Below are 115,343 nucleotides of genomic sequence, written 5' to 3'. Positions count from 1 at the left end.
CCTGGCGGAGCGGCTGGCGGGGATGGGGATCGCGTTCACCAAGATGGGCGTGGCACACGAGCAGAACGAGGCCGACCAGCTGGACATCTGGAAGGCGACGACCACCGAGTACGACGGCCAGGTGAAACTCCCGCCCGGTGTAGCACAGGGCACGTTCACCAAGGCGCAGAACACCTGATCCCGTACCGGATGTGCGGTAGCCGACGGCACGGGCAGCACCCGCGCAAGTAGGGTGAGTCGAGTTCGTCGTCACATGTCAGGAAGAGGCCCCGCAGCATGACCGAGGTACGGAACAACGGGATCGAGACTCCGGCCGAGATCAAGGCGCGCAAGGAGCGGGAGCGGGACGAGCTGTACGCCCTCGACATCTCGGGGGTCGAGTGGCACAGCGCCCCCGGCACCGAGGAGGACGAGGAGCGCGTCGAGATCGCGTACCTGCCCGAGGGCGCGGTGGCCATGCGCTCCTCCCTCGACCCCGACACCGTGCTGCGGTACACCGAGGCGGAGTGGCGGGCGTTCGTACTCGGGGCGCGGGACGGCGAGTTCGACCTGGAGCCGGCGCCGCACAACGGCGGGGTGCCGGCGGACCGGGCCGAGTAGTACGGGGCCGGGGTTCCGTCTCGGTCACCACTCCGCCCGGCGCCTAAGATCGGCGTCGTACGCGAAGGCGTCCGCGATGGCGGAGGACGGGGACCCATGACCGGCTCGACCGAGGACTACGCACCGCACCCGCACACAGGCGGCCGGACCGCCGCGCTGCGCGCGCTCGCCGTATGGCGCACGGCTGCGCCCGACGCTCCGCGCGTGGTCGTGCTCACCGGCAGCTCCGGCAGCGGGCGTTCGCGGCTGGTCACCGGATTCCTGATGCTGTGCGACGCGGAGTTCCGGGGGCGGCTGCCGCTGGACGAGATGGATCCGTCGACGGTGCCGCCGGAGCTGCCCGCCCCGGCGGTCCCGGCTCCTGACGGGCTGACCGCGGCCCAGGTCCTGTGGCTGCTCGCCGACCACTACGAGCTGAAGGCCACCAGCACCGAGGAGGTGTTCGCCGAGCTCGCCGCGCTCGACGAGCCGGTGACCGTCGTCGTACCGGACGTCGATCGGGCCGGTCCGGTACGTGCCGCGGGCGAGCCCGCACGGCTCGTACGCGAGGTGCTGGCGCCCCTGGCCGCCACCGGGACGGTCCGGCTGCTGGCCGAGGTGGATCGCCCCCTGGCCGCCGAGCTGGCCGCGGGGCTGCCGCCCGGCAGTGTGCAGGTCATCGATCTCGACGAGCCGCAGTGGGCCGACCCCGAGGCCCTGGTGCTGCACGCCCAGGCGGCGCTGAATCCGGCGTTCGGCGCACCGGAGCTGCCGTTCACCGTCGATCCCGCCGCCCGGCTCGCCCTGGGGGCGGCCATCGGCCGCCGGGCCGGGACCAGTCCGCTGGTCGTCCAACTCGCCGTCCACTGCGCCTTGATGGCCCCCGAGGGCTTCGACCCGGCCGACGAGAGCCATCTGCCGGCCTCCGTCGGCGAGGCCCTCGACCTGCATGCCCGGCGGCTCGGCGCCGACCCGCAGACGCTGCGGCTGATGCTGGCGCCGCTCGCCCTGGCCGAGGCCGACGGCATCCCGGTGCACCTGTGGACCCGGCTGGCGAGCGCAGTCGCGGGGCAGGACATGAGCCGGGCCTTCGCGGACGGGATGCTGCTCGCCGGACCCTTCGTGCAACCCGAAGAACAGGAAGGGGACGACGGGCGTACGTTGCTGCGGCTGCTGCACCCGGCCGTCGGCGCCGAGATCCGGGCAGGCCTGCCGAGCGTCCGAGCGGCCCAGACACAGATCGCGATGGCCCTGCTGGAGGCAGTGCCGGACCAGGACTGGAGCAAGGCCGACCCGTACGTGCGCGACCACATTGCGGGCCACACCCTGGAGGCGGGCCTGCTGCCCCAACTCCTCACCGATCCAGGGCTGTTCGTGCATGCCGACCCGGTGTCGCTGCGCGCCGCCGTGGAGGCGGTCCCGACCGGGGAACTCGGCGCACCGGCCCGTACGTACCTGCGTACGGCACCCCTGCTGACCCGCACGCAGGTTTCCGTCGTACTGCGCGCCGCCCTGCTGGAGACGGCGTTCGTCGAGGACGGCCTGCCCGAGTACGCCGATGCCATCCGCGGCCGGCTCGGCCTCGACCTGCCCTGGCAGACGCTGTGGAGCCTGCCGGTCCCCGGTGTCAGCGCCGTGACGGTCGGCAGCCTGCCCCGGCCCGAGGGCGCGCCCACCCCCGTCGCCGTCCTTGCCGTACCTGCCGGCACGCCCGGCGCGCGCCCCCTCGGGGAGTCCGACTCTTCCGCGGTGCTCGTCCACCACCTCGTACAACCGGACGAGGTCGGCGACCTCGATCCCGGGCAGATCCTGCGCCCCTCCGAGGAGGAGCGGGCCGCCGCCCCGCTCGGCCTGAGCCGCGGCGCCGACTACCTGCGGGTCTGGGACCGGGCGAGCCAGGAGGTCGTGGCCGCGCTGATCTCCGACACACCCTTCACCGCTGCCGACCTGTCCCCCGACGGCATCCTCGTCGTCTCGACCGAGCGCGGGGCGAAGGCCCTGCGGATCCGTCCGGCGGCCCCGGCGATAGCCTCGTAGCAACACCCGTCCCAGACGTTCGACCACTCACGTCGACCAGTCGTCCCGACCCGTCTCGACCAGTCATTTTCGAAGGAGTCTCCCCTTGACCAGCCAGGAGCAGGCGGCGGCGCAGGGCGCGAGCGCGCCCGCCGGTGCCCGTCCGGTCACCGGCCCGGGCAACACCGCCGTCTTCACCTATGTCGACCCGGCGAACGGCGAGGAGACCACCCTCTTCAAGAACTCCGGCCCGGGCCTTCCGCCCGCCGAGTACCAGGCGTGGGCCGACCTGCGGCGGTTGAACGTCCCCGTCGACAGTGTCGTCGCCGTCCACACCGACCTGCGTCCGAGCCTGCTCCCCGGCGGCTACACGTCCGAACTGCTCAGCTCCTTCCGCAACGCCGAGCTCTCCTGCTCGCAGACCTACGGAGCCCGTCCCGAGGAGCGCGCGGAGGGTGTCGCGGCGCTGGTCGCGCAGGTCGAGATGCTGCACCAGGTCGCGGGCCGGCAGCCACCGCCGCGCCCGCACCGACTGCCGGTGCCGACCCGGGTGGCGCCCGCGGAACCGATGCGGGACGTGGCCCTCGGCCGGCACCTCGTCGAGGTCTTCGGCGAGGACGGCGTACGCCGCTACGCCGCCGACGACGTCGCCGAGAGTCCGCTGCCCGAGACCGCCAAGGCCACCCTCACCTGGGCGGGGCTCCCCGCCGACCTTCCTCTGTTCTTCACCGCCGACCAGCCCGACAGCCCTCCGCGCGGCGGTCTGTTCACGGACGTCGCCACGAATCTGCGCGAGCGCCGGAGCCCGGCCGGCGAGGAGAAGATCGGAGTTCTGGCGCACCTGGCCCGGATCGGCTACGACGGGGTCGCGGTGATCGCCGTGCAGTGCCTGCCCGGCACGACGGAACCGGACGGCCTCGGCGCGCTGTGGGCCGTGGACCCGGTCACCGCCGACTGCCGCTACGTCAACGTCTCGGCGGCGGCCTTCGCGCGCTCCCTGGCGCTGCTCACGACCGTACGGCGGCGGATGCAGGGCCTCGACCCGGTCGCGGCCGGCGCCGAAGTGGCGGCGCTGCAGGAGCAGTTGGTGGCCGTCGACGCGTCCGCGCTGGCCAACGCTGAGACCTGGTGGTCGCTGATCGTCGAGCAGATGTGGCATGGGTTGTTCTGACCGGTTCCGGTCGGCCCTCTGGAATTCCCCACCGAGCGAAACGAGGAGAGAACCCGTGACCTCCGACAACCCGGCCCCGCCGACCACCCCCGAGCAGGCCGTCGAGATCGTCCGCGACCGCTACGCGGAGCCCAAGCTGCCGGACGGCACCCCCGCCGAGCTGCGCGTCGAGGAATTCGACATCGGCTACCTGGTGTACGCGGTGTTCCCGCCGGTCACGGACGCCGCCGGCCGGCCACAGCCCGCCCCGCCCGGCGGCAGCAAGATCGTCGTCTCGAAGGAGACCGGCGAGACCGTCACCGTCCCCAACTACCCGACCGAGGCGGCCATCGCGCTGTACCGCCGGCAACGCCAGTGACCAGCGGCGAGCAGTGATCAGTACAGCGAGAATCCGCCGCTGTGCCGGCCCTGGTTCCGCTTCCCCGAGCGCGAGGCCTCGCCCAGCGGACGCTTCGGCTCGGACGGCTCCGAGGAGGGGTCCGCGTCCGTCAGCGGCTCGCCGTGCCTGATCCGGTCGCGCTCCTCGTCCGAGAGCGACTCCCACTGGCCGCGCAAGGAGGCCATGCCACCGCCCAGGGCGTGCGCCACCCCGGGGTCGTCCAGGGCGTCACGCAGGGGCAGGCGGCCGGAGAGCAGCTTCTTCGCCGCATCCTGCAGGTCACTGCTGACGCCTTCGGTCTCGGTCAGCTTGCGCAGGGCCGAGTTCAGCGAACGAATCTGTTCCGGTTCGAGCGCCTCGTCCAGAACACCGCGGTCCGTCGAAGTGCCCTGCGGGTCGGGTGAGTTCTCCGGTCGGCCGGTCATGTCGCGTCTCCTCGCTGCCCTCGTCTCACGGACACCCGAAGTATCCCCCGTCACTTACGGACGCCATGCTGCCCCCCACCGGTCCCGTCCGCTGCGAGGGCACCTTCGCGTCCGACGACGGCAGGAGCACGCGGCATGATCGGCGTGGGGCCGGCGGGAGCCGGGGTATCGTTCCTGCTCAGCGACTTTGTATGACCGGAGCGCCGGAGGACGGCCCTCGCCGGTCAACTTCTCGTCGAACTCTGTTCGTTCAGTCAGCCACGCAGTCAACCACGGGGTCCCCCAGGCATGTCGACGCCTCCTCCGCAGTACCCGAACCAGCAGCCGTACGGGCAGCCGCAGCAGCCGTACGGATACCCGCAGCAGCCGCAGGCTCCGTACGGATACCCGCAGCAGCCGCAACCTCAGCCGCCTCAGCGTGGACCTCAACGCCCGCAGCCGGGCGGGCCGTTGCGGGTTGCGAAGGCCATCGCCATGGTCGTCGTGCTCTTCGGTGGCGTTGGCTACTACGTCTGGGACTACAACACCAGCCCCACGGGCGGCAAGGCGAGGGCGGAGGCTTCGGCGTCCGCGTCCGCCGCGGCTCACGACCCCGAGATCGGCGACTGCGTCAAGGTCAAGGATCCCAAGGGCGAACCGGTGACGACGGTCGTCGACTGCGGCTCTCCCGAGGCCGAGTACAAACTGGGTGAGATGGTCCCTGGCGCGAACATGGACTGCGGCTCCGAGTACGACTACGGCATCCAGTACCACCGCCGGACAAGCGGCTACACCTTGTGCTTCACCAAGGTCTGAGCTGGTCCGTGCTGCGCCGTAGGACCTGCAACGGTTTTGTGACAGCAACACCCTGAAGTTGCGGGTGGGTGAGTCCGTAAACTTTGCGAACGGCTGTACTCCTGCGTGACTTCCCTTGACGGATGAGGGAGTTGTACGGCCGTGTCGTCTGACGGGGGTGCTTTCTGCTGTGTCGATGATGCTGCCGGACGAGCTCGAGTGGGTTCTCGAGATGCTCGGCTACAACTGGCCGACGGCGGACGAGGACAAACTCAAGGACTCGGCCAAGCTGTGGCGGAAGTTCGGCGACGACGTCACCGAGCTGCACACCACGGCGAACCTCAGCGCCGGCCAGGTGGTCGCGCACAACGCCGGCGAGTCGATCGACGCGTTCACGAAGACCTACAAGAAGTTCGACGGCGGAGGCGGCGACGGCTACCTGGGCAACGCCGCCCAGGCCGCCTACCTCATCGCGAACGTGATGGAGGCCTGCGCCTACATCGTCGAGCTCGCGAAGTGGGCGGTGATCGCCCAGCTGATCGCCCTGGCCATCGAGATCGCCGCCGCCCAGGCCGCCGCGCCCTTCACCTTCGGCCTCTCCGAGGTCGGCGCGCTGGGGGCGACCCAGGTCACCCGGCTGATCGTGCGCCGCCTCCTCGACGAGCTCAAGGAGGCGCTGCTCAACGCGATCGTCGAGGCGATGAAGGAGCCCGCGATCTCGATGATCGAGGCGATCATCACCGACCTGATCCGCCAGACGGTGAACGTCGGCTTCGGCGCCCAGGAGGGCTACGACCTCGGCGCGACCGTCAAGGCCGGCGCCGACAGCGCCTGGGACGCCATCAAGCAGACCCCGCAGACCCTCGCCGAGGGCGTCCGCGACAGCCTGGGCGAGAAGGCCGGGCACCGCGCGCACCATGCCATCGACAGCCGGATCGACGGTCATGGCGGGGGTTCTGAGGGCGGGCACGGGGATGGAGACGGCGACTCCGACTCGTCCGATGGCGACGGGGACTCCAACGCTTCCGACGGTGACAGGGGCTCCAACTCATCGGACGGTGAGGGGAGTTCAGATTCGTCTTCCGATTCGTCCTCCAGTTCCTCCTCCGACTCGTCTTCGTCCAGCTCCGACTCCAGCTCCCACTCCAACGGCTCCGACTCGTCGGGGTCTGATTCCTCGGCGTCGACCCGGGCGGGCAGCAACACCGGAGTGAACATCGGCGGCGGCATATCCGCCGACACCGGCGGCAACGGCATCGGCGCGCCGGATCTCGGAGCGGGGCCGGGCTCGGACTCCGGATCGGGCTCCGACTCGGGGGCCGGGGCCGACTCCGGGGCGTCGAGGCCGACGCTCTCCCACTCGGGTCCGACGCTGTCCGACTTCGACGATCCCTCGCCCAGCGGAGCGTCGTCCGGTGGCTCGGACTCCGGGGGCGCGTCCGACGGTCCGAGTGCCTCCGGTCCGTCCCACTCCGGCGGCGGCTCTCCGGTGTCCGGCATTGCCTCGCCGACCGTGCATTCCGTGTCGGCCTCCGCTCCGTCAGGGGGGACTTCTCCGTCGCCGTCGACGGGCGGCCACGGCGGAATAAGCACCAACATCGACAGCCTGGCCGCCAGCACCCCCACCCACACCAACGCGGCGCCCACACCCTCTCCGACGACCGGTGATCCGTCCTCCAGCGGCGGGGGCGGGGGCCGGGCCGACGGTGGGTCCGGCATGCCTACGTCGCCCGTGGCGCCCTCTACGGCGGGTGGGATGGGCGGCGGCTCGCATCACAGCGGGGGCACGTCCGGCAGCAGCACGTCGTCCGGGGGGAGCCCTAGCAGTCCTACGCCCAACTCCGCGGCGGCGAGGACCACTTCAGCCACAACGTCCGGTACGACGTCCCCCACGGGGTCGGGGCCGGCCTCCACGCCGAGTCCGACGTCGCCTTCGACGCCGCGGAGCACCACGACCGCGTCGGCATCAGCGACGGCGGATGGTCGCGTTGCCGGTGGAGCGGGGATCCGTGTTTCCGGTACGGGTGACGGGCGCGTTCCCGGTACTCCGGACGGCCGTACTCCTGGCCCTTCGGACGGGCGGACTCCTGGCACGCCGGACGGACGGATACCGACCCAGCGCACGCCCGGGAGCTCGACGCCGGGTGACGGTACGACGCCGAGGAGCACGCCGGGCGACGGTACGACCTCCCGCGACACCCCTGGTACCAGGCCGGGCGACGGCACCACGCCCCGCAACACCACGCCGGGCGACGGCACCACGCCTCGCAACACCCCCGGCACGAGGCCCGGCGACAGCACCACGCCCCGCAGCACCACGGACCCGACCGGCAGCACTCGTACCAACATCCCGGGCCAGAACTCGAACACCGGCACCTCGAACCAGAACCCGTCGTCGACCCCGAGGACCACCTCGCCGTCCACCGGCACCTCCACGTCGACGCCCTCCACATCGACCGGCTCCGGTTCGGACCGCAACTCGACACCGAGCGACGGCACCTCGAACTCGTCGACGCCGAGCGGCCGTACGAGCTCGTCGGGCAACAGCCCCACCACGCAGGGCACACCCGGTACGTCCGGCACCCAGAACCAGCCGGGGTCGAACACCGGCACCGGCTCGACTCCCAACAGGCCGTCGCAGCCGGCGGGTGGCACGCCGAACACCCCGAACACCCCCAACGCCCCGCAGCAGCCGGCCGCACACCCCAACGGGCCGTCGCAGAACACCGCGCCGAACAACCCCCAGCAACAGCAGCACCAGGTGACCCCGGTCCCGGTCCACACTCCCATCCGCGTCCCGGGCGCCTCGGCGTCGCCGTCCCATGCGTCGGGAAGTGCCACGCCCCATGCGCCGGGCTCGCCCCAGGCCACGCCCGGCGACCCCAGTCACCAGCAACACCCGCAGCAGGACAGCCTGCAGGACATCCGCTCCGACCTGGACCACTACCCGGGCGGCCTCACCGAACCCGACCCCGCCGACCAGCAAGCGCTGGACAACGCCGTCCCGCGCAACGAGGACGGCACCCCGCAGCGCCACCCGGACCCGTTCGGCAACTGGTCCCAGCTGCAGAACGACGGCGGCAGCACCGTCCCCGGCCGCAGCAACAACTGCGCGGACTGCTCCCGGTCGTTTCTGGAGACCTGGTACGGCAATCCCCAGGTCTCGGCACCGCGCACGCTCGACCTCGACGAACATGGCAAGCCGAACCTCTGGTCCCCCGAGCACAACGCGAACGACAACCAGATCCGCTGGGCCGGTGCCGCCCACACCTACGCCGGCCCGGGCAACAACCCCGACACCGCCAACAACATCGCCTCCACCCTTCAGCAGGCCGGCCCCGGCTCCGCGGCGATCGTCCAGGTCGACTGGCCCGGTGGCGGCGGCCACGCCTTCAACGTCGTCAATCACAACGGCAACATCGTCTGGGTCGACACCCAGAGCGGAGAGGTCAGCCACGCTCCCCTCCACATCGACCAGGCCACCCACGTCTGGCACATCCCGTTGGACGCCAACGGCCACCCGATAGACACCTCGCAGCCCCACACGCAGGACTCCGAGAGCCACGACGACGCGACGCAGGCCGAGACCAACGACGCGTCCCAGCCGGAGAACTCCGAGAGCAACGAGCAACCGGAGAACGGCCAGAACGCCCAGAACGACGTCTCGGGCGACACCCCGAAGCAGGGCGACGACACCGAATCAGGGGACAACTCCCCCAAGTCGGCGGACCAGGCGACACCAGACGCATCGAACAACGCGGACCCCACTAAGCCGTCGACGGCAGAACCCAACACGTCGCCGGATCCGAAGAACACGGCGCCGGACCCGACGGTCGGCGAGCGCGCAAACGAGAACGGCGGACTCGAGGGCGAGAGCGACAGCCCGTCCGAACGGGACAGCACGCATGACGGCCACAAGCCGTCCCAGGACACTCCGGAAGGCCGACAGCCTTCCCCGGACGACAGCAACACGGGCCGTCAGCAACAACCGGAGCAGTCCCGCGAGACCCCCTCGGCACAGAACCGCCCGACCCCGGCCGAGACACCGACCAACCCGCACCAGCAGTCGCACCAGAACGAGGCGACCCACCCCGACGAGCAGAGCCACATCCCCGACAAGGCATCCGAGCAGCCGACGACGACGCAGAGTCCGTCCCGGACCGATGACTCTCCGGAACCGCGGCAGTCGCCCGCCCACCTCGCACCCGACCCCGCGGACAACGGCACCCCGGGCAGCTCCACGACTCCCACCCGGCCCGAGGCGGGCACCCCGCACGACCCCAGGACCAACCCGGAAACAGACACCACGGATCGTGGGGATCGGCGGCTACCGGCCGACCCGGCTGGTCAGCAACAGCACGGCAAAGACAGCGATGGCAAGGAGTCGGACGACGGCGACGGTTCAGGGGCAAAGGAGAAGAAGGCAGGCTTCGAACCTCATCCGGACGACTCACATCCACGCCTGGAACGTGAGCCAGGTGACAGCACCACCCTGCGGAGCGGCCTGCCGCCGGACGACGCACAGGTGAGAGTTCGGGAAACCAATCCTGTATTCCGGTTGCAGCACGACGAGGTCGACCATCAGCTGCAGGAATGGGCGAAGAACGGACAGCTCGCCCATGTCCTGCGAGTTGCGTCCGGCCAGGACCAGGACCCGAATACGTCTCCAGACCGGCCCAGGACCTTCACAGCAGAAGGACTGAACAAGGTTCTGCCGGGATTCTCGTCCCTGAACCGCGGCGAAAGAATGCTGGTCATCTCCACACTGGCCCGCCTCAGCCACTCGGCTCACGAACAGTACGGCGTGAACAGCAATCCGATGGACAACGGCCAGGGATCCGAAGGCGTGGCCAAGCACAAGAGGATCGGCCAGCCCGTCAGAGCCCTGATGGAGAGTTTCGGTAACCCAACGAAGCACAAGCCGGATCTGACCCAACGCAATTTTGCAGTCGTGGAGATCCAGCGGAACGACGGAACGGTCGAGTATGTGACGGACTCCTCGTTTCCGAATCGGAAGGGCGTTACCGGACTGCACTCGGAACGACATCTCGCCGACTGGATCGACGACGTCAACAAGGCTTACAAGCAAACCGGGCACGAATACACGATCACGTCCTTGTACACCGAACGCGAGCCATGCGGTGACAAGAAGGGCGGACTGAAGAGCGCCAACTGTTCGGACCTGCTGGGCAAACAACTGGCCGGCGTTCCGGTCTACTACAGCACCACTTACCGGGCCGACCAGGCGGTGGATGAACAACGAGCGGATCTGAGGAAGCAACTACAGGAACAACGCAGGGGTGAACTCGGCCTGGGCCCAAGACAGCCCCTTCCCAAACAGGTGAAGAGTGACATCGACCGCCAGATCGGGAATGCGTTCCCGTCCACTCCCGCCGAGAAGGAACGCGACCAAGAGATCAAGGAACGAGTCAATAAGGTCAGAGACCTGTGGAAGACAATCGCCCCGAGTCTCTAGAGTGGTCGCAATGTCCGTAATGCGAGACACCTCACTGAAAGTCAGCAGGGTCAGCCATGAGTCCTGAGATGCCCAACCCGTCACCTGTATCGCCGGAACAGGCCCTGGCCGAACTGACGGAGTGGCAGCGAGACGAGACTCGCGGAGTCGCCGAACTGGCCGGCCCCCCGGACTCGGGGCGGACCCGGACACTGCGCCGGCTGAACGAGGCTGCTCCCCACGCGATCTTCCTGGATGCCACCGGCCTGACCTCGGAAGACCTCATCGCGGAAGTCATGGGGGCAGCGGGGCTGAATGTGCCAGATGAGCGCCGCGCCGACTGGGGTCACGCTCTGCGAAAATCGTCCTTCGTGGGCAACTTGGTCGTCATCGCCAACGCCCAGCGCGCAGGCCGCACCCGGCGCTCCTCTGAACCTGATCGGATGGTGCACCGCTTCGCAGTCGACCTGGCCGTGGCCGGCCAGGTGAAGGTCCTGATCGAACGGGACCTGCCCGACGTCAGGAGATGGCACAGGAACCGGGTGGTGACCCTCCAGTCGGCCAAGGAAAGGAAGGCGCCGGAGAACCAGCTCGGCGACGCTGCCACCGAGGCGTTGCGAGCCCTCGCTCTGGCCGAAGTGCGCCATGTCCCACTGACCGTCTGGAGGGCACTTGCCCACGCCCTGGAATCACAGACGGGCCGACCCGTCGATGTGACCACTGCCCTGCAGGCCGCAAGGAACCTGCTCGAGACAGATGCCGACGACCGGATCTCCTTCAGCGACGAACGCATCGCGGAAGCCTTCCGGCGCAGCACTGAACCCGAAGTCCTTCATGCGGTCAACGTGACATTCGTCGAGTGGCTACGGAGCCAGCCTCCGTCAGACGCAACGGGCCGATATCTGGCGCAGGGGCTGGCCATGCACGCTGTGCAGGCCGGCCAGTTCGATTCCGTACAGCGCTCCGGTCGTCTCGTGGCCCACCTCGACCAGGTCGCCCTGATCGACGCAGCCCATTGCGACGACGGCTACCGGATCGATTACGACTCCCCCGCTGGAGATGCGGTCAATCTGTGGATGTCCGGCGTCGATTCCCTGCCGCAGGGCGAATGGGCGTCCTGGCTCCACCTCATGAGTACAGTGCGCGGCGACCAGGAGACTGCAACCGACATCGCTGCTTCCGGACAGCAACTTCCGTGGCGGGTGCGCTGGGCACACTGGCGGCCACCGGGTGGCATGAGCGCCGCTTTCATCCGGCCCGGCCCACTGAGCGGTCTCACCATTGCTCCCGATGACTACTGCCCCGGGCGAACGGCAGTGGTCGCCCAGGGTGACTGGGACCGGCGGTACCGCGTATGGGATGCCGAGAGCGGTGAGGCACTTGCAGGTCCCTGGCCAGGCTCTGTGCCCGCGCCCGGAATGCACGAGCCGCTCTGGCTGCCCGACACCGACCGTGATGTCACCCCCACATGGGTCGACCTGACCGAGTACGACTCCTTGGGCGCTGCTTTTCTCTCTGAGCGGGTAACTGTAGGCGCTCTCACCGTGGTCACCGGCCTCGGCGGCATCTTCGCTGTCGAGTCCACCGGCTCCGAGGAAACGCCTGTGCTCAGTAGAGTTCACGGTGAGCCGATGTTCGATGACGGCAACTTCGTCTGTGCTCTGCAGGACAGAACGGCACCACCCCGAGGTACCTACGACCCCGACCTCTTCGAACCGGGCGTCGTGCGTCGCCTGCCTGCCGAGAGACTTCCAGACGGTCTCACAGATGCGGAGGCACGCCGTTTCCTCACCGTTGTCGGCCTGCCTGCTTTCGAAGGCGTCGAGATGATGCTTGCGGCTCTGGACGAACACGGCTTGCCTCAGCTGGATACCGAAAGTCTCCCCGCCGGTGTCCTGCAGGGGACGTACTACAGGCTGGGTGTGTGGGGCGGCGGAGAGGTTGTTCTCCACGGTTCCACGGGCCGGGTCTTTCTGCTCTCCGATGGCCTTTCGAGCAATGCCGACTACGACTACGACGACGAAGACGAATTCGAGGACCTGGAGGATGACGGCCTCGATGAAGAGGGGAACTCCGAAGAAGGAGGCGGCCAAGCCGAGTTGATCGCCGGCAGTCTTGCATCGTTCATCGATCTGCTCCAGCACTATGCCGTCTCCCGGTGCATGCTGGCATCGGCGGGCAGCAGGCATGAACGTGAGGCGATCAGGAACGACTTGGAGCTCTCGCTGTCCAGCATCGACGAACCGGGCACCGCTTCGGGCACGTGGATGGCCGACTTCCAGGAGACGGACTGAGCCGCCGGGTGATCGGCTCGTCCGTCATGGTTCACCGCTTCCCGTTGAGGACCGCCACGGCATCGCGGTGCTTGAGACGGACGCGGACGTACTGGGCACCACGGCGCGCAGCCCGTAGGACTTGAACGCCGGGGAAGCAGGCGGCACTTGCGGGACGTCGCCCGACGGCACCCTGTCCGGGGGTGGCCTGCCCAGCGGTGTAACCGCCACGGCGCAGGCATCTCCGAACCGGGCGTGAACGGCTTCCAGCTGTGTCGCCCCTCGGCTCAACGTCCTTCACGCAGCCCGCTCCAGCTCCACCGTCCCCCTCCTGATCTCACTGATAGCTTGCTGCTTCTGCCAGTTACCTCCATTGCCTCCACGGGGAATCATGAGCCAGCCGCCGTTCCAACCGCCGCCGCAGCCACCGCAGCCTCCACAGTCACCCCAGAACTACCCCAACCCGTACAACCAGCCCGCCCCGCCGCAGCAGGCACCGGGGTTCGGGCCGCCGTCTCCCCTGCAGCCCCCGATGCAGGCCGGGCCGCCGCCCGTACTCGGGCAGCCTCCGATGTCCGGCGGACCGCAGCCCGTCCCCCAGGCGCAGCCGCCGATGTACCCGATGCAGCCCGCACCGCCGTTCCAGGGACCTCCGTTCGGGCAGCAGCCGAACGCGAGCGGTAACCCCGCCGGCGCGGTGTTCCTCGGGTTGTTGGTGTCCTTCGTCGTCTCGCTGCTCTTCAGCGGTCTCATCGTGGTCGTCGGCGAGCACTTGACGTTCGCCACGTCCACCACCCTCTACTTCGCCCACGCGCTCCTCAACGGAGCGATCGTCGGCGCCTTGATCGGCAAGGTGGGTCACCGCAGCAGCGGCGCCCGGATCTGCGGAGCCGTCATCGCCGCGCTCGGCGCCTTCTTCGGCTGGGCCAACTCCCTCCCGATGTACATCGCCAAGCAGGAGGGGTTCTACGGGATCAAGAACATGCTGGAATACAACCCCTTCCTCCCGGCCAAGGCCTGGTGGAACGACGAAGCCAGCGGCGGAGTCGACTGGACCTCCCCGCTCGGCCTCGTGCTCGCCGCAGCCGCCGCCTGGGGCATCGCCTACCTCATCGGTAACCAGCGCCGCCAGGCGTGACCGGTCCGCCGCTGTGCCGCCCTGCCTCAGTGGAAGGCAGGGCTGTCACCGAGACTCGCAGGGGCCACCGGGAGCGTACGCACGGATCCTCGCGCTGAAGTCCGGACTTCCTCCGGCCATGCCGATCCGGTGATCGCATAGCCTGCCGCCCATGCTGATGAACGACATGGGTGACGACAGCCGGGCACGACAGCAAACTCGCATCTGGCGCAACGCGGCGACGCTCGCCGGCTTCCTCAGCTTCATGATGGCGATCAACGTCGCCTTGACCACAGTTCTGCCGGGCGTCTCCATTGCCATGCGTGTGGTGAGCGGAGTTCTGGCCGTGGTCAGCGCCGCCGGCACATGGCAGGCCGTGCGCAGCTATCGCAGCCGCAGTTCCAAGTACTTGGTGCTCTCCTTTGCGTGCTCTCTGGGGAGCCTTGCCGTGCTGCTGGCACTCCGCAGCATGGCCTGAACCGGTACTCATGAGCACCCACGCCCGCCCCGCGCAGGCCCCCGCCCTCGCCTGGCGCCGCTGGTCCCTGCTGGTGCCCACCCTGGTCCACACGTCGGCGGCACTGCCGGCGGCCCGCGTCTCCTTCGACGGCGACACTTTCCAGAACTGCCGGCATCTGGGCCCGTCGACGCGGACATACGTCACCGCCTGGGGCCGCCCCGGTCTGCGCGCCGACGGCTTTACTGCTCCTGCCGGCACTGCGCCGCAGGGACACACCGACGCGGGCAGCGGCCGGGAGCGGTACGGCAGGAGCGCACCGCCATGGCGAGCGCCTGGCTCATCCCGTCCTACTGCTGGTACAACTCGCCGCCCCGTACTGGGTGTACGAACCGGATCCTTCCGGCGGGCAGGACCGCTCGGGGCTGACCCTGCTTCACGACCGAGCGGCCACGGCTCAGCGCTGAGCCGACCGCTTCCCCTCGACGGAACCGTGCACGGGCGCGTCCCGCTCGGCGCGCTCGCGGTCCAGTTCGGCCTGCTGCCGCGCATCCCAGTCCGCGAACTGGCCCTTGGACTGCTGGCGTTCCGCGTACGTCTGGTCGTCGGCTGCCCGGCGCATCTCGTGGAGCCGCTGGTAGACGGCCTCGGTGTAACGAGGGTCCTGGAAAGCGTCCTTGACGTCGACGCGTCCGCTCAGCACCTCACTCGCCATCTCGCGCAGGGCCGGGTCGAGCGAGTTCGCGCCGGCGATGGTGCGCAGGGAACGGCGCAGTCGAAGGGCCTGTTCGGGGTCCTGGGCGATCCCCATGAGTTCCTCGTCCTGGATCTCCCGGTCCGCGGTCATGGGTGCTGCCGTCCTTCCTGTCGTTCTTGTTGTTCGCTGTCGGTGGTGCGCACGGCAGTGAAGGGCGTCAGCCGAACTCGCTTCGAGCCCAGTCCTGCGCGCCCCCCGAGCCGTGCGAGGAGCCGGAGCGCGCCGTAGCCGCGGACGCCGCGGTTCTGTTGGACGACGCCTGCGTGCCGTGCGCGGACCCGGAGCCCGCCGCGGAACCGGAGCCCGCCGCCTCGGAGGAGCTGTCCGCAGCCCCGCCGGACTCCCCGGAGTCGCCACCATGTCCGGACAGCGCGTCGACACCGTGCTGTACGCGGTTCCCGACCGCCCCGGTGACCTTCTCCGTCGCCTGGTCCACGGCGTTGTCCACGTGCCCCTGCACGTCCGTGTAGCCGGCGAGGGTCGATCCATCGCCGCCCTTGACCTCGTTCTTGAGGCCGTCCAGGTATTCGCTACCCGCCTTCTTGGCGACGTCCGTCGTCTCTCCGAGGTCGATGCCGGACCGCTCGTCGAAGTGGGCCTCGATGCTCTGCTGGGCGATGTTCTGCGCCATTCCGACGGCGGCTTCCTTGGCCTTCTCCTTGGCCGCGTCCACCACCTTCTCCTGGACGAACTGCTTCGCCTCTTCCTTGATCTTGTCCTTCGCGAACTGCTTGACCTTCTCCTTGGTGATCTTCTCGAGCTGCTCCTTGGCGATCTTCTTGAGGGCGTCCATGGTGGCGTGCTCCATGGCCTTCGTGATCGCCTGCATGACCTCGGTCTTGAGCTTGTTGAGCAGCTCCCGGACGATCACCCGCGCGGCCTGGGTCGCACCCAGCGCGCCGACCTCGGACAGTCCGAAGGTGAAGGGTGCCGCCGCCTGCGCCGCGATGATCTCCACGGCCAGGGCGATGAGTTGCGCGATCACGGCCAACTTCGCCGTGAGGACGGCGATCGCGGCCGCGTCGAAGGCGAGGGCGATCACCTCGCACGCGGTCTTCGCGTCCGGGATGTAGCTGTCCTGACCGTTGGTGCCCGTATAGGCGCCCCAGCCCTTGGTGAATTCGTCAACGGCCGTACCGGCGTTGCTCGCCAGGACGGTGCGGGCGAATCCATCGCCCTCCGTCTGGATCGTTTCGAGATCCTTGCCGAAGGCGCGCCAGGCCTCGGCGACGTCGTGCAGTGCCTGTTCGTCGGCCTCGGGCCAGCTGTAGCCGAGGAGATCGAGCACCCAGACAAGCTCGCTGGGCAGTGTGAGCGACATGCCAATATCCCCGAATTTAATTAGAGTTGGCCCGAAATCCCGTCCATCAGAACATAGTTCGACGATTCCGATTCGTCGTAGTTATGCGCCATGTCCTGCAGGTTGTGCCCGATCTTCTCCAGCCGCTTCCCCAGGCTGTCCATCGATGTGAAGATTCCGTCGCGAACCGGCGTGTAGACCTGCCCGAAGATCTCCCCGAAATCCGCGTCCGCCCACGGCTCTCCAAGCCCTTCAAGGGCGTCCTGGAGCCGCTTGGAGGCCTTCGTGAAATCGCCTCCGAGTTCGGCGAAGTTCACTCCCTGCCTGCGGAGTACGTCGGTGTCCACATCAAAGGCGTCGAACGCCATTACTCTCCCCCGTACCGCTTGGCGCATTCATATAGGACGACAGGCGGATACCTTAGACTCCTCGCGCACGACCCGGCAAACCTCCAGTCAAGATCATCGAGCTTCCCAGGGGGACGACCAACAGTGGTGACAACACAGCCGCGTTACGGCAGCACAGGCAGCCTTTGGGTGGGAAGACTCGTCGGTTTGGGGCTGCTCCTCGTGGCCGTGGTCGTCGCCGTGGTGACCATTCCGGAACTGCGCAGTGAACTTGCCGGTGACGGCACCAAAGGAACCCTCACGGTTTCTTCATGCGAAACACACACGAGGACCCACTACGGCACGCACAGGCGTACGACACAGCTCGAGTTCAGCTGCACCGGAAACTGGACCGCGCAGGACGGCAGGGCCAGTTACCAGGACGTCGTGGTGAACACCTCTTCGCGTTTCGAGACCGGCGCGAAAATCCCCGTCGTACAAGCGGACGACACCTTCGAGCTGCCCGAGGACCGGGCGCCAGGAAAAGACGCCGCAATTCTCGCGTTCTGCCTCGCCCTGGTGGCTTTCGGCATCTTCTGCCTCCTCACCGGTTTCGGCGCCCGCAACGGCCCCGCGCTCTCGGACTCCTGGCAGCGTCTGCCGGCGGCGCGCGTCACCGGCCCCGTCCTCGGCGGCGTATTCGCCCTGGGCGCCCTGGCGGCGCTCGTCTGCGCGCTCGCCCTGTAACGCCCGCCCGTATCCCTCCTGAGGAACCCCAATGACACAAGTACACGGGAACGCCGCGACGAACGCCGCCGCACCGGGAGATCGGGCAGGCCGTGGCCGTCTCATCGGCGCAGGACTGGTCCTCGTAGGACTCGTCCTCCTGGCCCTCGGCGCCTACCTCGGCCCCTACACCTACGCCACGTCCACCCCGGGCAAGCTCACCGTCCAGACCTGCACCGTCGAGTACAAGTACCGGAGTTCGTCGAGCAGTTCGAGCTCGCGGAAGAAGACCAAGACCAGGTGGTGCTACGGCACCTTCACCTCCGACGACGGCACCGGCAAGGACCTCAACGCCGAGCTCAAGAGCGACGCCCTGTACACCCGGGGCCACGTCATCGAGGCCCGCCGGACGAGCGACACCTCGTACATGCAGGACCACGGCTGGGCCCGCGCCATCGCCGTCGGCTGCGCCTGGGGATTCGGAGCCCTGATCGCCCTGGCCATCGGCCTGTTCTGCGCAGTCACCGGCTTCCCCTACGGACAGGGCGAGAGCCAGCGCCTGTTCCGCACCACCCTGGTGACGGTCGGGGTGGGCGTACTCGGCCTCGTGGTCAGCCTGTTGGTGGTGTTCTTCACGTGACGGAGGGCCCGGCCGAGGTGGGCGCAGAGAGATGACGGTGGCACATCAAGTAACGGCTGCCCTACGCTGACCAAGAACGTTCCTTCTGTACGGGGTGAGAGCCGGGCGACCGGTTCTGGAGGAGACGGCGATGAGCCAAGCAGTCGATCCGAGGCTGGCGTATGCCCAGGTCTCGGCACCGGTTACGACCGCTGCACCGCAGCCCGAGCCGACACCCTCACCCTCTCCGGGCCCTCCGCCCACGCCTCCGCCGGCCGCGCCGCCGGTCTGGGGCGGTGACCCGGACGTAGGCGTCAGCTCGTCGTTCCTGCGGGGCAGGGCCAACGACTGCGACACCACTTCCGAGTTGCTCCGCAAGACCGACGGGGCGGCCGAGGACTCCTTCCGCGACCTGGCGAAGGGGGCAACCGGCTGGTCGTTCGTCGACAGCATCGACGAGATGCAGAGCCGCTGGGAGCTCCTGCTCACGCTCGTCACGGGCCGCCTGGACACGGCCGCGCAGAACTTCCGCGACAGCGCGGACGCGTACGACCGCAACGAGGTCGCGACCGCCTCGCAGTTCGCCGACCCACACGCCCCGAACCCGTTCCGCTGAGCCGGAGGAAGCAGCATCGTGGTCACCTTCCATCAGCTCATGGAGCTCGACGTGAACGCGCTGGAGACGTTCAGCGACAGCTGGAACGCCATCCACCGCAAGATCAAGGACGCCCGTACGGAGTTCCACGACGGCGTGGTCAAACAGCTCCACCAGGACCACTGGCAGGGCAAGGCGGGCGAACGGGCACAGGCGTACTGCGACCTGATCCAGACGGACATCGACGCCCTGGACAAGGAAGTCAGAGCGCTGCGCGACTACGTCGACACGGAGGCCGACGGCACCAAGGGCACCGGCGGGGCCAAGGGCCTGCGGGAGCACCAGCTCAAGGCCCAGGGGATCCAGCAGCAGGCGCTGGAGAACGGCATGACGATCAGCGCCGACGGCCAGATCGAGATGTGCGTCGTCGACGACCCCGACGACCCGGACGTGCACAGGAACTACGAAGAGCACCAGCACATTGCCGACGACCTTCAGAAGCGGCTCAAGAGGGTCCTCGACGAGGCGACCGAGGACGACGAGTGGCTGGCCCGGCGGCTGAGAATCGCCTTCGGCACGATCCACAACTTCGAGAGCGAGAACCGCAGGTTCAACATCGCGGAACCGGACCCCAGGGACCACGAGATCCGCAACAAGCTCAACAACGTCGGCGCGGCCTTCGCCAGCCCCTACTACGACTACCCCAACGCCGCCGGCCTGATCCAGCACTACCTGGACGCCAGCGGCACAGACGTCGAGGTCGACCCGCAGACCCTCTTGGACCAGGTCCCGGCCTTCCAGAAGGACCTCGACAAGACCATGCGCACCGACGTCCACGGCCGCCCGGACGGCCCCTTCACCACCGAGTGGCAGAGCACCGCGCCCAACCCCAAGGACGGCCACAGCAGTTCGGACTGGTACTACGCCCTGAACCACTTCCAGTACCGGGTCACCGGCTACGTCCACAACGGGGAGGTCACGTACCGCGTCGAGGTCCAGAAGCGTTACGACTGGGGCATCCCCAGCGAGCACCGCAGCGACGTCGGCGGAGGCGGGCAGGAAATGGAACAGGCCGACATCGCACATCTCAACACAGTCGGTCTGGCACAGGACTTCAACGTCCGTGGCACTTCTGACGAGATGACGTCCTGCGCATGACCGGGCAACATGCACCCAACAGCGGCAGTCGCCGGAGCCGGGACGATCTCCGGGACGAGGTCCGGGACCGAGCGCCCGAGCAGGCTCCCGGCCGCCGCCGGGCGATGAGGTCTGTGCTGTGGATCTGGCTGGTGCTGGTGGGGGTTGTGGCCGTCGTGCTGACCTTCATCGTGGTTCGGGACTTCATCGAGTTCGACCATGCCGTCCGCCACCCCGAGGACGGCTTCTCGGACTGGCAGTGTGCGGCCGAGTCGGGAACATGCGCGCCCTGAGTCCTCGACGAGAGGGCCCCGACATGGTTCGGCCCGACGGGCAACTGCCCGCCGGGCCGCCGACTGCGTAACGGGGACTACTCCTTCGGCGCCTCTGCGACCGGCCCGGAGGGCACCTGCGCGCCTACCGGCTTGCCGAAGTCGGAGTACACCATGTCCTGCATGTCCTCACGGCTGCTGTCCTGCTTGAAGTAGTACGGCTTGCCCGTGGCCGCCACGTACCACGTGACCGACTCCCCCTTCGCCGTCATGATCACCGGCACCGCCTGCTGCCCGTCCACCGTGGTGACCTTGCCCTTGGTCACCTTGTTGCCGGCGTCGAGCGTGTCAGGGGCGGTGAACTGCTCCTGGTGGCACCAGCTGGCGAAGCCCTTCATGAGCGGGTTGCTCGGCGTACCGTGGAGCCACTTGTCAGCAGAGAGTGTGTTGCTGCCGAGTTCGGAGTTGAACTCCTTGACGATTGCCGAATCCGGCTTCGCCCAGACGTCGTTGCCCTTGCGAATGATCTGGAAGGTGCCCTTCGACATCTTGACGGTGCCGACGCATTCCGTGGCGGAGAGCAGCAGATCGGTCTTGGTGTCTCCCCGCGTCATCTGCTCCCGGAAGGAGCCGGCGCCGGCGTTGGTCTTGTGGCCCGAGTCGTAGATCTCCTTGGCGGAGAGCTTCTCGATGCCGTTCGGCTGGGCAGCAGGACTGGCCTCTGTGCTCTTCGAGGGCGTGGAGCCACCTGCGGACCCGACGGCATCGGTGTCGCCGCTGTTGCAGGCCGCGAGCGACACCATCGCCGCGGAGCAGGCGAGCGCGGCGGCGGCGCGCCGGAGGGACACGACAGACGTGTGCATGAAAACCCCGTGATTATTGATTGCGTGCAAACGTGCTTGATCATCTAAGCAAAGGCCTGTCCAAGGACTCCAACTAAGCGCCATATCAGCGGACTTATCGACCAAATCCCCTCCGGGCCTTCACGCCTCGACCTCGATCGGCGGGCGCATCACTCCGGCTACACAGGTGCCTGGGCGTACTCAGTTGTCGCCGCTGCGCAGGGGTGCTGGCCGTGGCAGGGGCTGACGCCAGTCGCCCAGCGTCACGAGGAGAAACCGGCGGGCAAGAGGACGTACTTCATCCCATGCCGGATCGGTGGCCAGGGCTTTGGCCCAGAGCTCGGCGCGGCAGGAGGCATCGATTCCACCGAGGCGACGGCCGATGACCTGAAGATCGTGCAGATTCGTGGGTTCGAAGACTCCGCGCTCCGCCAGCCCTTCGGAGGCCCGGCAGAGGAGCTCCACCTCTTCGACGACAAACTCCGTCTCCACCTCACGCTCCCCCAGCCAGGCAAGCTGATCCTGGGCATCGGCGAGAGGGTTCATACATGCAGAATGGCATCTGGTCACCGCCGGCCCGTGTTCACGGACCTCAGCGATACACGGCCCACACGCGTACGCGTCAGCCGAAGTCGTCCGTGGCCGGCGTGGGGCGGGTGCTGATGGTCTCGTCGTACGTCGGCATGTTTGTGCCGTAGGAGGTGCGCGGGTCGGGTGCCGCACCGACGGGCGGATGGCCGCCGGGGTCGAAGTCCGGGTGCCCGACGGGATGGCTTCCGCTCGGGCGCAGCACCGCGGGCATCTCACCGGGGGTGGCCTGCGTCGAGGTGTCTGTGCCGGTCTTCTCGAAGTCCTGGGAGACCCGTTCGTCGTTCCATTCATGGCCGTCAGCGGACGCCCTGAGGTTGTCGCCGCCGGCCTGGACACGGGCGTGCAGGCCGTCGAGCGCGGGCTTCCAGCTGTTGGCGATCTCCGTCAGAGCGGGTCCCATCGACCAGCCTGCGAGCGAGGTCCCCGCTGTGCCGGCCTCCCTGACCGCCTTGTCGGCGGGACCCTTCATGGCTCGGGCTATGCCGTCGCACGCCCCGGCGGAGGCGCGGAGCTCGGCCGGGTCGACGTCGGTGCGCTGGGACACGTCCGGTTCCTCTCGGGTCTTCTCGGTCGGTGCTACACAGGTCGGTGCTACTCGGACGTTCAGAAGTGCTGCTGCTTGACGCCGGGTGGGAGCATGCAAGGGGTGCGTACGGCAAAGGAGAGTTCTTGTGGCTCCGTCTTGCCCGAACCGACGGTGTCGGCCGTGACCATGTAGGAGTTGTTCTTGTTGCGAGCCCTGAAGATCATCGATGCATAGGCGCTCTTGAACTCCCGATACGAGGTCACCTCGTAACCCTGCTGGGACAGCTCCCGGCGGAGCGTCCTCGCCACACGTGTGTGTTCCGTGACGGGGGCCGGTGAGTTGACGTAGTAGAAGAGGCTGTACCGCCCGTCTTCAGCGACCTCATCGTTCTCCCCTATGCACGCCTCGAAGTGCACCTTGGCCGTGGAGGGGGCGAGTTCGACATCGGTGAGCCGAGCCATGTAGGCGGTGTAGTCCTTGGCCCACTGCAAAGCGGCGTCCTTCGCCATCCGAGGCAGCGGGGCGTTCGGATCCTCGCTTTGAGACATGCAACCTCCAGTCAGGAGCAGGGCGACAGAAACTGCGATCACCGCGCGAAGCGGGCGCTTACCCACCGGGGACAAAATCAGGCTGCCCTTCCATACCGGGATTCTCTTTTGGAATCTCCGCAGGCTGCTTCCCCGCGATGATCGCCCCTTGATTGGCCAGCGATTCGCTCCCCTTGTCCCAGTAACCGCTGTGTCCATGCGTGTCGACCTCGATGTTGTTGCCACCGAACACTCCCGTCATGGGGTTACGGCCAAGGGTGTAACCGGCGGTGTTGTTAGCAATGCCGTCATCCTCAGCCGTGGCGATCCACACGTGCTCCGGATCCATCTGCAGATCGGCCGCATGGTCCACCGTCATGCCCGGACTGCCGACCGCCACGACATCGTCCGCGCTCAGTCCATTGCCGCCAGCTGCGGCCGCGCCGACCACCGTGGTGCCGTAGCTGTGCCCGATAACAGTCGTGTGGCTCGGCGACCCATCATGTGACGCGTGCGTGCCCGCCACGAACTGGCGCAGGTCCGGAGCGGCGTCCTCGGCCCGCCCTCTCCCGCCGACGCTGTCGAAGTCGGTCAGCTTGGCCTCGGGGGCGTCGTAACCGAGCCAGGTGATCATCGCGACGCTCTCGCCCTTGGACTGCTGCTGGGCCGCCGATTGCAGCTTGTCGATGCGGTCGAGTTGGCCAGGCACACCTGTCATCTCCGTATTGGTACCCGGTACCAAGACCCCGGTGTGCGCGGCGGTGTCGGGGTTACCCATGGCGATGATGGCCCGGCCGTCGTCCTTGGAGTCGTAGCCAAGCAGGTACAGCTCCTTGCCCTTGGGCGCGCCATCCGCCTTTTCGAGCTGCTCGTTGAGCACCAGCATGTTGTTCAGACGCTGGTTGACCGTCTCCACGCTGTCACCGGGGAAAGATTCGGCGTAGTTGCCCGCCTCGGCCATATTGAGCTCCTGAGCGAGGGCCGTGCGATTCGCATCGTCGCGTACGTCCGACGGCAGACCGTCGGTCGCGCCGATCTCCTTCGGGTAGAGCGTGGTGTAGGTCTGACGCTCCTCGGGGCTGAGGGCCTTCCACCACTCGGCGGCGGCCTTCGGGTCGTTCTCGGGGACCTGCGGACCCTGTACGCCGATGGCCTTCATGGCGTTCCTGACGTCCTGGGAGGACTCGGCCGCAGCGTCATCGTTGAACGGGTCGGTGAGGATGTCCCCGTTCAGCTCCGCAAGGGCCTTCGCACCGTCGTTGCTGGCCTTCTGCGCGTCGGCCAGAGCCGTGTCGATAGCCGCACGGTGCTCGCCCAGCAGGCCGCTTCGATCGGCGATGATCTGCTGTGCGTCGGGGTCCTGGTGCGGCAGGCCGGCAGCCGTCGGGTCGCTGACCCAGCCGTCGCCGTCGACCTCGAAATGGTCCTCCTCCGCCCGCCGCACCGCGTTGCGGAGCTCCGTCTGGGCCGCCTCCATCCAGGACTTCGTGGTGTCCAGGACCTCGGCGACAGCCATCGCCTCCGTCTCGACCACACCGATCCGCGACTCGACGTCCTCCAAATAGAAGAGCGCCGCGTCGGCGTCGTCGCCCTTCCAGGAAGCATGCAGGGGTCCGGTGACCTGCCGACGGTGCCGGTCGGTGAGGGAGTCCATGGTCGTCGACAGCTCGCGCCACGACTTGGCCGCAGCTTCGAGGTCGGAGAAGTCCTGCTTCATCAGCCGAGAGAAGTCAGAAGCCATATCGGCTCCTGCCGGACCGGCTCAACTGCCCCTCAGGGCATGACGAGTCCACTCCAGTGGACATATGGCAACCCCCGTTGCTCCTGCTCACTCATGAGTTCGAGGCGCTCAGAATAGCCGAGGGGTTCATCGACGGGACAAGGCCTGTTTCCCTGGTCCGGTCGATGAGGTGACGTGGTGCTCGAGGCCGGGTCCGTTGGGGTGATGCAACCAGCGTTGCCTTCGAGGAGGGCGTTGACCGTGTCGCGGCGAGCAGCGACCAAGACTCGAAGGTCACTCAAGCGCCTCAGCGCCCACGCCAGCCCCTTCGTAGATTTCGCAGACGTCATCGCTCATCGCACAAGCGAACGATCATGCTATACGGGCCAGTTACAGGCGAGTCAGGGATCGCCGACATCGGCGTTTCGGCCAGGGCTGGCCGCACCCGGCGCCAAGGCCCTCCATGAACTGCCGTGCTTGGCATGGGGATTCGGGGGTGTACCGCTGCGCTGAGGACCCGAAATCGGTCGACGGTGCAAGCCGGGCTACCAGCTCGGGCCCGGCGCAGTTCAACCACCCAGGACCCTGGTCCACGACAACCTCGCCCCGAACGCCACCTGCTCCGACAAAGACCCCCTACCCGACGGGCACTCTTTACCTGCACGCACCATACGACAAGCAGATTTGACCATCGCTTGAGCAAACCATGTATGGTGCCGAGGAGGCCTGGGTGATCAGTCGAGTCGCCCGGGCCACATGCGTCCAGAGCCGAGCGGGGAGACACCGGCCCATGGGGGACCACTTCAAGACGGACATCGGGCAGCTCGAACAGTTCCTGGCGAGTCTGGAGAGATGCGTCGACGAGCTGAACGAGGCTCGGTCCGCCCTCGACCACGTGCGTGCCGACCAGATCGGCACTCCCCGGCTGGACGAGGCCTGTGACAAGTTCCAGGACGACTGGAAGTACGGGTCCGACAAGACCAAGGAACTGATCGACGAGATCAAAGAGGGCGTGAACGCCAACAAGCAGGGTTACGAAGAGGTCGAGGAGGCCCTGGAGAAGGCCCTCAAGCAGATCGCGGACAAGAGCACCTCGGGTGGCGCCGGAGGCGGTAAGTAATGGCCGCGAACCCGTATCCCAACATCGGCTGGAACCCCGTACCGGGCATCCCAGCCGAGGTCGCGAAGCTGCAGGAGAAGGCGGCCGCGGCCGCGACGGCCCTCGAGAACACCCACCGGCAGCTGACCAAGCTCACCGCCGAGAGCAGCTACTGGGAGGGCGACGCGGCGGAGAAGTTCCGCGAGAACCTCGAGGGCGACCTGCCGAAGTACCTCAAGAAGGCTGCCTCGGCTCTGCGTTCCGCCGCGACCCAACTGCACAACTGGGACGGCCAGTTGACCTCCAACCGAGAGCTGGCCAAGAAGTACGACGACGAGTCGGCCGAGAAGGAGGCCGCGGCCGCCAAGGCCAAGAACGCGTACGACCAAGCCGCCCAGCACCCGGACCTCAAGCTCGCCGACCAGACCTTCCCCTCCCAGGAGGAGGCCGACAACGCGACCGCACGGCTCCGTTCCGCCGAGCGGGACCTGAACGAGGCAAGCACGGCCCTCACCAAGGCCAACAACGAGTACGAGGCGCTCAACCGCAAAATCAAGGAGCTGGAGTCCGAGCACTCCCACGACGCCGAGATCATCGCCAAGGCGCTCGAAAGCACGGCGGAGAAGGCCCCGGACAAGGGCTTCTGGGAGAGCGTCGGCGACGTTCTCGTGTCGGTCGGGAACTCCTGGCGGAGCACGCGGGCACGATCGGCGCAATTGCCGGACTGCTCGCTCTCTTTCCCCCGCTGGCTCCGTTCATGGCGCCCATCGCGCTTGTGGCGAGCGCGGTGTCCATGGGCAAGAACCTGCTCGATGAGGACTTCCGCAAGAACTTGATGTTCCAAGGCAGCAAAATGGAGATCTTCTCCGCCTGGGCGTCCGTCGCCGGTGACACGGTCGGCATCATCCCGGGCGGCAAGGCATTGGGCCTCGCCGCCAAGGAGGGCTTCGAAGGCGCGGCTGACGGAGCCAACATGGCAGTGAAGACCTGGTCCGGCGTGAAGGGCGGGTTCTTCGGGACCGGGCGCGCGGCGCTGGACGACGCCAACGACGCCTGGCGGGCTGCCGGTGAATCCACAAGGGACTCACTGAAGCTGATGACGGACATCAAGGTGAACGGTCTCAACGTCGCCGCGAACGCCATCTCCTCCGCGGAGAGCTTCGGCGCCGTGAACAAGGACGGCACCGAGCACAACACCGCCGAGGGCACGAAGGCCGCCGCGACGGCGCACGGCATCGCTGGATTGCTCGGGCTCCTGTGACAGACCACGGCGAGAATGAAGGCACCGCATGACCGTGAGTGAAGTGACCACCGCACCGCAGGGCACCCGCAAGCCGTCCTTCTGGTACAGGCTGCCCGTCGGATACGTGTCCCTGGACCTCCATCCGCCTGTTGAGCGGCTCATGGAACTCGTGACCCAGCTCCGTGGGCTGCCAGAGCCGGAACGGGGCGATGCGGACCGAGCACTCCGCCTGTATACGGGCATCGTCAGCCTGCTGAACACCAACCGTGTGCAGGAGTGCGCGCTAGGGGTCCATCCCAACGACTCAGGCGGTTTCACGACATCGGTGTTCACCGTGTCGACGCTGTTGACGGCGGGCAACAGCTCGAAGTTCGTGATGGCCGGCCTCGTGGGTAATGCAGCGGACGGCCGGGAAGAAGGTACCCGCCCGCTGGAGCTGCCGTGCGGTCTCGGCGTTCTCTCCGAGAAGCGGCCCCCCGCCCCCCAGCCGTCCCGGCAGCCGGAGGCGAGCAACACAGCCCCGACTCACATCTGGCAGGGCACCGTCGCGGTAGCGGCACCGAGCACCCCGGAACTCATCGTGCTCCAAATGGTGACACCGGATCTCGACTCCGCCGACGCCTACCGGGACATCCTGCTCGGGATTGCCCGCACCCTGACTTTCACCGATCCCGCGCGCGCCACAGCCGACGACGAGGACCGGAAACCAGAAGCGCTGACGCGCGGCGCCGCCGCCATACGGAACGACTTCGGATAGCGCCAGCCGGGCTGGGGCGGACTGCAGGAGAACTAGTGCTGGAAAACACTCAAGGTGCCCATGCACCGGGCACATTGGACACCATCGCGCTGCGACGAAAGCTGACCGGCCGGGCGTGGTGGGTCGCTGTCCGCAATGGCGGGATCTACGCGATCATGGCGTTCGGGGGGACATCACTGGGTGCGGATCTGACTCGCGCCGGCCTGTCCTGGGTGTTCATCGTCATGGGGCCGTGCGTCTTCATCGGCATCATGGGTCTGCTCTACTCGCTCAAGAGCATTCCGATCGCAATCCTCGTCACGCGCAGCTGCCGCAAGACACTGGCGCAGTACTCCTTCGATGCGTTCTGGCCGCAGATCACCAAGGTGGACGCTGCCGAGGCGACAAGAGGTCGCCCGAAGAAGATGACCATCACACTGCTGGGCGCCGACGGCCAGGAATCACCGCTCATGCGGATGGACCCGGTCCCCCCGTCCGTCGCATGGCGCAAGCCCTGGCCCGAAGGCATCGAGAACGGCGTGTACGTCGCGGGTGACCTGCCCTTCGGCGCGGTCGGCTACGTGCCGGCCTCCGGAACGTTCTTCCTCATGCAGCCCGACGACTGGGACACGACCGCGCACGACCGCAGGCTGGCGACCCCCGACCGCGCCACCCGAGCTCAGGACGCCGGCCTCACCCGAAGGATCATCTAGCTCCGCATGACCAACTCTCGTACCCGCGGTCCCGTAACCCGGGTGTTCCTCTGGATCTGCGGCACCATCGTCGCGTTCGCCGCAGCTTTCTGGGCCGTCACCTCGACCGCCGACCTCGCCCTTTCCGTGGGCGTCTACGGCACCCCGGGCACGTACAAGGTGGCGAGTTGCTACGACACCAACGACCGCCGTAACCGGTCCGACTACGACTGCTACGGAGACTTCACCCCGGACGGCGGCAGCGCCGGCGACGCCGTCTATGTGCACCTCGAGGGCACCGGGCACGACTACCCGGACGGCACCGAGTTCGACGCGCGGCAAGGGCTGGAGCCGCAGACTATTCAGCGGACCGGGATCCGTGGCGTCGCGGGCGAGTTGTGGCAGGTCGGATTTGCCCTGACCATCCTCAGCTGGCTTGCATACATGGCGATCAGGCCCCCCAAGTCGAACAAGCCGAACCGGATCCGGAAGCCTTCGCGGCGCGAGAAGGCGGCCGATCGGGTGGGCGGCGCAATCGTCGTCTGCATCGCTGTGGGAATCCTGGGCTTTGTCGCCAACCTCGTGGCGTCGATTACTTCCTAGATCGCCGACCACGTCGTCGGTAGCCTCACGTACCAAGTGATCAAGCTGCGGCAGGGTCCCACCGTCGGGAGTCCTCAGGCAGGCAGAGGGTGGCTCAACAGAATGGGGTACGCCGTAGTCGTCGCCATCCCCGTGGGCATCCTGAGCTGGATCGCCGTGATCGCAGAGCCGACTCGCTGGGGACTTGCCGTTAGCACGCTACAGAGCTTCGGTATCGCGAACGGTGTCGGCTTTGAGGGTGCTGATGAACGCTGTGAAGGTTCCGGCCGGGAAGGAGAGCATCCCCCTGGCCCGGGCCTTCGAGTCCCGTATCGCAACTCGCGAGGGGAGGTTCGCTATCTCCACGCAGTTATTGCCGTCGCCGCTTCCTGAGTAGGACGACTTCCGCCAGTTGTCGGGGGTGGTCACGGCGCGCCTCACAGCTCCTTCGCCAGCCGATGGATGAAGTCCCGCGACCGCTGGGGATCGAGGGACACAGCCTCCACTTTACGGAAGAGCGTTCGAAAAGCACCGAGCTGTGCTTCGGAGTCGATGAAGCCGGCGCCTTGAGGCGCGTCGCGCACCACCGTGTCCAGCTTCGGCACGACACCACCCACGTACATCATTGAGTTTGTGGCCCCGGCGAATCCATCCAAGTCGAACGGGATGACCCGTACCGTGATGTGGTCCGCTTCGGACAGTTCGAGGATGCTGGCGAGTTGAGCCCCTGCCTCTGCACGGTTGCCGACCCTGATGCGTAGTGCCGCTTCATGGATCACCCCTTCATACGGGACAGGCGCCGGCTCCTCGATGATCACTTTGCGTGCCATCCGATGGCGGACCCTCCTCTCAAGGTCGGCATCAGGCAGTTCAGGGACCCGGTAGGAGAAGACGGCGCGGGCGTAGTCCTGTGTCTGAAAAAGGCCAGGAACGTGCAAGAACTCCACGTCCAGCCGATACGAGCAGTGATGTTCCAACTCGGCAAGATCCAGGAACGCATTGGGGAGTTCGCCTCGGTACTCCTCCCACCAGCCTCGGGACCGGTCGGTCGCCATGGCCACGAGCGCTTCGATCAACTCGGTGTCGGCACAGGAGTAGTTGGCCGCAAGCCGACGCACGGTGTCTTCACTTACGCCCCCGACACCTGACTCGATTTGACTGAGCCGGGCCGCGTCGGTTCCGAGCAAGGCAGCGGCCTCGCGACCTTTGAGTCCCGCCGCCTCGCGCAGTTTCAGGAGTTCAGTACCCAGTCGGGCCTGCCGCGCGGTGGGCTGCCGTCTCCGCGGCATTAGCGCCTCCTTGCCTCAACGACCTTGGAATGATGCCCGGTTCGGAGGTCAGATTACGGCAACAGCTTGCAATGTTCCAACATTGGACCCTACTGTCAGTATCGCAACGCACACACTTCGAAACCGCGGGGTACGGAAGCGCACCGCTTCGTCCTGCCATGACGGCTGCGGCACTGCCACCGCCCGCCTTCCCGCAGAAACCGCCAACTCCCCTTCCTCTGACTGGAGTTCCGTCATGCCCAAAACCGAACCCTGGGAGTACTCCCTCTACATCCCGAACGACCCGAGAGCCGTCACGGTCTGTCGCCGCACCGTCCGCCTGATCCTCACAATGCACGGCCTAATCCGCTTCACGGACACCGCCGAGTTGCTGGCGACGGAGCTGGTCTCCAACGCCGTACGCCACACCAAGGGACCCACCGCCCTACACCTTCGGTGGCGCAGCGGTGTCCTGCGTATCGCCGCCTGGGACGCCGCCCCCGAGCCGCCCGAACCGCCGTCGAAACTGAGCGACTTGGTCGACGCGGAGGAAGGCCGCGGTCTCGCACTGGTCCGCGCCTGCGCCGACGTATGGGGCTGGCAGGCGCTGTCCAGGAATGGCAACCGGGGAAAGTACGTGTGGTGCGAGCTTGCTGCCGCCTAACCCACGACACGGGTTCAGCAGCAGAAGTGCGACCAACGACTCACACTCCAGCCCCGTGACCAGCGGCTTCAGGATGGTAGATCTTCACTGGCTACCAGGGCGCCATCTGCATCAAGGCGCGTCGTTTCCGCTGAACGGTCAGATCAGGATCGCGGGGGTGGCGCGATCCCCTGACTCAGCACCTCCAAAGCTCGGGCATCCTTCTCGGACAGCTCGAGCGCAGCCAGGGAGCCGTCGGCGAAGTGGAGGTCCACGCGGTCCGAGAGCCAATTGTGTCGGCTGGCGACGCTCCGGAGCTGTCCCGCCAGGATCTCGCCCAGACACCGGGCCTCCCTCCTGCTCAGCTGCTCGCCGGGCGGGACCTTGCCGAACAGGGGCACCTTGTTGTTCCTGATGGAGACCGTGTCCATCAGCAGGATCCTGCGGTCGGTGAAGACCATCAGCGCCTGTTCGTTGTCGTAGCGGCTACTCGAGGGGGCGGGTCCGGTGCGCACAGCGATCACGAACCGGCCGGCCACGCTCTGCCATCCGCCCTTGAGACCGGCCCCGCGCACGATGCGTCGGATCCTGCGGATGATGCCGAAGTCGAAGAACTCGAAGGCATCCGCAACCGAGAGGGCACCTTCGAAGGCGCCCTCCGCTGCGCCCCGCGCGCCCGTCCACTGCTTGCCGGGCCGCACCTTGCGGGGCAGGGAGCGGCGGATCACATTGCTCAGCCTCACCTTTACGATCCCGAGCAGTCGCTCGTGCGGCTGCAGCCACGGCGCGATCAATGGCACATGGGAGCCGCCGCCGAGCAGAGCCGGCTCGAAGATGGCCTGTGTCGGGCCGTGCTGGCCGGCGCTCATCCGAAGTCCTCCTCGATCCGTGCCTTCGGCACACGGTACGGCGCCTCATCCTTACGGCCGTCGAGCTGACCGGCCACGGCATCGATGGCGGGGTCCTTGCTCAGCTCGTCCGTGACCTCGCTCATCGGGCCGTCGGCTCCACACCTCACAGGCGACCTCTACCTACGCGACAGCAGGTGGCAATACTCAGTTGTCAGTTCGCAGCCGGAGAAGCCGTATCGTCGGCCTTGATGTCGAAGTTGATCTTGTCTCCGTCGACTGAGGAAACCTTGACCGTCACGCCCAAAGTGCTGCCGTCGTTCGCTTTGAGTGTGCAGCGGGTGGTGTTACCAACCTTCCCGGTCAGGGCCTCGGGACAGGTGACGTTTGGCTTGGGCTGACCCGTCGTGGCGGCGAGCCTTTCGGCGACGGTGGTTGCCAACTTGTCCGCAGACAGCTTCGGCTCGGACTTTCCAACGTCGACCGAGGCCGAGCAGCCGACGAGCAATGCGCCAACGGCCACTGCCGAAATACCCCAAGTTGCGGCGGACAAGCGAGCTGCGGCCATGATGGGTTCCATTTCTTGTGATCAAGGTAAAGCGTCACAGGAAGCATAGTTGACAGGACCACTCCGAATACGAGCCAGAGAAGCACAGGCCGCCATGACGGCATATATCAGCCCACCCGGGTAACCGACACAGCACCATGACCCCTTCGCTTCACCTACAAGTAATCTCCACCAGTGATGGGCAAACGGGAGCAATCAACGACTGCGGCCCAGATCCGAGGGCGAGGCGCATACGTCCACCCGCGTCAACACCCCTGTGATTCGGCTCACTCGCGAATAGGAACTATGTCATGTTGTCACCCGGCGCGTCGGCCGAGTTCGGGTGCATCCCCATCTCGTTTACAGTCTCGCGTCCGTCATAATCTTGAATCATGGAGCTACTGGTAGGGATTCTGGTGAAGGTGTTCTTCTTCGCCTTCATCGTAGGCATGTTCACCTTCGTGATCAGGATGTTCGTGCGCGGACACAAGGAGGAAGCACGCATCAGGGACGGATGGAAGAAGCTCGCACAGATCGCCTCAGAACGCGACTGGACATACACAGCACGCGCGAGAGGGGAGGTCGACCAGTATTGCGGCGTGGGACCCATGCCCAGCCGAGGCGAGAATTTGAGCGCCTGGCACTACACCACGGGTGAGTTCCGTGGTCGTTCCTTCAAATACTTCGAGCATCGCTACAACAGTCCCATGTCGGGCGGTGAAGCTGCAGAGCGTAAGCGGCCCATCATCGAGAGCGTCTTCGTTGTCACGGCTCCTGGCTCGGGGCCGTCTGTCGAGGTACTCCAACCGAGCAAGCTGGACGCGATGCTCGACCGACGGCCCAGGATGCCGCTCGGCGTGCCGGAATTTGATGAGGGATTTCGGGTCGTTGCCGAGGACGAAACCTTTGTCCGGAATGCCTTGAGTGCTGGCGTGGTGCCCTTTCTACTCGCACATCCTCAAGCTAAGAAGTCCCCACTTCAATTGCGTGACAACGAATTGTTCACATGGTACACGGGCACCCTCGCTCCAGAGGCTGTCGATGAGAAGTTGAACTACCTGTGCGATGTGCTCGACCGGATTCCGGCACAGGCTTGGACTGCTGCCTGAAAAACCAGAGTGCCCCTGGCCACGGAGCCTGAGGTTCACCGGGGCAAGGGGCACTCTGACGTCGAGGATTCCGTTAGGCGGAATTTTCGTCAGCCGGGCGTACCGTCCTGATGAATGCCTTGAAGTCCTCAATGACCTGGCCGAGTTGGCTCGGCTTCGCAGTAAGGAAAACTTCGAGGACGACACGCTTCGCCGGGTCCTTGACGTCCTCCAGGCCGAGGTAAACCTGGCTCTGGAGTAGTTCCAGAGGTTCTCCCCTCAAGGTGGTGGAGAGGCGGAGGTTCTGAACCACGCCTGGGGAGTCCGTCAAGCCCGGGACAACCGCAGTGCCGACTTCTCTCTTCTTGACGACCTCTACAGGCCCCGCCTGCTCCAGTCGCCGCACCGACTCATCGGCGATCTGCCAGAGGCTCGCGCTGTCGTTGCGCATCCGCCCAGCGATGGTGATGTTCGCCGTGAACTCGTCCCTGGAGGCGGGGTGGAGTGCGACGAAAGCTACGCCGGGCGCCCCCACTTCATCCGGCGGAGCGGCCTGCCAGCCGTCCGGCAGGGAGAATGAGATCTTGATCGGCAACGTGGTGGCCATCGTGAATCCACTTCCTTGATGAGCCTCAGCTCAGGCTAAAACCAACTGCCGACCGTGCTGTCCCAACCTTCACCCACCGCGTCAGCCACATGATCGACCGAGTCGACCACCTTGCCGGGATCGATGGTGACATCGACAGCTCCCTTGGCGCCGAGGCCCAGGCCGAGGCCATACTCTCCACCGATGGTGAACTTGCCGTCCTTCATGCCGAAGTCGGCGCTGGCGGAGGCACCCACCCCGGCCCAGGCCTCACCGCTGACACCGGCGCCGACACCTCCGACGTCAGCGGAAACCGACCCTGTGGCCTTGGCTCCAGCGAACGCCTCTGCCCCGGCGTGCAGTCCGTCCTTGCCGGCAGAAACGTTCGTCGAGGCTTCGCCGCCCACAAAGCCCTTTGCCTCGGCCTTGCCTGAGGCGGGCCCATATTCCGCACTGCCGCTCGCGGAGGCCTGTGCCAAATATGCGCTCCCCGAAGCACCGGCCTGCAGCTGCCCATTTGCGAAGCTTGAACCAATGGAGCCGTCCACCCCTAGGGCGGCAACGCCCATTGCACCCTTAAACTTGACGTCCCCCGCCGTTGCCCTCCAGTCATCCTCTGCCGACCAGACCTTGGCTTCGCCTGTCCACTCGGCGAGCTTGACCTTGACTCCGACCCCTTTGCGGGGCGCGTCCTCGGACTCCGGTTTATCACGGATGTACCAGTTGCCCTCGGCGTCCTTGCCCCACTCCTTTTGCGTACGGCCCCAGCGACCGTCTTTCCGCCACTTCTCCTTCTCCCAGGCCCATGCGTTGGGAGAAGCGGCAGATTTGCCGACTCCGTGCTTACTGGCCCATGACTCAGCAGCCGCATCCACCTCGTCCCTGGCCTTCGCAAGCCAGTCAGGGCTGTCAGAGGCACCCCCCGCCAGGTCGTCGAGCTTCTCAGCCAAGGCCTCGGCTTCGTGCTGAAGGTGCTGGCGCGCAGATTTCAGCACCTCTTCTGCCGAGTCTTGTTGCCCGCCCGCCCATTGCTCGATCGCTGTCGCCGCCTGCTGCTGCGCCCAGCTCAGCATGGAGGAATACGAGGTGACAGCAGTGGCTGCCCCCGACATCGCGTCAGCAGCGAGGTACCAGTTGGTCTTCTCTTTGGACAGGGTGGGCCAGAAGACGTCGCTTGCCTGACCGGTCCAGCCCGGGATGCGCAACCCATGCAGACCATCGCCAATTCCGTTGAACTTGTCCGACCAGTTCGTAAGGTCGGTGGCAAGCTGGCCCAGCTTTTCGACGTCTCCCGGGATGAGCTCCCTCGGGTCGGTCGTCTCCCCGAGTGCGGCAGCCATGAATATGGATCCCCTGTCCCTAACCCAAGTCCGACTTAACCGAATTCACCGCGTCACGAATGTTGTCATCCGTCTTCGCATAGTTGTTGCTAGCCGAATTCAGTCCCTCGGCCAAGGTCGCTGCACAGTTGGCGAGGAACCCTGCGCCCGACTGCCACGTCGCACTGAATGTCGCCAATGCCGAGGCTGCCGCGTCGGCACCGAACGAGGAACCTTGCTTGGCCAGCGGCCCGAGGTCGACCTTTTCGACCGGCGTCAGACACTCGAGAATGTTCGAAGCACCCTTTTTAAGGATCTCGGGGTCTACTTCGAGATCAGTCACCGCGAGATCCCCTTTTCAACTCCGCCTGCACGCAGACGAATTGGCAGCAATCTGATGAACACTACCACCAAGATCGCGCACATACTCGCGGCCCCCACCACCCCTTCACCTCAACTCCAAACCTCGGGCGTCGAGGCTGTACAGATAGGAAGCACATTCGGGCGGCACAGCCATCCTCAAGCTTGGCGCACCTCAAAGCACCGATGACGCATCAGATTCACCAGCGACTGGCCGACCCCGTCGCGCTGCCGCGTGGCTACGAAGAAGCCTCACTGCCCGTACGGGGGCTGCTGAGTGTAGGGATTGGGGTGTTGTGGTGGCTGTGCAGGAGGAGAGGGGTATCCATATGGCTGATTGGCGACTGGGGAGGAGTACGGGGGTTGAGTGGTCGACGGCATCGCTTGCTGTGGCGGGTAGCCCATGTTCTGCGGGTAGGGCCCGCTGATAGGGCTGCGGTTCACCAAGTTGCGACGACTGCGAGTTACGGCGAAGACGACGACGGCGATGACGGCTCCGAGGCCGATAACGCCGACAAGAAGGACGATGGCGCCCATTGAGGAGGATCCCTTCTTTTCCTTGGCCTGGTTCGTGCTGTCGTTGCCGGCGTCAGTACTCGCAGCCGTGGACGGCGACGCCTGGGCGAGCGGGCCTTGCGTGGGCCCCTTGGGAATATTCCTTGTCAGCGCCGCGTACGGGCGGATGATTCCGTAGCCGTACTTCTCGTCAGGCACCTTCTTGACGCCATGAGTGAGGAAGGTGGCTGACTTGATCATGCGGTTGATGACCTGGCCAGCGGTGAGGTCAGGGTATTTGGCGCGGATGAGGGCCGCGGTGGCGGAAACATAGGCAGTCGCGTCGGATGTGCCATCAGCTTTTGCGTAGCCATTAGAATAGCCCGTGTCGGCCCCTACGATGTTCACTCCGGGAGCTGTAAGCGTAACTCCGTTACCGAAATTTGAGTTAGACCAGAGATTGAGTGACTCGTCAACGGCACCCACCGCTACCACGCCAGGCAATTTAGCGGGATATTCGATACCGGCAATTCCATCATTTCCCACACCGGCCACGACAACAACGTCGTGCTGTTGGGCATACGTGACGGCCTCGGCCGCCTCCGAACCAGGTCCGGCAGAAGAATCAATGAATGACATATTGATTACCGATGCCCCGTGATCTACTGCATAGCGGACCCCGGATGGCCACTCGTCACCAACGCCCTTGTCTCCGGCCTTAATCGGCAGAATCTTGGCCTTGGGTGCCAAGCCGATCACGCCTGCAGAGTTATTTGGTCCGTGTCCATGACCTGCAATGATGCTTGCCATGCCGGTGCCATGACCGTCAGTGTCGTCCTGGGCGTCTCCGCCGCTCCCAGAGAAGTCCTTACCCTTCAACACCTGCCCGGTCAAATCAGGGTGGCTTCCGTCTACTCCGCTATCAAGGACCGCAACCGTGACACCTTGCCCCTGTGACTCTGACCAGACTTTCTTGAAGTTGATGACGTCGATAACCCACTGCTTGTCTCGGATGTAATCGGCTGACGCAGTGGGAGCCGAGGTGAGGAGCAAGGCTCCTGTAAACGCCGCGACTCCTGTCGTGGACCAGAATCGCTTGACACTCAATCCCTTGTTCCTATCTCAACTAAAATTGGTTCCACTAGCCTTTACGGCGGAACAGCACTCATGGGGCCCCACGACCGGCCGCACTGGCTCCGCCTCGGGCAGTCGGGCCGGCTGGCTGCGCCGCCCATCAACGAAGGGCCCTTGCAAAGCCTCCCCTGTGGGTAGACCTGGCTCGGCGCCCGGCCCAACTAGGCCACTGCCGCCTCGCCCCAAGGAGCGCCAACTGCCTGGACCGCCTTCGCCAAGCCGCACCGAGCTGTGGCGCATCCCGATGGCATTGGGAGCACTACCAGCAGTACTCGGACCGTGACGGACGAGCACCGTCTTCCCCCGCTGATGTGGTGAGTTGCTCTTACTGGCCTTGGTGCGGGGGCTGTTGGGCGTAAGGGTTGGGGTGCTGCGGGGACTGGCCAGGAGGCGTGGGGTAGCCCTGGTTGGGCGGGGTGTTGGGGTACGGCTGGTAGCCCGTCGGGGGCTGGGGCGGGTAGCCCGCGCCGTGCGGGGGCATTCCGCCGCCGTTGCCGGGGCCGCCGTTGCCGCGGTTTCGGCGGCTGCGGATTACTGCGAAGACGATGCCGATGACGACCACGGCGGCTGCGATGCCGGCGATGAGGAGGATGCCGCCGGAGGAGGAGTGCTTCTTATCCTTCGCCTGGCTCGTGCTGTTGTTGCCCGCGGAGGCAGCGCCGGACTCCGTGGACGTGGATGGCAACGCTTGGGCCAGGGGGCCTTCCTTGGAACCCTTGGGGATGTCCATCGTCAGGGCAGAACCTGGGCGGGCGATGCCGTAGCCCAATTCACTATCGGGGGCCTTCTTACCTGTGTTGTTCAGGAAGGACGCCGACTTGATCAGACGGTTGACGATCTGACCTGCGGTCAGGTCGGGGTACTTGGAGCGCAAGAGTGCGACGATGGCTGATACATAGGCTGTGGAGTCAGATGTTCCGTCTCCCACCGTGTAACCACTTTTCGTGGTCGGGTCGGCGTGGGCGACTTCCACTCCGGGCGCCGCAACGATGACTTTCCCGGTATTCGACTTAGACCAAGGGTTGAGGCCCTTGTCCACAGCAGAGACAGCCACCACGCCCGGGAGAGCGGCTGGATAATTGACCGTCCCTCCATCGTTTCCCGCAGCCGCTACGACTACGACATTATGCGATTGCGCATATTCAATTGCCTTGGCGGCTTTTGAGCCAGGATAGGCGGAAGAATCGTCGAGTGACAAGTTGATTACTGAGGCGCCGTGCTCTACCGCGTAGCGGACTCCAGCCGTCCAACCCGCAGTATCAATCTTGCCCCCAGTCGGATCATCTGCCGACCGCTCAGCCCCACTCACCCGCACCGGAAGAATCTTTGCTTTGGGCGCAAGACCCATCACGCCCTCGGAACCATTTACTCCATGTCCGTGTCCAGCGATTAGGCTGGCCATTCCAGTACCATGCCCGACAGTATCTTCGTGTGGCTTTCCGGCGCCGCTGAAGTCCTTACCTGGGAGAACTTGTCCGGTGAGATCCGGGTGACTGGAATCTACACCTGAGTCAATTACAGCAACTGTGACTCCCGCCCCCTGCGAGGTCTTCCAAACTTTCTCGGCGTTGTACACCGTCAAGGGCCACTGCGCATCCCGGACGGCGTCTGCTGCGGCAACTGGGGCTGATGTGAGGAGCAAGGCTCCCGTCAACGCCACGACACCAGTCGTGGACCCGACTCGCTTGAAACCCAATTCCTTGCTCCTCACTCACCTATGACTGGAGGACACCAGCCTTCATATGGGCACACAACGAATATTCGTCCGGCCCACCTACGTGCTTACTCGATGGTCCGCGGTACGTTCCGGTTGCGGTCCTCTTCCGAGATCCAGGTTTCTTCGTCCTCGACCAGGTAGTCGGGACGGTCTCCCTGGTTATTCTCTTTCTCGGACCGTCGCCCCTTGCCGCCCGCCCCGCCAGCTGCGCCGGCCTGCGTTCCGCCCCGGCTGCCGTGCAACCCTGCACCGCCGCCAGCACCCTTGCCGACCCCCTTGGCCGCACCGACCACACCGCCACGGGCCCTAGCGAGGGCTCCACGCCCGCCGGCACTGGCTCCGCCTCGGCCAGCCGCGCCGGCACCGCCGCCACCCATGCCGCCCATACCGGCTCGACCTCCGGCACCGCGGCCTGCTGCCGCCCCGCCACCAGCCAGACCACCGCGACCGCCCATGGCTCCAATGCCACCGCGTCCAGCAGCGCCAGCCGCGAGACCACCTGCTTCGCCAGCAGCCAGGCCACCTACGCTCTGAGCTCCACCGGTACCAAAGCCGCCGAGGCCGCCACCGCCGACACTGGGCCCGCCAACGCCTGTGCTGGGGCCAGGACCAGTCATGCCGGGGGAGATGCTGTCCACATTAGTCTTGGCCGTCGGGACCGTTGGAAGCTGCGAACCTCCTGTGATACCAGGGTCACGGGGCACCGTAGGCGTCGGCTTAATGCTCGTCGTCGGCCCAGCACTCCACGGCTTGGTCGTGCTGCTTCCGCCGCTTGGACGCGGGCTGCTAGCAGTCGGCATGGAAATGGGGGTGGGCATCGGCGTTTGGGGATTCGGGGGCGCGAAAGGGTCCGGTTTGGGGTCCTCCCGGAAGGTTCCGCCCGCGTAAGCCTTGTAATTGACCCCCAGCTGCTCCATGATCGCCACCCCCTTCAGCTGCTCTTCCTTGCCCTTCGACAAGGAGTCGGCGTTCGCCTGACGAGCGGCGTCCGTGCTCACGCCCTTGTTGATGTCTGCCAGCAGCTGCTCATCACTGCGGTTGTCGTCCGTGAGCTTGTCCCAGGCGCTGTCCCAACCTGACGGCTCCTTAACGTCCCGCATCTTGGTAATGGAGTTCCGCAGGTCGTTCTGGACGGCGTGCATGGTCTCGCCATAGTGATTGGCCCACGCAGCGCCGTTACGGATGTTCCCCATGATCTCGTTGGCCTTCTTGCGGAACGCCTCGGCCGCCTCGCCCTCCCAGTGCTCGAGGACGTTTTCCACATGGCTCTGCATCATGCCCGCGACGCTGTCCTTCGCGGAAACCGAGTCCACGCCACCGGTCTTACCGTCACCGTCTCCACCGGACAGGATGTTGTGGACCGACTTCCAGTGCTGGCTGACCTCGTAGATCCGGTCGGGGTCCGCGTCCAGGATCATGGAACGCAGCTCTGGGATGCCCATCTTCATGAAGTGCGTGTCGAGCTTGCTGCGATCCGGGCCCCCCATTCCACCATCGGGAAGCGACTCAAGCTTTTCGTTGTGCTTGTCCTTGATCCGCTGCTTCTCTGCCTCTTGCTGGGCCTTGATCTGCTCAGCGCTGTAGTACTCGCCGCCGTACATCCTCGAACATTCCCTCCGTCAGTGACCGGTCGCTGAACCGCTTAGTAGCCTGCGCCCTTGGGAGTAGCACTCACACCTTGCGCGTTTGCCTGCTCCTGGTTGCTGTACTTGTCCCTGACCTTCGAGGTGCTCGTGCTGAAGTCGTCGATCAGCCCGTGCAGCGCCTTGATGATGCCTTCGATCCTGGCCTTCTGCTTCTCATGCGCGGTGTGAAGCTCGTTCGACTCCAGGAACTGCATGCTGCCAAACGCTGTACTCGGGATGTCCGTCTCGTACTTGGCCTTCGTGTTGGCCTTGTCCATGTCCGAGAGAAGGCCGTTGAGCTTGCGGATGACTTCATCCAGCGCGCTCAGATCAACCCGCATTCCATTACTCATACCCCGTTGTCCTCTCCCCTGTTCTTCAAGTTGTCAGCACCACTCAGAACCCAGCTCATCGCCCAGCCCGTCCAACCCGCCGACTCCGCCAGTCCCGCAAAGCCACCCCACTCCCCGCAGCCACCAGCACCGCCGCAAGCCCCGTCCCCAGCACATAAATGGCTGTCCGGCGCTCCCGTTCCGCCTCGCTCTCCCCCATGGTCACAGCCATGGGAACGACCCCGCCAGAGCCGGCCTTCACTGCCGGGTCCGGGGTCGGTGAAGACGCCGGTTTCGAATCGTCCGACAGGGCGGCCACCGGATCGATCACGCCCCAGCCGATGTAGCGGTTCGGGCCACGCCCCGGGCGCTGGGCGGTCTGCTCGATCCGGGTGGCGATCTGATCCGCCGTCCAGCCCGAGTGATTCTCCTTCAGCAGAGCTGCGACGCCCGCGACGTACGGCGCGGCGAAGCTCGTGCCGTCGGCAGTGCACTGGCCGCCCTTGGGGACCGTCGAGACCATGTCGACGCCCGGTGCCGCGACGTCCACGAAGTCGCCCGCCTGTGAGAAGTAGGCGCGTTCGTCGTTGCGGTCGGAGGCGGCGACCGCCAGGACGCCCGGGTAGGACGCGGGGTACGTGTCCGCGGACTTGCCGTCGGCTCCGTCGTTGCCGGCGGCCGCCACGATCAGGGCGCCCCTCTTCACGGCCGCCGCCACGCTGTCCCGGAGTACCTGGTTGTCCTGCTTGTCCGCGGTGTCCGAGGAGATGTTGATGATCTTCGCGCCCGAGACGGACGCGTCGTGGATCGCCTGGGCCATGGTCTTCGAGTTGCCCTGCTTGTTCTCTCCGCCCGTGTAGCGGAAGGACAGGATCTTGGCGTCCGGCGCGATGCCTTCGAAGCCCGTACCGTGCATCGGACGGGCAGCGATGATGCCCGCCACGCGGGTGCCGTGTCCCTCGAGGTCCTTGTTCGCGCCGCCGCCGACGTAGGTCTTCCCGGGGCCGGCCATGGCGCGGCTGAGCTGAGGATTCGAGCTGTCCACGCCTGTGTCGATCACCGCGACCGTCACGCCCTTGCCCGTAGCCTGCCCCCACAGCTGGTCCAGGAGGACCCGCTGGAGCGACCAGGGCGTGGACTTGATGACCGGGCCGTCGAAGACGCACTCCGAGCTCGACGCCAGGCCGAACTTCGCGCCCCCGGAGCCAGGGCTGTCGGATGCGAGCGCCGGCGGTGCCACCGCAACGCAGATCCCGGTTGCCGCAAGCACGCCAAAAACCCGCTGCAGTGCGCGGGTTCCACTGTTGCGGTCGTTGCGGCTACGCGAACGGGCTCTGCGGCCCTTCACGTTCAGGCCCCTCATGTCCAGGCCCCCAGGGCTTCCTTGACGTACCGATGCCGGACGTCCTGATGACGAGTGTGACGATGGACGCGTGTGACAATCGACGAGTGCGATGAATGACGCGTGTGAAGATTTGCGGAATTTGCTGTGTACGCCCCCGAAGCAGAGGACGGCCCAGCTGACGCCGTGGCGTCGGCTGGGCCGATTCTCTTCATCTCATGCGCCTCGGGTCACCGGCTGGCTCAGCCCCAGCTTGCGGCGTTGCTCTTCTCGGTGGACTGGTAGCTCTCGGCGGCGCTCTGCAGCGCCGTGGAGATCTTCAGCAGCGTGTTGTGCAGGTCCTGAGCGGTCTTGTCCCACTCGGTCTGCTTGCGCTGGTAACCCTCCTGCGCCTCGCCTTCCCAGGTGGCGGCGACGCGCTTGACCGCGGCCTCGAGGTCGTCGAGCTGCTGCTTGATGCGCCCGGCGGTCGTACGCACGTCGGTGGAGGCGTTGGTGATGGTTGCGTAATTGACGAGGATCGACATCGTCGTTCCCTTTCAGGAAGAGTCGTAAGGAAGTCGTTCGGATCGGTCAGGATCAGTGGCAGTGGATCGGTCGGAGCCGGGGTACGGCTCAGCCGAAGTCCGACATGATCTTGCTGATCTCGGAGTTCTGCTGCTCTTCCGACGCGGAGTAGTTGCTCCGCGTGGAGTCCACGGCTTCCTTGATGTCGTTGAGGATGTCGCTCATCTTCTTCGCGTCCTGGTTCCAGCGCTCCTGCAGCTGGTGGTAGGACGTGGCCGCCTGGCCCTTCCAGCCGCCGGCGATCTGCTCGATCACTCCGTTGAGGCGGCGGATCTCGCCCTGCAGCTGACCGTTCGCGGTGCTGATGTCACCGGAGAGCTTGGTGAGTTCGTCCTCTGTTACCCGGAACTGGCCGGCCATGTTGAACCTTCCCCCATGTCGTCGTTGATCCGGGAAACCTGCGATGGTGCCCGGAGAAGCTTCGCACCGTTGAGCGCTGCAAACACTCTATCGTCAGCCTGTCTCACATCCACAGGCAAGACCAATCAGTTACACGGCTCACACACTTGAGCGATCATCTTGTGATCAACAGGCCCAGGCTCGCTCAAGTACCCGGTCCGGCCTGCCCGTTGGCGGGGCACCGACCTCAACCGGCAACCCGCCTACAGGAATTCCACGATCACTGGCTCTGCTCCTGCGAGGCGCTGCCCGTGTCCAGCGTCGGGCCCTTGGGAATGAATTCCGCCCAAGTCTGCGGCACCATCGCGGGGTTGGTGATGCCCTCGTAGCCCAGCCGCGTGCGCGCCTTGTCCGTCTCGCTCGCACTCTGCGACGACGCGGTCGACGCGGATGAACCGGCGCCGTTGCCCTTCGCCGCGCTGTCGTTGTTCGACGGCAGCGAGTAGCGCAGGCCCGTGTCCGTCAGCAGGTACTGCGCGCCGCCGCCGCCCGCCACACCGGTGAGTTCCTTGAACAGGAGCCCCGAGCCGGAGGAGACGTAGGCGCTCACCGAACCGGAGACGACCTTCTTCGGGTACGCCGTTCCGGCCCAGGCGGCCAGCTGCGGCTTCTTGTCGGCGCCGAACGTGCCGTCGTAGACACTGCACGAGGTGGTGCGGGCCTGGCCGTTCGCCGTGGACGCGGGGTTGGCCTGGTGCGGGACGTCCTGCGGCCAGCCCTTGTCGGCGTAGAACTTGTACACCGCGCCGCCGTTGGCCGCGATGATGACGTTCTGGCGGACCTTGGCGACCCCGGTCGCCTGGGCCTGGGGCGACTGCTTGAGCAGCTCCGCGACGAACGGCGTGACGGAGGCGATCCTGTCCCCGAGGACCACGTAGTACTGCTTGCCCTGCGCGTCCTCCGACTCCAGCACCTGGCCCACCGTGGTCGCCCCGGAGGGCAGGCCCTTGGCCGTGGTCGTCCCACCCGCGCCCGTGACCGTCGGGAAGGCGATGATCCCGGCGTCGTTGAAAGTGGCCAGCCACTCCTGGCTCACCGGCTGCGGCTCGGCCGACTGGCCGATGACGGCCGAGAGCAGCTGCGCCATGGTCGTCTGGTTGAGCCCCGGTCCCCCGAGCAGGAAACGGTTGCCCGCGCGGTCGATCAGGTAACGCGCCCCGGTCTTGCTGTCCTTGACGTACAGCGCCTCGCCGGAGTCGACCTTGCCGGAATTGTCCAGCGTCTTGGCGTCGGCGGCATTGAGGACGAAGACGGCGCGGTCGATGGAGTCGGCCGACCCTCCCGGCGCCGGCCGCTCGCACACGGCCCACGTCTTCGCCTTCTCCGCGTCGTCCTTGGAGGGCAGGCGGTCCGGGGCGTACGGAATGCCGATCGTCGCGCCGTGCGGGAGATTGCTCTTGTCGATCTCGCTGCCGGGGACCTCGAGGACGCTGCCCTTGCCCTTGTCGAGGAGGAGCTTGGCGGAGGCGTAGTTGAGGACCGGGTGCAGCGTCGCGACCTCCTTGCCGTTCGACGTCTTGTCGTTGATGACGACGTAACGGGTCGTGGAGTCGCTGTCGACGATGATGTACTCGCCGGGCTTGTCCCAGCCCGCCGGCGCGGTCGGCTTGATCACGCCGTACGCGATGAAGCCGATCACCAGGACGACGCCGAGCGCCAGACTGGGCGTCACCGTGCGCATGGGGCGCGGTGCGCCTTCCTCCGAGCCGCCCGGCGACGGTGCCAGGAACGCCGCGACGGTGCGCTTGCGAGCGAAGTTGTAGGCGGCGAGCTCGTCCTGACGCTTGGCCATGGTCCCCGTTTCTCCCGTTTTGTACTGCCGTGTGTACTGCGCGGCCGTGCTCGTTCATGCCCGACCGTGCCCGTGATGCCCGGTCGTGCTCGAACCACCCGAATTCGCCCGAATCGCCAGTGCTCAAGAGGCACTTCAGTCGCGCAGGCACCTACTATGCCCTGCGCCACGGGACGCCGGTTCACCAGGTGTTGGGCCGACCCCGCATCTTCACAGAGCTTCACCACAGCGCTTCACCAACGGGGCCCGGTCCGTGAAAGGCTGGCCACCTGGGGTTTCGGTGTCCCGTGTGTCGCCTGGCGTTTCGCAGCGGGTACCGTGAGCCGCCCACATGGATGTTGTGGGCCCATTGAATGGATGTTGCGGGCCCGGCGAGCGGCCACATATTTCGCGAAAGGGATGTCCCGGGGGATGAGCAGCGCTACGAGCACTCGGCGCGGTCGCCGCGCACAGCAGCAACGGGGAGGGCCCGGCGACAGACGCCGTACATCGGCCGCTCCTGCCGCCCCCGCCGCCGCGTCGCCGCGCACGCTGCCCCGCCCCGGCGGTCTGGGGCCGGTGCGGTTGCAGCAGCTCATCCTGGTGGAGCTCGCGGCCGCGGTCATGCTGGCCGCCTGGGCCGCCGACACCTCCTGGCTGCTGGCCCCGGCCGGCGCCGTGGCGGTGCTGCTGCTTCTTCTGGCGGTTCTGCGCCGGGGACGCCGTCCGCTGCCCGAGTGGTACGAGACGACGCGCGCGATGCGGCAGCGCCGACGCGACGCCAAGCTGCCGGTACCGCCGGGGACCGATGCGATGCTCGCGCCGGTCGTGGAGTGCGACCCGGCCCTGCGGACGTACGGCTTCGTCTCCCGTGACAACCGCTCGATCGGCATGATCGGCGACGGGACGTTCCTGACCGCCGTCCTCTTCGTGCAGCCGGCGGACGAGCCGCTGCGCCCCGCGGCGGCCCACCGCCAGCTGCCGCTGCGGCTGGTCCAGGACGCCCTGGAGGTCGACGGGATCCGGCTCGCCTCCGCGCAGGTCGTGCAGCACACCCAGCCGGCGCCCGCGCCGCATCTGCCCGCGCAGTCGCTCGCCGCGCGTTCGTACGGCCCCCTGCAGGCGCAGGCCGGTTCGCCCGCGCTCCGGCTCACCTGGGTCGCCCTCAAGCTCGACCCGGAGCTGTGCCCGGAGGCGGTGCAGGCGCGCGGGGACGGGGTTCCCGGGGCGCAGAAGGCGCTGCTGCGGGTGGCGGACCAGCTGTCCAGCAGGCTGGCAGGCGCCGGTTTCAAGGCGACCATCCTGGACGAGAACGAGCTGGTGCAGGCGCTGGCGACGTCCAGCTGCCTGAACCCGCGCGCCAACGCGCAGCACGGCCAGGACGGGCGCGCCTCCCAGCGCCGTACCGTCGAGGCGGTCAAGTCCTGGCGGGTCGACGACCGCTACCACACGACGTACTGGGTCTCCCGCTGGCCGCAGTTGGGCAACGGCGGCGTGGCGCTGCCCGAGCTGGTCACGCGCCTGACCTCGCTGCCGGTGCTGGCGACGACGTTCAGCATGACCCTGAGCAAGGCCGGGAACCGAGGTGTCTCGCTCACCGGGCACATCCGGGTCACCGCCCGCGGTGACAGTGAACTCGGCCAGGTGGGACGGGAGTTGGAGCGGGCCGCGAGTGCCGCGAAGGCCGGTCTGGTCCGTCTCGACCGGGAGCAGGTCCCCGGTGCTCTCGCCACTCTGCCGCTCGGAGGTACCTACTGATGTCCTACCCCCCGCAGACCATGCCTCCGGGACAGCAGGGCCACACCCCTGGCCGTACGACGCCGGCCCACGTGGCCTCGCCGACCGACACCGGCATGATCCCGATCATCCGGCAGCCGGAGACCCCGCAGCAGCAACGGCGCATCGTCAGCCCGGGGTTCGGGCTGCGCGGGCCCCGCCGCAACCGCCATGTCGTCACCGCCGACGAACTCGCGGCGATCAGCATGCCCATCGGTGACGACGGTGTGCTCATCGGCACCGACCCCGACTCACAGCCGGCCGTGCTGGGGCTGTCCCGGCCGACCGCCTTCGACGTCGTCCTCGTGGGTGGTCTGTGGCTCGCCCAGGTGCTGGCGCTGCGCGCCGCCGCGACGGGCGCGCGCGTGGGCGTCGAGACCGGACGTCCGCAGGTCTGGCAGCAGTTGGCCCAGGCGGCGGGCGGCGGCCAGCAGTGCGTGACGGTCTATCCGGTGGGCCGGGTGCCCGCGCAGGGGCCGTCCGTGTCGAGTCCGGTGGTGCTGATCCGGGACTGCGGTGTGCGCCCGCCGCGCGGGCGGGTGACCTCCGTGCCGTGGCAGGCCGTGGTGACGGTCCTGCCGTACGTCAGCGAACATGCGCCGCGCTGGCTGGCTCAGGCGCAGCTGGTCGGCATCCAGCGCATCTCGCCGCAGGAGATCGAGGTCGTGCGCGACACCCTGGGCGTCCCGAACGAGCATCTGCAGCACCTGCCTGCGCTGCACGAAGGTGCCGCCCTGTGGTGCACCCGCAAGCACCACAAGTTCGTGATGACCGAACCCACGGATGCGGAGACGGGCCTGCTCGGCGTGGCCCGACGGATGGACTGACGCGTCGTCGTCACCGGGGGAAGGGTGCGAACGGTGCGAACCGGCCGCACCCGTGAGGCTGTTGAGTTCGCACCCATGGGGGCTTTTCCGTCCCGCCATGTGAGTGATTAGGCTTCTGGTGGTGCGGTGACGGTCGCAGTCGCGTGGGACTCGCCACTCGGTCCGCACGGCCGCGACGACGACCAGCTCAGCAGCAGTGGCTGACCAGGAGGCAAGCAGTGAACAGGGATCGGTCCGAGTACAACGGCGGCAGCCCTTCCTCGGACGGGGACGATCACGAGGTGGATCTCACCGGCGAGTTCGAGATCGTCTACGAGCCGCCCGCCTGGTATGCCCAAAGCACGCAGGGTGGCTCCCCGTCCGGTGGCCAGCAGGACGGTGGGCGGACATCTCCGCCGCCGCCGAGCGGGCCGCCCATCGGAGCACCCACGGGGCCCCCAGGCGTCACACCGCAGCGTCCCGCGCCACCCGCCCCCGCCCCGGCACAGCCGCCCGCCCAGGCCGCACCGCAGCAGCCCGTACCGCCTGCCCAGCCCTCGCAGCCCGCTCCGGCTCAGGGCACGGGCGGCTACGGATTCCCGCCGCAGCAGTCCGCGCCGGGCACCGCCCCCGCGGCGACGCCCGGCGGGTACGGCTACCCCCAGCAGACGGGCGCCGGTGCACCGCCCCAGACCGGCCAGCCGCCCACCGCGCCGCCTGCCGCGCCCCAGCAGCAGCCCGCTGTGCCCCAGCAGCCGACGCCGGCCACCCCGGCGGCCGCCGCGCCCGGTTTCCCCGTACTGCACCCCGTCGACGAGGACGCGCAGAGCGGCCCGGCCCAGACCGCCACCCCGGCGGCGGGCGTACCGGCGGCGGCCGCCCCCGAGCAGCCGGAGGCCGAGCTGAACCATGCGGCCGCCGACGCCGAGGCGGCCCGTCTGTTCGGCGGCGACGACGACGTCGAGTCGGAGGAGCCGCACGGCGACGAGCCGGAGTCCGGTGACCCCGCCGCGTCCGCGGCCGGTGCCGACGAGTCGGCGCCCGAGGCGGACTCCCCCGCGCCGACGACGGCGCAAGCAGAACCGGAGGCCGAGGCAGCGCCCGCCGCTCCCATGCCCCCGCCCGTTGCTCAGCCGCAGCCTCCGCAGGCGCAGCCCACCGGGCAGCAGGCCCCGACCCAGCCCCAGGCCGCCCCGGGACTTCCCCCGCTGCCGCAGGGCTTCGCACCCGCACACCCCGGCCAGGGAGTCCCGCAGCCGGACCCGCAGGCCGCGGCCGGTTACGGCTACCCGCAGGGGCCCGGCCAGCCCCCTGCCCAGCCGCAGCCGGGCCAGCCGGCCCACCAGACGCCGCCGCAGGGCGCGTTCGGCCCGGCACAGCCGCAGCCCGGATACCCGGCGCAGGGCGGACAGCCCGCACCGGCCGACCCGCGCCAGGCCCAGCCGGGGCAGCCCCAGCCCCAGGCCCCCGGCTACGGCTACCCGCAGCAGCAGCCCCCGGCCGCCCAGCCGCAGCAGCAGCCCGCACCGCCGCAGGCCCAGCCGGGCCAGCCGCAGCCTGCCGGTTACGGCTACCCGCCCCAGCCCGAGCAGGCCGGTTACGGCTACCCGCCCCAGCAGCCGGGCTACGGCTATCCGCAGCAGCCCGCACCGCAGCAGCAGCCTCCGGCGCAGCCCCAGCCTCAGCAGGCGGCGCAGCCGCAGCCGCCTCAGCAGCAGCAACCCGGTGCGTACGGCAACCAGGGCTGGACGGCCCCGCCCGGCCCGCAGGCCGGACCCGGTGCGCCCCAGCAGCAGCAAGCCGCGCCGGGGACCCCGCTCGGCTACAACGCCGCCGTGGAGCTCTCCTCCGACCGGCTGCTGCGCAACCAGCCGAAGGCCCGTAAGAACAACCAGGCCCCCTCGCGCTTCAAGCTCGGCGCCAAGAAGGAGGCGGCCGAGCGGGAGCGGAAGCTCGGTCTGATCCGTACTCCGGTGATGTCCTGCTACCGGATCGCGGTGATCAGCCTCAAGGGCGGCGTCGGCAAGACCACGACGACCATGTCGCTCGGCGCCACGCTCGCCACCGAGCGCCAGGACAAGATCCTGGCGATCGACGCCAACCCGGACGCCGGCACGCTCGGCCGACGGGTCCGGCGCGAGACGGGCGCCACCATCCGCGACCTCGTCCAGGCGATCCCGCAGCTGCACAGCTACATGGACATCCGCCGCTTCACCTCGCAGGCGCCCTCGGGCCTCGAGATCATCGCCAACGACGTGGACCCGGCGGTCTCCACCACCTTCAACGACCAGGACTACCGCAGTGCGCTCGACGTGCTGGGCCGCCAGTACCCGATCATCCTCACCGACTCGGGTACCGGTCTGCTCTACAGCGCGATGCGCGGAGTCCTCGACCTCGCCGACCAGCTGATCATCATCTCCACCCCCTCGGTGGACGGTGCGAGCAGCGCCTCGACCACGCTCGACTGGCTGTCGGCGAACGGCTTCGCCGATCTCGTGCAGCGGTCGGTCACCGTGATCTCCGGTGTCCGCGAGACGGGCAAGATGATCAAGGTGGAGGACATCGTCGCGCACTTCGAGACCCGCTGCCGCGGTGTCGTCGTGATCCCCTTCGACGAACACCTCGCGGCGGGCGCCGAGGTGGACCTCGAGATGATGCGGCCCAAGACCCGCGAGGCCTACTTCGATCTCGCAGCCCTCATCGCCGAGGACTTCGCCCGTACCCAGCAGGGCTTCGGCAACCCGAACATGCAGTACCCGCAGCAGCCCCAGCAGGGGTACGCGCCCCCGCCGCAGGATCCCCAGCAGCAGCTCTACGGCCAGCCCGGCGGCACCCCGCAGCCGGGGCAGGGCTGGGGGCAGCCCCCGCAGCAGCCGGCCCCGGGCCAGGGCTGGCAGCAGCAGCCGCCCCAGGACCCGCAGCAGGGACAGCCGCCGCAGCAGGGTGTCGTGCCGCCCGGCTGGACCCAGCAGCAGTAGTACGGCAACAGCGAAGGGCGGCCGGTGCTCTCAGCACCGGCCGCCCTTCGGCGTCGTAGGAACGAATCCGGGAACGGCTATTCGGCGGCCGTCACCAGCTCGCGGCACCGCTTCACGTCCTCGGCCATCTGCTCAAGGAGGGCCTCCAAGGAGTCGAACTTCGCCTGGCCGCGGACGTAGGCCAGAAAGTCCACGGCCACGTGCAGGCCGTACAGATCGAGGCCCACGCGGTCGATGGCGTACGCCTCCACCGTGCGCTCGGTGCCGTCGAACTGCGGGTTCGTGCCGACGGAGATCGCGGCCGGCATCGCCTCGCCCTGGGCGTGCAGCCAGCCGGCGTAGACGCCGTCGGCCGGGATCGCGGTGTGCGGCAGGGTCTCGACATTGGCGGTCGGGAAGCCCAGCTCACGGCCGCGCTGAGCGCCTCGTACGACGACGCCCTCGACGCAGTGCGGGCGGCCCAGGATCTCGGCGGCGCCCTCGACGTCCCCCTCGGCGACCAGGCGCCGGGTGAGGGTGGACGAGAACGGCTCGCCGCCTCCCGCCTCACCGCACACGTACAGGTCGACGACCTCGACCTCGAAGTCGTAGACCTTGCCCTGCTCGGCGAGGAACTCGACGTTCCCCGCGGCCTTGTGGCCGAAGCGGAAGTTCGGGCCCTCGACGACCGCCTTGGCGTGCAGCTTGTCCACCAGGACCTTGACGACGAAGTCGGCGGGAGAGAGCTTCGAGAACTCCGTCGTGAAGGGGAGGATCAGCACCGCGTCCACGCCGAGGTCCGCCATGAGTTCGGCGCGGCGGTGGTGCGGGGCCAGCAGCGGCGGGTGGCTGCCGGGGCGGACGACCTCGCTGGGGTGCGGGTCGAAGGTGACGACCACCGAGGGAACACCCAGCTCGCGGGCGCGGTCCACGGCATGCCGGATGATCAGCTGGTGACCGCGGTGGACTCCGTCGTACGAACCGATGGTGACGACGCTGCGCCCCCAGTCCTCGGGGATGTCCTCCAAGCCACGCCAGCGCTGCACTGTGACCGCTCCTCGAACCCGTGTCCGTGTCTACCGACCTCTTACGCAGGTCTAAGGGTGCCATGCCGGGGCCGTGCGGCCCGCATCGGCCTAGCGCTCCGCGGGTGTGCCACGACGGGCCGTCGTTCGGCTGCCGCCCCGTCATGGCTGGTCGCGCCCCGCGGCGGAGCCGCATATCGATACAGCCCCGCGCCCCAAAGGGGCGCGGCCGAACCGCAGCGGACTACGCGCCGACCCGGACGCCCGCCAGGTTCTCGATCATCCGGCGGGCGCCGGGGCCCACCACCGCCGCCCAGGTCTGTGGGGCCTCGGTCAGCCAGCCGGCCATGCGGGCGGCGAAGCCTGGGACCTGCCGGCCGAGGTCGACCAGACCGCGGTCGAAGCGGGCCGCGCCGTCCGGGGTGCGGACCAGGAGCAGGCCGGTGCGGTGCACGAGCTCGCGCACGTCGTCGCCGGAGTGCCGGGCCGCTGCGTGCAGCAGGGCGTCCAGGACGGCGGGGGCCTGTTCGTGGGTCAGGAGGAAGTCGAGGAGTTCGCGGCGCAGGAGGCGGGAGGCGGGGGTGCCGGGAGCGGCGAGTACGGCGGCGAGCGCGGCCCGCACCTCCTCAGGGCCGCCGTCGAGGAGACCGGTGACCAGGGGGAAGAGCACGGCCCGCGCCTCCGGTCCCTGGTCGAGCCGCAGGTCGATGTACGCGGCCACGTGGACGGCGGTCTCCGGGCGTCGCTCCACGGCCTCCCGCACGAGTACGGCGGCCCTTCGGGCCAGCGGGGGCGTGGTGACGTCGGCGAGCGTGCGCAGCGCCTGACCGGCGTCCGGCCCGCGCAGACGCTCACGGAAGGCGTCGAGGACCGGCTCCGGGTGTGTGTTCAGGGCGGCGACCAGTGCGCTCGGCGGGAAGTGCGGGTCGCCGGACGCGAACTGCCGCAGCGCCTGCGGGAGATGGCGGGCACGCGTGCGTGGATCGCGTACGAGGAGGGCGAGCGCGCCGCCGTGCAGGGTGCAGTCGGCGGGGCGGGCGAGGAGGGCGAGGGCGGCGTAGCGGAGGAGTTCGCGATCGGCGTCGGTACGGACGTGGGGCGCCGCGCGCAGGCCGTACGCCACCGCCGCCACCCGCCGCGCGGGCCGCTCGTCGTGCGCCCACCGGTCGACGGCCCGGCAGATGGTCGACGGCTCGTCCTCCGCGAGCACGGCGAGCAACTCGTCCGCCCTCGGATGTGCACTCTCGACCAGCACCTCGGTCAGGTCGTCCAGAGCGAGGTGCCGGTGGGTGTGCAGCAGCGCCTGCGCCGCCTCGGCGACGGTCGCGTGCGGGGTCGCGGGAAGCGGGCGGTCGTCGTCGAACCAGCGGGTGAGGAGGGGTTGTACGGCCGTGGGCTCGGCGGCCAGGAGCTGGGAGACGGCGTCCAGGTAACGGGGGCCGGTGTCCTGCGGCGGGCCGTCGGCGAGGAGCAGGTGGCGCAGCAGGTCCAGGCGTTCGGTCCGCGGGAGCGGCAGGGCTGTCCAGAACCCGGGGGCGAAGGGGCCCGTGGCGGCGGGCGTCGGACGGGAATCGTCCTTGGTTTCCCGGGAGTTGGGACGGTCCTGACGGCGTGCCGCCACGAGTCGGTCGGCGAGCCGTCGCAGGACGGCCAGGTACGGGGTGGCGTCCGGTACGCGCAGCAGGGTCTCGGTGAGGAGGCGGGCGGGCCACCAGGAGTGCGGGTCCGCATTCAGGACGTTGGCCAACTCCTCCATTCTTACGGCGAGTTGGGCACTCCCCTCCTGACGGGCGAGAAGCAGCAGGGCCTCTACGACGGGGCCGATGCGGTGGTGCGGTACGGGAAGGGGGCGGGTGCCGCCGTCCGGGGTGGGGCTGTGGTGGACCAGGGTGCGCAGGGCCTCGTCGAGGTCGAGGTGCATGCCGTGGAGCCAGTCGGCGAGTTCCTCGTGGGCGAAGCGGTAGCCGCTGCCGGCGGGGACGAGCAGGCCTTCGGTGAGGACTGCGGAGGCCCAGCCGGTGCCGCCGCCCAGCCTCGCGGGGGCCGCTCCCCACGGGAACACCGCCTCGAACGTCTTCCGGTCCAGCTCGCCCTGTCCGGGGCCGAGGCTGCGGCGGGCGGCCTCGTGGACCTGGCCGGAGACCTTTGCGGCGAGGCGGCGTACGGCGGTGCCGCGCAGGCCGTTCTCGGCGGACAGTCTGACGGCGATGCGCAGGCACATCAGGTCGAGGTGGGCCGCGAGGACGTCGTTGCGGTCCACGTGGGCGTGGGGGGCGTCCTGGAGGGCCGCGTGGACCTCCGAGAGGAGGCGGAGGGTGAGGGGGTGGCGGGCGTCGGGGGCTTGGAGGGTGCCCTCGGGGATGCGGTAGCGCGCGCGGGCTCTGCGGGCCTCGTCCTCCGTCAGGTCGCCGAGGCGCACGCAGGGGATGCCGCCCCCGCCGCCCTTACCCGTCCCATCCCGGGGGCTGCGCCCCCGGACCCCCGCTTCGGCCTGAACGGCCTCGTCCTCAAACGCCGGACGGGCTGAAAAGATCAGGCCCTGGCCGAACAGGGCCGAAAAGGCCTCCCAGTACTCCGCCCTGCACGCCACGATCAGCCGCGTCCCCGTCTCCCGCAGCCATTCCTCCGTCCCTTCGACCCACTCCTGTAGGCGGTGGGTCAGGGCGGGCGGCATTTCTTCGGGGCCGTCCAGGAGGAGGAGCAGGGGGCGGTCTGCCGCGCGGGCGGCCTGGGCAAGGCGGTTCGGGCCGGTGTCGCCGAGGGTGGCGGCGCAGGTGGACCTCGCCGCCGCGACGATGCGGGCGGCGCGGGCCAGTGCGCGGCCGGCCGCGTCCGCGACCGAGGTGTCTTCGTCCCTCAGGTCGGCGCCACGCAGCCAGAGGGTCGGGGCCGGTTCGGGGCCGCGGTTGCGGCGGGCGGCGAGGGACGCGAGTTCCGTCGTACGGCCGCTGCCCGGTGGCCCGACCAGGCCGAGGACGGCGGCCGGGCCCTGCACGAACGCGGCCAACTCCCTTGCCGTCTTTGCCCGTTCGACGGCTTCGACGCCCGCCCGGCCGACGTGGCCCTCCAGCGTCCCCGGCGGGCCGTCCTGCCCCACCGACGTAGCCGTCAGCTCCAGTACCCCGGCCAGATTGAGATCGGCTCCGTACGCGGGCACCGTAGCCGCGTTCCGGTCGAGCAGGTCGGCCAGCGGACCGATGGACAGGTCGGATGAAGACCCCGGGGGGTCCCCCCGCTCGACCGAAGCCGAGAGCGGGGGAGCAACCGACCACGACGGCGCCGCAGAAGACCGACGGCCCGTCGCGGTGAGATCAGCGGAGCGCCGCCGCAGCGGGACCGCGAAGCCGGCGTCGCGGTGGCCGGACTGGAGTGCGGTGCCGAGGACGGCGACGACGGCGCCGGTTTCGGCGTCCAGGACCGGTCCCCCGGCCGCCCCGCCACCCAGCCGCAGGGCGTCCCGGCCGGTCGTGCCGATCGCCAACTCCAGGGCCTCGTCGAGGAGATGGAAGCGGTCCGTCGCCGCATACGTCACGGAGGTCGCACCGAGCACGCGCGCCTCGCGCCAGCAGCCGGCGGCGAGGCGGACGTATCTGCCGGTCTCGACCCGGTCCCGGACCGTGACCGGCAGCGGGTCGACGCCGAGGCCCTCGGTGCGTACGAGGGCCAGGTCCAGGTCGGGCAGCGGGGTCACCTCGTCCGCGGTCACCAGGCAGGTGCGGTCGTCGGCGGTGTGCAGGACGAGCCTGGGCAGGCCGTCGACGGCCTCGTGGCTGGTGATGACGGTGCCGTGGTGGTCGGCCACGAAGCCGGTGCCGCGGGGGCGGCCGGCGAGGTCGTGGATGCGGACCAGGGCGGCGTCCCGGTCGGTCGGTTCCCCGTCCGGGGTGTGTCCGGTTCGCGTATCCTCCGCCGACCGGTGTCCGCCTCCGGTCCGCGGGCCCCGTCCCGCCATGTTCGAGCCTCCCCGCCGTACACCTGTGCCCTCAGTTCGACGTTAGGGCCGCGATGATCAGCGGGACAGATCCCTTCGCGAACGCGCCCCCTTCCGCTCCCTCGGTTCACTCCGAGCGCCTGCCCGGACGGGTGAACAGGTGGGGGTGGGTGGATACACCCTAGGGGTGGGGGAACCGAGGGGGGACCGTGGAGCGGCGGCACAACCCCGTGACGCCGCTCCACGGGCAGGCAGCCCGGACAGGCCCGAGCGAGTCGGGCGGCCCAAAGGGGCGCGGGGCTGTATCCACAGGCGGTTCCGCCGCGGGGCGCGGCCAGCCACGACGGGCCCTCAGAGAACCGACGGCCCGTCGCGGCGCAACCAGCGGAGCGCCTAGCCGAAGACGGCCAGGCTCTTCGCCTTGCCCTTCTGTTCCTCGACGAGCGCCAGGAAGTGCCCCTCGGGGTCGAAGACGGCGACCGCGCCGCCGCCCGCGTACACCTCGGGCATCTCCAGCCGTACGCCGTTGGTGAGCAGCCGGGCCCGCTTGGCGTCCACGTCCCAGCGCGGGAACGCGGCCGTGGCCGCCTCGGCGATCGGCATCACCGTCAGGTCCTGCTGGAGCTCGTCCAGCGTCTTCGCCGAGTCCAGCTTGTACGGGCCGACGCGGGTGCGGCGCAGGGCGGTGAGATGGCCGCCCACGCCCAGGTCGGCGCCCAGGTCGCGGGCCAGGGCCCGGATGTAGGTCCCGGAGGAGCAGACGACGGAGACCACCAGGTCCAGCACCGGGGTGCCGTCCTCGGCGACCGCGTCCCGGACGTCGTACACCGCGAAGGACGAGACGGTGACGGGCCGGGCGGGGATCTCGAACTCCTCGCCCTCCCGCGCCCGCTTGTAGGAGCGCACACCGTCGATCTTGATGGCGCTCACCTTCGACGGCACCTGCATGATGTTGCCGGTGAGCTTGGCGATCCCGGCGTCGACGGCCTCGCGGGTAACCTTCGAGGCGTCTGCCGACCCCGTGATCTCGCCCTCTGCGTCGTCGGTCAGGGTCGTCTGCCCGAGGCGGATCGTCCCCAGGTACTCCTTCTCGGTCAGCGCGAGGTGACCGAGCAGCTTGGTGGCCTTCTCGATGCCGAGGACGAGCACGCCCGTCGCCATGGGGTCGAGGGTTCCGGCGTGCCCGACGCGTCGGGTGCGGGCGATGCCGCGCATCTTGGCGACCACGTCGTGCGAGGTGAAGCCCGACGGCTTGTCCACGATGACAAGCCCGTCGGGCGTCCGGTTCTTCTGGGTCATTCGGCGGTTTCGTCCTCGTCTTCACCCGGCTTCTTGTACGGGTCCGCCTCGCCGGCGTAGGTGGCGCCGGCCGAGACCTCGCGCACCTTCTCGTCGGACTGGCGGGCCTTGTCGAGGAGGTCCTCGATGGTCCGGGCGGTGTCCGGCAGGGCGTCCGCGACGAAGGTCAGCGTCGGCGTGAACTTCACGCCCGCCGCCGCACCGACCGCGGAGCGGAGCACGCCCTTGGCGCTCTCCAGACCGGCGGCCGCGGCCGCACGCTCCTCGTCGTCCCCGTACACCGTGTAGAAGACGGTCGCCTCCCTCAGGTCCCCGGTGACCCGGGTGTCCGTGATGGTGACGTGCGAGCCGAGCCGCGGGTCCTTGATCCCGCGCTGCAGCTTCTGGGCCACCACCTCTCGGATGAGGTCCGCCAGCCTCTTGGCGCGCGCGTTGTCGGCCACTGGTCCGTCTCCTTAAGTGCTTACTTCTTGCTTCAGTCTTCGTCGCTGTGGAGCCTGCGTCGAACCGAGAGCAGTTCCACCTCGGGCCGCCCGGCGACCAGCCGCTCGCAGCGGTCCAGTACGTCGGAGAGGTGTCCCGTGTCCCCGGAAACCATCGCGAGCCCGATCTCGGCCCTGCGATGGAGGTTCTGGTTGCCCGTCTCCGCCACGCTCACCGCGTACTTGCGCTGGAGCTCGGCCACGATCGGACGGACGAGAGAGCGTTTCTCCTTGAGCGAGTGCACGTCGCCGAGGAGCAGGTCGAAGGACAGAGTCCCCACATACATGTGTGTCCGGATGTCCCGCCGGTTCGGGGTACGGGCGCCACGCATCGACGCCGATACGGGAACCGTACACGCAACGGCCGGGGCCGATCGACGGAATTCCCTGGAGGGAACTGCCCCGCCGACCGGCCCCGATCGCGTGCTGGATCAGACGCGCGGCTTCTCGCGCATCTCGTACGTCGCGATGACGTCGTCGACCTTGATGTCGTTGAAGTTGCCGAGGTTGATACCGCCCTCGAACCCTTCGCGAATCTCGGTGACGTCGTCCTTGAAGCGACGCAGACCCTCGATGTTGAGGTTCTCCGCGATGACCTTGCCGTCGCGGACCAGGCGCGCCTTGGTGTTGCGCTTGACCTCGCCGGAGCGGATGAGAACACCCGCGATGTTGCCCAGCTTGGACGACTTGAAGACCTCGCGGATCTCCGCCGTACCGAGCTCGACCTCTTCGTACTCCGGCTTGAGCATGCCCTTGAGGGCCGCCTCGATCTCCTCGATCGCCTGGTAGATGACCGAGTAGTAGCGGACGTCCACGCCCTCGCGCTCGGCCATCTGCGCCGCGCGGCCTGCCGCACGGACGTTGAAGCCGATCACGATGGCGTCCGAGCCCATCGCCAGGTCGATGTCCGACTCCGTGACCGCACCGACGCCGCGGTGCAGGACGCGGATGTCGACCTCTTCGCCGACGTCCAGCTGGAGCAGGGACGACTCGAGCGCCTCGACGGAACCAGAAGCGTCACCCTTGATGATGAGGTTGAGCTGCTGGACCTCGCCGGCCTTGAGCACCTTGTCCAGGTCCTCGAGGGAGACACGGCGCGTGCGCTTGGCGAACGCGGCGTTGCGCTCACGGGCGGCGCGCTTCTCGGCGATCTGACGGGCCGTACGGTCCTCGTCCACCACCAGGAAGTTGTCGCCCGCACCCGGGACGTTGGTCAGGCCCAGGACCTGGACCGGCGTCGACGGGCCGGCCTCGGCGACGTTGTTGCCGTTGTCGTCGAGCATGGCGCGGACTCGGCCGTAGGCGTCGCCCACGACCATCGTGTCGCCGACCCGCAGGGTGCCTCGCTGGACGAGGACCGTCGAGACGGCACCACGGCCGCGGTCGAGGCGGGACTCGATCGAGATGCCCTGCGCGTCCTGGTTCGGGTTGGCCCGCAGGTCGAGCGAGGCGTCCGCGGTGAGGACCACGGCCTCCAGCAGGGAGTCGATGTGCAGACCCTGCTTGGCGGAGATGTCGACGAACATGGTGTCGCCGCCGTACTCCTCGGCCACCAGCCCGTACTCGGTGAGCTGACCGCGCACCTTGGTCGGGTCGGCGCCCTCGACGTCGATCTTGTTGACCGCGACGACGATCGGGACGTCGGCCGCCTTGGCGTGGTTGAGCGCCTCGACCGTCTGCGGCATGACGCCGTCGTTGGCCGCGACGACCAGGATCGCGATGTCGGTCGACTTCGCACCACGGGCACGCATGGCGGTGAACGCCTCGTGACCCGGGGTGTCGATGAAGGTGATCTTGCGCTCTTCGTCGTTGACCTCGGTCGCGACCTGGTAGGCACCGATGTGCTGGGTGATGCCGCCGGCCTCGCCCGCGATGACGTTCGTCTTGCGGATGGCGTCGAGGAGTCGGGTCTTACCGTGGTCGACGTGACCCATGACGGTCACGACCGGCGGACGGACGACCAGATCCTCTTCGCCGCCCTCGTCCTCGCCGAACTCGATGTCGAAGGACTCGAGCAGCTCGCGGTCCTCCTCCTCGGGGCTGACGATCTGAACCGCGTAGTTCATCTCGCCCGCGAGGAGCTGCAGCGTCTCGTCGGAGACGGACTGCGTGGCCGTGACCATCTCGCCCAGGTTCATCATGACCGCGACGAGCGACGCCGGGTTGGCGTTGATCTTCTCCGCGAAGTCGGTGAGGGAGGCACCGCGCGACAGGCGAATGGTCTCGCCGTTGCCGCGAGGCAGCATCACGCCGCCGACCGACGGGGCCTGCATGGCCTCGTACTCCTGGCGCCTCTGCCGCTTCGACTTGCGACCGCGACGCGCGGGACCGCCGGGACGACCGAAGGCGCCCTGCGTGCCACCACGGCCACCGGGACCACCGGGACGACCGCCGAATCCGGGACGACCGCCGCCACCGCCACCGGGACCACCGGGACGACCGGCGAAACCGCCACCGCCGCCACCGGGACCCGCGGGACGACCGGCGAAACCGCCGCCGCCGCCACCGGGACGACCGGCGAAACCGCCGCCGCCACCACCGGGACGACCGGCGCCACCGCCACCGGGACGACCGCCGCCACCGGGACCGCGGCCGCCGGGGCCACCGCCGCCGGGACGCGGGCCGGCAGCAGGACGCTGCGGCATCATGCCGGGGTTCGGACGCGGGCCGCCGGGGCCGCCGCCGGGACGGGGGCCGCCGCCCTGCGGACGGGGCATGCCGCCCGGGGTCGGACGCGCGCCGCCCGGAGCCTGCGGACGGGGACCGCCCGCAGCACCCTGGGGACGAGGACCGCCCTGGCCCTGCGGACGCGGGGCACCACCGGGACGCTCACCGGGGCCACCCTGGCCGCCCGGACGCGGGGCACCACCCGGACGGGGCGCCTGGGGGCGCGCCATGCCGGTGGAGCCACCGGAGGTGAAGGGGTTGTTGCCCGGACGCGGACCGGCCGGACGGGCACCGGGACGCGGAGCGCCGCCACCCTGGCGCGGGGCGCCGCCGGGACGGTCGCCGCGGTCACCACGGCCCTGGCCGCCCTGACCGGGGCCGCCGGGACGGGCACCCGGACGCGGGGCCTGGCCTGCCGGACGCGGAGCGCCCGGACGCGGGCCGGAGCCCTGGCCCTGGGAGGCAGCCGGGGCGGCGGGAGCCGCCGGAGGCGCCGTGAACTCGGGCGTGGTCGGAGCCGGGGACGCCGGGGCGGGCCGCGGCGCGGGCTTCGGGCCCGGGGTGGGACGGGGGCCGGGAGCAGCCGGTGCGGCGGGAGCCGCGGGCTTCTCGGCGGCGGCCGGCTTGGGGGCCGGCGGGCGCGGGGCGGCCGGACGGGCTGCCTGCGCCGGAGAGGGGGCTGCCGGCTTCGCCGGGGCAGCCTTGCGTGCGGGGGCGGACTTGCCGCCTCCGTTGCCCTGCTGGAGGGCGTCCGTCAGCTTACGGACGACGGGCGCTTCGATGGTCGAAGACGCCGAACGGACGAATTCACCGAGTTCTTGGAGCTTGGCCATGACGACCTTGCTCTCAACCCCGAACTCCTTGGCGAGTTCGTATACCCGGACCTTAGCCACTTCGCTCCTTTTAGGTCCGGGTTGCGTCCGGACCGTCGCTACTTCATGGGCGTACTCATCGCGTGCTCATCGAGTGCTCATCGCAATCTCGACCTACTTCCAACTCGCGGGGTACCAGGGCCGCACGGGGGTTCCGTGCGACCTCGTCTTACGGTGTTGCCTGCTCGACATAGAGGCGCAACGCCTTTGTGTCGAGCGCTCCCGGGGCGCGCAGCGCCCGTGTGAACGCCCGGCGGCGTACCGCCAGGTCGAGACAGACCAGGGCGGGGTGCACATACGCACCCCGGCCGGGCAGCGTACCGCGATGATCGGGGACACATTCACCCTCGACCGCCACGATGCGCAGCAGATCCTTCTTGGCCGCTCGCTGCCTGCACCCCACACAGGTGCGCTCAGGGCATGCGCGGGCGCGCGTCCGGCCAGACACCCTTAAGTCTACCTCCCCGTGGCGACCTCACCCCTTTGGGGCAAGAATCGAACAGTTCCGCGCATGCAAGTGTCGTGATCTGAGCCATGCGCGGCTTGGATCTATTCCCCGCGCTGCTCTGCGCGCTGGTCCTCGGCCTGCTCGGTGTCCGGACGGATGTCGATCCGCCAGCCGGTCAGCCGGGCCGCAAGGCGGGCGTTCTGGCCTTCCTTGCCGATCGCCAGCGACAGCTGGTAGTCCGGCACCGTCACGCGCGCGGAGCGGGCGGCGAGGTCCACGACCTCCACCTTGGAGACCCGAGCGGGCGACAGCGCGTTCGCGACCATCTCGGCCGGGTCGTCCGACCAGTCGACGATGTCGATCTTCTCGCCGTTCAGTTCGCCCATGACGTTGCGCACACGCCCGCCCATGGGCCCGATGCAGGCGCCCTTGGCGTTCAGGCCCGAACGGGTGGACCGTACGGCGATCTTGGTGCGGTGACCGGCCTCACGGGCGATCGCGGCGATCTCCACGGACCCGTCGGCGATCTCCGGCACCTCCAGGGCGAAGAGCTTCTTCACCAGGTTCGGGTGCGTGCGCGAGAGGGTCACGGACGGGCCGCGGACGCCCTTCGCCACTCGTACGACGTACGACCGGATCCGCATGCCGTGCGGATACGTCTCGCCCGGCACCTGCTCCTGCACCGGCAGGATGGCCTCGAGCTTGCCGATGTCCACGAGCACGTTCTTCGGGTCGCGGCCCTGCTGGACCACACCGGTGACGATGTCGCCCTCACGGCCGGCGTACTCGCCGAGCGTCGCGTCGTCCTCGGCGTCGCGCAGCCGCTGCAGGATGACCTGCTTGGCGGTGGTGGCGGCGATACGGCCGAAGCCGGACGGGGTGTCGTCGAACTCGCGGGGCTCCTGGCCCTCCTCGAGGTCCTCGGGATCCTCCTTCGCCCACACCGTCACATGGCCGGTCTCCCGGTTGAGCTCCACGCGCGCGTGGCGGCGGCTTCCCTCGGTTCGGTGGTAGGCGATGAGGAGGGCCGACTCGATCGCCTCGACCAGCAGGGGGAAGGAGATCTCCTTCTCCCGTACCAAGCCCCGCAGGGCACTCATGTCGATGTCCACGGCTACGCCTCCTCTTCCTTCTCGTTCTTGTCCTTGCGGTTGAACTCGACCTGCACGCGCGCCTTGTCGACGTCCGGATAGGCGAGTCTGCGGGCGGTGGGCCTGCGGCCCTTGACTCCGGGCACTTCGAGGTCGAGGCCTTCGTCGTCGGCCTCGAGGATCCTGGCGACCAGCTCGTCACCGTCGGTCAGCTGGAACTTCACCAGCCGGCCGGTGGCACGCACGTAGTGCCGGTGTTCCTTGAGGAGGCGCTCCGCGCCCGGGGTTCCGACCTCGAGGGTGTACTCGCCCTCGCCCATCGCGTCCGTCTCGTCGAGCTTCGCCGAGAGCGCGCGGCTCACATCGGCGATCTGGTCCAGATCGGCACCGTTGTCGGAGTCGACGACCACGCGCAGCACCCGCTTGCGTCCGACGGAGTCCACTGCGATCTCTTCGAGATCCAGGCCCTGGGAGCTGACGAGCGGTTCCAGGAGCTCTCGCAGCCTCTCGCTCTGGGTGGTGCTCATCCGGGTGACTCCTCGGCCGCGTGTGCTGTTGTGGGATGGGTCGCGTGTCTGGTCAAAGGGTATCCGGTCGCCAGGGGTGTTGCCGTCCACTGAGGCGCTGGGGCGCCCAATGGCTCGGGAGCTGTGGTGTGTGAGCGGAAGCGGGTTGGTCGTGGCTTGTCGCGCCCACGCGGCGGTAGCCGCATGTCGACACAGCCCCCCGCCCCTTGGGCCGGCTGCCGAGCCGGTGGCGTGAGTCGGGGGGAGGCGCGGGTACCGTGATCAGCGGCGGGTCGGCCTTCCCGTCCATGCGTTCGTACGAAGCCCCCGAGGACGTCAGTCGTGTCGTACCCCCCACCCTTGCGCACCCCGTCGGGGCCGCGCAGAAGATCCGTTCTTGCTTCGGCTGCCGGGGCCGCCCTGTTGGCGGGCTGCTCCGGTGGGGAGTCCGAGGAGAGTGCCGGTGGCAGTCCTTCGGTCGTGGAGAAGGCGCGTGCGCTTGCAGCCAGGGAGAGTGTGGGGCTGGTCGGGCGGTACGACGCCGTGATCGCTGCGCATCCTGCTGTCGCGGAGCAGCTGGGGGCGTTGCGGGCCGAGGTCGTGCGGCATGCGGAGGCGTTCGGGGGGACGGTCGGGAAGGCCTCCCCCGCGGCGCCGGAGTCGGCGTCGCCGTCCGCCGCCGTGGCCTCGAACGAGAAGGACGCCCTCACCGAACTGGCCGCCGCCGAGCGGGCTCTGGCCGACCGGCGGATCACGGCGCTCCTCGACGTGCCGGGTGAGCTGGCACGGCTGCTGGCCTCGGTGGCGGCGGCCGGGGCGGCGCATGCGTATCTGCTGACGGAGGGTGCCAGGTGAGCCGGGAGAAGGAACTGAAGGCCCTGCAGGCGGCGCTGGCCGCCGAGCATGCGGCCGTGTACGGCTACGGGGTGGTCGGCGGGCAGATCCGCGCGGGACGGCGTACGGAGGCCCAGGCGGCGTACGACGCGCACCGGGCCCGGCGGGACGCGCTCACCCGCGAGGTACGGGACCTGGGCGGCACGCCGGTGGCCGCGGCGGCGGGGTACGCACTGCCGTTCCCCGTGTCGGACTCGGCCGCGGCCGTGCGGCTCGCCACCGAACTGGAGGACCGGGTGGCCGGGGTCTACTCCGACCTGGTGCGCGCGACCGGGGGCGAGCGGCGGCGCATGGCTGCCGGGGCGCTGCGGGAGGCGGCGGTGCGGGCGGTGCGCTGGAGCGGCGAGAGCGTAGCCTTCCCTGGGCTCGCCGAGCGGGCGGCCACCGCCCCGGCCTCGCCGGCACCCACGGCGTGACCCGTACTGGAAGGGAACGACTCGCGCATGGCTTTCGCACCGCCGCAGCGTCTGGTCAGGGCGCTCGGTGAGACGGCACCGGACGGCGACGACTGGCTGGAGAAGCTGCCCGAGGCGGCCCGGCAGGCGGTCTCGCTACGCGAGTTGACCGTGGAACGGGTACAGGTGCCCGGCGGGCGCAGCAGCCTGGTCGTGCTGGTGCGGCACCCCGACGGGACGCCCGCCGTGCTGAAGCTGGCCCCGCCCCGGGCCCGTCCGGAGAGCGAGCGGGCGGCGCTGGCGCACTGGGGCGGTATGGGCGCCGTACAGCTGGTCGAACCGTTCATGACGGAGGGTGTGTTGCTGCTGGAGCGGCTGCATCCGGATGTCTCGGTGCGGTCGTTGCCGGAGGCGAAGGCGCTGTTGGAGGCGGCGGGGACGTTGCGGCGGCTGTGGGTGGAGCCACCCGTCGGCAAGGGCGCCCATTCCTTCGAGACCGTCGCCGAGCGGACGGGGCGGCAGGCCGAGGCCATGCGGGCCACTGCGTCGGGCTTCGCCGAGGTGGCGGTGTTGGTCGACGCCGCGTTGGCTGCACGGGCGGAGTTGCTGGCGGCGCCGCCTGAGGATCGGTTGCTGCACGGGACTTTTCGGCAGAGCAAGGTTCTCGCTGGTGAGCGGATGCCGTGGTTGGCCGTGGGGCCCGATCCGGTGGTGGGTGAGTGTGCCTTTGATCTGGCTCGGTTGGTGCGGGACCGGGTGGAGGATCTGATTGCCTCACCGGCGGGCGCGACGACCACCCGGCGGCGCGTGAAGCGGCTTGCCGAGTCGTTGGATGTGGATCAGGAGCGGTTGCGGGGGTGGACGTTGTTCCGGGCTGTGGAGTCCGGGGTTCGGGCGCTTCGGGTGGGGCGGACCAAGGACGCCGAGCTGTTGCTTGAATTCGCCGGGTGGCTCTAGGGCTGTTCAGCTCGGGAGGTACTGGTTGTTGCCGCCCGGGCTCCGCTCATGCACGCACCTCCAGCGGCTCGGAGGTGTCCTGTGCGGGGGTGCGGGTCGTCAGTCGCTCCGCGGCTGCCGTGAGGGCGAGTACGGCGATGTTCGCGCCCAGGCCCACCAGGCCGGCGTTGACGTTCCCGGCCAGGCCCTTCTGCCAGAACGTCAGCCAGACGACGACCAGTTCGCCCACGAAGAGCCCGGCGAGGACGGCCACCTTGCCCACCGGGCGGCGGGCCAGGAAGCCCAGGGCGATGGCGGGTGCGAGCTGGACCGTGCCGCTGTAGGTGAGCAGGAGGAGGTTGGCCAGCAGGTCGGGGCGGTAGATGGCGAGCAGGAGGGAGAGACCGCAGGCGGCCACCACGGTGCCGTGGTTGATCCAGAACTGCTTCCGCTCGTCCCGCACCCGGGCGATGTTGCGGGCCACCAGGGACGAGATGCCGATCAGGATGCCCGCCGCCGGCACCATCGCCGTCGCGATGGCCGCCACGACGACCAGACCCGTCGCCCATGTCGGCAGCACCTGCTTGCTCAGGGTCAGCAGGATGCCGTTGGCCGGGGTGCCCGGCTTGAGGACGAGGACGGCGGCGAAGCCCACAATGATGGGCATCAGCAGGCAGAGTTCGTACAGCGGCATCCAGGTGTAGTTGCGGCGCAGCACCTTGGGGTCGCGGGCGGACATCACGGCCGGCCAGGCGTGCGGCAGGCACATCAGGCCGACGCCGACCATGCTGACCAGCATGCTCGTGGTGAACCAGACCTGGTCGGACGGCCCCGCATGGATCGTCAGCAGCTCCGGATGGAGCTTGTCGATGCGGTGGAACATCGCGGTGACGCCGCCCGAGAAGTGGGCGGGGACCGCGATCAGGAGCACGGCCAGGACGACCAGCATGACGACGTCCTTGAAGTACGACGTCATCGCGACGCCGTGCAGGCCCGCCCACAGCACGAAGGCCACGACCAGCGCACAGCCGATGATCATGCTGAGGGTGCCGGAGGCCGAGTCGCCGGTGACCAGCTGGACGATCAACCCCAGGCCGGTGATCTGGAGTTGGAGGTACGGCAGCACGAAGACGACGCCGAGGACGGCCGCGACCGTGCCGAGCAGCTTGCTGTCGTAGCGGTCCTCCAGGTAGTCACCCTGGGTGAGGTAGCCGCGCTCCTTGCCCAATGACCACAGGCGCTTGGCGAGGAAGAACAGCACCATGTACCCGATGGGGACGTACGGGAGGGCGTAGAGGGCGGCGACTCCGCCGCTGAAGGCCAGGCCTGCCATGCCGAGGAAGGTGAAGGTGGTGAACACCTCGCCGGCCTGCAGGAACCACATGCTCAGCGCCCCGAACCGGCGCCCGCCGACGGCCCATTCGGAGAGGTCCGCGGCGGGCTTGCGGCGTCCGACGAAGCCGAGGACGCCGATCAGCGCGATGCCGGTGAACGTCATGACCAGGATCGTCGTCACTTGTCGGCCTCCTCACGGTTCATGAGGCGCTCCGTGAGCAGCAGCGCGGGTGTGCACATCACGCACCAGGCCGCGCCCCACACGAGCATCCGGGGCAGCCCGAACCACAGGCCGTCGGTGTTGACGAACGGCAGGAACGGCATGAGGAGCAGGCCCAGCGCGGGCACGGCGGGGATCAGGTGGTACGGGCGCACTGTGCCTCCTCGGCGAGACGGTCCAGTCGGCGGACGGCGAGTTCGGCGAGCAGGGCGGCTCCGTCGGACAGCACCGCGTCGTCGAAGGCGGCGAGCGGGGAGTGGTTGGTGGGGGCGGTCTCCGGGTCTCCGGTGGCGTCGGCGCCCAGGAAGACGAACGCGCCCGGCACCCGGTCCAGGACCCGGGAGAAGTCCTCCGAGCCGGTGATCGGGTCGGTGAGCAGTTCGAAGCGCTCCGTCCCGAAGGCCTCGCGGACGGTGTCGGCGAGGAAGTCGTGCTCGCCGCTGTGGTTGACGGTGACGGGGTATTCGGGGACGAAGTCGACCTCGGCGGTGAGGCCGTGGGCGGTGGCGATGTCCTGGCAGAGGCGTACGGAGACCTCTGCGATGCGTTCGGCGGCGGCCGGCGAGAAGGTGCGGACGGTCGCCTCGAAGGCCGCGTCGTCGGGGATGATGTTGCGCCGGGTCCCGGCGTGGAACGTGCCGACGGTGACCACGACCGGGTCGAACACGTCGAAGCGCCGGGTCACCATCGTCTGCAGCGCGGTGACCATCTCGCAGGCCGCCTGGATCGGGTCGAGGGAGTCGTGCGGACGGGAGCCGTGGCCGCCCGCCCCGACCACCCGCACATGCAGGCCCGCCGAGGCCGCCATCAGCGGGCCGGGGCGGGAGGCGAAGACGCCGGTGGGGTACGAGGACGAGCTGACGTGCAGTCCGTAGGCGGCGTCGACCGGGCGTCCCGCCGCCTCCAGCACACCCTCCTCGACCATGTGCCCGGCGCCGTCCCAGCCCTCCTCCCCCGGCTGGAACATGAACACCACGTCCCCGGCGAGGCTCTCGCGCCGGTCCGCGAGCAGCCGGGCGGCGCCGACCAGACCGGCCGTGTGCAGGTCGTGACCGCAGGCGTGCATGGCGCCGGCGATCCGGGAGGCGAACTCCGCGCCGGTGCGCTCCGTGACGGGCAGGGCGTCCATGTCGCCGCGCAGCAGTACGACCGGGCCGTCGGGCGCACCGGCGCCGCGCAGAACGGCCGTGACGGAGGACAGCGAACTGCCGGTGCTGATCTCCAGCGGCAGTCCGTCGAGCGCGGCCAGCACCTTCTCCTGTGTGCGCGGCAGGTGCAGCCCTATCTCCGGCTCCCGGTGCAACGCCCGGCGCAGGACGGCCAGTTCACCCTGGAGCTCACGCGCATCGTCTCGCAGACTCATCTCTCTCCCCTCACCAGTGCACCACCTGTTGCATGTACTGCCCACGTGGCCGGAAAAGATGAGAGGGCGACGGAGCGTCGCGCGGAAATGGCGGAAACGCCGCTCAGGTTGTTTTCGAGGCGGGGGTTTGTGGGGGTTGATCGCGCCCACGCGGCGGAGCCGCTGATCGATACAGCCCCGCGCCCGTCAACGGCATCAACTCACCGTCGGTTCGAGGGCCGGGGCCGGGCAGGCGGCGGGTGGCCCCACTCGCCTCGGCGACCGCCGCGAGCATGCGGTGCACGGGGAACGCCGCTCCCCCGCGCCCGGTGAGGCCAGATGCGGCGACGGTTCTCAGGGACGAGCGCGGCGGCACCTCGTTCCCTGCTTGTCATGACCGTTCCCCTCCCATAGTGACGCTCTGTCACGCACTACGGTCGGGGAACGGCCTGGGAGAAGTCCGTGAGCCACCCTTAGGAGCCCAAAGACGTTCCTCAGGAGCTTCTCAAGCGGTCAGGCGGGCGATCGCCTCGTCCACCGTCAGCTCCTCGCGCTCGCCGGTCTTCCGGTCCTTGAGCTCCACGACGCCCTCGCCGGAGCGGCGGCCGGCGACCAGGATCTTCGGTACGCCGATGAGTTCGGCGTCCGTGAACTTGACGCCCGGGGAGACGCCGGCCCGGTCGTCGACCAGGACGCGCAGACCGGCCGCCCGCAGCTTCTCGGAGACCTCGAGGGCCAGTTCGATCTGCAGGGCCTTCCCCGCGGCGACGACGTGCACATCGGCCGGGGCGACCTCGGCGGGCCAGCACAGGCCCTGCTCGTCGGCGGTCTGCTCGGCGAGGGCCGCGACCGCGCGGGAGACGCCGATGCCGTAGGAGCCCATGGTGACGCGGACCGGCTTGCCGTTCTGGCCGAGGACGTCGAGCTTCAGCGCGTCCGCGTACTTGCGGCCGAGCTGGAAGATGTGGCCGATCTCGATGGCGCGGTCCAGCTTGAGGCCGGTGCCGCACTTGGGGCACGGGTCGCCCTCCTGGACGACCACGACGTCGACGTACTGGTCGACCTCGAAGTCACGGCCCGCCACGACGTTCCTGGCGTGCGTGCCCGCCTTGTTGGCGCCGGTGATCCAGGCGGTGCCGGGGGCCACGCGCGGGTCGGCGATGAACTTGACCTTCTCGCCCAGGCCCTGCGGGCCGACGTAACCGCGGACCAGGTCGGGGCGGCCGGCGAAGTCCGCCTCGGTGACCATCTCGACGGTCCCCGGCGCGAAGTGCGCCTCGACCTTGTCCATGTCGACCTCGCGGTCACCGGGGACACCGACGGCGACGATCTCGCCGTCGACCTTCACGAGGAGGTTCTTCAGGGTGGCGGAGGCCGGGACCTCCAGGAAGGCGGCGAGGGTCTCGATCGTCGGGGTGTCCGGAGTCGGGATCTCCTCGATCGCGGCCACGCCCTCGGCGTCCACGGCCTTGAGCTCGTAGGTGATCGCCTCGGTGTTGGCCGCGAAATCGCAGTTCGGGCAGTCCGCGAAGGTGTCCTCGCCGGCCTCGGCCGGGGCGAGGAACTCCTCCGACTTGGAGCCGCCCATCGCGCCCGCGGTCGCGGCGCAGATGCGGTAGTCGAGGCCGAGGCGCTCGAAGACGCGCTGGTAGGCCTGGCGGTGCAGGGCGTAGGACTGGGCGAGGCCCTCGTCCTCGGTGTCGAAGGAGTACGAGTCCTTCATCAGGAACTCGCGGCCGCGCAGGATGCCGGCCCGGGGGCGGGCCTCGTCACGGTACTTGTGCTGGATCTGGTAGAGGATCACCGGCAGGTCCTTGTAGGAGGACGCCTGGTCCTTCACCAGCAGGGTGAAGATCTCCTCGTGGGTCGGGCCGAGGAGGTAGTCGCCGCCCTTGCGGTCCTGGAGGCGGAACAGCTCGGCGCCGTACTCGTCCCAGCGGCCCGTGGCGTCGTACGGCTCCCGCGGCAGCAGGGCGGGGAGCAGCACCTCCTGGGCGCCGATCGCGTCCATCTCCTCACGGACGATCCGCTCCACGTTGGCGAGGACCTTCTTGCCGAGGGGCAGCCACGACCAGATACCGGCCGCCGTGCGGCGCACATAGCCGGCGCGGACGAGCAGCTTGTGGCTGAGGACCTCGGCGTCCGCCGGGTCGTCACGCAGCGTCTTCGCCATCAACTGGGACATGCGTTGGACCGGTGCGTTCGCCATGGTTCTCGTACTCCTGCTGCGTAAGGGTGATGGCAAGGAGGTTAGCCGGGGGGCCGGTTCCGGTGGAAATCCGTTAACGGCGCCGCAGGGGCAGGGGGGCGCCCATCACGGCGTACGGCTTCGGGGCGCTCGGGAAGAGGACCTGGCGGGCCAGGTCCTGGTAGCCGAGGGAGTGGTAGAGGCCGCGGGCCGGGCTGTCGGTGTCGATCGCGGACAGGATCGAGCGGGGCTCGGCGGCACCGTCGGTGATGGTCGTGATCAGGGAGCGGCCGATGCCGCGGTTCTGGTGGTGCGGGTGGACATGCAGCTCGGTGATCACGAAGGAGTCGTCGAGCCAGCCGTCGTGCCCCTGCGCGCGCAGATACGGCTCGACGACGGTGGACCACCAGTGGGTGCGGTCGTTCGGCATGCCGTAGACGAAGCCGACGAGGCGGCCTTCGACGGTGGCGCCGAGTGCGCGGGCTCCCGGGTACGTCATGTGCCGCAGGACGATCTGCCGCCGTACGGCGACCTCGTCGGCACCGAGTCCGAAGGCCACGGCCTGCACGGCGAGCGCCTCGTCGACCCGGGCGGACAGGTCGAGGGGGCCGATCACGACGTCTTCGGGATGGCGGTGTCCGTGACCGGGAAAGCGCAGCATGCCGGGGAGACTACAGGTCTCGTACGAGGCTCAGAACTGCGCTGTGAACTGCGGCTGGAAGTCCGGCCGGAAGTGCGGCTAGAACAGAACGCTCATGAACGCGCCGACCTCCTGGAACCCCACCCTCCGGTACGCCCGTCGCGCCGGGGTGTTGAAGTCGTTGACGTAGAGGCTGACGATCGGGGCCACGTCCGCCAGCGCGTAGCGCAGGACCGCGGCCATGCCCGGTGCGGCGATCCCCCTTCCGCGGTACTCCGGGGCGACCCACACGCCCTGGATCTGGCAGGCCTGGGGGGTGGCCGCGCCGATCTCCGCCTTGAAGACGACCTTGCCGTGTTCGTCGAGGCGGGCGAACGAGCGGCCGGAGCCGACGAGTTCGGCGACCCGGGCCTGGTACAGCAGCCCGCCGTCACCGACGAGCGGCGAGACGCCGACCTCCTCGGTGAACATGGCCACGCACGCCGGCATGATCGTCTCCATCTCGTCCTTGCGGATACGACGGACGTAGGGATCCGGGGCGATGCCCTCGGGCATGCGGTCGGTGACCATGAGCGGCTGGTGGGCGCGGACCTCGCGGGCGGGGCCCCAGCTGGGTTCGAGCAGACGCCAGAGCAGGGTGGCGGCCTCGACGGGGCCGACTATGGACGAGCAGCGGCGGCCGGCCCTGCGGGCGCGGTCGGCGAAGGCGCGTACGGCGCGCGGGCCTGCGCAGATCGGGACGAGGTTGGCGCCCGCGTAGCAGAGGGAGGTCAGCATGCCCTCCTCGTAGAAGCCCCACATCTCGCCGCCGAGCCGCCACGGGTCGAGGCCCGCGACCTGCACCCGTGACGTCACGAAGGCGTTCGCGACCGGCTCGCGGTCGAGGACGGCGAGCGCGGCGTCCAGGTCGCTCGGTTCGAGCACCCGTGAGGTGGTCTGCGTCAACACGTGCGGGGCCTCACCCTGAGGTTCTGCTGATCTCCGCACTGTACCTGCGGAAGCTGGGCGGTGCCGCCCCCGTCTCGTTGTCTGGTGGGCGGTGGGTGCCGTGCCGTCCGGGGGGCTGCCGCCCCCAGGCCCCCGCTTTCGGCCTGAACGGCCTCGTCCTCAAACGCCGGACGGGCTGAAATGCCGCGACCGGCGCTTGAAAAGGCTCCCTCAGCCCGCGACCGACACCGACGGCTCGCCCGAGGGGGTGCCGTCTGCCTCCATCTTCTCGGCCAGCTTCATGGCCTCCTCGATGAGGGTTTCCACGATCTTGGACTCGGGGACCGTCTTGATGACCTCGCCCTTGACGAAGATCTGGCCCTTGCCGTTGCCGGAGGCGACGCCGAGGTCGGCCTCGCGGGCCTCGCCGGGGCCGTTGACGACGCAGCCCATGACGGCGACGCGGAGGGGGACCTCCATGCCGGTCAGGCCCGCGGTGACCTCCTCGGCCAGCTTGTACACGTCGACCTGGGCGCGGCCGCAGGACGGGCAGGAGACGATCTCCAGGCCGCGCTGCTTGAGGTTCAGGGACTCCAGGATCTGGTTGCCGACCTTGACCTCCTCCACGGGAGGCGCGGAGAGGGAGACGCGGATCGTGTCACCGATGCCCTGCGAGAGCAGTGCGCCGAAGGCCACCGCCGACTTGATCGTGCCCTGGAAGGCAGGGCCGGCTTCCGTCACGCCGAGGTGCAGGGGGTAGTCGCACTGGGCAGCGAGCTGCTTGTACGCCTCGATCATCACGACCGGGTCGTTGTGCTTGACCGAGATCTTGATGTCCCGGAAGTCGTGCTCCTCGAAGAGGGAGGCCTCCCAGAGGGCCGATTCGACCAGGGCCTCGGGGGTCGCCTTGCCGTACTTCTGGAGCAGGCGCCGGTCGAGGGAGCCCGCGTTGACGCCGATACGGATCGGGGTGCCGTGGTCCTTCGCGGCCCGCGCGATCTCCTTGACCTTGTCGTCGAACTGCTTGATGTTGCCGGGGTTGACGCGTACGGCCGCGCAGCCCGCCTCGATGGCCGCGAACACGTACTTCGGCTGGAAGTGGATGTCGGCGATGACCGGGATCTGCGACTTCCTCGCGATGGTGGCGAGCGCGTCCGCGTCGTCCTGGGTGGGGCAGGCCACGCGCACGATCTGGCAGCCGGAGGCGGTGAGCTCGGCGATCTGCTGGAGGGTCGCGCCGATGTCCGACGTACGGGTCGTGGTCATCGACTGCACGGACACGGGCGCGTCGCCGCCGACCGCCACGGATCCGACCTGGATCTGCCTGCTCTGCCGACGCTCGGCAACCCTGGTCGGAACGGACGGCATGCCGAGAGAAATCGCAGTCATCTGCTGTGCAACCCCAAGTCGTGGATCAAGGTCCGGTCCCGGATCAGCGGGCTCCAGGCTTCGAGATTACGGCACCGGCGCAGGCCCGGGCACACCCCCGCCTCGAACACACTCGGCGGGGGGACCCCCTCGGCCGTAAACCCACTCATGGGAAGGCGGCCTGACACAAAGCGTGCCAGGCCGCCACAGACTCCGCGTGACTAGTTGATTGTCACTAGGTGATTTTCACGGGGTTGACCACGTCCGCGATCAGCACCAGCAGCGTGAAGCAGACGAAGACGCCCGCCACCACGTACGCCACCGGCATCAGCTTCGCCACGTCGAACGGGCCCGGGTCCGGCCTGCGCAGCACCCTCGCCAGGTTGCGGCGCAGGGCCTCCCACAGGGCGCCCGCGATGTGCCCGCCGTCGAGCGGGAGCAGCGGGAGCATGTTGAAGAGGAACAGGGAGAGGTTGAAGCCGGCGATCAGCATCAGGGCCGTGGCCAGCTGCTGGGTCGGCGGGATGTCGAGGGTGAAGATCTCGCCGCCGACGCGGGCCGCGCCGACCACGCCCATCGGGGAGTCGGGCTGGCGGGGTGCGCCGTCGAAGGCCGCGTCCCACAGGGCGGGGATCTTGCCGGGCAGGCTCGCGATGGAGTCGACGGCCTCGCCGAGCCGGTCGCCCATCCAGGAGACGGACTCGCCGAAGTCCTGGCGGACGATGCCGTTGGCCGCGCTGAAGCCGAGGAATCCGGCGGTGACGTACTTGCCCGGGATGACGCGGCCGGTGGAGTCCTTCTTCGCAACCTGGTTGGTGGCGATCTTCGCGTGCAGGGTCGTCTCCTGGCCCTTGCGGTCGACGACGATCGCCACGTCCTTGCCGGGGGTGGCGCGGATGAGGTCGGAGAGCTTGTTCCAGTCGTCCGTCCGCACCCCGTTGAAGGACACGATCTTGTCGCCGGCCTTGAGGCCCGCCGCGGCGGCCGGGGAGGCGGCGTCGGACTTCTTGCACTTGTCGCGGTTCTCGCTCTGGGCGATGACGCACTGAGAGACGGAGCTGACGCTGGTGGTCTGCTGGCTGATGCCGAAGCCCATCAGGACCGTGAGAAAGAGCGCCACGGCCAGGATCAGGTTCATGAAGGGGCCCGCGAACATCACGATGACCCGCTTCCAGGGGGCGCGGGTGTAGAAGAGGCGGTTCTCGTCCCCGGGGCGGAGTTCCTCGAAGGCCGCCGAGCGGGCGTCCTCGATCATGCCGCGCCAGGGCGAGGTGGAGCGCGCGGTGATCCGGCCGTCGTCGCCCGGCGGGAACATGCCGATCATGCGGATGTAGCCGCCGAGCGGGACGGCCTTGAAGCCGTACTCCGTCTCGCCCTTCTTCCGCGACCAGAGGGTCGGGCCGAAGCCCACCATGTACTGCGGCACGCGGATGCCGAAGAGCTTGGCGGTGGACAGATGCCCCAGCTCGTGCCACGCGATCGAGATCAGCAGACCGACCACGAAGATCACTATGCCGAGGATCATCATCAGGGATGTCATGCACGCGCCTCCGCGGCAGAAGTCGTCTGCGCCGTCAGTTCCCGGGCCCGGGCCCGGGCCCAGGTCTCCGCTTCGAGGACGTCCGGCACGGTGAGTGAAGTTCCCGTGTGCGGGGTGCCGTGCTCCTCGACGACCCTGGTCACGGTCTCCATGATGCCGTTGAACGGCAGCGCGCCACTGCGGAACGCCTCCACGCACTCCTCGTTGGCCGCATTGAACACCGCCGGGGCGGTGCCCGCGAGCTCACCCACGTGCCGGGCGAGGTTCACCGACGGGAACGCGTCGTTGTCGAGCGGGAAGAACTCCCACGTAGACGCGGTGCTCCAGTCGAAGGCCGGTGCCGCGTCGGGGACGCGCTCGGGCCAGCCGAGGCCGATGGCGATGGGCCCGCGCATGTCGGGGGGCGTCGCCTGGGCGATCGTCGATCCGTCCGTGAACTCAATCATCGAGTGGACATACGACTGGGGATGCACGACGACCTCAATGCGGTCGAAGGGAATGTCGTACAGCAAGTGTGCCTCGATCACCTCGAGGCCCTTGTTGACGAGGGTCGCCGAGTTGATCGTGATCACCGGGCCCATGGCCCAGGTGGGGTGGGCGAGGGCGTCCTGGACGGTGACGTTCGCCAGCTCGGCCTTGGTACGGCCGCGGAAGGGACCGCCGGACGCGGTGACGACGAGTTTGCGTACGTCGGCCCGGGTACCGGCCGCCAGCGCCTGGAACAGGGCCGCGTGCTCGGAGTCGACCGGAATGATCTGCCCGGGCTTGGCGAGCGCCTTGACCAGCGGGCCGCCGACGATGAGCGACTCCTTGTTGGCGAGCGCGAGGGTGCGGCCCGCCTCCAGGGCGGCGAGGGTCGGGGCGAGGCCGATGGAGCCGGTGATGCCGTTCAGCACGGTGTGGCAGTCGGAGGCGGCGAGCTGGGTGGCCGCCTCGGGCCCGGCGAGGATCTCCGGGAGCGGCTCCCCCGCGCCGTACTGCGCGGTGAGCGCCTCGCGCAGTGCCGGTACGGCGTCCTCGCGGGCGACCGCGACGGTCCGTACCCGCAGCTGGTACGCCTGCTCGGCAAGGAGGGCGATCCGGCCGCCGTTGGCGGAGAGTCCCGTGACCCGGAAGCGGTCGGGGTTGCGCAGCACGAGATCGATGGCCTGGGTGCCGATCGACCCGGTGGAGCCGAGGATCACCACGTCCTTCGGGCCGGTTCCCGCCACGGGGTCGTAGACGAGATGAGGGTCTGCGAGAGGGGCTGGACTGTCGCTCATTGCTCCATTGTTGCCGAGCCGGAGCGCCGGGAGGACAGTGCGTCGCTCGGGTGGGTGCCTTGTCGCGCTCTGCGGAGGTTGAAGGGGGATCCCCCCTTGTGAAAGCGGCGTGAAGATCACACCTCGGGGGGATCCCTTCCGGGGCTGGGCGCGGTCAGCGGATCGGGCGGTGCAGGTTCTCCTTCGCCGAGGCTCCGGGGTCCGCCGCGGCGATCCACGGCCCCTCGCCCGACGGGTCGACGATGCCGTCCTCCAGCCACTCGTACGTGCCCGACATGATGCCCTTGACCAGCTTGCGGTCGATGTCGTCGGTGTTGTTCCACAGGCGGCCGAAGAGTTCCTCGACGCGGATGCGGGACTGGCGGCAGAAGACGTCGGCGAGCTGGTAGGCCTCGCGGCCGTGGTCGCCCTGGCTGCGCAGGAGTTCGGCCCGTACGCAGGCCGCGCTCATCGCGAACAGTTCGGCGCCGATGTCGACGATACGGCCGAGGAAGCCCTGCTTGGTCTCCATCTTTCCCTGCCAGCGGGACATGGCGTAGAAGGTGGAGCGGGCCAGCTTGCGGGCGTGCCGTTCGACGTAGCGCAGGTGTGGGGAGAGGTCCACACCGTGCTTGAACTGGCCGTAGGAGACGGGGAGTTGACCCGGTCCCGCGACCAGCTTCGGGAGCCACTTGGCGTAGAAGACACCCGCGTTGGCGCCCGCCTTGGCCTTGTCCTGGAGGGACTTCTCGGGGTCGATCAGGTCGCCGGCGACGGACAGGTGGGCATCGACCGCCTCGCGCGCGATCAGCAGGTGCATGATCTCGGTGGAGCCCTCGAAGATGCGGTTGATGCGCAGGTCGCGCAGGACCTGTTCGGCCGGGACAGCCTTCTCGCCGCGGGCGGCGAGGGAGGCGGCCGTCTCGAAGCCGCGGCCGCCGCGGATCTGGACGAGTTCGTCGGCGATGAGCCAGGCCATCTCCGAGGAGAAGAGCTTGGCCAGGGCGCCCTCGATGCGGATGTCGTTGCGGTCCTCGTCCGCCATCTGCGAGGACAGGTCGAGTACGGCCTCCAGGGCGAAGGTGGTCGCCGCGATGAAGGAGATCTTCGAGCCGACGGCCTCGTGGTGGGCGATCGGCTTGCCCCACTGCTCGCGGGCCGCCGACCACTCGCGGGCGATCTTCAGACACCACTTGCCGGCGGCCACGCAGGACGCGGGGAGCGAGAGCCGGCCGGTGTTGAGGGTGGTGAGTGCGATCTTCAGGCCCGCACCCTCCGGGCCGATCCGGTTGGCCGCCGGGACGCGGACCTGGTGGAAGCGGGTGACGCCGTTCTCGATGCCCCGCAGGCCCATGAAGGCGTTGCGGTTCTCGACGGTGATGCCCGGCGAGTTGGTCTCCACGACGAAGGCGGTGATGCCGCCCTTGTGGCCCTCGCTCTTGGGCACGCGGGCCATGACGACCAGCAGGTCGGCGACCACGCCGTTGGTGGTCCACAGCTTCACCCCGTCGAGGACGTAGTCGTCCCCGTCCGGCACCGCGCTGGTCGCGAGGCGGGCCGGGTCGGAGCCCACGTCCGGCTCGGTGAGCAGGAAGGCGCTGATGTCGGTGCGGGCGCACCGGGGCAGGAACTGCTCCTTCTGCTCCTGCGTGCCGAACAGCTTGAGCGGCTGGGGTACGCCGATCGACTGGTGCGCCGACAGCAGTACGCCGATCGCCGGGCTGGCCGAGCCCGCCAGCGCGAGTGCCTTGTTGTAGTACACCTGGGTGAGGCCGAGGCCGCCGTACTTGGTGTCGATCTTCATGCCGAAGGCGCCGAGTTCCTTGAGGCCGTTGATCACCTCGTCGGGGATCCGGGCCTCGCGTTCGATCAGCGCGCCGTCCACCTTGGTCTCGCAGAAGTCGCGGAGCTTGGTGAGGAACTGCTCGCCGCGCTGCGCCTCCTCGGTGGACGGGGTGGGGTGCGGGTGGATGAGGTCGAGGCGGAAGCGGCCGAGGAAGAGTTCCTTGGCGAAGCTCGGCTTGCGCCAGTCCTGTTCACGGGCCGCCTCCGCCACCTGGCGGGCCTCGCGTTCGGTGACGGTGGGGCGTCGGGAAGAGGGTGCGGGTGCTGCGGACATGAGGGCCACCTCGCCGCGAATCGGGATCTTGGTCCAGTTTGGTTACCGACGGGTGCTACCCGATCGTATGTACCCGATTCGGGGCGAGGCCACCACCCTTTGTGCAGCCGTTCAGCTGAAGAGGTACGCGGGCGGGTGCATCCTCGTACGAGAAGAGCCGTCACCCTCGTACAGGAAGAGCCGTCACCCTCGTACGAGAAAAGCTGTCGAAGCGCTTCGACAACCTATGGACACCCACCCTCGCTAGAGCTAGTGTCGAACCACTCTCACCCGCCCCTGTTCGCAATGCGCACTGTCGAAGCGCTTCACACCGCTTGGAGAGCTGGATGGTCACCCTCGCCGAGGTCGCCCAGCACGCCGGAGTCTCGGCGAGCACGGTGAGCTATGTCCTCAGCGGCAAGCGGTCCATCTCCACGACCACCCGGCTGCGGGTCGAGCAGTCCATCCGCGAGCTCGGCTACCACCCGAACGCGGGCGCGCGGGCCCTGGCCAGCAGCAGGTCGAACATCATCGCGCTGATGGTCCCGCTGCGCACCGACATGTACGTACCGGTGATGATGGAGATCGCCATCGCGGTCGCCACCACGGCCCGGACGCACGGGTACGACGTCCTGCTGCTGACCGGCGAGGAGGGCCCGGACGCGGTCCGCCGGGTCACCGGCAGCGGGCTCGCCGACGCGATGATCCTGATGGACGTCGAACTCGACGACGAGCGGCTGCCGTTGCTGCGCGGAACCGACCAGCCGTCGGTCCTCATCGGCCTCCCCGCCGACACCTCCGGACTGACCTGCGTCGACCTCGACTTCAAGGCGACCGGCGCGCTGTGCGTGGAGCACCTGGCGATGCTCGGCCACCGCGACATCGCCGTCATAGGAGAGGCCCCGGCCGTCTACGAGCGGCACACGGGCTTCGCCGAGCGCACCCTCGACGGACTGCGGTCACGCGCCCAGGAGCTGGGCGTACGGCTGCTGCACCGGCCGTGCGAGGGCGGGTACGACGCGATGGCCGTGACCCTCGCCCGCATTCTCGACGAGCGGCCGGGTACCACCGGCTTCGTCGTGCAGAACGAGTCGGCGGTCGAGCCGCTGCTCGCCCTGCTCCGCCAGCAGGGCCGTGCCGTGCCCGAGGACGTGTCGGTGGTCGCGGTCTGCCCGGACCAGGTCGCCGTGCAGGCCTCGGTGCGGCTGACGTCGGTCGCCATCCCCGCGCAGGAGATGGGCCGGCACGCCGTGGAGCGTCTGGTCGCCAAGCTCGACGGCCGGGGCACGGACGAAGTCGTGCTGATCGCCCCGGAGCTGACGGTGCGGGCGAGCACGGGCCCTGCACCTTCCGGTACTTCCTGATCCCGCTCTTCCGTGCCCTTCCCGGGCACCCTTATGTCTTTCGGGAGCACCCTTCGTGAACCAGTCTGCCGAAAACCAGCCACAGACCGGGGCCCAGCCCCAGGTCAGCCTCGCCCAGTCGTCACCCACCGTCGGCACCTTCCGGGAGCGGGACGGCGCGCTGGAGTGGAGCGGACGTCAGGAGACCCTCCGCATCGAGCCGTGGGGCCCGGACGCGGTCCGGGTGCGCGCACGGCTCGGCGGCCCGATCCTCGAAGGACTGCCGGGCGCCCTGCTGGACGAGGCGCCGGCCACCGAGAGCAGCATCAAGGTCGGTGACGGGGAAGGGCAGTTGACCGTCGGCGCACTCACCGTGGAGGTGAGCGCCGAGGGCCTGATCCGCTTCCTGCGCACGGACGACGGCAGCGAGGTACTGGCCGAGGAACGCGCCCACTTCTGGTGGCCGGGCTCCCGCCTCTACACGGCCGTCGGCAACGGCCACCATCGTCTGGAGCAGCGCTTCGCCGCCTACGACGACGAGAAGCTGTACGGCCTCGGCCAGCACCAGCACGGCCGCCTCGACCAGAAGGGCCTGGTCCTCGACCTGGTCCAGCGCAACGCCGAGGTCGGCATCCCGGTGCTCTCCTCAAGCCGCGGCTACACGATCCTGTGGAACAACCCGGCGATCGGCCGCGTGGAGCTGGCGCACAACGGCACCCGCTGGGTGGCCGACTCCGCCCGCCAGATCGACTACTGGATCACCGCGGGCACCCCGGCCGACGGACAGCGCCGCTACAGCGCGGTCACCGGCCGTACGCCGATGCTGCCGGAGTGGGCGGCCGGCTTCTGGCAGTGCAAGCTGCGCTACCGCACGCAGGACGAACTCCTCGCGGTGGCAAGGGAGTACAAGCGCCGGGGCCTGCCCATCTCGGCCATCGTGTGCGACTTCTTCCACTGGACACACCTGGGCGAGTGGAAGTTCGACCTCAACGAGTGGCCGGACCCCGCGGCGATGGTGCGCGAGCTGGAGGAGCTCGGCATCAAGCTGGTGGTGAGCGTGTGGCCGTCCGTTTCGCCGCTGAGCGAGAACCACCCGGTGATGGAGCAGCGCGGCTACTTCATCGGCACCCAGTACGGCCCGATGGCACACGCCGACTGGCCCGACAAGCAGGTCGCCTCCACCGTCCAGGTCGCCTTCTACGACGCCACGAACCCGGACGCCCGTGAGTTCGTGTGGTGGCGCGTGAAGGAGAACTACCTGGATCCGTACGGCATCACGGCCTTCTGGCTGGACGCCTGCGAGCCCGAGCTCAAGCCGGGCTTCCAGGAGAACCTGCGCTACTGGGCGGGTCCCGGCCTGGAGGTCGGCAACAGCTACCCCGCCGAGAACTCCCGCACCTTCTACGAGGGTCTGCGCGCCGAGGGCGAGGAGGTCATCACCCTCAACCGCTCGGCCTGGGCGGGCAGTCAGCGCTACGGCGCCGCCCTGTGGTCCGGCGACATCGGCACCGACTTCCCGACCCTGCGCCGCCAGATCGCGGCCGGGCTCAACACCGCGTTGTCCGGCATCCCTTGGTGGAACACCGACATCGGCGGCTTCCACGGCGGCGACCCGGACGACCCGGCGTATCGCGAGGTCATGGTGCGGTGGTTCCAGTTCGGCGCGCTGTCGCCGCTGATGCGGCTGCATGGGTTCCGGGATCCGGGGATGCCGCTGGGTCCGGACATGACCGGGGGTCCGAACGAGGTGTGGTCGTACGGCGAGGAGGCCGGCGCGATCCTGGAGCGATATCTGCGGCTGCGGGAGCGGCTGAAGCCGTACGTCCTGGACGTCATGCGGGAGGCGCACGAGGAGGGGCTGCCGGTGATGCGGCCGCTGTTCCTGGAGTTCCCGGAGGATCAGGGGGCCTGGGCGGTCGACGATGCCTATCTCTTCGGGCGGGATCTGCTGGTTGCCCCGGTGCTTACCGCCGGCGCGACGGCCCGGACGACGTATCTCCCGGCAGGCGCCACGTGGACCGACGCGTGGACGGGAGAGACGTATGAGGGGGGCGCGGCTGTGACTGTTGATGCGCCGTTGGAACGGATTCCGCTGTTTCTGCGGGACGGGGTCCAGCTTCCTATTGCGCAGGAAGTGCCGCGTTAGGTCGGTGATCGGCTGCTGCGCCGTCGTGGCTGGTCGCGCCCACGCGGCGGAGCCGCATATCGATACAGCCCCGCGCCCCTTCAGGGGCGCGGGAGAACCGCACGGGAAATTGACCCGCCTGTTCAATTCCTGCAGACGGACGCCAGGGAGCGGAGCAGGGCCTTGGTGTGAAGCAGGTCCGGGTGTTTCTCGTGGTGGACCTCGATGACGGCCACGGTGAGTTCCGGGCGGCAGGTGAGGGCCGTGCGCTCCGGTGTCGTGTCCGCGACTGCCTGGACCAGGTCCGTGTTGATGCGGTTGATGGTCTGGCGGACCACGTTCAGGTCGGGCCGGGTGGTCGGGGCCTGGTCGGGGTGGGCGGTCCAGCGGGCGTAGAGGGCGCGCTGGACGTCCTTGTTGGCCTCGATCTGGTCGCGGAACATGCGGCGGACCTCGTCGGGGTCGGCGCCGATCTGCTTCGCCTGAGCAGCGACGTTGTCGAGGACCACCTGCTCGCGGGCGGGGTCGTCGATGGGGCTGTCGGTGCCCCACTTCGCAGCTGCCACCAGGTCGGCGGTGGCGAGGCGCTCGGCGGCGAGGGAGGCCACCGGGTGCAAGGGGGAGGACAAGGGGGTCGTGGGTGCCGCTGCCGCGGTGCCCGGTATGGCGAGCACTGCGGCAGCGGCCGCCAGCGTGATGCGGAGGGGGGTGCGGATAGGCATGGGGTCCATGAAACCTCACCCGGTCCACATCAATATCAACTGCTGCTGACGCTCTCGCTGTTGACGGTGAAGTTCAGGCCACCGGAAGACGACGTGATCTCGAAGCCGAACTGGAAGTCGCCCATGGTCACGTTGCCGAACCAGCCCTTGGTGTCCTTGATCCACTTCAGGATCGGCAGGACGTCGACGGTGCCGGAGGAGGAGTTGGAGGTGCGGACGAACGAGAACACGTCATTGGAGCCGTTGTTGCCCTTGTAGACGGTCCAGCTGTGACCGCCCAGCGTGACGTTGCCCTGCGAGGTGCCGAGCGGGCCGACGGCTCCGGTCTTGTTCATCCAGAGCATGATCTCGTACTTGTGGTTCGTGTCCCAGATGTCGTACGCCGTCTCGTACGCACCGGACGACGGGACGCTGACGTTGTAGCTGCTGGTGAGCGAACCGAGTGAGGTGATCGACTTGTTGATCACCTTCGTGGCGTTGGGGTAGGACTTGATGCCGCCGGTGTTGGGGTGGTTGGCCCAGACACCCCAGTTGGTGCCGGAGTTGGCCCAGATGCACTGGCTGCCGGCGCCGGACCCCCAGATGTTGTTGTAGAGCGTGTAGCCGTTCAGGCTCGTGTTGGCGTACTGCTCGCAGGAGTTCCAGACGGCGGCGGAGGCGGGGGCGGACGCGAGGCCGACGGTGGCGCCTATGGCCATCGCCGGCGCCAGTACGGCCATGGTGATCTTGCGCAGAGTGCTCTTTGCCATGGTGTCCCTTCCATGGGTGGGGGGAGTTGCGGGGGTGGTTACCACGCCCCCAGCGCGAGGACGTGGTCTTCTCCGGCGACGAGGTCGAGCGGCCGTGTACCGGAGGAAGTCCTGAGTTCGACGCGGTGCGTACGGGTGGGGCGCAGCACCGCGGTCGCTTCTTGCGGGTTCCAGGTGAGGTCGAGTTCCGCCCCGAACCGGGTGCGGACGCCGAGGAGTTGGCCCTTCGGGTACGCCTTCGGGAGCGCGGGCAGCAGCACCAGGCGGTCCGGGGTCGACTGCACGAGCATCTCGATCAGCACGGCGGGCAGGGTGTGGGCGGCGTCGGCGTTGTAGACGTCGCGGTTCGGGTAGTGCGCGCTCATCAGGGAGACGTGGAAGAAGTCGCCCTTGAGGACCTGGCCGAGGGCGTGGGCGACCCGTTCGCCGTCGCGCAGCCGGGCGGCGACCAGGGCGTGGTGCAGATGGCCGTGCGCGGAGTCGTTCTCGGCGCCGCGCAGTTCGAGGGCCCGGTGGGCGGCCGCCGCGAGGTCCGGGGTGTCGTACGGGTTGATCTCGTCGAGCGGCCAGACGCCGTAGAGGTGGCTGAGGTGACGGTGGTCGTAGGTGTCGTCCAGGCCGGGCCAGGCCCATTCGGCCAGGGCGCCGTCGGCGTTGATCCGGTGGGGCGGAAGCCGGTCGGCCAGGGCACGCCAGCGGTCGGCCTCGGGGGTGCCCGGGTGGTACTCGGCCGCCGTCTGCAGCGCGTGCCGGGCGGCCGAGAGGTCCATGGCCGCGTTGATGGCGCCCCAACTGGCGTTCGCGGGGCGGTTCTCGGGCGAGTAGGAGGGCAGGACGACCAGGCGGCCGTCCTTGTCGGTCCGGTCGAGGAAGTCCTCGTAGAACAGGGCGACTTGGGCGAGTGCGTGGGCGGTGCGGGGGTCGCGGGCGCCGTCCGTCTCGTCGTGGTCGACCAGCGGTTTGAGCAGCCAGTCGGCGCCCGCCGTCCACAGGTGCAGGGGGTATTCACGGTTGAAGTGGTACGTCAGCCCGGACTCGCCGTCGGTGTGGGCGGGGGCGACGATGCCGCGAGCCCCGAAGACGGCGCGGGCGTTCTCGGCCCAGTCGGGAAGCTGACGCTCAATCAGGGAGGCATGGGCTTGCGTGACTTCGGGAAGCGCGGCGGCCGCTGCGGACGCGGTCTGGAGGTTGAGGTTGGCGTCGTTGGTGAACGCCCCCGACCACGCGGTGTCCCAGTCGCCGGTCCACAGGCCGACCAGGCGGGGCGGGAACAGGCCGCTCGCGGAGAGCAGGTGGTAGCGGCCTGCGGCGAAGAGGCGCTCCAGGAGGGCCGTGCTGTCGGGGTGCTCCAGCAACTCCGAGCCGGGCAGGGCGCGCTCTGCGGGGTCGGCGTCCAGGTCGAGGGTGACGCGCTCGTAGGCGGTGCGGTGCAGGGCGGTGTGGCGGTCCAGGAGGAGGGTGTACGGGTCCTCGCCGGCCGGCAGCAGTTCGCGCAGGGCGCGGGCGTGGGGTGTCGTGTCCAGCTCGCCGGTGTGCCGCAGCACCCTGGTCAGCAGCAGGACCGACTCCGCGCCCGCGACCCGTGCACCGGGGGGCGTGAGCGTCGTACGGCCGCCCGTGACCACGACGAGCGTCACCCCGGTGTACGCCGTGTCGCTGCCGGGGTAGCGGACGCGCAGGGTGAGCAGGGCACCCTCGGGGGTGAGGACCGCGCCGTCGCCGACGGCGAGGCCCAGGGGTGCTCCCGGGAGGCGGTGGTCCAGGGCGATGTCGAGGTGGGCTGCCGTGATGTGCTGGACGATCACGTCGTCGGCGCGGGACACGAAGACCCGGCTGCTCCAGCCCTCGCAGACCGACTTCACCACGCCGGTGGTGAAGTCGACGGAGCGGCGGTAGCGGCGCGGCTCCTCGCCGGACGGTCTGCGCAGCCGTACCTGGAAGGCGGGATGGAAGGGCTGGACCCACTGCAGGTCGCGTCCGTCGGTGAAGGTCTCGGCGGCATGCAGCTCGCCCGCGAGCAGCTGGTCCTGGAGGAGCGGTAGTCGGTCGGCGAGGCGGGGCGGACGGGCACTCTCGCCGCCGTTGGGGCGGACGAGGGTGTGGTGGGTGGCGACGACCCGTTCGTCGTTCGGTTCACCGAACACGAGTGCGCCGTGGTGGCCGTTGCCGCTCAGGAAGCCGTCCTCCCAGCGGGTGGCGGGGGCGGATTCCCAGGTTCCGTGGACGATGTTCATGGGCGCAACACCATCACGCCATACCGGCCGAGGGTGACCTCGCCCTCCACGGTCGCGTCCGTCAGCAGGTCGACGTGGGTGCCCGGCACCTGCACGGTGACCGACTCCCGGCCATGGTTGAGCACGAAGAGCAGGTCGCCGCGGCGGACCGCCTCGACCCGGTCGGGCAGGCCGTCGAGGACGGGGCGGGCGCCCGCGTCGGCCGCGATCCGGGCCAGCAGGACGCGCAGCGCGTGCGGCTCGGGGAGCGTGGAGACGTACCAGGCGCGGCCCGTGCGCAGCACGGCAGGCAGGCCGTCGAGCTCGCCGTCCTTGTACCTGGCCTCGACCGAGGCGTCCTCGGCGGTCTCGATCTCCTCCGACCACAGGGTCCCGCGGAAGCCGTCGGTCTCGGCGGTCTCGTCCGCGTCCAGCGGCCACCACTCGTGCAGCGTGCGGATGCCGAACAGCGCGCGCAGGCGGGGGTCCATGCCGCCGGGGCGCACCCGGTCGTCCTCGTCGGCGACACCGGTCAGGAACCCGCAGACGAGGGTGCCGCCGCCGTTGACGTACGCGAGGAGGTTGTCGACCGCCGCGTCCGTGAGGGCGTACAGCTGGGGGACCACGACCAGCTTGTAGGCGGTGAGGTCGTGTTCGGGGTGGGCGAAGTCGGTGGTGAGGTGGGCCTGCCACAGGGCGCGGTGCCAGGTGGTCAGGACCTGGGTGTAGTCGACCTGCGTCGAGAGCCGTCCCTCGTGGGCGCCGGCCCACCAGGAGTGCCAGTCGTGCAGGATCGCGATGTCGCTGCGGCTGTGACTGCCCGTCACCTCCTCGCCGATCCGGGTGAGTTCGGCGCCGAGCTGCCTGACCTCCTGGTACGTACGCCCCTGCGGCCCCGCATGGCTGACCATCCCGGAGTGGAACTTCTCCGCGCCCTGCCGGGACTGGCGCCACTGGAAGTAGCAGACGGCGTCGGCGCCGCGGGCCACGGCCTGGAGGGACCACAGGCGGTTGAGGCCTTGCGGCTTGGGGTGGTTGACGCCGCGCCAGTTGACCGGGCCCGCCGCCTGCTCCATCAGCATCCAGGGGCCGCGGGCCTGCGAACGGGTCATGTCCTGGACGAGGGCGCCGTGCTGTGCACCGAAGGGATCACGCGGGTCGGGATAGAGGTCGACGGAGACGACGTCCTCCTCCTGCGCCCACCGCCAGGCGTCCTGTCCGGCCCACAGCGGCATGAAGTTGGTGGTGACCGGGATGTGGGAGGGGCTGTGCCGGCGGACGATGTCCCGCTCGGCGATGTAGCACTCCAGGAGCATGTCGGAGGTGAAGCGTTTGAAGTCCAGCACCTGGGCGGGGTTCTTCAGGTAGTGGGCGTGGCGGGGCGGCATGATCTCGGCCCAGTCGCTGTAGCCCTGGCTCCAGAAGGCGGTGCCCCAGGCGGAGTTGAGGGCGTCGAGCGTGCCGTACTTCGTCTGCAGCCAGCGGCGGAAGCGGGCGGCGGCCTCGTCGCCCCAGTCGTAGGTGCAGTACTCGTTGTTGATGTGCCACATGGTGAGGGCGGGGTGGCCGCCGTATCGGGCGGCGAGGTCCTCGGTGATGGCGGCGGCGTAGCGGCGGTAGGCGGCGCTGGAGTGGGAGAAGTGCTGGCGGCCGCCCCACCATTCGGTGCGGCCGTCCTCGTCGCGGGGCAGGGTCTCGGGGTGCAGTCGGCCGAGCCAGGGCGGCGGCGAGGAGGTGGGGGTGGCGAGCACGACACCGATGCCGCCCGCGTGCATGAGGTCCATCAGCCGGTCGAGCCAGCCGAACTCCCGCTCCCCCGGTCGGGGTTCGAGCCGGGCCCAGGAGAAGACACCGAGGGTGACCGAGTTGACGCCGGCTTCGCGCATGAGCCGTACGTCCTCGGTCCAGGTCTCCTCGGGCCACTGCTCGGGGTTGTAGTCGCCGCCGAAGAGGATGCGGCCGCGGGTCGCGTCGCTCAGCGCGGGCATCAGACGGCCTCCCCGTACTGGATCCCGCGCCCGTTGGTGGCGAGGTAGACGCGACCGTGGATCCGCGGGTCACCGACGATGACCTCGCCGATGTACCCCCACTGGTGCCGGTCGTCGTTGATCCGCACCCAGCTCTTCGCGCCGTCGTCGGAGCGGTAGACGGCGGTGATCGTGCCGACGGCCCCGACCTGGTAGATCGCCGGGTAGCCCGCGCCGTCGGCCGCCTTCCCGAAACCGAGGGTGAACGAGGCCGAGCAACTGTCGACCTTCGAGAAGCCGACGCCTCCGTCGGTGGACCGGTGGAGCCCGTTCCCCTTGGTGCTCAACCACAGATCACCGCGTCTGCCCGGCGCCGCGACCAGCTTGAACTGACTGTCACCGGAGGGCAGTCCGCTCGCACGCTTCGTGAACGTTAGGCCACTGTCAGTGCTGGCAAGTAGCGTTCCTGTGTCGGTGTCGTACGCGTAGAAGAGCGTCGGGTCGGCCGGGTCGGCGACCGGCGTGGCGCCCTTCGGGAAGGAGGAGATCTCGGTCCAGGTGGCGCCGTTGTCCGCCGAGCGGTGGGCCGCGTACTTCGTGCCGTCCCAGTGCACGAAGGACCACAGGAGCACGCTGCCGTCGGCGTTGGTGGCGATGGGCCCCGGTGCGTCGTGGGCGATGGAGGGCTGGGCCGCGAAGGGCGCCCAGGTCCGCCCGCCGTCGTTCGAGTATGCGCCGTTGCCGTGGTCGCCCCAGCCGGTGCGCACGACGTACTCCGGCCTGCCCGCGGCCTGCGCGAGTCCCGTCGCCGACCCGAACACGGGGTTCGACGCCATGCCGCGCGAGGGCGAGGCGGTGAGCCGCTCGTGGTACATCACGCCGATGTCTCCGGACCCGCTCAGCAGGTGCGCCTCCCCGACCGGGGGCGACACCAGCTGCCGCACGGACGTCTCCTCCAGTCCGCGGATCTGCGGGGCCCAGTGGGTGAGGTCGTGCGTGCCGTAGAGCGTGGCGCCGGTGCCGTAGACGATATGCCGGGAGTCGTACGGGTCGACGCCCACGGCCTGGATCCACCACCCGAACTTGGGCTTGTCGGCACCCCACTTGAGGAAAGGAGTCTCGGACACGTCGAACACAGCAGCGTCCTTGAGGGACGTCCAGGTACGGCCGCCGTCGGTGGTCCGGTACAGGGTGTCGATGTCCGCCCACCGGTTGTTGGTGGAGACGACGACGGTGCCTGGGCGGCGGGCGTCGACGGCGACACCGCCGTAGCCGAAGGTGTCGGCGGAGCCGTCACTCGTGGTGCCGCCGGGTTTCACCGGGGTGACCTCGGTCCATTTCCCGCTGCCGACGGCCAGCTTGTGCACACTGCCGTCGGACTGGCCGTTGGGCCCGGGCGCGTTGGCGTACGTCACGTACAGCTCGCGGGTGAGGCAGTCGTACGCGGCCCGGATCGGCACCTTGGCGGAGGTTCCGGCGGGCCTGCCGGGCACGGCTTCCCACGTGCTCCCGTCGAGGGTGCGGTAGAGGTTCGGGGTGCTGCCGTCGGAATCGCCCCAGCCGGCATGGACGGCACGCCCGACGGCGACGAGCAGGGTGACCCCCTGCCCGCTCGCGCTCGGAACCCCCGGGAAGCCGCTCGCCGCCGCCCAGGTGGCGCCGCGATCGGTCGACTTGAGCAGCCCGTCGTGCCGCGTCCCCAACCACAGGACGTCACTGTCCCGCGGGTCGACGAGCAGCCGCTCCCCCGCACCCCGCCCGTCCTCGTTGGCCCCGAGCTTCACGGTCAGGTCGGTACGGGACCAGGTGGCACCCCGGTCCTCGGAACGCAGAACGGCCCCGTTCCCTGCCCAGGACTGGGCGTAGGTGCCGAGAGCGAGGTACAGCCGGTTCGGGTGCACGGGGTCGACAGCGATCGCCTCGACACCGAGCAGATTCCAGTCGTCCCAGCCGAGGTGGTCGATCAACGGGACCCAGCGGGCTGCCCGGTCGTCCCAGCGGTAGGCGCCGCCGATGTCGGTACGGGCGTAGGCGAGCCCGCGCACGGAGGGGTGGAAGAGCACACCGGTGACGAAGCCCGTGCCGCCGATCACGGCGTTGCGCCAGCGGTAGGCGGTTGCGGGCACCTCCGCCTCGGCGGCGTGCGCGCGCCCCTGCGCGGCGGGAACGGCGGTGAGCGCGGCGGCGGCCGCGGTCCCGGCAAGAACGGCACGTCTACTCAAACCGGACGCGAGCATGACACATACCTCGTTCTGAAAAAATGGGGGGGGAGTTCGACAACAGAGGGGGCGCGAGGAGGCTTTTTAGGGGCGCGGGGCTGTGTCGATTTGCGGCTCCGCCGCGTGGGCGACAAGCCACGAACTACCCGCAGCCGCGAACGAACCGAATCACCGGCCCAATAGGCGCCCGGTCAGCCCTTCACCGCACCGGTGAGCATCCCCTTCTTGAAATGCCGCTGCACGAACGGCGACAACACGGCCACCGGCAACAACGCCATCACCATGACCGCCATCTGAATGGCCAGCCCCGACAACTGCCCGGTCCTGATGGCCTGTCCCAGACCCACCGGCTGCTGCTGCCTCTGCACAAGCTGGATCATGACGTTCTGCAACGGCATCTTGTCCTGGTCGTTCAGATAGAGCGACGCGTTGAACCAGGCGCTCCAGTACCCGACGGCGTAGAACAGCGTGATCACCGCGAGGACGGCCCGCGACAGCGGCATGACGATCGTCCACAGGATCCGGAAGTCCCCGGCTCCGTCGATGCGGGCGCTGTCGATGAGTTCCTGCGAGATCTCCGTGAAGAACCCGCGCAGCACAAGGATGTTGAAGACGCTGATCGCGCTGGGAAGGATCAGCGCGAGATACGTGTCCGTCAGTCCGAGGGACTGCACGAGCAGATACGTGGGGATGAGGCCGGCGCTGAAGAACATGGTGGCCAGCAGTGTCATCAGGATCCAGCGGTGCCCCAGCGAGCCGCTGCGGGACAGGCCGTAGGCGCACAGGACGGACACCGTCATCGAGAACAGCGTGCCGACCAGGGTGATGAGGATGCTGATGACCGTGGCCCGGGTGACCTGGCCGCCGCTGAGCAACTCCCTGTAGGCGATGAAGGTGAGGCCCTTGGGCACGATCACCAGTCCGCCCGCCTCGTCGATCGTCTTGCGTGAGGAGAGGCTGGTGACCATCACGATCCACAGCGGGAAGAGGACCGCCAGGCAGGCGAAGGCCAGGACCAGGCCCTTGCCCGCGAGGCCGGCCTTCGAGGGCTCCTCCTCCCAGGCCGGGCGCTCGGGTGCGGAGGCCCACCGGAACGGCTTGCTCGCGGGTTTGTCGACGACGGTGGTCACTTCTTGTAAACCCCCTGCTCGCCCAAGAGATGGGCCACCTTGTTCGCGGCCAGGACGAGGCCGATGCTGACCACGCCCTTGATCAGACCGGCGGCGGCCGCGTAGCCGAAGTCCTGGTTGTGCACGCCGTTCCACCACACGAAGGTGTCGAGGATCTCGCCGGCGTCCGGCCCGACGGCGTCACGTTGCAGCAGGATCTGTTCGAACCCGACGGTCAGGGCGTCACCGACGCGCAGCACGAGGAGCAGGGCGATCACCGGGCGCAGGGCGGGCAGCGTGACGTGCCACATGCGGCGCCAGCGGCCCGCGCCGTCCATCGCGGCGGCTTCGTAGAGGTCCTGCGAGACCGAGGCCAGCGCGGCGAGGAAGACGATGATCCCCCACCCCGCGTCCTTCCACACGCTCTGCGCGGTGACCAGGAAGGGGAATGTGTTCGGGTCGGTCATGATGTCGATGCCGTTGTACCCGTGCTGGCGCAGCAGTTGGGAGAGCATGCCCGCGCCGCCGAACATCTGCTGGAAGACGGCGATGACCAGCACCCAGGAGAAGAAGTGCGGCAGGTAGAGCACGGCCTGCGCGACCGCCCGCACCCGGGGCCGGACCACGCTGTTGATGAGCAGCGCGAGCAGGATCGGGATCGGGAAGAACAGCAGGAGCTGGACGAAGAACAGCACGAACGTGTTCTGGACGGCGTTCCAGAAGGCGGAGTCCGCGAAGATCTCCTGGAAGTTCTCCAGGCCCACGAAGGGGCTGTGAAGTATGGAGACGATGCCGTTGTCGCTGACGTAGGGGTCGTAGTCCTGGAAGGCGACCACATTGCCCAGGATCGGCAGGTAATTGAAGACCAGAACCAGCACGATGGCCGGCAGCGTCATGAGGATCAGGGTGCGGTCGCGTCTGAACCTGAGCCGGAAGCCCAGCTTGCCCGGGCCGCGTCGGGCCTCCCGGGCGCCGGTGGCGTCGGGGGACGCCACCGGGGCCTTCACCGGCGTGCTGGCCTCGGCGCTGCTCCGAGGCACCGTGCTGTGGGACACGGCTGTTCTCCTTGCCTCAGAGCCTGATCAGCTCGCCGCCGAGCCGTTCTCGTCGAGAAGCTTCTTGTACCAGTCGCGCAGCCGGTCCCCGCCCCGCTTCTTCCAGTCGGAGACGGCCTGCTGCATGTCGCTTATCTTCTTGTGGCCGCGGACGATGTCGTCCTCCAGCTGTTCGAAGTTGTCGGAGAGGTTGGTGTAGCGGTTGGGCTCGGCGATCTGCAGGCCCCAGAAGGACGACTTCCTGGTGAAGGCGCCCATCCGCTGTTCCCACTCGACCATGGCCCTGGTGACGTCCGGGAAGTCGGGGTGGGCGATGGTCGGGGCGGGGCTCGCGACCATGACGTAGGCGTTGACGACCTCGTTGTTGCCCTTGTCGTTCTTGACGGGCACACCGTTCTTGATGGTGTAGTGCGTGCCCTCGACGCCGTAGTTGGTCATCATCCACTCCTTGGTGCCGTACGGCGCCGCGGTGACGTTGGCGACGGCCAGCGCGTCGCGGATGACGGACTCGGAGGCCTTCTTGTTGACGAAGGCGAAGATGCCGGCCGGGTTCGCGGCCCACAGCGTCGGGTTACCGCCGTCGTGGTTCCAGATGTCCATGCCCCAGACCTTGAAGCCGGGATTCTGGGTGGCCTGGGACGCCTGCTGCCCATACCAGTTGACGAGGTTGTTGTTCCAGATCAGGAACTCGCCCTTGGCGAACAGGGGGGCCGGGTCGCCGATCTGGCTCTTGCCCAGCTTGAACTGGGGATGGACGTATCCGGCGGCCATCAGCTTGCGCGCCCACTCCAGCGCTTCCAGGTACTCCGGGGTCTCGATGCGGTAGATCAGCTTGCCGTCGACCAGGTTCCAGCCGAGCGGCTTCTCCGCGCCGCTGAACACACCGAAGTTGTTGAACGCGGTCCACTTCATGTCACCGCAGGCCCACCGCTTGGCCCTGGGGTTGGTGATCTCCTTGCACAGGGCCATGAAGTCGTCGTTGGACTTCGGGACCTCGTAGCCCTCCTTGTCGAAGATGTCCCGGCGGTAAAGAGGCGCGATGTTCGCGGCGGTCTCGGTGGGCATGGGCAGGCCCCTCAGCTTGCCGCCGAAGATGGAGCGCTGCCAGGCCTCGCTGGGGATCGCCGCGAGGTTCGGGTACTCCTTGACCTTGTCCCCGGTCAGATAGGGGCCGAGATCGGCGAACTTGCCCGCAATGGCGCTGGGTATGCGGCCGGTCATGTTCCAGCCGGGGATCACCACCACGTCCGGAATATCGCTGGAGGCGAGGACCGCACCGAGCTTCTGGTCGTAGGTGTTGCCGTCCTGGTTCTGCCACTGGACGTCGACGCCGATCATGGCGTTGGCCGCCGTGTAGTACGCGCAGTTCCCCTTGGGGGGTGAGCCCCAGAACGGCGACATGATGGTGACCTTGCCGCCCTTGCCGAGCTTCTTCGTCACCGAGGTCTTGAGGGTGTCGACGTCGAGCTTGCTGGTGAAGCCCATCGCCGAGCCGTTCTTGGACGGGATGTCCGGCGTCACCACGTTGCTGGCCACATAGGCCGGGAGGATCTTCTTCGCGTTCTTGCCCGACGTGGTGCCCCCGCCCGACCCGCTGTCCGATCCCCCGCAGGCGGCAAGCAACGGCATCCCCCCGGCCACCGCTGCGGTGGCGATCGCCGTCGAGGCAAGGAAGCTTCTCCGGCTGGGTCCGGAGGAGGCGGAAGCGGCGTTCGGCGTCATTGCGTCAACCCTTCGTGGCGCACCAGGACACCCGGCGGTGGGCCGTCGGCTGCGGTGTCTCGAGTGGAACTGGCTGAGCTGAAGCGATTCTTCGACCCGTGCATGCTGGAGCTGCATTCTGATAGTCGAAGCGCTTCGATGTTGCTGTGAGGTTAAGTGAACGCCTGGGGGTGCACAAGGGTCGGTTCCAAGATTCCTGCGACCCCTCACACACGACGCTTTCTTATGTGCCGCAAGAAGTAACCGTGACCGTCTCTTGACACCGTCCCTTCGTCGAAAGAGCATCGAAGCGCTTCGAAAGCGCTCCGCCGCTCCATCGCAAGGGGACCCCCACGTGACCGCACAGACGCCGCCCACGCCGCCGTTCCGCGATCCGCAACTGCCGTTCGCGAAGCGCATCGACGACCTGCTTCAGCGGCTGACGCTGGACGAGAAGATCTCCTTCCTGCACCAGTTCGCGCCCGCGGTGGAGCGTCTCGGCATCGACGCCTTCCGTACCGGGCAGGAGGCGCTGCACGGCGTCGCCTGGATGGGCCCGGCGACCGTCTTCCCGCAGGCCGTCGGCCTCGGCGCCACCTGGAACACGGACCTCGTACGCCGCGTCGGCGAGGCGGTCTCCAAGGAGACCCGCGCCATGCGCGCCCGCGACGACCGCGTCGGCCTCAACATCTGGTCGCCCACGGTGAACCTGCTCCGGCACCCCCTGTGGGGCCGCAACGAGGAGGGCTACTCCGAGGACCCGAAGCTCACCTCGGCCATCGCCGTCGCCTACACCCGCGGCCTGCGCGGCGATCACCCGACGTACTGGCGCACGGCGCCGGTCCTCAAGCACTGGCTGGCCCACAACAACGAGACGGACCGGGCGACCTCCTCCTCCTCGGTCCGCCCACGCGTCCTGCACGAGTACGACCTGCGCGCCTTCCGCGAGGCGGTCGAGGCCGGCGCGGTGGCAGGTGTGATGCCGGCGTACAACCTGGTCAACGGCCGTCCCAACCACGTGTCCCCGCATCTGCGCGAGCACCTGCGCAGCTGGACGGACGAGGACCTGCTGGTCTGCTCGGACGCGGCCGCGCCCTCCAACCTGGTCGACCTGGAGCACTACTTCGAGACCCACGAGGAGGGGACGGCGGCCGCACTCCGCGCCGGCGTCGACAGCTTCACCGACCACGGCACCGACAGCTCGCAGATCGTCGGGCGCGTCAAGAAGGCCTACGAGCAGGGCCTGCTGACCGAGGCCGACATCGACACGGCGGTCCGCCGCCAGCTCTCCGTCCGCTTCCGGCTGGGCGAGTTCGACCCGCTCTACGACCCGCATGCCGGCACCGGGGACTTCGACACCCCGGCCCACCGCGCGCTCGCCCAGGAGGCGGCCGAGCAGGCGGTCGTGCTCCTGAAGAACGACGGCCTGCTGCCGCTGCCCCCCGACACCCGCGTGGCCGTGGTGGGTCTCCTCGCCGACGAGTGCAAACTCGACTGGTACAGCGGCACCCTGATCCACCGCTCCACCCCGCTGGAGGGCCTGTACGAGCGGTTCGGCGCCGAGCGAGTGGAGTTCGCGGAGGGCGTGGACCGGGTGCTCCTGAAGACGTCCACCGGTACGTTCCTGCACGTCTCCGAGGCCGCCGACGCCGCCGACGAGGTGCGCGGCGCCCAGGGCGCCCTGGACCCCGCCCTGCTCGCGGGCCGCACGGACCTGCCCCCGCTCACCGCCGACCCCATGGGCACCGAGTTCGCGCTGGTCGACTGGGGCGAGGGCATCCTCACCCTGCGCGCCCCCGACGGCCGCTACCTCTCGGTGGCCGACGACGGCTACGTACGCGCCTCCGCGGACCAGCCCGGCGGCTGGATCGTCCAGGAGACGTTCCGCCTGGAACCCCACGAGAACGGTCACCTCCTCAGGCACGTCGGTACGGGTCGCCACGTCTCTGTCGCCGCCGACGGAGTAAAGGTTGCCGACGGAAATCCGGAACTCGAGGCGAAGCCGGAGATCTTCGAGATCATCGTGACCGAACGCGCCGAGGACGCAGTGACGCAGGTCACTGCGCGCGCGGACGTCGTGCTGGTGGTCGCCGGCAACGACCCGCACATCAACGGCCGCGAGACCGAGGACCGCACGACGCTGCGGCTGCCCGCCCACCAGGAGCGCATCCTGCGCGCCGCCCGCGCCGCCAACCCCCGCACGGTGCTGGCGCTGGTCTCCGCGTATCCGTACGCGGTCGCGACCGGCGCCCTCCCGGCGGTGCTGTGGACCGCGCACGGCGGCCAGGCAGCGGGCACCGCCCTGGCCCGCGTGCTGGCCGGCGACGTCTCCCCCGCGGGCCGCCTTCCGCAGACCTGGTACGAGGACGACGCCGACCTGCCCGACCTGTTCGACTACGACGTGATCGGCGGCCGCCAGACGTACCTGTACTTCGAGGGGACACCGCTCTTCCCGTTCGGACACGGCCTGTCGTACGCGACCTTCACCTACGCCGATCTCGCGGTGCGGGCCGACGACGAGGCGGTGCACATCTCCTTCACGGTCACCAACACCGGCGACCTCACCGCCGACGAGGTCGCGCAGCTCTACACGCGCGCCGCGGAACCCACGGTGACACGCCCCCGCCGCGAGCTGCTCGCCCACCGCCGGATCACCCTCGCCCCCGGCGCCCGGGAGGAACTGTCCTTCGAAGTCCCGTTGTCCGCCTTCGAGTTCTGGGACGTGGCCCGGGGCGCCTGGCGCCTTGAACCGGGCCCCTACGACGTGCTGGTGGGCGCCTCCAGTGAGGACATCCGACTGCGGACGACGGTCGTCCTGGACGGCGAGCCCCACTCCCCGCGCGCCGTGCTCCAACACGGCCTGGACGCCGCAGACTTCGACGAGCAGAGCGGCGTCGCGATCGTCGACCGTACGAGGATGTCGGGCGACGCCGTGACAGCCGCGGCGGGCCGGAGCGCCGAACTGGTCTATCGGGACTGCGACTTCGGGGACGGCGTGACGGAGGTGACGGTCTCCGTGGCGGGCGAGGGCGTCATTGAGGTCTCCCTGGACGGCGGCGCACTGCTCGCCGCACTGACACCGGACCCCGCGACCACCTCGGACGACCCGTACGCCTACACCACACTCGAGGCCGGCCTCGTCGCCGAGGGCGTGCACGACGTACACATCAGGCTGCGCGGCCCACTGCGGCTCGCGCATGTCGGCTTCTCCGGTTGAGGGTCCGGACAAGGCCGACGTGAAGAAGGGGCCCGGCACCGGAAGGCAGCAGTGCCGGGCCCCTTCGGGGAGCCTATATGAAAATGGTTCCCATTAGCTAGAGGGTTGCGTCAGCGGGATGGGGTCTACAGCGCGAGGCCCGTGAGGACCAGCACCCGCTCGTACGTGTAGTCGTCCATCGCGAACTTCACGCCCTCGCGGCCCACACCGGACTGCTTGGCACCGCCGTACGGCATCTGGTCGGCGCGGTAGGAGGGGACGTCACCGATGACCACGCCGCCCACCTCCAGCGCACGATGTGCCCGGAAGGCGACCTGGACGTCGTGCGTGAACACGCCTGCCTGGAGGCCGTACTTGGAGGAGTTGACGGCCGCGAAGGCCTCGGCCTCGCCGTCCACCTTCTGCACGGTCAGGACGGGTCCGAAGACCTCCTCGCAGGAGATCGTCGTGTCGGCGGGTACGTCGGTGAGGACGGTCGGCGCGTAGGAGGCGCCGTCGCGGTCGCCGCCCGTGAGCAGGGTCGCCCCGGCCTCGACGGCCTCCTTCACCCACGACTCGACACGCTTGGCCGCGTCCTCGCTGACCAGCGGGCCGACGTCGGTCTTGTCGTCGCCCGGGTCGCCGGTGACCTGGGCCTCGACGGCGGCGACGATGCGGGGCAGCAGCCGGTCGTACACCGACGCGTCCGCGATGACCCGCTGCACGGAGATGCAGGACTGGCCGCCCTGGTAGTTGGAGAAGGTGGCGATGCGGGTGGCGGCCCAGTCGAGGTCGGCGTCGGAGGCGTAGTCACCGAGGACGACGGCCGCGCCGTTGCCGCCCAGCTCCAGGGTGCAGTGCTTGCGCGGTACCGAGTCCATGATCGCGTAGCCGACCTTCTCGGAACCGGTGAAGGAGATGACCGGCAGGCGCTCGTCCTGGACCAGGGCGGGCATCTTGTCGTTGGCGACCGGGAGGATGCTCCAGGAGCCGGCCGGGAGGTCGGTCTCGGCGAGCAGGTCACCGATGATCAGGCCGGAGAGCGGGGTGGCCGGCGCCGGCTTCAGGATGATCGGCGCGCCGGCCGCGATCGCCGGGGCGATCTTGTGGGCGCACAGGTTGAGCGGGAAGTTGAAGGGCGCGATGCCGAGGACGACGCCCTTGGGGAAGCGTCGGGTGAGGGCGAGACGGCCCTGGCCGCCGGCGTCGGTGTCGAGGCGCTGGGCCTCGCCGCCGTTGAAACGGCGGGCCTCTTCGGCGGCGAACCGGAAGACGGAGACTGCGCGGCCGACCTCGCCGCGGGCCCACTTGATCGGCTTGCCGTTCTCGGCGGAGATCAGCTGGGCGATCTCCTCGGTGCGCTCGGCGAGCCTGCGGCTGACGTGGTCGAGGGCGGCGGCGCGGACGTGGGCCGGGGTGGCGGCGAAGTCCTCGCGGACGGCGTGGGCGGCGGCGACGGCCTCCTCGACCTGGGCGTCGCTCGGCACGCTCACCTTGCCGACAAGGCGGCCGTCCCAGGGGGAGGTGACGTCGAAGGTGTCCTCGCCCGTGGCCTGGCGGCCGGCGAGCCAGAAGGCGGTCGTGGAAGTCATGTGGGTCCCGGCCCTTCCGCGTTCGGGGGTGTGCAGGGTGGTCGGGGTCCACGGTAGGGCGGTGGGGGTGGGGGTGTGTTTGGCCGGGGTGTAGTGGTCGGGGCGGGGTGTGCGACGGTTTGGCGGGGTGCCGGGTGCGGCCGGGATTTTTTCGCCCCCGCCGCCCCTTCCCGTCCCGACCCGGGGGCCGGCCCCCGGACCCCGCTCCGCAAACGCCGGAGGGGCTGATTTTTGCCGGGCGGGGCTTGATCTTTTGAGCCCGTCCGGCGTTTGAGGACGAGGCCGTTCAGGCCGAAAGCGGGGGTCTGGGGGCGGCAGCCCCCAGGGGACGGGAATGGGTAGGGGCGGCGGGGGCGAGGAAACCCGGCGGTGCCTACTCCGCCGACGTCGCCTTCAACGCCAGCCACAACTCCATCCGCACGTCCGGATCATCCAGCGACCGCCCGAGAATCTCCTCCACCCGCCGCATCCGGTACCGCAACGTATGCCGATGAACCCCCAGATCCGCAGCCGCCGCATCCCACTGCCCATGCCGCGACAACCACGCCCGCAACGAGGCCACCAGATCCCCCCGCCCCGTCGCGTCATGCTCGTACAGCGCCCGCAACAACCCGTCCGCAAACGCCTTCACCGCATCGTCGGCCAGCAACGGCAGCACAGAACCGGCCGCCAACTGCTCGTGCCCCACGAACACCCGCCCCCGCCTCCGGGCCACCGACAACGCCTGCTCGGCCTGCTTGTACGCCGCCGCGGCCGCGATCGGCCCCACGGGCGCCGACACCCCGACCACCAGCTCGTCCTCCTCGCCGCCGGCGGCATCCCGCACCGCGTCCGCGCCGCCCCGGCCAGCCTCCACCGCCGCGGCGTACTCCCCGCACGCCGTGACCGCCGCACCCCCGTCCGCGGCCAGCACGACCAGCCGCTCCCCCTCGGGTACGACCAGCACGGCCTCCCCCGCCCGCGCGGCCGCCGACTCCATGATCTCGGCGAGCCCGGCCAGCGGATCGCCGCCCGCGTCGGCGGCGGGCCGCGCGGCCGACTCCGCGATGATCAACCGGAAGGGCGCGTCCAGCAGCTCCCCGTACAGATGGCCCGCGACGGTCCGCGCATGGTCCGGCTCCCCCGCGAGCAGCATGCGCAGCACGGCCGCGCCGATGCGCTGTTCCGCCGCGTGCAGCGACCTCGACCGTTCCGTCGTCAGCGTCAGCAGCGCGATCGCCGAGTGGACGGCGTAGCGCTCCGCGGTGCCGAGCGCAGCCGCCGTCCCCACCGCGAGCGCGGCCCGCGGCCGCCGCCCCGTGCCCAGTGAGTGCAGTTCGACGCGGTCCTCGTTGTCCGGAGCGGCGACCACCGAGGAGGCCGGCGCGGGCCGCTCGCGCAGCCGCTCCACGTCCGCCGTGAGCCGCCCGGCCCGCCGGCCCGCCCACTCCGGTGCGGTCGCGACGACGGCGCCCGAGGCGTCGTACAGCGCAGCCCATCCGTCGACCTGCGCGGCGAGCGCGGACAGCACCCCCTCGGGCCCGCCCGTCAGCGCCTGCTTGGTCAGTTCCCGCTGGGCGGCGAAGCCCGCCGTCACCGCCCGGTACTGGTCGGCAGCGATCTCCGCGGACACGGCCTTGCTGATGGCGAGGAAGGGCGTGCGCCGCGGCACTTCCAGCAGTGGCAGGCCCTCGCCCTCCGCCGCGTCGACCAGCGCCCTCGGGATCTCCTCGTAGTTGACCCCGACGGCGAAGCCGAGTCCGACGACTCCCGCCCCCACCAGCCGCTTCACATACCGCCGCATCGCCTCCGGATCCTCCGCGTCCAGCTGCAGCGCGGTGATCAGCAGCAGCTCCCCGCCCTCCATGTACGGCACGGGGTCGGCGAGCTCGCTGACGTGCGCCCAGCGGACCGGAACGTCGAGGCGGTCCTTGCCCGCGCGCACGGTCAGTTTGAGCGCGGAGTGGTGGACGAGCGAGGCGAGTGTCGGGGGCATGAGGCCTTCAGGTCAGGTTTGCGGGGATCGGGCGAACCTTTTGATCTTTTGGCCGCCAGGTATGAACGGCCTGTGCCGATTCTGCCTCACCGTACGGTCACCCGGTCCTGTGAAGTCCAGACCTAACCCCTCAGATCCACCAGTAGCGGCGGCGCGTGCTCGCCCTTCACGGTGGTCAGCGACAGCACCGCATGCCCGGGCGGCACCCCGTGCGCCAGCTCGGACGCCGACCACCGCTCCCGTTCGACCTGCCGGACGGTCACGGCCCGTGCGGTGGGCGCCTTGCCGGTGATGACGCGCCGCAGCATGTGGACGGCCTTGCCTGCCGGGGTCTCGGCGATGATCTGCCGGTCGGTGACGTCCCGTGCCTCGGTCCACTCCTTGCCCCAGACCTCGGCGAAGTCCTGCCCGTCCCACGGGGTGAGCCCGGACAGTGCCATACGGCATCCGGTGGAGCCGAGCAGCGGTCCGCGCAGCGGCCTCGGCACGTCGTCCAGGGTCCGCAGGGTCAGCACGACGCCGGCGTTCCCCGACCGCAGCCGCTGAATCCCGCGCACCGCCTCCGGGGTCACCACCCCCGTCGCGTCGTCCAGCACCAGGCAGGCGAACAGCGACCGGTCCTCGCGTACCGCCACGCTCGTGGTGAACTGCGCGAGTACCAGCCGCGCCAGCATCCGCGAGGCGTCCGCGTGCCCGCGCTCGGGCAGGTCGATACGGACCCGCACCGGGTGGTCGAGGGCCTTGAGCGAGAAGGGCTTCGACTGCCCCGAGGTGTCGAAGAAGCCGGCGAAGGCGGGCCGGTCCAGCAGCGCCACCCGGTCCGCCAGCACCGCCGCAACATCCCCCGGGTGCCCCAACTGCCGCTCGCGAGCGTCCAGTTCGCGCAGCAGCGACTCCTGCCCGGAACCCTGCAGCGCCGTACGCAGCTCCTCCAGCGGCCCGGGCGTCCCGTCCAGCAGCTGCCGCAGCTCGGGCACGGAGGGGAAGCGGCCGTGGACCGCCCGGAAGGGGCCGAGGAGCTGGGCGAGCACGGTCGTGGACCGGCGGCTGTCGCTGCCCGGATGCGGATCGGCAAGGTCCCCGACCAGGGCCTCGGCAAGCACGGCCGCGGCCTCGTCCGGGTCACTCGTCCCGCCGTACAGGTCCAGGTCGTACACCGATTCCGAATTCCCGATCCGTACGACGACGTCGTACGCGTCGACCGGTCCGAGCCCCGTACCCGCCGCGCCGACCACGACGACCGCGGCCCGTCCGGCGAGGGCGTGCAGACAGAGCGACTCGGCGAGCGGCCGCACCACGGTGCCGGTCTTGCCGGAGCCGGCCGGGCCGACGGCGAGCAGGGAGGTGCCGAGCAGATCGGGGCCGAGACCGAGGCCGGCGCCGCGGTAGGCGTACGGGTTGCGGGGGTCGTCGGCGGTCGTGCCGAGCCGTACCTGTCCGGTCACCAGGTCGTGCCGGGCGAGCCGGGCCGGCAGGTCGCGTTCCCCGGAGGGGTGCAGACAGGCGGCGGCACCGTCCTTGAGCACCGCGCCGGTGAACGCGGCGAGGGTGTGCCGGCCGGTGCGCACGCCCTGCCAGGCGCGCACGATCCGGGCGTGGTCGACGTCCCGCATCAGCCCGGCGCGGGCCTCCGTGGCGAGCCGCTCGGCGGCGTCGGCGGCTCCGGCGGCGCGGAGCTGGGGCCACTCGGCGGGGTCCTGTTCGGGGGCGGGCGGGCGTTCGGCGCGGGGCGCCGTCTGCCGCCAGGCGGGCGGGCCGTAGCGGCGCCAGATCTCGCTCCAGCGGCCGAGCCTCCCGACACCGATCATGATGACCAGGGCGATCAGCACGTAGTAGGCGTAGACGACCACGACCGAGGCGATGCTGTGCGGCTGGGCCCAGGAGTCGGGGATCATCGCGTAGAGCGGGAGCAGCCACCAGCCGCCGAGGTAGCCGTTCCACAGCAGCGACCAGATCAGCCAGCCGACGAGGAAGGCGATCACCGCGCCGCTGACCAGCTGGCGGGCGGGGATGAGTTCGGGCTCCTCCTCCGGCCGCGGCCGGTGCCCGAACCGCCATACGCCGGGCGGCGTCTCCGGTCGCGGCGCCCGGAGCCACGTCAGGAACGCCGACCCGTCCGGCCGCGGCGGCACGCCGGGCGCCGCCGTGGGCCGCGGCGGTACCTCCGGCGGACCTGCCGGACGCGGCACAGGATTCGCATGTGTACCCCGTGCGTCGTGCGTCCCGTCGCTGTCCATCGCCCTCGCTCCCTGACCAGCCGTTCCGTCCACCGTCAGCGGTCAATCTAACGCCCCGGCACGGGGAGTTCACCGCTTACGCGGCCGGGCCCCGCACCGGCCGCCATGTCCACCGCGGACAAACCCGAACCCCCGACAGCGCCCACATGGAGCATGCCCACCCCCCTCTCCCGGTCCTAACCTGCGAGAAAAGAAGGCAAGAGTCCGCAAGGCCGCACACCCCCAGGAGCCCCTCATGAGTGCACTTCCGCAGGAGCGCCGGATCGTCACCGCCATCCCCGGCCCGAAGTCGCAGGAACTGCAGGCCCGCCGTACCGCCGCGGTCGCGCAGGGCGTGGGCTCCGTGCTGCCCGTGTTCACCGCGCGCGCGGGCGGCGGGATCATCGAGGACGTCGACGGCAACCGGCTCATCGACTTCGGCTCCGGCATCGCGGTGACCTCCGTCGGCGCCTCCGCCGAGGCCGTCGTACGCCGGGCGTCCGCGCAGCTCGCGGACTTCACCCACACCTGTTTCATGGTCACCCCGTACGAGGGCTACGTGGAGGTCGCCGAGGCCCTCGCCGAGCTCACCCCGGGTGACCACGCCAAGAAGTCCGCGCTGTTCAACTCCGGCGCCGAGGCCGTCGAGAACGCCGTCAAGATCGCCCGCGCGTACACCAAGCGCCAGGCGGTCGTCGTCTTCGACCACGGCTACCACGGCCGTACCAACCTCACGATGGCTCTCACGGCGAAGAACATGCCGTACAAGCACGGCTTCGGCCCGTTCGCGCCCGAGGTGTACCGCGTCCCGGTCGCCTACGGCTACCGCTGGCCCACCGGCCCGGAGAACGCCGGCCCCGAGGCCGCCGCGCAGGCCATCGACCAGATCAGCAAGCAGGTCGGCCCGGACAACGTGGCCGCGATCATCATCGAGCCGGTGCTCGGCGAGGGCGGCTTCATCGAGCCGGCCAAGGGCTTCCTGCCCGCGATCCGCCAGTTCGCCGCCGACAACGGCATCGTCTTCGTAGCCGACGAGATCCAGTCCGGCTTCTGCCGTACGGGTCAGTGGTTCGCGTGTGAGGACGAGGGCATCGTGCCCGACCTGATCACCACCGCGAAGGGCATCGCGGGCGGTCTGCCGCTCGCCGCCGTCACCGGCCGCGCCGAGATCATGGACGCCGCGCACGCCGGCGGCCTCGGCGGCACCTACGGCGGCAACCCGGTCGCCTGTGCCGGCGCGCTCGGCTCGATCGAGACGATGAAGGAGCTCGACCTCAACGGCAAGGCGAAGAGCATCGAGGCGGTCATGAAGGCCCGCCTCGGCGCCATGGCCGAGAAGTTCGACATCATCGGTGACGTGCGCGGCCGCGGTGCGATGATCGCCATCGAGCTGGTCAAGGACCGTACGACCAAGGAGCCGAACCCGGAGGCGACCGCCGCGCTGGCCAAGGCCTGCCACGCCGAGGGCCTGCTGGTCCTGACCTGTGGCACCTACGGCAACGTCCTCCGCTTCCTGCCTCCGCTGGTCATCGGCGAGGACCTCCTGAACGAGGGCCTCGACATCATCGAGCAGGCCTTCGCGCGGATCTGAGACAAGCGGAATCCCCAGCTCACACACACGATGCGCGTCCCATGCGCACCACCCGCCCCAGCCCTGGCATCCCTCGCGATTCCGGGGCCGGGGCGGTCGGCGTCAGGCCATGTGAAGAACGTGTGCGAGGTGGATGGCGGGACGCGATTCCGTCTGTCTTCCGCCCACCCCCTGCCGTAGGTTCTACCCAGATGAGAGATACACCCCGCTCACAGGGGACTGTGGGCGATTTCAGGCCGTGGCCTCCCCAGCTACGACCTGGTCGTGCCCTCGCGCACACACACGGAGCTTCCGGCTCCGGATCTCCTCACCGATCGGACAGTCGCCCGCCCCAAACCCCCCGGGGTGGGCGTCGATCCGATCTGATCGGCCGCCTCGGAACTACCCCCCCTGTTCCGGGGCGGCCGACCTCCTTTCTTCTCCTTCTCGGGCTTCCCGCCCTCCTCTTCGCGCTGATCACCTGGCAGGTCGTGTCGGGCGGCCTGCTGCTGCGCGTGGACCGGTGGGCCAGCAGCGCCCTCGCGCACCCGGACCGCTTCTCGGAACTCCTCGCAGACCTGGGCAATATCGGGGTCGCGGTGCCCGTGCTCGCCGTCGTCCTGGCGTACGTGGCCCGGCGGGCGCATGCGGCCGGGGCGTACCGCTGGTGGCTGCCGCCGCTCGCGGCCGCGCTGCTGATGGCGCTGGTCCCGGCCCTCGTCGTGCCCCTCAAGGAACTGATCGACCGCCCGGGCACCCCCGTCGAACCCCCTGGGACCGGCTACTACCCCTCCGGCCACACCGCGACGGCCGCCGTCGCCTACGGCTCGGCAACCCTGCTTCTGCTCCCCTGGCTCCGCTCCGTGCCTGCCCGCCGCGCGCTGCTCAGCGCCTGTGCCGTCGTGAACCTCGCCGTCGGGTTCGGGCTGGTGCGGCGCGGCTATCACTGGCCTCTGGACGTCGTGGCCAGCTGGTGTCTGGGCACGGTGCTGATCGCGTCCCTGTGGATCTTCCTGGTCCGCGCCGGCCTCACGGGGGGCCGACGCGAGTGCAGTGAGTCCGAGTAGTCCACCCTGGCAAACCCGCCTGTGCAGACCTCTGGCCATCAGTGGCCCGTCAGGTGTCCTCCTCGCGCGCCAGGCCCGCCGCCGCCTCGTGCATCGCCAGTTCGAGGAGTGCGGGGTCCGTGAGGGTGCCCGAGCCGTCCGGCGGGACCAGCCAGCGGACGCCGCCGGTCGAGCGTCCGGGGTACGGCACCACGATCCAGGTACCGGATCCTGCCGTACGGATTCCGGTGCCGAGCCAGCGGGCCGCGGTGCCCGGCGGCACCAGGAAGCCCATGCGCGCGTCCCCGAAGTCGACCAGCACCGGGCCGGGCCGGTCGAGGAAGCGGGTGAGGACGTCGAGGGTGGGATAGCCGAGCTCGCCCGGCAGGATGAGTACGTCCCAGGCCTTGCCTGCGGGCAGCAGCGCGATCCCCAGGGGATTGCGCTCCCACTCCCAGCGGCAGGCCTCGGGATCCGGAGCAACGGACGCCAGCCACTCGACCGCCGTGTTCGCCCCAGCCATGAGGAGACCTCCTGTCTCTCCTGGACGCTGGTCGCGTCACGGGAGAGAGGGAGGTCTCCTGGCGGGCATTACGCGGGTTTTCCCGACCCTTTGGAGTGATCTGGATCACAATCGCCGCGGATCGGGGCGCCTCTCAGCTGTCGAAGCCGAGGCCCATTCGGTCCATCGTGCGCAGCCAGAGGTTGCGGCGGCCGCCATGCGCGTCCGCGCGGGCCAGCGACCACTTGGTGAGCGCGATGCCCGTCCAGGCGAAGGGCTCGGGCGGGAACGGCAGCGGCTTCTTGCGGACCATCTCCAGCGACGTCCGCTCCGTGGTCTCCCCCGCCAGCAGGTCGAGCATCACCTCGGCGCCGAAGCGGGTGGCGCCCACGCCGAGGCCCGTGTAGCCCGCCGCGTAGGCCACGTTGCCGTGGTGCGCGGTGCCGAAGAACGCCGAGAAGCGCGAGCAGGTGTCGATCGCCCCGCCCCACGCATGCGTGAAGCGGACGCCCTCCAGCTGCGGGAAGCAGCTGAAGAAGTGGCCGGCGAGCTTGGCGTACGTCTCCGGACGGTCGTCGTACTCGCGGCGCACCCGGCCGCCGTAGTGGTGGATCGCGTCGTATCCGCCCCACAGGATGCGGTTGTCGGCGGACAGCCGGAAGTAGTGGAACTGGTTGGCGCTGTCCCCGAGGCCCTGGCGGTTCTTCCAGCCGATCGACTTCAGCTGCTCCTCGCTGAGCGGCTCGGTCATCAGCGCGTAGTCGTAGACCGGGACGGTGTAGGCCCGTACGCGCTTGATCAGGTTCGGGAAGATGTTGGTGCCGAGCGCGACCTTGCGGGCGCGGACCGATCCGTAGGGGGTGCGTACGGCCATGCCGGCGCCGTACGGCTTCAGGGTGAGGGCGGGGGTGTGCTCGTAGATGCGGACGCCCAGGGCGAGGCAGGCACGCTTGAGGCCCCAGGCGAGCTTCGCCGGGTTGAGCATGGCGACGCCGCGGCGGTCCCAGAGGCCGGCCTGGAATGTCGGTGAGTCGACTTGTTCCCGTACCGCTTCCGCGTCCAGGAACTCGACGCCCTCGGCGAGGCCCTCGCGCTCCATCTCCTGGTACCAGTCGCGCAGTTCCCACGCCTGGTACGTCTCGGTCGCGACGTCGATCTCGCCGGTGCGCTCGAAGTCGCAGTCGAGGGAGTGCCGGGCGACCGCCTTCTCGATCTCGTCCAGGTTGCGGGCGCCCAACTCCTGGAGCTTGTGGATCTCGTCGGGCCAGCGGGTCAGGCCGTTGGGCAGGCCGTGGGTGAGGGAGGCGGCGCAGAAGCCGCCGTTGCGGCCCGAGGCGGCCCAGCCCGCCTCGCGGCCTTCCAGCAGAACGACATCCCGTGCGGGGTCGCGCTCCTTGGCGATGAGCGCGGTCCACAGTCCGCTGTAGCCGCCGCCGACGACCAGCAGATCGCAGGTCTCGGCGCCGGTGAGCGCGGGCTCGGGGTGGGGTTTGCCGGGGTCTTCCAGCCAGTACGGGACCGGCTGCGCGTCGGAGAGTGATTTTGTCCAACGGTTCATGGCGCTCGGGGCCATGATTTCAACTCCCTACAAGGGTTCTACGGGATGATCGGTTACGCCTTTTGCCTGTTGCGGCGATTTCCGATGAGCATCGAAGAAAGGACCAACAATACGGCGACGAGGAACATCGTCGTACCGATGACATTGATCTGAACGGGCGTTCCGCGCTGCGCCGAGCCCCAGACGAACATGGGGAACGTGACGGTCGAGCCCGCGTTGAAATTGGTGATGATGAAATCGTCGAAGGAGAGCGCGAAGGACAGCAGCGCACCGGCGGCGATTCCGGGCGCCGCGATGGGCAGCGTGACGCGCAGGAAGGTCTGTGCAGGGCCGGCGTAGAGGTCCTGTGCGGCCTGCTCCAGGCGCGGGTCCATGGACATGACGCGCGCCTTGACGGCGACGACGACGAAGCTGAGGCAGAACATGATGTGGGCGATGAGGATCGTCCAGAAGCCCAGCTTTGCACCCAGGTTGAGGAACAGGGTGAGCAGCGAGGCCGCCATGACGACCTCGGGCATCGCCATCGGCAGGAAGATCAGCGAGTTGACGGTGCCCCGCGCACGGAACCGGTAGCGCACCAGTGCGAAGGCGATCATCGTGCCGAGAACGGTGGCGCCGATCGTCGCCCAGAAGGCGATCTGGAGGCTGATCGACAGCGATCCGCACATGTCGGCGACGCCGCACGGATCCTTCCATGCGTCCGTGGAGAACTGCTGCCACTGGTAGTTGAAGCGCCCCTTCGGTTTGTTGAAGGAGAACACCGTGACGACGACGTTCGGAAGAAGGAGATATCCGAGTGTCAGCAGTCCGGCAATGACGACGAGATGGCGCTTGAGCCAGTTGAGGACGGACATTTAAACCAGATCCTCCGTCCCGGACTTGCGGATGTAGATGGTGACCATGAGGAGAATCGCGGCCATGAGGATGAAGGAGAGGGCCGCCGCCGTGGGATAGTCCAGAATCCTGAGGAACTGGGTCTGGATGACGTTTCCGATCATGCGGGTGTCGGTCGAGCCGAGGAGTTCGGCGTTGACGTAGTCGCCGGCCGCCGGGATGAAGGTCAGCAGCGTGCCGGAGACCACTCCGGGCATCGACAGCGGGAAGGTGACCTTGCGGAAGGTGGTCCAGGGCTTGGCATACAGGTCGCCGGCCGCCTCGTGGAGACGCCCGTCGATGCGCTCCAGCGAGGTGTAGAGCGGCAGGATCATGAACGGCAGGAAGTTGTACGTCAGTCCGCAGACCACGGCGAGTGGTGTGGCCAGGACGCGGTCGCCGGAGGTCCAGCCGAGCCAGTTGGTGACGTCCAGGACGTGCAGCGTGTGGAGAGTGCTCACCACCGGGCCGCTGTCCGCGAGGATCGTCTTCCAGGCGAGGGTGCGGATCAGGAAGCTGGTGAAGAAGGGTGCGATCACCAGGATCATGATCAGGTTCCGCCAGCGGCCCGCGCGGAAGGCGATCAGATACGCCAGCGGGTAGCCCAGCACCAGACACAGCACCGTGGCCGCGGCCGCGTACGCGACCGAGCGCAGGAACTGCGGCCAGTACTCGGACAGCGCGTCCCAGTAGGTGGCGAAGTGCCAGGTGACCTTGTAGCCCTCCTCCAGGGAGCCCGTCTGCACGGACGTGGAGGCCTGGTAGATCATCGGCAGCGCGAAGAAGACGATCAGCCAGAGGATGCCGGGGAGCAGCAGCCAGTACGGCACCAGGCGGCCCCGCTTGCGCGGGGGCTTGGTCTCGGGGGCGGGCGCCAGGGGTGGCGCCTCGGTGACGGCGGCCATCAGGCGGCGTCCTCCTCGACCTCGGCGACACCGGCGTCGATGTCCTGGGCCGCGTCGAGACCGAAGGTGTGGGCCGGGTTCCAGTGCAGGACGACCTCGGCGCCGGGCACCAGCCGGGCGTCGCGGTCGATGTTCTGGGCGTAGACCTCGAACTCGGGGCAGACGGGGCTGTCGATGACGTACTGCGTGGAGACGCCGATGAAGGAGGAGTCGGCGATCCTGCCGGTGATGCGGTTGCGGCCCTCGGCGATCTCACCGGCCTCGTCGGCATGGGTGAGGGAGATCTTCTCGGGGCGGACGCCGACCAGGACCTTGCCGCCGGTCGTCGTCGGGGCGGAACACCGCGCCTCGGGCAGCACCAGCTTGCCGCCGCCCGCCTTGAGGACGATGTCGTCGCCGTTCTTCGTGTCGACCTCGGCCTCGATGAGGTTGGAGGTACCGAGGAAGTTGGCGACGAAGGTGGTGTTCGGGTTCTCGTAGAGGTCGGCGGGCGAGCCGAGTTGTTCGACGCGGCCCGCGTTCATCACGGCGACCGTGTCGGCCATGGTCATGGCCTCCTCCTGGTCGTGCGTGACGTGGATGAAGGTGATGCCGACCTCGGTCTGGATGCGCTTGAGCTCCAGCTGCATCTGGCGGCGCAGCTTGAGGTCGAGGGCGCCGAGGGGCTCGTCCAGGAGGAGCACCTTGGGAGTGTTGATCAGCGCGCGGGCCACGGCCACACGCTGCTGCTGGCCGCCCGACAGCTGGTGCGGCTTCTTCCGTGCCTGCTCGCCGAGCTGTACCAGCTCCAGCATGTCCTCGACCTGCTTCTTCACCGACTTGATGCCGCGCCGGCGCAGACCGAAGGCGACGTTCTCGAAGATGTCGAGGTGCGGGAAGAGGGCGTAGGACTGGAAGACCGTGTTCACCGGGCGCTTGTACGGCGGCAGATGGGTCACCTCCTGCTCGCCGAGGTGGACGGTGCCGCTGGTGGGCTCCTCCAGGCCGGCGATCATGCGCAGAGTGGTGGTCTTGCCGCAGCCGGAGGCACCGAGCAGGGCGAAGAAGGAGCCCTGCGGCACGGTCAGGTCGAGCGGGTGTACGGCGGTGAAGGCGCCGTAGGTCTTGCTGATGCCGGAGAGGCGGACATCGCCGCTGTTGTCTGTGGTGTTCATCCTCGTCACGCCCCTGTGAGCTTCGCGAACTTCTGCTGGTAGGCCGTCTCTTCCTTCGAGCTCAGCGAGCGGAAGGCATGGGACTTGGCCTGCATGGCCTTGTCGGGGACGATCAGCGGGTTGCTCGCCGCCGACTTGTCGATCTTGGCAAGGTAGGGCACCACGCCCGCGACCGGGCTCACGTAGTTGATGTACGCGGCGAGTTCGGCGGCAGGCTCGGGCTCGTAGTAGTAGTCGATGAGCCGCTCGGCGTTCGTCTTGTGGCGGGCCTTGTTGGGGATCAGCATGTTGTCGGTCGACGTCATGTAGCCGCTGTCGGGGATGACGTAGCCGACGTCCGGGTTGTCCGCCTGCAGCTGGACGATGTCGCCGCCCCAGGCGACACACGCGGCGAAGTCGCCCTTGGTGAGGTCGGACGTGTAGTCGTTGCCCGTGAAGCGGCGGATCTGGCCCTTGTCGACGGCCTTCTGGAGGCGGGCGATCACCGCGTCGTAGTCGTCGTCGGTGAACTTCGCCGGGTCCTTGCCCATGTCCAGCATCGTCATGCCGATGCTGTCGCGCATCTCGGTCAGGAAGCCGACGCGGCCCTTGAGCCTGGGGTTGTCGAGCAGGTCGGAGACCGACTTCACCTCGACGCCGTCGAGCGCCTTCTTGTTGTAGGCGATGACGGTCGAGATGCCCTGCCAGGGGTACGAGTAGGCGCGCCCCGGGTCCCAGTCGGGGCTGCGGAACTGGTCCGACAGGTTGGCGAAGGCGTGCGGCAGGTTGGACGGGTCCAGTTTCTGGACGTAGCCGAGGCGGATCATGCGGGCGGCCAGCCAGTCGGTGAGGACGACGAGGTCGCGCCCGGTGTCCTGGCCCGCGGCAAGCTGCGGCTGGATCTTGCCGAAGAACTCGTCGTTGTCGTTGATGTCCTCGGTGTACTTGACCGTGATGCCGGTCCGCTTGCGGAACGCGTCCAGCGTCGGGTGGTGCTTGCCGCTGTCGTCCACGTCCATGTACTCGGTCCAGTTGGAGAAGTTGATCTCCTTCTCCTTGGCCGAGTGGTCGTCGGCGGACACACCGCCCTGTGTCTTGCCCGCGGCGGGGATCCCGCAGCCGCTCAGCGCCGCGAGGCCGCCGACGGTGAGTGCGCCGCCCGCGGAGGCGCGCAACAGGGACCGCCGGGTCATCGCCGCCCGGCCGTTGCTCAGGCTGCGCCGCATCGCGGCCGCCACGGCCGGCGTCGGGCGGTCGGGCTCGTACTGCTCCATGCGCGTGGTGCCCTTTCGGCAGTGTGGCCGCCGGTCGTGCGGCCGGTTCGGCTAGCGGTCCCCGAAGACGGTGCGGTGCCAGTCCTTCCTGGCCACCGCCGTGTTGTCGAACATGACGTGCTTGATCTGCGTGTACTCCTCGAAGGAGTACGCGGACATGTCCTTGCCGAAGCCGGACGCCTTGTAGCCGCCGTGCGGCATCTCACTGATGATCGGGATGTGGTCGTTGATCCACACGCAGCCCGCCTTGATCTCGCGGGTGGCGCGGTTCGCCCGGTAGACGTCGCGGCTCCAGGCGGAGGCGGCGAGGCCGTACGGGGTGTCGTTGGCGAGCCCGATTCCCTCGTCGTCGCTGTCGAAGGGCAGGACCACCAGAACCGGTCCGAAGATCTCCGACTGGACGATCTCGCTGTCCTGGGCGGCGTCCGCGACGAGGGTGGGCCGGTAGTAGGCGCCGTTCTCGAGCTCCCCCTTCGGGACCTCGCCGCCGGTCACCACGCGCGCGTAGGAGCGCGCGCGGTCGACGAAACCGGCGACGCGGTCGCGCTGGACGTGCGAGATGAGCGGCCCGAGGTCGGTGCCGGCGGCGAAGGGGTCGCCCAGCCTGACCGTCTCCATGAGGGCGGCGGTCTTCTCGACGAACGCCTCGTAGAGCGGGCGCTGCACGTACGCGCGCGTGGCGGCCGTGCAGTCCTGCCCGGTGTTGATGAGCGCGCCCGCGACCGCGCCGTTGACGGCGGCCTCCAGGTCCGCGTCGTCGAAGACGACAAAGGGGGCTTTGCCGCCGAGCTCCAGATGGAGGCGCTTGACGGTGGCGGTGGCGACCTCGGCCACGCGTTTGCCGACGGCGGTCGAGCCGGTGAAGGAGGTCATGCCCACGTCGGGATGGCCGACCAGACGCTCCCCCGCCTCCTTGCCGGTACCGGTGACGATGTTGATGACACCGTCCGGGATGCCGGCGTCGGTGGCGGCCTGCGCGAACAGCAGTGAGGTGAGCGGGGTCAGTTCGGCGGGCTTCAGCACGATCGTGTTGCCCGCGGCGATCGCCGGGAGGATCTTCCAGGCGGCCATCTGGAGGGGGTAGTTCCAGGGCGCGATCGACCCGACGACACCAATGGGTTCACGGCGTACGTACGAGGTGTGGTCCCCGGAGTACTCACCGGCCGACTGCCCCTGCAGATGCCGGGCGGCGCCCGCGAAGAAGGCGGTGTTGTCGATGGTGCCGGGAACGTCGAACTCGCGCGTCAGCTTCAGCGGCTTGCCGCACTGCAGGCTCTCCGCGCGGGCGAAGTCCTCGGCTCGGTCGGCGAGCACGGCGGCGAAGCGGTGCAGGGCGTCGGAACGCTCGCCGGGGGTGGCGGCGGCCCAGCCGGGGAAGGCCTCGCGTGCGGCGGCCACGGCAGCGTCGACGTCGTCGGCGCCGGCCAGTTCGTAGATGTACACCTCCTCGCCCGTCGCCGGGTCGACGACCGCGTGCGTACGGCCGGAGGTGCCGTTCGTCAGGCGGCCCGCGATGAACTGCGCGCCGTCCGCGAAGCGGTCCTGTGCGGGGAATCGTTCCGGGGTGGCGGTGCCCGGGTTCTGCATGTCGCTCTCCTCCGCCGTCGCCCCGCGGGCTCCGGGGGGCGGGTGGCGTAGCTCCAGCTCGATTTGAGTGCCGATCCTGACAGAGCTATGGCACTCCTACAAGGGATTCCGTTGTTGCCTTTCGGTTACGCGACGGAATCTGTCGACCAGGTGTCGAGTGAGCTCGGAAAAGGGGGGACGGAGTGTCAGTGGTGGCTGCGAGACTCGCATGCATGGAAAAGATCACGGGGGAGTTCACGGAGCAGCCGGAGCAGGAGATCACGGGGAGGATCGACTCCCGGGAGGCTCTGGTCAGGGCGGTCAACGCCGGAGTCCGGGTCAAGTACCTGCACTTTTGGGGTCACCGGGCGCGGGCGGACGGCCGGGTGGGTCCGAGCTGTCTGAGCCAGTGGTGGCCGTCGCCGTTCACGGTGGACGGGGTGGCCTACGCGACCGCCGAGCACTGGATGATGGCGGCCAAGGCGCGGCTTTTCGACGACGCGGAGGCGGAGCGGCGGGTGCTGGCCGCGGCGCATCCGTCCCAGGCCAAGAAGGCGGGACGGCTCGTGCGCGGCTTCGACGAGGCGATATGGGAGCGCGAGCGCTTCGGGATCGTGATCGAGGGCAGCGTCCACAAGTTCGCCGCGCACGGGGATCTGCGGGAGTTCCTGGTGAACACCGGGGATCGGGTGCTGGTCGAGGCGAGCCCCGTGGACCGGGTGTGGGGCATCGGCCTTGCGTCGGACGACGAGGCCGCGGCCGATCCGGAGCGCTGGCGGGGGCCGAATCTGCTGGGCTTCGCGCTGATGGAGGCCCGGGAGCGGTTGCGGGAGGAGTGAGCGGGCCCGCCCCTGCGACGCGGGGCGGGTGAGGCGGGCCGGACGACCGGACGAGGCGGGCGGACGAGGCGGGCGGACGAGGCGGGCGGGCGAGGCGAGCGGGCGAGGCGAGCGGGCGGCCCGGGCGGGCGAGACAGGCCGGACGACCGGACGAGGCGGCCGGACGAGACGGGCGGCGGGACGAGACGCGCGGCCGGACGACCGGGCGACCGGACGAGACGGGCAGGCGGGCCGGGCAAGACAGGCCGGACGACCGGACGAGACGGGCGGCGGGGCGAGACAGGCGGCCGGGCGACCGGACGAGACGGGCAGGCGACCGGACGAGACGAGCCAGGCCGGACGACCGGGCGAAGCCGCCGGGCGAAGCCGCGGGCGAGGCAGATGGGCGACCAGGCGAGGCAGGCGGGACGAGCCGGGGTGGGTGGCCGGCCTCAGCCGCCGGCCACCAGCGGTGCCGTCGCCCTGGGGGCGGAGTCGTAGGAGGGGCCGTCGTCCACCCTGTTCCTCTCGTCGTGCACGGCGGCCACGATCGCGATGACCATCACGACGATCGTGGCGATGCCGAGGACGATCCCGACGATGCCCGTGATGAAGCCCGCCTGGGCCTGACCGCGGTTGTTGGCCTCGCCGCGGTCCGCCCGCTGCTTCCCCTTGACACCGAAGACGACCGCGAGGACACCGAGGACGACGGAGACGACGCCGTAGATGCAGAACATGCAGCAGGACAGGATGCCCAGCACCATCGCCGCGGTGCCCATGCCGTTCTGCGGGAACGGCTGCATACCGGGCCAGCCGTAGCCCTGCGGGTAGGCGGGGTAGCCGTATCCGCCCGGTGCCGCCGGGCCGTGCGGGCCGATGCCGGGGCCGGTGGGCGCTGTCGGCGGGGGCGGTACGGCGGACTCGGACCAGCCGTCGGGGGCGGGGGGCGCGCCGGGCGGGGCGTAGCCGGGGGCGCCGAATCCGGGCGGGGCGAAGCCCTCGCCCGGCAGGGATGTCACCGTGGCCTGGTCGTGCACCGGAGGCGGCTGCACCGAAGGCTGCTGGGGCGCGGGCCGCTGGTCCTGCGGGAGAGGCTGCTGCCCGGCCGCGGCCGGCTGCCCGCCCTTCTCCAGCGAGGTCCTGCGCTCGGGCGGTGCCCACGGGTCGTGGTCTTCTCCTGCGCCCCCGCGCGGTTGTGTCTGGTCCGCCACGTCCCCGTCCCCCTCAGTCGATCGTCACGCCATCGTATAAGCCTTGTCCCGGCTGTCCCGCCGCCCGGTCGGTCAGCAGTTCCCACTCCGGCAGCACCGCCGCCCCGGGCCCCGGCCTACGATGATCCCGACCCACCGATCAGCCGATCACCCGCGTCCCGCCCGGCCCAGCCGCCCCGGGGCGCCGTTCCGGGGAGGAACCCTTGACCCAGCACCTGGGCGCTTTCGCCGCCGCGCCGCGCGACCTGCACACCTTCATCGCCGGACTGCCCAAGGCCGAACTGCATGTGCACCACGTCGGCTCCGCCTCCCCCCGGATCGTCGCGGAACTCGCCGCCCGGCACCCCGACTCCAAGGTGCCCACCGACCCCGAGGCCCTGGTCGACTACTTCACCTTCACGGACTTCGCCCACTTCATCGAGGTGTACCTGTCCGTCGTGGACCTCATCCGCACCCCGGAGGACGTGCGGCTGCTGACGTACGAGGTGGCCCGGGATCTGGCCCGGCAGCAGGTGCGCTACGCCGAGCTGACCGTCACCCCGTGGTCCTCGACCCGCCGCAACATCGACGAGCGCGCCTTCATGGACGCCATCGAGGACGCGCGGAAGGCGGCCGAGGCCGAGTTCGGGACGGTGCTGCGCTGGTGCTTCGACATCCCCGGCGAGGCAGGTCTCGAGGCCGCCGAGGAGACGACGCGGCTCGCCACCGACGACCGGCTGCGGCCCGAGGGGCTGGTGTCGTTCG

At 69.1% G+C, this 115,343-nt stretch carries 98 protein-coding genes and 1 pseudogene (2 of these 99 cut by a window edge); 36 read left to right on the top strand and 63 right to left on the bottom strand.

What is annotated here, in order from left to right:
• The 5 genes from IH68_RS52090 to IH68_RS0138405 all read left to right on the top strand — a co-directional run.
• Positions 1 to 178, top strand: partial view of a hypothetical protein gene (locus IH68_RS52090; protein WP_063763582.1) — the final stretch only. The gene continues 209 nt to the left of window position 1, outside the view; 178 of the gene's 387 nt are visible here — the last part of the coding sequence; the start codon falls outside the window, past its left edge; it ends in the stop codon at positions 176 to 178.
• Positions 179 to 276: 98 nt separating this feature from the next.
• A complete protein-coding gene (locus IH68_RS0138420) occupies positions 277 to 600 on the top strand; it encodes a DUF397 domain-containing protein (RefSeq protein WP_030945077.1) in 324 nt (107 codons plus the stop codon).
• 96 nt (positions 601 to 696) lie between these two features.
• Entirely contained in the window at positions 697 to 2,616 is a 1,920-nt protein-coding gene (locus IH68_RS0138415; protein ID WP_030945074.1) for a hypothetical protein, read from the top strand.
• Positions 2,617 to 2,701: 85 nt separating this feature from the next.
• Positions 2,702 to 3,766 (top strand): SUKH-4 family immunity protein, encoded by a 1,065-nt coding sequence (locus IH68_RS0138410; RefSeq protein ID WP_051833955.1) that lies wholly within the window; start codon positions 2,702 to 2,704, stop codon positions 3,764 to 3,766.
• Positions 3,767 to 3,821: 55 nt separating this feature from the next.
• Positions 3,822 to 4,124: a hypothetical protein gene (locus tag IH68_RS0138405; protein ID WP_030945067.1), complete on the top strand. Its 303-nt coding sequence runs from the start codon at positions 3,822 to 3,824 to the stop codon at positions 4,122 to 4,124.
• 17 nt (positions 4,125 to 4,141) lie between these two features.
• Here IH68_RS0138405 and IH68_RS52085 read toward each other — a convergent pair whose 3' ends face one another.
• Positions 4,142 to 4,570 (bottom strand): hypothetical protein, encoded by a 429-nt coding sequence (locus IH68_RS52085; RefSeq protein WP_051833954.1) that lies wholly within the window; start codon positions 4,568 to 4,570, stop codon positions 4,142 to 4,144.
• Positions 4,571 to 4,858: 288 nt separating this feature from the next.
• On the opposite strand from IH68_RS52085, the gene IH68_RS0138395 reads away from it, so the two are divergent.
• The 5 genes from IH68_RS0138395 (at position 4,859) to IH68_RS0138375 (ending at position 14,667) form a co-directional block, all read left to right on the top strand.
• Complete coding sequence (locus tag IH68_RS0138395) at positions 4,859 to 5,365, top strand: LppU/SCO3897 family protein (protein WP_030945063.1); 507 nt, start codon at positions 4,859 to 4,861, stop codon at positions 5,363 to 5,365.
• Positions 5,366 to 5,540: 175 nt separating this feature from the next.
• A complete protein-coding gene (locus IH68_RS0138390; RefSeq protein WP_159403801.1) occupies positions 5,541 to 10,820 on the top strand; it encodes a toxin glutamine deamidase domain-containing protein in 5,280 nt (1,759 codons plus the stop codon).
• A 56-nt stretch (positions 10,821 to 10,876) separates the two neighbouring features.
• Entirely contained in the window at positions 10,877 to 13,093 is a 2,217-nt protein-coding gene (locus IH68_RS0138385; RefSeq protein WP_078912800.1) for an SUKH-4 family immunity protein, read from the top strand.
• A 370-nt stretch (positions 13,094 to 13,463) separates the two neighbouring features.
• Positions 13,464 to 14,210, top strand: coding sequence for a hypothetical protein (locus IH68_RS0138380; protein WP_030945056.1), 747 nt, complete (start codon positions 13,464 to 13,466; stop codon positions 14,208 to 14,210).
• Between the two features lie 151 nt (positions 14,211 to 14,361).
• Entirely contained in the window at positions 14,362 to 14,667 is a 306-nt protein-coding gene (locus tag IH68_RS0138375) for a hypothetical protein (RefSeq protein WP_030945053.1), read from the top strand.
• Between the two features lie 436 nt (positions 14,668 to 15,103).
• Here IH68_RS0138375 and IH68_RS0138370 read toward each other — a convergent pair whose 3' ends face one another.
• From IH68_RS0138370 to IH68_RS0138360, 3 genes are all read right to left on the bottom strand, one after another.
• Positions 15,104 to 15,493 (bottom strand): hypothetical protein, encoded by a 390-nt coding sequence (locus IH68_RS0138370; protein ID WP_037885930.1) that lies wholly within the window; start codon positions 15,491 to 15,493, stop codon positions 15,104 to 15,106.
• Between the two features lie 67 nt (positions 15,494 to 15,560).
• Positions 15,561 to 16,724, bottom strand: a complete 1,164-nt coding sequence (locus IH68_RS52080) for a hypothetical protein (RefSeq protein WP_063763580.1) — start codon at positions 16,722 to 16,724, stop codon at positions 15,561 to 15,563.
• Positions 16,725 to 16,744: 20 nt separating this feature from the next.
• Positions 16,745 to 17,071 (bottom strand): hypothetical protein, encoded by a 327-nt coding sequence (locus tag IH68_RS0138360; protein ID WP_051833953.1) that lies wholly within the window; start codon positions 17,069 to 17,071, stop codon positions 16,745 to 16,747.
• A gap of 168 nt (positions 17,072 to 17,239) precedes the next feature.
• Between IH68_RS0138360 and IH68_RS0138355 the strand changes: the two genes are divergently transcribed.
• The 5 genes from IH68_RS0138355 (at position 17,240) to IH68_RS56680 (ending at position 20,399) form a co-directional block, all read left to right on the top strand.
• Positions 17,240 to 17,776, top strand: a complete 537-nt coding sequence (locus IH68_RS0138355) for a hypothetical protein (RefSeq protein WP_159403800.1) — start codon at positions 17,240 to 17,242, stop codon at positions 17,774 to 17,776.
• A 31-nt stretch (positions 17,777 to 17,807) separates the two neighbouring features.
• A complete protein-coding gene (locus tag IH68_RS0138350; protein ID WP_030945037.1) occupies positions 17,808 to 18,395 on the top strand; it encodes a hypothetical protein in 588 nt (195 codons plus the stop codon).
• A 130-nt stretch (positions 18,396 to 18,525) separates the two neighbouring features.
• Complete coding sequence (locus IH68_RS56685; RefSeq protein WP_037885929.1) at positions 18,526 to 18,990, top strand: hypothetical protein; 465 nt, start codon at positions 18,526 to 18,528, stop codon at positions 18,988 to 18,990.
• A gap of 18 nt (positions 18,991 to 19,008) precedes the next feature.
• The gene (locus tag IH68_RS0138340; protein ID WP_030945031.1) at positions 19,009 to 20,127 is read left to right on the top strand and encodes a hypothetical protein; all 1,119 of its coding nucleotides are present in this window, start codon (positions 19,009 to 19,011) and stop codon (positions 20,125 to 20,127) included.
• Positions 20,124 to 20,399 carry a hypothetical protein gene (locus IH68_RS56680; RefSeq protein ID WP_159403799.1) on the top strand — a complete coding sequence of 92 codons (276 nt, stop codon included), beginning with the start codon at positions 20,124 to 20,126 and terminating at the stop codon, positions 20,397 to 20,399. Before IH68_RS0138340 ends, IH68_RS56680 begins: the two co-directional genes overlap by 4 nt.
• Before the next feature lie 77 nt (positions 20,400 to 20,476).
• Here IH68_RS56680 and IH68_RS0138330 read toward each other — a convergent pair whose 3' ends face one another.
• The 5 genes from IH68_RS0138330 to IH68_RS0138310 all read right to left on the bottom strand — a co-directional run bounded on the left by IH68_RS0138330 (position 20,477) and on the right by IH68_RS0138310 (position 24,605).
• Positions 20,477 to 21,241, bottom strand: coding sequence for a hypothetical protein (locus IH68_RS0138330; protein WP_030945028.1), 765 nt, complete (start codon positions 21,239 to 21,241; stop codon positions 20,477 to 20,479).
• A gap of 180 nt (positions 21,242 to 21,421) precedes the next feature.
• Entirely contained in the window at positions 21,422 to 21,766 is a 345-nt protein-coding gene (locus IH68_RS0138325; RefSeq protein WP_159403798.1) for a hypothetical protein, read from the bottom strand.
• A gap of 76 nt (positions 21,767 to 21,842) precedes the next feature.
• Positions 21,843 to 22,355: a type VII secretion target gene (locus tag IH68_RS52070; RefSeq protein ID WP_051833951.1), complete on the bottom strand. Its 513-nt coding sequence runs from the start codon at positions 22,353 to 22,355 to the stop codon at positions 21,843 to 21,845.
• 59 nt (positions 22,356 to 22,414) lie between these two features.
• Positions 22,415 to 22,885: a hypothetical protein gene (locus IH68_RS0138315; protein WP_159403797.1), complete on the bottom strand. Its 471-nt coding sequence runs from the start codon at positions 22,883 to 22,885 to the stop codon at positions 22,415 to 22,417.
• Between the two features lie 58 nt (positions 22,886 to 22,943).
• On the bottom strand, positions 22,944 to 24,605 hold the full coding sequence (locus IH68_RS0138310; RefSeq protein ID WP_063763579.1) for an alpha/beta hydrolase: 1,662 nt from the start codon (positions 24,603 to 24,605) through the stop codon (positions 22,944 to 22,946).
• 769 nt (positions 24,606 to 25,374) lie between these two features.
• Here IH68_RS0138310 and IH68_RS0138300 point away from each other — a divergent pair.
• The 6 genes from IH68_RS0138300 to IH68_RS0138280 are packed head-to-tail and all read left to right on the top strand — an operon-like array spanning position 25,375 to position 28,957.
• Positions 25,375 to 25,704: a hypothetical protein gene (locus IH68_RS0138300; protein ID WP_030945019.1), complete on the top strand. Its 330-nt coding sequence runs from the start codon at positions 25,375 to 25,377 to the stop codon at positions 25,702 to 25,704.
• Positions 25,704 to 26,519: a putative T7SS-secreted protein gene (locus IH68_RS50655; RefSeq protein WP_078912799.1), complete on the top strand. Its 816-nt coding sequence runs from the start codon at positions 25,704 to 25,706 to the stop codon at positions 26,517 to 26,519. Before IH68_RS0138300 ends, IH68_RS50655 begins: the two co-directional genes overlap by 1 nt.
• A complete protein-coding gene (locus IH68_RS54130; RefSeq protein WP_159403796.1) occupies positions 26,477 to 26,944 on the top strand; it encodes a hypothetical protein in 468 nt (155 codons plus the stop codon). Before IH68_RS50655 ends, IH68_RS54130 begins: the two co-directional genes overlap by 43 nt.
• A 43-nt stretch (positions 26,945 to 26,987) precedes the next feature.
• A complete protein-coding gene (locus tag IH68_RS0138290; protein ID WP_159403795.1) occupies positions 26,988 to 27,683 on the top strand; it encodes a hypothetical protein in 696 nt (231 codons plus the stop codon).
• A gap of 35 nt (positions 27,684 to 27,718) precedes the next feature.
• Positions 27,719 to 28,375: a hypothetical protein gene (locus IH68_RS52065; protein WP_159403794.1), complete on the top strand. Its 657-nt coding sequence runs from the start codon at positions 27,719 to 27,721 to the stop codon at positions 28,373 to 28,375.
• 6 nt (positions 28,376 to 28,381) lie between these two features.
• Entirely contained in the window at positions 28,382 to 28,957 is a 576-nt protein-coding gene (locus IH68_RS0138280) for a hypothetical protein (protein WP_159403793.1), read from the top strand.
• A 198-nt stretch (positions 28,958 to 29,155) separates the two neighbouring features.
• Here IH68_RS0138280 and IH68_RS0138275 read toward each other — a convergent pair whose 3' ends face one another.
• Entirely contained in the window at positions 29,156 to 29,365 is a 210-nt protein-coding gene (locus IH68_RS0138275; RefSeq protein WP_037885952.1) for a DUF397 domain-containing protein, read from the bottom strand.
• A gap of 8 nt (positions 29,366 to 29,373) precedes the next feature.
• Positions 29,374 to 30,225: a helix-turn-helix domain-containing protein gene (locus tag IH68_RS0138270; protein ID WP_030945009.1), complete on the bottom strand. Its 852-nt coding sequence runs from the start codon at positions 30,223 to 30,225 to the stop codon at positions 29,374 to 29,376.
• A gap of 235 nt (positions 30,226 to 30,460) precedes the next feature.
• Here IH68_RS0138270 and IH68_RS0138265 point away from each other — a divergent pair, with 235 nt between their 5' ends.
• A complete protein-coding gene (locus tag IH68_RS0138265; RefSeq protein ID WP_030945007.1) occupies positions 30,461 to 30,868 on the top strand; it encodes an ATP-binding protein in 408 nt (135 codons plus the stop codon).
• Positions 30,869 to 31,011: 143 nt separating this feature from the next.
• On the opposite strand, the gene IH68_RS0138260 is transcribed toward IH68_RS0138265, so the two are convergent.
• The 3 genes from IH68_RS0138260 to IH68_RS0138250 all read right to left on the bottom strand — a co-directional run bounded on the left by IH68_RS0138260 (position 31,012) and on the right by IH68_RS0138250 (position 32,263).
• Positions 31,012 to 31,716 (bottom strand): hypothetical protein, encoded by a 705-nt coding sequence (locus IH68_RS0138260; RefSeq protein ID WP_030945004.1) that lies wholly within the window; start codon positions 31,714 to 31,716, stop codon positions 31,012 to 31,014.
• A complete protein-coding gene (locus IH68_RS59255) occupies positions 31,713 to 31,841 on the bottom strand; it encodes a hypothetical protein (RefSeq protein ID WP_267883772.1) in 129 nt (42 codons plus the stop codon). The genes IH68_RS0138260 and IH68_RS59255 overlap by 4 nt, the downstream gene beginning before the upstream one ends.
• A gap of 68 nt (positions 31,842 to 31,909) precedes the next feature.
• Positions 31,910 to 32,263: a DUF4333 domain-containing protein gene (locus IH68_RS0138250; protein ID WP_030945001.1), complete on the bottom strand. Its 354-nt coding sequence runs from the start codon at positions 32,261 to 32,263 to the stop codon at positions 31,910 to 31,912.
• Between the two features lie 371 nt (positions 32,264 to 32,634).
• Here IH68_RS0138250 and IH68_RS0138245 point away from each other — a divergent pair, with 371 nt between their 5' ends.
• A complete protein-coding gene (locus IH68_RS0138245; protein WP_030944998.1) occupies positions 32,635 to 33,351 on the top strand; it encodes a hypothetical protein in 717 nt (238 codons plus the stop codon).
• Positions 33,352 to 33,424: 73 nt separating this feature from the next.
• Here IH68_RS0138245 and IH68_RS50645 read toward each other — a convergent pair whose 3' ends face one another.
• The 11 genes from IH68_RS50645 to eccB form a co-directional block, all read right to left on the bottom strand.
• Positions 33,425 to 33,937, bottom strand: a complete 513-nt coding sequence (locus IH68_RS50645; protein ID WP_030944995.1) for a hypothetical protein — start codon at positions 33,935 to 33,937, stop codon at positions 33,425 to 33,427.
• Between the two features lie 35 nt (positions 33,938 to 33,972).
• Complete coding sequence (locus IH68_RS52060) at positions 33,973 to 35,256, bottom strand: putative T7SS-secreted protein (protein WP_051833948.1); 1,284 nt, start codon at positions 35,254 to 35,256, stop codon at positions 33,973 to 33,975.
• Positions 35,257 to 35,275: 19 nt separating this feature from the next.
• The gene (locus tag IH68_RS56675; RefSeq protein WP_159403792.1) at positions 35,276 to 35,578 is read right to left on the bottom strand and encodes a hypothetical protein; all 303 of its coding nucleotides are present in this window, start codon (positions 35,576 to 35,578) and stop codon (positions 35,276 to 35,278) included.
• A 269-nt stretch (positions 35,579 to 35,847) separates the two neighbouring features.
• Complete coding sequence (gene mycP / locus IH68_RS54125) at positions 35,848 to 37,143, bottom strand: type VII secretion-associated serine protease mycosin (RefSeq protein WP_078912797.1); 1,296 nt, start codon at positions 37,141 to 37,143, stop codon at positions 35,848 to 35,850.
• Between the two features lie 406 nt (positions 37,144 to 37,549).
• Positions 37,550 to 38,800, bottom strand: a complete 1,251-nt coding sequence (mycP, locus tag IH68_RS0138225; protein WP_234341742.1) for a type VII secretion-associated serine protease mycosin — start codon at positions 38,798 to 38,800, stop codon at positions 37,550 to 37,552.
• Between the two features lie 206 nt (positions 38,801 to 39,006).
• Positions 39,007 to 40,542 carry a hypothetical protein gene (locus tag IH68_RS52055; protein ID WP_051833947.1) on the bottom strand — a complete coding sequence of 512 codons (1,536 nt, stop codon included), beginning with the start codon at positions 40,540 to 40,542 and terminating at the stop codon, positions 39,007 to 39,009.
• Positions 40,543 to 40,583: 41 nt separating this feature from the next.
• Positions 40,584 to 40,919 carry a hypothetical protein gene (locus IH68_RS0138215; protein ID WP_030944983.1) on the bottom strand — a complete coding sequence of 112 codons (336 nt, stop codon included), beginning with the start codon at positions 40,917 to 40,919 and terminating at the stop codon, positions 40,584 to 40,586.
• 55 nt (positions 40,920 to 40,974) lie between these two features.
• A complete protein-coding gene (gene mycP, locus IH68_RS0138210; RefSeq protein ID WP_234341741.1) occupies positions 40,975 to 42,138 on the bottom strand; it encodes a type VII secretion-associated serine protease mycosin in 1,164 nt (387 codons plus the stop codon).
• 344 nt (positions 42,139 to 42,482) lie between these two features.
• Entirely contained in the window at positions 42,483 to 42,767 is a 285-nt protein-coding gene (locus IH68_RS0138205; protein ID WP_030944977.1) for a WXG100 family type VII secretion target, read from the bottom strand.
• 88 nt (positions 42,768 to 42,855) lie between these two features.
• Entirely contained in the window at positions 42,856 to 43,167 is a 312-nt protein-coding gene (locus IH68_RS0138200; protein ID WP_030944974.1) for a WXG100 family type VII secretion target, read from the bottom strand.
• Between the two features lie 259 nt (positions 43,168 to 43,426).
• Positions 43,427 to 44,998 (bottom strand): type VII secretion protein EccB, encoded by a 1,572-nt coding sequence (gene eccB / locus IH68_RS0138195; RefSeq protein ID WP_030944971.1) that lies wholly within the window; start codon positions 44,996 to 44,998, stop codon positions 43,427 to 43,429.
• Positions 44,999 to 45,409: 411 nt separating this feature from the next.
• Between eccB and eccE the strand changes: the two genes are divergently transcribed.
• The 3 genes from eccE (at position 45,410) to IH68_RS0138180 (ending at position 50,537) form a co-directional block, all read left to right on the top strand.
• Entirely contained in the window at positions 45,410 to 46,735 is a 1,326-nt protein-coding gene (gene eccE / locus IH68_RS0138190; RefSeq protein WP_030944967.1) for a type VII secretion protein EccE, read from the top strand.
• The gene (locus tag IH68_RS0138185; RefSeq protein ID WP_030944964.1) at positions 46,735 to 47,580 is read left to right on the top strand and encodes a hypothetical protein; all 846 of its coding nucleotides are present in this window, start codon (positions 46,735 to 46,737) and stop codon (positions 47,578 to 47,580) included. The genes eccE and IH68_RS0138185 overlap by 1 nt, the downstream gene beginning before the upstream one ends.
• A 218-nt stretch (positions 47,581 to 47,798) precedes the next feature.
• Complete coding sequence (locus tag IH68_RS0138180; protein ID WP_051833945.1) at positions 47,799 to 50,537, top strand: SCO5717 family growth-regulating ATPase; 2,739 nt, start codon at positions 47,799 to 47,801, stop codon at positions 50,535 to 50,537.
• 77 nt (positions 50,538 to 50,614) lie between these two features.
• On the opposite strand, the gene IH68_RS0138175 is transcribed toward IH68_RS0138180, so the two are convergent.
• From IH68_RS0138175 to rimP, 9 genes are all read right to left on the bottom strand, one after another.
• Positions 50,615 to 51,562 (bottom strand): bifunctional riboflavin kinase/FAD synthetase, encoded by a 948-nt coding sequence (locus IH68_RS0138175; protein ID WP_030944959.1) that lies wholly within the window; start codon positions 51,560 to 51,562, stop codon positions 50,615 to 50,617.
• A 223-nt stretch (positions 51,563 to 51,785) separates the two neighbouring features.
• Positions 51,786 to 55,493, bottom strand: a complete 3,708-nt coding sequence (locus tag IH68_RS57370; RefSeq protein ID WP_037885924.1) for a trypsin-like peptidase domain-containing protein — start codon at positions 55,491 to 55,493, stop codon at positions 51,786 to 51,788.
• A gap of 372 nt (positions 55,494 to 55,865) precedes the next feature.
• Positions 55,866 to 56,771, bottom strand: coding sequence for a tRNA pseudouridine(55) synthase TruB (gene truB / locus IH68_RS0138165; protein WP_030944952.1), 906 nt, complete (start codon positions 56,769 to 56,771; stop codon positions 55,866 to 55,868).
• Complete coding sequence (gene rbfA, locus IH68_RS0138160; protein ID WP_030944948.1) at positions 56,768 to 57,214, bottom strand: 30S ribosome-binding factor RbfA; 447 nt, start codon at positions 57,212 to 57,214, stop codon at positions 56,768 to 56,770. The genes truB and rbfA overlap by 4 nt, the downstream gene beginning before the upstream one ends.
• A 32-nt stretch (positions 57,215 to 57,246) precedes the next feature.
• On the bottom strand, positions 57,247 to 57,540 hold the full coding sequence (locus IH68_RS0138155) for a DUF503 domain-containing protein (RefSeq protein WP_030944944.1): 294 nt from the start codon (positions 57,538 to 57,540) through the stop codon (positions 57,247 to 57,249).
• A gap of 144 nt (positions 57,541 to 57,684) precedes the next feature.
• The gene (gene infB, locus IH68_RS54120) at positions 57,685 to 60,813 is read right to left on the bottom strand and encodes a translation initiation factor IF-2 (protein ID WP_078912795.1); all 3,129 of its coding nucleotides are present in this window, start codon (positions 60,811 to 60,813) and stop codon (positions 57,685 to 57,687) included.
• A 148-nt stretch (positions 60,814 to 60,961) separates the two neighbouring features.
• Positions 60,962 to 61,240: a YlxR family protein gene (locus tag IH68_RS0138145; protein WP_185124210.1), complete on the bottom strand. Its 279-nt coding sequence runs from the start codon at positions 61,238 to 61,240 to the stop codon at positions 60,962 to 60,964.
• A gap of 101 nt (positions 61,241 to 61,341) precedes the next feature.
• Positions 61,342 to 62,352 (bottom strand): transcription termination factor NusA, encoded by a 1,011-nt coding sequence (nusA, locus tag IH68_RS0138140; RefSeq protein WP_030944938.1) that lies wholly within the window; start codon positions 62,350 to 62,352, stop codon positions 61,342 to 61,344.
• Positions 62,353 to 62,354: 2 nt separating this feature from the next.
• The gene (gene rimP / locus IH68_RS0138135; protein WP_030944935.1) at positions 62,355 to 62,858 is read right to left on the bottom strand and encodes a ribosome maturation factor RimP; all 504 of its coding nucleotides are present in this window, start codon (positions 62,856 to 62,858) and stop codon (positions 62,355 to 62,357) included.
• Between the two features lie 321 nt (positions 62,859 to 63,179).
• Between rimP and IH68_RS0138130 the strand changes: the two genes are divergently transcribed.
• From IH68_RS0138130 to IH68_RS0138120, 3 genes are read left to right on the top strand one after another with little or no spacing between them, the layout of a single operon-like run.
• A complete protein-coding gene (locus IH68_RS0138130) occupies positions 63,180 to 63,692 on the top strand; it encodes a hypothetical protein (protein WP_030944928.1) in 513 nt (170 codons plus the stop codon).
• The gene (locus tag IH68_RS0138125; RefSeq protein ID WP_030944927.1) at positions 63,689 to 64,147 is read left to right on the top strand and encodes a ferritin-like domain-containing protein; all 459 of its coding nucleotides are present in this window, start codon (positions 63,689 to 63,691) and stop codon (positions 64,145 to 64,147) included. Before IH68_RS0138130 ends, IH68_RS0138125 begins: the two co-directional genes overlap by 4 nt.
• Positions 64,148 to 64,174: 27 nt before the next feature.
• Positions 64,175 to 65,083, top strand: a complete 909-nt coding sequence (locus tag IH68_RS0138120; RefSeq protein ID WP_030944925.1) for an aminoglycoside phosphotransferase family protein — start codon at positions 64,175 to 64,177, stop codon at positions 65,081 to 65,083.
• Between the two features lie 46 nt (positions 65,084 to 65,129).
• Here IH68_RS0138120 and IH68_RS0138115 read toward each other — a convergent pair whose 3' ends face one another.
• The 10 genes from IH68_RS0138115 to IH68_RS0138070 all read right to left on the bottom strand — a co-directional run bounded on the left by IH68_RS0138115 (position 65,130) and on the right by IH68_RS0138070 (position 77,982).
• The gene (locus IH68_RS0138115; protein WP_037885921.1) at positions 65,130 to 66,578 is read right to left on the bottom strand and encodes a sodium:solute symporter family protein; all 1,449 of its coding nucleotides are present in this window, start codon (positions 66,576 to 66,578) and stop codon (positions 65,130 to 65,132) included.
• Positions 66,575 to 66,772, bottom strand: coding sequence for a hypothetical protein (locus IH68_RS0138110; RefSeq protein ID WP_030944919.1), 198 nt, complete (start codon positions 66,770 to 66,772; stop codon positions 66,575 to 66,577). The genes IH68_RS0138115 and IH68_RS0138110 overlap by 4 nt, the downstream gene beginning before the upstream one ends.
• Positions 66,754 to 67,980, bottom strand: coding sequence for a M20 metallopeptidase family protein (locus tag IH68_RS0138105; protein WP_030944916.1), 1,227 nt, complete (start codon positions 67,978 to 67,980; stop codon positions 66,754 to 66,756). Before IH68_RS0138105 ends, IH68_RS0138110 begins: the two co-directional genes overlap by 19 nt.
• 484 nt (positions 67,981 to 68,464) lie before the next feature.
• Positions 68,465 to 70,168 carry a proline--tRNA ligase gene (locus IH68_RS0138100; RefSeq protein WP_030944911.1) on the bottom strand — a complete coding sequence of 568 codons (1,704 nt, stop codon included), beginning with the start codon at positions 70,166 to 70,168 and terminating at the stop codon, positions 68,465 to 68,467.
• Between the two features lie 73 nt (positions 70,169 to 70,241).
• On the bottom strand, positions 70,242 to 70,808 hold the full coding sequence (locus IH68_RS0138095; RefSeq protein WP_030944908.1) for a GNAT family N-acetyltransferase: 567 nt from the start codon (positions 70,806 to 70,808) through the stop codon (positions 70,242 to 70,244).
• Between the two features lie 78 nt (positions 70,809 to 70,886).
• Positions 70,887 to 71,735, bottom strand: a complete 849-nt coding sequence (locus tag IH68_RS0138090) for a GNAT family N-acetyltransferase (protein ID WP_030944905.1) — start codon at positions 71,733 to 71,735, stop codon at positions 70,887 to 70,889.
• A gap of 210 nt (positions 71,736 to 71,945) precedes the next feature.
• Positions 71,946 to 73,103, bottom strand: a complete 1,158-nt coding sequence (ispG, locus tag IH68_RS0138085; RefSeq protein ID WP_030944903.1) for a flavodoxin-dependent (E)-4-hydroxy-3-methylbut-2-enyl-diphosphate synthase — start codon at positions 73,101 to 73,103, stop codon at positions 71,946 to 71,948.
• Positions 73,104 to 73,317: 214 nt separating this feature from the next.
• Complete coding sequence (locus tag IH68_RS0138080) at positions 73,318 to 74,610, bottom strand: M50 family metallopeptidase (protein WP_199931970.1); 1,293 nt, start codon at positions 74,608 to 74,610, stop codon at positions 73,318 to 73,320.
• Positions 74,611 to 74,618: 8 nt separating this feature from the next.
• Entirely contained in the window at positions 74,619 to 75,884 is a 1,266-nt protein-coding gene (gene dxr, locus IH68_RS0138075; protein WP_030944897.1) for a 1-deoxy-D-xylulose-5-phosphate reductoisomerase, read from the bottom strand.
• A 154-nt stretch (positions 75,885 to 76,038) separates the two neighbouring features.
• On the bottom strand, positions 76,039 to 77,982 hold the full coding sequence (locus tag IH68_RS0138070; protein WP_030944894.1) for an acyl-CoA dehydrogenase family protein: 1,944 nt from the start codon (positions 77,980 to 77,982) through the stop codon (positions 76,039 to 76,041).
• Positions 77,983 to 78,308: 326 nt separating this feature from the next.
• Between IH68_RS0138070 and IH68_RS0138065 the strand changes: the two genes are divergently transcribed.
• A complete protein-coding gene (locus IH68_RS0138065) occupies positions 78,309 to 79,325 on the top strand; it encodes a LacI family DNA-binding transcriptional regulator (RefSeq protein ID WP_030944891.1) in 1,017 nt (338 codons plus the stop codon).
• Positions 79,326 to 79,380: 55 nt separating this feature from the next.
• Positions 79,381 to 81,450 carry a TIM-barrel domain-containing protein gene (locus IH68_RS0138060; RefSeq protein ID WP_030944888.1) on the top strand — a complete coding sequence of 690 codons (2,070 nt, stop codon included), beginning with the start codon at positions 79,381 to 79,383 and terminating at the stop codon, positions 81,448 to 81,450.
• A 122-nt stretch (positions 81,451 to 81,572) separates the two neighbouring features.
• Here the strand turns inward: IH68_RS0138060 and IH68_RS0138055 are convergent, their stop codons facing one another.
• From IH68_RS0138055 to IH68_RS0138020, 8 genes are all read right to left on the bottom strand, one after another.
• A complete protein-coding gene (locus IH68_RS0138055) occupies positions 81,573 to 82,151 on the bottom strand; it encodes a chorismate mutase (RefSeq protein ID WP_030944885.1) in 579 nt (192 codons plus the stop codon).
• A gap of 35 nt (positions 82,152 to 82,186) precedes the next feature.
• Entirely contained in the window at positions 82,187 to 82,900 is a 714-nt protein-coding gene (locus tag IH68_RS0138050) for a glycoside hydrolase family 12 protein (RefSeq protein ID WP_030944883.1), read from the bottom strand.
• A 38-nt stretch (positions 82,901 to 82,938) separates the two neighbouring features.
• Entirely contained in the window at positions 82,939 to 85,134 is a 2,196-nt protein-coding gene (locus tag IH68_RS0138045) for a glycosyl hydrolase family 95 catalytic domain-containing protein (protein ID WP_030944881.1), read from the bottom strand.
• Positions 85,131 to 87,101 (bottom strand): beta-galactosidase, encoded by a 1,971-nt coding sequence (locus IH68_RS0138040; protein ID WP_030944879.1) that lies wholly within the window; start codon positions 87,099 to 87,101, stop codon positions 85,131 to 85,133. Before IH68_RS0138040 ends, IH68_RS0138045 begins: the two co-directional genes overlap by 4 nt.
• Positions 87,101 to 89,317, bottom strand: coding sequence for a sialidase family protein (locus IH68_RS0138035; protein ID WP_030944877.1), 2,217 nt, complete (start codon positions 89,315 to 89,317; stop codon positions 87,101 to 87,103). The genes IH68_RS0138040 and IH68_RS0138035 overlap by 1 nt, the downstream gene beginning before the upstream one ends.
• A gap of 173 nt (positions 89,318 to 89,490) precedes the next feature.
• Positions 89,491 to 90,429 carry a carbohydrate ABC transporter permease gene (locus IH68_RS0138030; protein WP_030944874.1) on the bottom strand — a complete coding sequence of 313 codons (939 nt, stop codon included), beginning with the start codon at positions 90,427 to 90,429 and terminating at the stop codon, positions 89,491 to 89,493.
• The gene (locus IH68_RS0138025; protein ID WP_030944871.1) at positions 90,426 to 91,463 is read right to left on the bottom strand and encodes an ABC transporter permease; all 1,038 of its coding nucleotides are present in this window, start codon (positions 91,461 to 91,463) and stop codon (positions 90,426 to 90,428) included. The genes IH68_RS0138030 and IH68_RS0138025 overlap by 4 nt, the downstream gene beginning before the upstream one ends.
• Positions 91,464 to 91,490: 27 nt before the next feature.
• Positions 91,491 to 93,185, bottom strand: a complete 1,695-nt coding sequence (locus tag IH68_RS0138020; protein WP_030944867.1) for an extracellular solute-binding protein — start codon at positions 93,183 to 93,185, stop codon at positions 91,491 to 91,493.
• A gap of 334 nt (positions 93,186 to 93,519) precedes the next feature.
• Here IH68_RS0138020 and IH68_RS0138015 point away from each other — a divergent pair, with 334 nt between their 5' ends.
• Complete coding sequence (locus IH68_RS0138015; protein WP_030944864.1) at positions 93,520 to 96,381, top strand: glycoside hydrolase family 3 C-terminal domain-containing protein; 2,862 nt, start codon at positions 93,520 to 93,522, stop codon at positions 96,379 to 96,381.
• A gap of 125 nt (positions 96,382 to 96,506) precedes the next feature.
• Here IH68_RS0138015 and IH68_RS0138010 read toward each other — a convergent pair whose 3' ends face one another.
• The 3 genes from IH68_RS0138010 to IH68_RS0138000 all read right to left on the bottom strand — a co-directional run bounded on the left by IH68_RS0138010 (position 96,507) and on the right by IH68_RS0138000 (position 102,164).
• The gene (locus IH68_RS0138010; protein ID WP_030944861.1) at positions 96,507 to 97,952 is read right to left on the bottom strand and encodes an aldehyde dehydrogenase family protein; all 1,446 of its coding nucleotides are present in this window, start codon (positions 97,950 to 97,952) and stop codon (positions 96,507 to 96,509) included.
• A gap of 373 nt (positions 97,953 to 98,325) precedes the next feature.
• Positions 98,326 to 99,927: a PucR family transcriptional regulator gene (locus IH68_RS0138005; RefSeq protein WP_030944859.1), complete on the bottom strand. Its 1,602-nt coding sequence runs from the start codon at positions 99,925 to 99,927 to the stop codon at positions 98,326 to 98,328.
• A gap of 122 nt (positions 99,928 to 100,049) precedes the next feature.
• Positions 100,050 to 102,164 (bottom strand): ATP-binding protein, encoded by a 2,115-nt coding sequence (locus IH68_RS0138000; protein WP_030944857.1) that lies wholly within the window; start codon positions 102,162 to 102,164, stop codon positions 100,050 to 100,052.
• Between the two features lie 235 nt (positions 102,165 to 102,399).
• Between IH68_RS0138000 and gabT the strand changes: the two genes are divergently transcribed.
• A complete protein-coding gene (gene gabT / locus IH68_RS0137995) occupies positions 102,400 to 103,734 on the top strand; it encodes a 4-aminobutyrate--2-oxoglutarate transaminase (RefSeq protein WP_030944855.1) in 1,335 nt (444 codons plus the stop codon).
• A gap of 221 nt (positions 103,735 to 103,955) precedes the next feature.
• A complete protein-coding gene (locus IH68_RS0137990; RefSeq protein ID WP_234341740.1) occupies positions 103,956 to 104,780 on the top strand; it encodes a phosphatase PAP2 family protein in 825 nt (274 codons plus the stop codon).
• Between the two features lie 49 nt (positions 104,781 to 104,829).
• Here IH68_RS0137990 and IH68_RS0137985 read toward each other — a convergent pair whose 3' ends face one another.
• From IH68_RS0137985 to IH68_RS0137955, 7 genes are all read right to left on the bottom strand, one after another.
• Positions 104,830 to 105,282: a hypothetical protein gene (locus IH68_RS0137985; protein ID WP_030944850.1), complete on the bottom strand. Its 453-nt coding sequence runs from the start codon at positions 105,280 to 105,282 to the stop codon at positions 104,830 to 104,832.
• A 133-nt stretch (positions 105,283 to 105,415) separates the two neighbouring features.
• Complete coding sequence (locus IH68_RS0137980; protein WP_030944847.1) at positions 105,416 to 106,834, bottom strand: NAD(P)/FAD-dependent oxidoreductase; 1,419 nt, start codon at positions 106,832 to 106,834, stop codon at positions 105,416 to 105,418.
• 38 nt (positions 106,835 to 106,872) lie between these two features.
• The gene (locus IH68_RS0137975; RefSeq protein ID WP_030944844.1) at positions 106,873 to 107,673 is read right to left on the bottom strand and encodes an ABC transporter permease; all 801 of its coding nucleotides are present in this window, start codon (positions 107,671 to 107,673) and stop codon (positions 106,873 to 106,875) included.
• Positions 107,674 to 108,597: an ABC transporter permease gene (locus IH68_RS0137970; RefSeq protein WP_030944843.1), complete on the bottom strand. Its 924-nt coding sequence runs from the start codon at positions 108,595 to 108,597 to the stop codon at positions 107,674 to 107,676.
• Positions 108,597 to 109,751 carry an ABC transporter ATP-binding protein gene (locus tag IH68_RS0137965; RefSeq protein WP_234341739.1) on the bottom strand — a complete coding sequence of 385 codons (1,155 nt, stop codon included), beginning with the start codon at positions 109,749 to 109,751 and terminating at the stop codon, positions 108,597 to 108,599. Before IH68_RS0137965 ends, IH68_RS0137970 begins: the two co-directional genes overlap by 1 nt.
• A gap of 5 nt (positions 109,752 to 109,756) precedes the next feature.
• Positions 109,757 to 111,004, bottom strand: coding sequence for an ABC transporter substrate-binding protein (locus tag IH68_RS0137960; protein ID WP_030944841.1), 1,248 nt, complete (start codon positions 111,002 to 111,004; stop codon positions 109,757 to 109,759).
• Between the two features lie 51 nt (positions 111,005 to 111,055).
• Positions 111,056 to 112,591, bottom strand: coding sequence for a gamma-aminobutyraldehyde dehydrogenase (locus IH68_RS0137955; protein ID WP_030944840.1), 1,536 nt, complete (start codon positions 112,589 to 112,591; stop codon positions 111,056 to 111,058).
• Positions 112,592 to 112,803: 212 nt separating this feature from the next.
• On the opposite strand from IH68_RS0137955, the gene IH68_RS0137950 reads away from it, so the two are divergent.
• The gene (locus IH68_RS0137950; protein ID WP_051833944.1) at positions 112,804 to 113,409 is read left to right on the top strand and encodes an NADAR family protein; all 606 of its coding nucleotides are present in this window, start codon (positions 112,804 to 112,806) and stop codon (positions 113,407 to 113,409) included.
• 431 nt (positions 113,410 to 113,840) lie between these two features.
• Here IH68_RS0137950 and IH68_RS0137945 read toward each other — a convergent pair whose 3' ends face one another.
• The gene (locus IH68_RS0137945) at positions 113,841 to 114,599 is read right to left on the bottom strand and encodes a DUF4190 domain-containing protein (protein WP_030944834.1); all 759 of its coding nucleotides are present in this window, start codon (positions 114,597 to 114,599) and stop codon (positions 113,841 to 113,843) included.
• A 111-nt stretch (positions 114,600 to 114,710) separates the two neighbouring features.
• On the opposite strand from IH68_RS0137945, the pseudogene IH68_RS0137940 reads away from it, so the two are divergent.
• Positions 114,711 to 115,343 (top strand): annotated as a pseudogene (locus tag IH68_RS0137940) (adenosine deaminase) (its annotated part continues 524 nt past the right edge of the window); the annotation flags it as partial.

The organism is Streptomyces sp. NRRL S-646 (assembly GCF_000720765.1).
GTDB lineage: Bacteria > Actinomycetota > Actinomycetes > Streptomycetales > Streptomycetaceae > Streptomyces.
This window is presented reverse-complemented; position numbering and strand designations above follow the sequence as displayed.

Bases quoted from the DNA above. Each gene is read 5' to 3' on its own strand.
- IH68_RS0138420 (WP_030945077.1), top strand. From the start codon at position 277: ATGACCGAGGTACGGAACAACGGGATCGAGACTCCGGCCGAGATCAAG.
- IH68_RS0138415 (WP_030945074.1), top strand. From the start codon at position 697: ATGACCGGCTCGACCGAGGACTACGCACCGCACCCGCACACAGGCGGC.
- IH68_RS52085 (WP_051833954.1), bottom strand. From the start codon at position 4,570: ATGACCGGCCGACCGGAGAACTCACCCGACCCGCAGGGCACTTCGACG.
- IH68_RS0138395 (WP_030945063.1), top strand. From the start codon at position 4,859: ATGTCGACGCCTCCTCCGCAGTACCCGAACCAGCAGCCGTACGGGCAG.
- IH68_RS0138390 (WP_159403801.1), top strand. From the start codon at position 5,541: ATGATGCTGCCGGACGAGCTCGAGTGGGTTCTCGAGATGCTCGGCTAC.
- IH68_RS0138385 (WP_078912800.1), top strand. From the start codon at position 10,877: ATGAGTCCTGAGATGCCCAACCCGTCACCTGTATCGCCGGAACAGGCC.
- IH68_RS0138380 (WP_030945056.1), top strand. From the start codon at position 13,464: ATGAGCCAGCCGCCGTTCCAACCGCCGCCGCAGCCACCGCAGCCTCCA.
- IH68_RS0138375 (WP_030945053.1), top strand. From the start codon at position 14,362: ATGCTGATGAACGACATGGGTGACGACAGCCGGGCACGACAGCAAACT.
- IH68_RS0138370 (WP_037885930.1), bottom strand. From the start codon at position 15,493: ATGACCGCGGACCGGGAGATCCAGGACGAGGAACTCATGGGGATCGCC.
- IH68_RS52080 (WP_063763580.1), bottom strand. From the start codon at position 16,724: ATGTCGCTCACACTGCCCAGCGAGCTTGTCTGGGTGCTCGATCTCCTC.
- IH68_RS0138360 (WP_051833953.1), bottom strand. From the start codon at position 17,071: ATGGCGTTCGACGCCTTTGATGTGGACACCGACGTACTCCGCAGGCAG.
- IH68_RS0138350 (WP_030945037.1), top strand. From the start codon at position 17,808: ATGACACAAGTACACGGGAACGCCGCGACGAACGCCGCCGCACCGGGA.
- IH68_RS56685 (WP_037885929.1), top strand. From the start codon at position 18,526: ATGAGCCAAGCAGTCGATCCGAGGCTGGCGTATGCCCAGGTCTCGGCA.
- IH68_RS56680 (WP_159403799.1), top strand. From the start codon at position 20,124: ATGACCGGGCAACATGCACCCAACAGCGGCAGTCGCCGGAGCCGGGAC.
- IH68_RS0138330 (WP_030945028.1), bottom strand. From the start codon at position 21,241: ATGCACACGTCTGTCGTGTCCCTCCGGCGCGCCGCCGCCGCGCTCGCC.
- IH68_RS0138325 (WP_159403798.1), bottom strand. From the start codon at position 21,766: ATGAACCCTCTCGCCGATGCCCAGGATCAGCTTGCCTGGCTGGGGGAG.
- IH68_RS0138315 (WP_159403797.1), bottom strand. From the start codon at position 22,885: ATGTCTCAAAGCGAGGATCCGAACGCCCCGCTGCCTCGGATGGCGAAG.
- IH68_RS0138310 (WP_063763579.1), bottom strand. From the start codon at position 24,605: ATGGCTTCTGACTTCTCTCGGCTGATGAAGCAGGACTTCTCCGACCTC.
- IH68_RS0138300 (WP_030945019.1), top strand. From the start codon at position 25,375: ATGGGGGACCACTTCAAGACGGACATCGGGCAGCTCGAACAGTTCCTG.
- IH68_RS50655 (WP_078912799.1), top strand. From the start codon at position 25,704: ATGGCCGCGAACCCGTATCCCAACATCGGCTGGAACCCCGTACCGGGC.
- IH68_RS54130 (WP_159403796.1), top strand. From the start codon at position 26,477: ATGGGCAAGAACCTGCTCGATGAGGACTTCCGCAAGAACTTGATGTTC.
- IH68_RS0138280 (WP_159403793.1), top strand. From the start codon at position 28,382: ATGACCAACTCTCGTACCCGCGGTCCCGTAACCCGGGTGTTCCTCTGG.
- IH68_RS0138270 (WP_030945009.1), bottom strand. From the start codon at position 30,225: ATGCCGCGGAGACGGCAGCCCACCGCGCGGCAGGCCCGACTGGGTACT.
- IH68_RS0138265 (WP_030945007.1), top strand. From the start codon at position 30,461: ATGCCCAAAACCGAACCCTGGGAGTACTCCCTCTACATCCCGAACGAC.
- IH68_RS0138260 (WP_030945004.1), bottom strand. From the start codon at position 31,716: ATGAGCGCCGGCCAGCACGGCCCGACACAGGCCATCTTCGAGCCGGCT.
- IH68_RS59255 (WP_267883772.1), bottom strand. From the start codon at position 31,841: ATGAGCGAGGTCACGGACGAGCTGAGCAAGGACCCCGCCATCGATGCC.
- IH68_RS0138250 (WP_030945001.1), bottom strand. From the start codon at position 32,263: ATGGCCGCAGCTCGCTTGTCCGCCGCAACTTGGGGTATTTCGGCAGTG.
- IH68_RS0138245 (WP_030944998.1), top strand. From the start codon at position 32,635: ATGGAGCTACTGGTAGGGATTCTGGTGAAGGTGTTCTTCTTCGCCTTC.
- IH68_RS50645 (WP_030944995.1), bottom strand. From the start codon at position 33,937: ATGGCCACCACGTTGCCGATCAAGATCTCATTCTCCCTGCCGGACGGC.
- IH68_RS52060 (WP_051833948.1), bottom strand. From the start codon at position 35,256: ATGGCTGCCGCACTCGGGGAGACGACCGACCCGAGGGAGCTCATCCCG.
- IH68_RS52055 (WP_051833947.1), bottom strand. From the start codon at position 40,542: ATGTACGGCGGCGAGTACTACAGCGCTGAGCAGATCAAGGCCCAGCAA.
- IH68_RS0138215 (WP_030944983.1), bottom strand. From the start codon at position 40,919: ATGAGTAATGGAATGCGGGTTGATCTGAGCGCGCTGGATGAAGTCATC.
- IH68_RS0138205 (WP_030944977.1), bottom strand. From the start codon at position 42,767: ATGTCGATCCTCGTCAATTACGCAACCATCACCAACGCCTCCACCGAC.
- IH68_RS0138200 (WP_030944974.1), bottom strand. From the start codon at position 43,167: ATGGCCGGCCAGTTCCGGGTAACAGAGGACGAACTCACCAAGCTCTCC.
- eccB (WP_030944971.1), bottom strand. From the start codon at position 44,998: ATGGCCAAGCGTCAGGACGAGCTCGCCGCCTACAACTTCGCTCGCAAG.
- eccE (WP_030944967.1), top strand. From the start codon at position 45,410: ATGAGCAGCGCTACGAGCACTCGGCGCGGTCGCCGCGCACAGCAGCAA.
- IH68_RS0138185 (WP_030944964.1), top strand. From the start codon at position 46,735: ATGTCCTACCCCCCGCAGACCATGCCTCCGGGACAGCAGGGCCACACC.
- IH68_RS57370 (WP_037885924.1), bottom strand. From the start codon at position 55,493: ATGGCGGGACGGGGCCCGCGGACCGGAGGCGGACACCGGTCGGCGGAG.
- truB (WP_030944952.1), bottom strand. From the start codon at position 56,771: ATGACCCAGAAGAACCGGACGCCCGACGGGCTTGTCATCGTGGACAAG.
- IH68_RS0138155 (WP_030944944.1), bottom strand. From the start codon at position 57,540: ATGTATGTGGGGACTCTGTCCTTCGACCTGCTCCTCGGCGACGTGCAC.
- rimP (WP_030944935.1), bottom strand. From the start codon at position 62,858: ATGAGCACCACCCAGAGCGAGAGGCTGCGAGAGCTCCTGGAACCGCTC.
- IH68_RS0138120 (WP_030944925.1), top strand. From the start codon at position 64,175: ATGGCTTTCGCACCGCCGCAGCGTCTGGTCAGGGCGCTCGGTGAGACG.
- IH68_RS0138105 (WP_030944916.1), bottom strand. From the start codon at position 67,980: ATGAGTCTGCGAGACGATGCGCGTGAGCTCCAGGGTGAACTGGCCGTC.
- IH68_RS0138100 (WP_030944911.1), bottom strand. From the start codon at position 70,168: ATGGCGAACGCACCGGTCCAACGCATGTCCCAGTTGATGGCGAAGACG.
- IH68_RS0138095 (WP_030944908.1), bottom strand. From the start codon at position 70,808: ATGCTGCGCTTTCCCGGTCACGGACACCGCCATCCCGAAGACGTCGTG.
- ispG (WP_030944903.1), bottom strand. From the start codon at position 73,103: ATGACTGCGATTTCTCTCGGCATGCCGTCCGTTCCGACCAGGGTTGCC.
- IH68_RS0138080 (WP_199931970.1), bottom strand. From the start codon at position 74,610: ATGATGATCCTCGGCATAGTGATCTTCGTGGTCGGTCTGCTGATCTCG.
- dxr (WP_030944897.1), bottom strand. From the start codon at position 75,884: ATGAGCGACAGTCCAGCCCCTCTCGCAGACCCTCATCTCGTCTACGAC.
- IH68_RS0138070 (WP_030944894.1), bottom strand. From the start codon at position 77,982: ATGTCCGCAGCACCCGCACCCTCTTCCCGACGCCCCACCGTCACCGAA.
- IH68_RS0138065 (WP_030944891.1), top strand. From the start codon at position 78,309: ATGGTCACCCTCGCCGAGGTCGCCCAGCACGCCGGAGTCTCGGCGAGC.
- IH68_RS0138055 (WP_030944885.1), bottom strand. From the start codon at position 82,151: ATGCCTATCCGCACCCCCCTCCGCATCACGCTGGCGGCCGCTGCCGCA.
- IH68_RS0138050 (WP_030944883.1), bottom strand. From the start codon at position 82,900: ATGGCAAAGAGCACTCTGCGCAAGATCACCATGGCCGTACTGGCGCCG.
- IH68_RS0138045 (WP_030944881.1), bottom strand. From the start codon at position 85,134: ATGAACATCGTCCACGGAACCTGGGAATCCGCCCCCGCCACCCGCTGG.
- IH68_RS0138040 (WP_030944879.1), bottom strand. From the start codon at position 87,101: ATGCCCGCGCTGAGCGACGCGACCCGCGGCCGCATCCTCTTCGGCGGC.
- IH68_RS0138035 (WP_030944877.1), bottom strand. From the start codon at position 89,317: ATGCTCGCGTCCGGTTTGAGTAGACGTGCCGTTCTTGCCGGGACCGCG.
- IH68_RS0138020 (WP_030944867.1), bottom strand. From the start codon at position 93,185: ATGACGCCGAACGCCGCTTCCGCCTCCTCCGGACCCAGCCGGAGAAGC.
- IH68_RS0138010 (WP_030944861.1), bottom strand. From the start codon at position 97,952: ATGACTTCCACGACCGCCTTCTGGCTCGCCGGCCGCCAGGCCACGGGC.
- IH68_RS0138005 (WP_030944859.1), bottom strand. From the start codon at position 99,927: ATGCCCCCGACACTCGCCTCGCTCGTCCACCACTCCGCGCTCAAACTG.
- IH68_RS0138000 (WP_030944857.1), bottom strand. From the start codon at position 102,164: ATGGACAGCGACGGGACGCACGACGCACGGGGTACACATGCGAATCCT.
- gabT (WP_030944855.1), top strand. From the start codon at position 102,400: ATGAGTGCACTTCCGCAGGAGCGCCGGATCGTCACCGCCATCCCCGGC.
- IH68_RS0137985 (WP_030944850.1), bottom strand. From the start codon at position 105,282: ATGGCTGGGGCGAACACGGCGGTCGAGTGGCTGGCGTCCGTTGCTCCG.
- IH68_RS0137980 (WP_030944847.1), bottom strand. From the start codon at position 106,834: ATGGCCCCGAGCGCCATGAACCGTTGGACAAAATCACTCTCCGACGCG.
- IH68_RS0137975 (WP_030944844.1), bottom strand. From the start codon at position 107,673: ATGTCCGTCCTCAACTGGCTCAAGCGCCATCTCGTCGTCATTGCCGGA.
- IH68_RS0137970 (WP_030944843.1), bottom strand. From the start codon at position 108,597: ATGGCCGCCGTCACCGAGGCGCCACCCCTGGCGCCCGCCCCCGAGACC.
- IH68_RS0137965 (WP_234341739.1), bottom strand. From the start codon at position 109,751: ATGAACACCACAGACAACAGCGGCGATGTCCGCCTCTCCGGCATCAGC.
- IH68_RS0137960 (WP_030944841.1), bottom strand. From the start codon at position 111,004: ATGGAGCAGTACGAGCCCGACCGCCCGACGCCGGCCGTGGCGGCCGCG.
- IH68_RS0137955 (WP_030944840.1), bottom strand. From the start codon at position 112,591: ATGCAGAACCCGGGCACCGCCACCCCGGAACGATTCCCCGCACAGGAC.
- IH68_RS0137950 (WP_051833944.1), top strand. From the start codon at position 112,804: ATGGAAAAGATCACGGGGGAGTTCACGGAGCAGCCGGAGCAGGAGATC.